The following is a 115,343-nucleotide window of genomic DNA, read 5'->3' as shown; positions in this document are numbered from 1 at the left end:
ATGTCGAGGATTATCTAATAGAGCTTGTACCTGCATTTTCAAAATTGAAAAATCCGATACTCAGAAGGACTGTGGGTAAACTTGCTACTATTGAACAAGCGGCAAAAGTGGCTGAAGTAGAACTTCCATTTCTAATAAACTCACTAAATGAAAAATTGGGATTATTGCCTCAGACTGTGATTGATTCATCAAAGAATGAAATTTCAGGTTTTGAGATTGACGAGTCTAAAGTATTGAAAATCATAAATGCTGATGAAATAATCGCCGCAGGAAGCTCGCCACTTGGAGAAGTAATGAATAATTTGCGAAGCCTTGAAAAAGATAATCTTCTTCTTCTCAATTGCTCTTTTCACCCTGCACCGCTTATTGATAAAGCAAAAGAAGCCGGATTCAGAGCAATGGAAGTTAAAAATCAAGACAAATCATTTAGTATATATTTTAGTAAATTTGATTGATAATTGCAATATAATATATTAATCAACATTTTTTAGATGTCCCATTGTGTTTGTTACATACTTGAAATTGTCATTCAAAACCATTCGACATATTCGGGTCAAACTTGGTAAAGCATCAATGGATTCTTGAAATATAAAAGTATATTAATTTCTTGCAAAATAGCTTAATTTTAAATTTTTTATTCATTGAATAAATTAAAAAAGGGGCTTTTTGAAAACAGCCCCTTTTAAATTTCAACAGTCAGGAAATCAACTTAGTTGATTTCCCAGAAATCAGTACCTTTCAATAGTTGATTTATATCAGGTTCCCCTTTGTTTTCAATTTCATTTTGAATCTGCCATGTTACTTTTTCATCATAAGTAGGTCGTTCAATTGACTGAATAACTCCCATCGGGCGTGGCATACCGGGTTCAAAGCTCATATCTGAAAGAATCAGAGCAAGGGTGGAATCCTTTTCATTATGAACAATGAGGTCGTCAACTGTATATTGACCTCCATCAAGGTCAACAACCATTGGACGGTATCCATCCATTTTTATACCTTTATTGCGTTTTTCACCAAATACGAGTGGCTTGCCATGTTCGAGCATAATCGTACTGTCAAACTTCGACTCACGTCGGGTATATTCTTCAAATGCACCATCATTAAAAATAACGCAATTTGTATATACTTCAACAAAAGCAAATCCACGATGTGCTGCTGCTCTTTCGAATAAATACTTCAGCTGTCCGGGATCTTTGTCATATCCACGAGCAACGAAGGTAGCTCCGGAACCAAGCACAAGTGATGAGGGATTAAATGGCTCGTCAAGAACACCTAATGGCGATGATTTTGTCTTCTGTCCTACTCTTGAAAGAGGCGAAGCCTGACCTTTTGTCAAACTGTAAATTTCGTTGTTGAACATAATGACATTAATATCAACATTTCTTCTGCTGGCATGAATTAAGTGATTACCACCAATACTCATACAGTCGCCGTCGCCAGTTGCGACCCACACAGATAAATCAGGACGTGCAACTTTTAATCCTGATGCAATTGCAAGTGCTCTGCCGTGAATACCATGAAATCCATAAACATTCATATAATAAGGGAAACGGCTCGAGCAGCCGATACCTGAAACGAAAGCGATTTTTTCTTTTGGAATGCCAAGTTCAGGCATAATTCTTTGAACTTGTGCAAGAATAGAGAAACCGCCGCAGCCGGCGCACCAACGAACATCAATATCCGCTTTGAAATCCTTAGGAGTATATTTCGGGATATCAACATACTTGGTATTTATCAAATTATCAACAAATGTAGTCATTTTAAATCACCTCTACCGATAATAATTCTTCAATTTTAAATTCAATTTCTTTGGCTGTAAATGTGTTGCCCTGAATCTTGTTATAACCGATAATTGGTTTCATGAATTTAGCTTGCAGAAGCGTTTTCATTTGACCAAGATTCATTTCCGGAAGTAAAATTCTTTCGAATCTGCCTAAAATTTCTTCAATATTTTTTGGAAGAGGATTAATGTATCTCAAGCTAACGTGCGATACAGTTTTTCCTTTATCTCTTAGTGACTTCAGAGCATTCTTGATAGCTCCGTGAGTACTTCCCCAGCTAATTACAAGTAAATCACCTGATTCAGGACCATCAACTTCAGCAAGTGGAATGTCATCAACAATTCGAGCAACTTTTTCAGCTCTGATTTCACACATTCTTTGGTGATTCATAGGGTCATGACTAACCAGTCCCGAGCCGTTTTCTTTTTCCAAGCCACCAATACGGTGTTCCAAGCCAGGAGTACCCGGAATAGCCCACATTCTTGCGAGTGTTTCAGGATTACGGTTATAAGGCTGGAATCCCTCAGGTTCAGTAGCAAAATTCACTTCAAATCTTGGAAGAGAATTAATGTCGGGAATTTTCCATGCCTCAGAGCCTTGAGCAAGATAACCGTCAGTCAGCAATATTACAGGTGTCATATATTTCAGTGCTATTCTTGCCGCTTCAAGAGTCATATCAAAACAGTCAGTAGAACTTGTGGCGCACAAAACCGGCATAGGTGCTTCACCATGGCGACCCCACATAGCAATATAAAGGTCAGATTGCTCAGGCTTTGTTGGTAGTCCTGTACTTGGACCTGCTCTCTGAACATCTACAATAATTAATGGGAGTTCGAGAATTACAGCCAAGCCCATAGCTTCGACTTTTAGAGACAATCCGGGTCCACTTGTTGTTGTTACAGCTAAAGCACCGCCATAAGCTGCACCAATGGCAGAGGTAATACCACCAATTTCATCTTCCATCTGCATGTGTTTCACACCGTATTGCTTATAGCCGGAAATATGATGTAAAATTTCAGTTGCAGGAGTAATTGGATAAGAACCAAGGAAAAGAGGCATATTTGAGCGATCAGCCGCTGCGACTAAGCCAAGAGCAACAGCTTCATTGCCGGTAATATTTCTGTAAATACCTTTGTCCATTTCAGCAGGTTTGATATGATATCTGACGACCATATCCTGATTCATAGCTCCGAAATTATATCCGGCTCTGATAACCTTAAGATTTGCTTCGAAAATTTCAGGTTTTTTGCCAAATTTTTTCTTTAACCATTTTTCTGTATGCTCTATTGGACGGTCAAATAACCAATAAGCAAGACCTAAAGCATAGAGATTTTTTGTTCTGTCAACAATTTTTGAAGGCAGTTCCATACCTTCAAGTTCCATTCTAACCGCTTCGTTAATGTCATAAGCAAAGACCTGAAAACCATCAAGCGAACCATCATTAAGAGGATTTGAATCGTACTTGGCAAGTTTAAGATTTTTATCTTTGAAACCTGCTTTGTTAAGAATCAAAATTCCATGCTTTTTGACATGCTTTAAATTTACTTTCAGAGATGATGCATTCATGGCAACCAGCACATCAATTTCATCTCCGGGAGTATTTGTTTTAAATGTACCGAAATGCACCTGATAGGCGCTCACTCCGTAAAGTGTACCTTCCGGTGCTCGAATTTCGGATGGATAGTCAGGGAATGTGTTGACTTCATTACCAAGCCCTGCCGACGTATCGGAAAATTGTGTTCCGGAGAGCTGCATACCGTCACCGGAATCGCCTGCAAATCGTATTGTTGCAGCTTCTAATTCTATGAATTGTTTGTCCATGATAATCTTTTAAATTAAAACCAAAAAAGATTTATTTTGTGAATTATTTTCAAAAACTAATATATCTAAATATCAGCATATTTCCAAATATTAAGTAATATTTATATGCTTAAAAGCAAACCACTTTAAATTTACCTGTCATAAATTCTGCATTTATCGTCATTCTTTATAAATATATAGAATGACAATGCTAATATTTCTACTTCTCAGACAGACTAAAAATCAAGTGATTTGCTTTTTTTGAGCAAATAAATATCGTCAAAAAATACTAATAATTAAGTACATAATTATTAAGAGCTTTCATATACTGAGCTCTTTCGAAAGAACTTGGGTCAGCCACATTCATCTGGCTCATACTTCCCTGAAGCTGCATTACTGATTCATATTCGTGTTCAGTCATCCATTCAATAACTTCCTCTTGAATGTCTTTCACGTAATCAACACCATATCGAAGAAGTGTTGAGCAAAGCATCGTTACATTAGCACCTACAAGCAGCATCTTGATTACATCTTCACCATAATGAATGCCGGAAGTAGCAGCCAAATCAGCAAATAGTTTGCCTTTAAGAATAGCAATCCAGCGCATAGGCAATCTTAAATCAGTAGGGTTGCTCAATATAATATGAGGCTCGACTTCCAATTCTTCAAGATTGATATCAGGCTGATAAAATCTATTGAAAAGCACAAGTGCATCAGCTCCGGCTTCGTCAAATTTCTTAGCTGTGTGTGCGAAATTTGTAAAGAAAGGACTGACCTTAAGTGCAACCGGTATAGTTACTGCACTTTTAACTGCTTTCAGAATTTCAATATAGTTATTTTCCAAATCTTGTGAACTCAGGTCCATAGAAGTTGGAATATTATAAATATTAAGCTCGATGCCATCTGCACCAGCTTGTTGCATTTGCTTTGCAAAATCAGTCCAACCTCCTACGGTCTTACCATTTATACTTGCAATCACAGGTATATCAACGCTGTCTTTAGCTGAACGAATCAGCTCAAGATATTGGTCGGGACCTAAGTTAAATTCTTCTACCTGAGGGAAATAGCTCAGTGATTCAGCAAAAGAATCAGTTCCGACTGTTGAAAAATAGTGCAGTTCTTTTTGTTCGTGTTCAATTTGTTCTTCAAATACTGAATACATCACAAATGCAGAAGCACCTGAATCTTCAATACGTTTTATACCGTCCAGATTTTTCGAGAGCGGGCTTGCGGATACGACCAAAGGAGACTTAAGAGTCATACCCATGTATTTTGTTGTCAAATCCATTGTAAATCTCCGAATTTTATATTATTATAGTTTTAAAATTTCTTGATTAATATCGGGCAGGCTATACTAACCTGCCCGGATTAGTTAATTATTTGTTTTCGACCGCTACTTCTTTGATTTCACCGCCGCGCTCAGCCATGTATTTATAGCGTTTGTATCTTTCGTTTGCAAGTTCCTGACTCATTCTGAACAAAGTATCAGCCGTCTTTGGACTGCTCTTCATAAGCATCTGGAAGCGTCCTTCAGTAGACAGGAACTCTCTTATAGGGGTCCTCGGCTCACGGGAGTCAAGTGAAAGTGCATTTTTACCTTCTTTTACATTATCAGGATTAAATCTGTAAAGCAACCACTGACCGGTTTCAACTGCAAGTTTCTGACGGCTGAAAGGACGACTCATATCAATACCGTGTGCAATACAGTGACTGTATGCGATAATGATTGAAGGTCCATCATAAGCTTCAGCTTCGAGGAATGTCTTTAAAGTATGGTCATCTTTTGCACCCATTGCAACTGATGCAACATAAACGTTTCCATAACTCATAGCCATAAGCCCAAGGTCTTTCTTGCCTGTTGCTTTACCGCCTGCGGAGAACTTAGCAACAGCACTCATTGGAGTTGCTTTTGAAGTCTGACCGCCGGTATTTGAATATACTTCTGTATCTAAAATTAAGATGTTAACATTCTTGCCTGTTGATATTACGTGGTCTAATCCACCAAAACCTATATCATAAGCCCAGCCATCACCACCAATAATCCAAATGCTCTTCTTGACAAGATAATCAGCAACAGCATTTAATCTCTTAGCATCAGGTGAATCAATTTTTGAAATTATTTCTTTTAATTTTGATACTCTTTCTCTTTGGGCTGCAATGCCTGTCTCATCTTTCTGGTCAGCATTTATTAAAGCATCAACAAGTTCACTGCCGATACTATCTTTCAATTGATTGATTAATTGGAGTGCAACTTCTTCCTGCTTGTCAATAGCAAGTTTGTAACCAAGACCAAATTCAGCGTTATCTTCAAATAATGAATTCGACCAAGCAGGTCCGCGACCATTTTCGTCTTTAGCCCAAGGAGTTGTTGGCAGGTTACCGCCATAAATTGATGAACAGCCGGTAGCATTCGCAATGACTGCTCTGTCACCAAATAGCTGAGAAACTAATTTTACATAAGGGGTTTCACCACAACCGGAGCAAGCACCGGAGAACTCGAAAAGAGGTCTTTGAAGCTGCTGCAATCTGATTTGATTAACATTAATCTTAGTTCTGTCCATATCAGGAATATTGAGGAAGAAGTCCCAGTTTTCAGCTTCTTTTTCGCGTAGTGGCATCTGAGGTGCCATATTAATTGCTTTCAGACTGACATTAGATTTATTCTTAGCAGGACATACTTCAACGCAAGCACCACAACCTGTACAATCTTCAGGAGCTACCTGAATTGTATATTTCAGATTATCCTGTTTCCAACCTTTATCCTTAGCATCAGTGAATTTGAATGTTTCAGGAGCATTTTCAAGTTGTTTTTCATCATAAACTTTAATTCTGATCGTAGCATGAGGACAAACAAGAGCACATTTACCGCACTGTGTACAAGTATCGGCATCCCAGACAGGAATTTCAAGGGCAATATTTCTTCTTTCCCAGCGTGCTGTATCCGTAGGCCAGGTTCCGTCAATCGGGAAGGCACTAACAGGAATATTGTCGCCGTGTCCTGAAATAATTTTTCCAATTACATCCTGAACAAATTTAGGTGCTTCTTTCGGAACCGGAGCATGGATTTCATATTTTGAACTTGCTTCTGCAGGTATAGGAATTTCGAAGAGGTTTTCAAGGGTATTATCAACTGCTTTAATATTCATTGCAACAATTGCATCGCCTTTTTTGCCATAAGAATAGCGAATTGAATCTTTAATTGCTTCAATAGCTTCTTCTCTTGGCAATACGCCTGAAATTGCGAAGAAACATACTTGCATCACAGTATTAATTCTGCGACCCATTCCACTTGCTTCAGCTACACTTTGAGCATCTATTGCATATAATTTGATTTTCTTTTCTTTGATTAATATTTGCTGTGATTTTGGCAAACTGTCCCAAACTTCTTCTTTTGGAAGAGGTGAATTAACTAAAAATACACCGCCATCAACAAGATTACCAACCAAATCAAATTTTTCTAGAAATACTGTTTGATGAACTCCAACAAAGTTCGCTTTCTTAATTAAATATGGTGAGCGGATCAATTCCGGACCAAATCTAAGGTGAGAAACAGTAAGAGCTCCTGCTTTCTTAGAGTCATAAACAAAATAGCCCTGTGCATAATTATTAGTATTTTCGCCGATAATTTTGATTGAATTCTTATTTGCACCAACAGTACCGTCAGAGCCTAATCCATAGAATAAAGCTCGAATTACTTTGTCGCTTTCAATATTGAATGATTCATCAAAATCAAGACTTGTGAAATTAACATCATCATTAATACCGATTGTGAAATGATGTTTTGGTTTGTCAAGTTTGAGATTATCAAATACAGCTTTAACCATTGCCGGAGTAAATTCTTTTGAAGAAAGTCCGTAGCGACCGCCTACTATTTTCGGCATTGCAGTTAAATTACCGAAACCGTTCTGAACACCTTCAAAAATTGTATTGACAACATCAAGATAAAGAGGTTCGCCGCTTGCACCGGGTTCTTTTGTTCTGTCAAGAACTGAAATGCTTTTTACTGTGCCCGGTATAGCTTCCATAAATTTTTGAATATCAAACGGTCTGAACAAGCGCACTTTCAACACGCCGGTTTTTTCGCCTAAGTTATTCAGATAATTAGAAGTTTCCTGTGCAGTTTCGCAACCTGAAGCCATAAGAACTACAATTCTTTCAGCATCGGGCGCACCCACATATTCATATATTTTGTACTGTCTGCCGGTAAGCTGAGCAAATTTATCCATTTGCTTCTGGACAATAGCCGGACATTCAGTATAGAATTTATTCATTGTTTCGCGATTTTGGAAGAATACGTCAGGATTCTGAGCAGTACCTCTCAAAACAGGATGGTCAGGTGATAAAGAGCGGTTACGATGTGCAATTACCAAGTCTTCATCAATCATTTTACGCATAACTTCATCAGGAATAACTTCGATTTTTGATACTTCGTGTGAAGTACGGAAACCATCGAAGAAATGAAGCATTGGTATGCGTGATTCGAGTGTAGATGCCTGCGAAATCAATGCAAAGTCCATAACTTCCTGAACAGAAGCCGCACCAAGGAAAGCAAACCCCGTTCCGCGGGCTGCCATAATATCGCTGTGGTCACCGAAAATTGATAATGCATGAGTAGCAAGAGAGCGGGCTGTGATATTGAACACAGTCGGAGTTAGCTCACCGGCAATTTTATACATATTGGGAATTTTCAGGAGTAAGCCCTGTGAAGCTGTAAATGTTGTTGTAAGTGCACCTGCCTGAAGTGAGCCATGTACAGCACCTGCTGCACCTGCTTCACTTTGCATTTCGCAAACAGTCGGTATGTTGCCCCAGATATTCTTATACCCTTTGGCTGCCCATTCGTCAGCCCACTCACCCATGTTTGATGATGGTGTGATAGGATATATGGCGCATACCTCGTTTACTCGGTACATTACATAAGCGGCCGCCTCGTTGCCGTCTATCGTGATATAGGTTTTTTCAGTCATACTTTTTACCCCAAGACTTAAAATAGAATATATTTAGTACTCAATTAATTTTACAAAATTAGTAATTTAAAACAATTCTAAAATAAGCAATTTATTTGATTAAAAAAAATTTAAAAGTCATTTTAAGTCATTAAAAACCAAAAACTTGGATAGGTTTTATTAAAATTATGTTTAGTGTGTATTAATTAATGAATGATACTCTGTTTAACTTTAATATTAAAAAAATATAATCTATCATATACGTTACTAAGAAAGTTCAAACACATTTGCACTATATTCGTCTTTAGCAATATATATTTTAATTTGTTAAATTTTATAATTTTTAAAATTCGTATATTAAATAGGTAATTTGATGATGAGAAAAGCCTTATTAATTTGGTTTGTATCAATTCTGTTAATGACAAGTTTTGTGATAGCAGATGAAACAAATCATATTAGAATTTCAGCTCAAACTTCAGCTGCTAACGTATCTGCGGGTGACAATTTCTATATTAAAATCAACTTCAGTCTTGATGAACATTGGTACACCTATGGTTTTATCCAAGTTATCAGTCCGGAAGGAATAGGTCCAACTCCAACTGAAATTTCAATTGATCCGAAAGATAAATTTGAAATTATTTCCAAAGCATTTGTTTCTAAGCCAAAAATCAAATACGACCAAGGCTTTGAAATGGACATTGAAGCTTATGAAGTCGGTGAAATAATTCTTCCTCTGACAGCAAAAGAAAATATTGATTTCAGCAAAGAAAAAATATCAGTTGTTCTTTATCTTCAATTGTGCGATACAGTAAGATGTCTTCCCGGTGCTGATTTTCCAACTGTTTTGACTTCTGAAACTTTTGAATACTCTGATGCAATGATTGATGATAAAGTTGAACTCTCGATAAGCTATGGGGATGACGGCTATCCGGTATCAGTATATGTAGGCGATACAAATGAGAAAACTGCAGATGCAAAAGATGCTGTCCAAAAGACCGAAGCTACAGAGCTTATGGACCAGAAAAAGAGTGAAGGTATTTTCTCTTTCATATGGTTTTCGATGCTGATGGGTGCAATTTCTTTGCTCACTCCATGTGTATTTCCAATGATTCCGATTACTGTTTCATTCTTCACAAAACGTGCCGAGAAAACTAAAGGCAAGGGATTACGGGATTCCTTAGTTTATTCATTGGGTATTATATCAACTTTTACTGCAATCGGTGTGATTGTTGCAGCTGTTTTCGGTCCGACAGGCATTTCAAGTCTTGCTACAAACGGATGGGTAAATCTTGGCATAGCAACTGTATTTGTGGTATTTGCATTGAATTTATTTGGTGCTTTTGAAATTCAACTTCCTACCGGACTAATGAACAAACTAAATTCAAAAGGTCAGGGTGACGGAATCGGCAGTGTATTGGTTATGGGACTTGTTTTTTCATTAACCTCATTTACATGTACTGTGCCTTTCGTTGGTTCATCGCTGATTTCGGTAAGCTCAGGTGAATGGTTCTATCCAATTTTAGGAATGCTCGGATTTTCCACAGTATTCGCCTTGCCATTTTTCCTATTAGCACTGTTTCCATCATTTATGACGAAACTCCCAAAAGCGGGAGGATGGATGAACAACATCAAAGTCGTGATGGGATTTATCGAAATCGCCGCCGCTGTTAAATTCTTCAGCAATGCAGATTTATTCTGGTCGTTCGAGGTCATCACACGTGATTTGTTTATAGCAATCTGGATTATTGTTACCACGTTAACCACTCTTTATATTCTCGGAATTTTCCGTCTTTCGCACGACAGCCCGGTTAATGGAGTTAGTGCTACAAGAATTATGGTAGCTATATTCTTTGGAGCAATTACTGTTTGGTTCTTCACAGGTCTTCTTGGTAAGCCGCTTGGTGAGCTTGATGCCTTTATGCCTCCAAAAGATTACGGCGTCCCGGCAGGTTCAGTTTCAGCAGGTTTTGGTGGAGCAGGTGCAGTTGCTACAACTGAACTTACGACTTGGTATAAAGATTATGACACAGCACTCGAAGTATCCAAGCGTCTCGGCAAACCACTATTTGTGGACTTTACCGGCTGGCAATGCACCAACTGCCGCTGGATGGAAATGAATATGTTCACTCGCACAAAAGTTGATATGTTAATGAATACTATGGTCAAAGTCAAGCTATACACAGACAGCAGAAAGGAAAGCGAACTTGCTAACCGTAAGATGCAACAAGACAAATACGGCTCGATTGACCTACCGCTTTATGTCATTCTTGACAATAATGAAAAAGTGATTGCGACCAAAGCATTCACACGCGACGAGCAGGAATTTATTGACTTTCTGAAAAAAGCAGAAGGGATGTAATAAATTGGAAAATTGCAAAAAACCTTCCAAAGTTTTTAAAACTTCGGAAGGTTTTTTGCATAGATTTTTGGATTTCAATTCTGTAGGAGTATAGAAGTAATTAAACCGTCGGAAACCCACAAAAACCAACTGAATCCATTAAATTTGTATAAAAAAATAATGCGAATGCCACTCCTTTGGTTTCTGTAATTCACTTATTATTACTAATGAAAAATTCGGGTTAAAACTAAGGTAGATATATATACTGCTGATATTTTACAAAATTATCAATATTTTGAATTTTAAAATTGAACGTCATTTCAGCTATAGCATCATTTCTCTTAAAAAACACTAGTCCGCCAACTTCATAATTCGGATAAAGAGTAGTTTTTCTGAGCGTTTCATTAGCCCATACATTCTTCACCATCTTCGATGATTCGATATCATTTGAACGACTATCGAGATCACTTCTGTAGTATTCATGTCTGTCGGCACGCTGAATGCTTCGGTCAAGCCTCGCTTCGGGTGTATCATCTGATTTTACAGCCGCAGCTACATCTGCTGTTGTTGAAATTATTTCACCTACAACTTGCCTTGCTACCGCATTTCTTAACTCAGCATCACTTCTCGAAATATTGTGTTCGATTTGAAGTATTTGAAGCTCAGGATTGATTGCATAATAACGGGTTCGCATATTAATTACTTTTACAAATCTGTCATCGGATGTAGTATCCAGATATTTACCATCGGCGTACTTGACTAAACTTGCATCTCTGAATTTATCAATATCAAATACAAATTCTGCCGGGTCAATCATATAAGTTACATCCGATTTGTTTATTGCACTGACATGAAATATATAAAATTCAGGAGTGCTCTCCAGATAGGTTATTTGTGTAAGTAAGCCATAATAGTCCATCGAAACAACCTGACTCCCTTGCCACCATGATATTTTCTCTTCATCAGTGACTTTTAATTTTGATAAAGGGCGAGGAGTGTGACATGCCACTATTATCAATCCGATTAAAGTAATAACAAATAATTTCATAAATAACCCCAAAAATAATTTGTTTAAATATTATTCAGCATTAAATTTTAAACTATGACGAAGGAAAATATAAAATGGTTACAGACTATATCAAACATTCTGTAAATTTATTAAATTCCTTTCGATTGTAGCTAAATATCTGATTTTATACAGATGGACTCCACTTCCGTAGTGGAGTCCAACTATCTTAAGTTAAATCTTCACAAATTTCTCCATTTTATTACCGACCCTCATGAAATATACACCAGTGGGCAGGTGGGAAATTTTGATTCTGATACTGCCGTCAAACAGGGATGATTATCCTGCTTCAATGCTATGCATAACCAATTTCTTAACTTCTCTACCAATTTAAACCGTCAAATATTTCCATAAGGGAATTATATTTATCTCAATATCCTTAATAATAACTATATCCTCTCTATCCTCATTGATCAATAATATTTTCTGGGGCTTTAAATGTTTTGCAGCATTAACCAGTGAATCGATTTCTCTGCGGTAAGTTTCGGAATCTGATATATTGTAAGCTACCTGAATGAGTGTTAATCTATTTCTTTCATCAGTAATAACAAAATCAACTTCAGATTTACCATCTGAGAAATAGTTGATTTTATTACTTTTGCGTCTTTCATGCAAAAAAACAAGATTTTCAATTTTTCTGCCAATGTTTGGTGTTAATGATGTTCCCAAAGATGAAATCATTCCGGTATCAATACAATATACTTTGCGGGGATTGCGAATTTCCTCTTTTAATTTGAATGAAAATTTGCTTACATAATTTAATAAATAGGTATCTTCAAGGTAAATAGTAAATTCTTTAATCGTATTTACACTACCGGCATTTAAGGAATTACTTAACTTGTTATATGTGAACAATGAACTGAAATAATTCAAAAGCAGTATTGCAAGCTCTTTGAGAAGTGCAATATCTCTTATATTATATCTTTCGACAATATCGCGAAGTATAACTTTATCGTACAAGTCCCGCAAGTATCTTTTTTTATTAGCATTATTTTCAACTTCAGGAAATCCGCCAAATTCAATATATTCCTCCAGAAATGACTTGATTTGTGAAACTTGTGTTGTGGAAAATATATTTCCGGAAAATTGTTCGGCATTTTTAAATCTCAGAAATTCATTGAAAGAGAAAGGGAACATTTCAACTTGAACATGCCTCCCAGTCAAATGAGTAGCAAGTTCACGACTGAGCATCTTTCCATTGCTGCATGTAAGAATGATATTGTAACCCTGTCTGCTCAAGCGATTAACAAAAAGTTCCCATCCATGAACATTCTGTATTTCATCGAAGAACAGATACTCAGGCTTTGTTGTATGAATTAATAGATTTTCAAGAATCGAATCCAAATCCTCAGATGTCAGTCCAATTAAACGTTCATCATCAAAATTTAAGTATGCGTACTTTTTCCCATTCAATAACTGATGACAAAATGTACTTTTGCCACACCTTCTTACACCGGTTACAACTTTGATAATTTTCTCGTCGAGCAAGCTTTTAGCATAATCAAGTAAATCCCGAACTATAAATTTTTGAGTACTGGGGAATTTAAGTTCCTCAGTTTGGTCGGCAATGACACGTTTGATTGTATTTACATTCATAAACTAATTCCTAACCATAATCACTATACTGCACAAAAATAGTAATTTTTATGCAATATACTGCATAACATTTTAATTTGTGCAATTAATAGTATGATTTTTTAGAAATATGTAAGGAAACTTCCGAAGTTTTGAAGACTTCGGAAGAGTTGAATTTGGGCTTGGGAGATTTCAATTCTTTGCGTGGTTAGGTCAAACCTTGCTCCATTCATTTCCAAACATCGGATATTTAATTTCAAGATTACATCTTCACAAATTTCTCCACCTTATTCCCGAACCTGATGAAATACACACCAGTGGGCAGGTGGGAAATATCAATTCTTTGTGTGGACAGGTCAAGCCCTGTCCACACAGACATCACACATTCCCCAAGCGTATTAAAGATTTTGATTTCTTGTTCCCCTTCAACCCCACGGTTAACCGTGGGGTTGATTTCAGGGATAGAAATTGTGATATAATCACTTGCGGGATTAGGATAAATTGTGAAATAATCAGTAAAATTTTCATCATTAACTCCGACAGTAAAACCAAATTCACGTGTTTCGCCTGTTACAGCCGATATAAAAAACCTCACAGCACCTGTACCTGAACCCATTATTTGTGAATCTTGGGTATTTAATTCAACATCCCATAGATAGTCTTCATCAAGAACGCTTTGAAGATGTTCTTTCTCAAGATTCTCTTTTGAAGCTAACTCGATTCTCCAAATTGATGTAGTAATTTCCTCATTAAATTGGGATGTACTAATTTTTGAAACTATATCGAAAAATTCTAATGTAATCGAATCACTGTCAATTAAATAAGATGGAATCTCTCTAAAATCAGTTAATATGTCAGAGAAAAATGGAATTTTTCGTTTTGAATCTGAAGGACAATCATCAACCAAAGCAGTAATTAACTGGTTGTCTTGCTTGATAACACTGAGAGTTATTAATCTACTGTCATTATTGCAAACAAAAGTATAATACCAGTTTTGTAATTTGCCATTATCGGCTTCATTGGGTATTAAACCACCAATGATGGTTTCATAAGCACCGATGAAAATAAGTTTCTGGTCGGTAAATCCATCTTGTAACATTTTTGATTTCACAGCATCAATACCTTCGAATGCAGAAAAGTATTCGTAATTAGCTTTCAGGTCTTGAGTGCTTAATGCTAATACAAGAATCATAAAAAAAAGTTGAAAAGTCTTCATACTAAACACCTCAAATATATTTTAAAAAAGTTTTTTCACTTTTGCAAATGCACTACAATACTTAGACACAATGATTAAATAAATAGTTACAAAATAAATATATTTTTAGAATAATTTGAAAATATGCTTAGTAATCAGGTAATTGGATGTCAAATTATTTGAAAAATTAAAAATTATGACGAATTATCATATACTATAAATAATATCAAACACTAACATTATTATTTTTTCGTATCGTAAAATATAGATATTACAAAACTAATTGGAAAATTCAAAATGACAGAAGAGCAAAGACTTGAAGAATTTCAGGCAAGAATAGATGCAGGTGAGAAGATAGAACCAAGGGACTGGATGCCTGATGCATACAGAAAAAATCTGATTAGAATGATCTCGCAACATGGGCATTCTGAAATAGTCGGCATGCTTCCTGAAGGGAACTGGATTACAAGGGCTCCAAGCTTGAGACGTAAGTTGATATTGCTGGCAAAAGTTCAGGATGAAGCCGGACACGGGCTTTATCTCTATAGTGCAGCCGAAACATTGGGAGCTTCCCGCGAAGAATTAATTGACAATCTTCACACGGGTAAAGCAAAATATTCAAGCATTTTTAATTACCCTACTTTATCATGGGCTGATATCGGAGCAATTGGCTGGCTTGTTGACGGTGCTGCAATGGTAAATCAGGTTAGTTTAATCAAAACATCTTACGGTCCATATTCAAGGGCAATGGTTAGAATTTGCAAGGAAGAAGCATTTCACAACAGACAAGGTTATGAAATTATTGCGGAGTTATGCAACGGCACTCAAGAGCAGAAACAAATGGCTCAGGATGCTCTGAACCGTTGGTGGTGGCCATCAATAATGATGTTTGGACCTGAAGATAAGGACTCTACACATTCAGAACAATCACTTAAATGGAAAATTAAGTCAGAAAGCAATGAATCATTAAGGCAAAAATTTATCAATATGACTGTTCCGCAAGCAGAAGCAAGAGGCCTGAAAATCCCTGACCCTGATTTGGTTTTTCATCCTGAAACAAAAACATATTCTTATGGAAGTGTAAATTGGGATGAATTTTTTAATGTCATAAAAGGTAACGGTCCGATGAACAGACAAAGACTCAGAGCCCGCAAAAAAGCCCACGATGAAGGGCTATGGGTTCGTGAAGCTGCAGTAGCTTATGCCGCCAAGAAAGCCAGAAAGAATGTTGCTTAATGGTATAATCTAATTTGAATCACATTTTTTTGAAATATATAAAAATTACAATTTATGACAACAGATACACAATGGAATCTTTGGGAGGTCTTTGTTCAACTTAAGACCGGAAAGCCACATGAACACGTAGGGAGTGTTCACGCAGCAGATAAGGAAATGGCTATGCAAAATGCAAGAGAAGTATATGCCCGACGCGACAAACCGGTAAGTATGTGGGTAGTACCTGCTGACAGTATATCAGCAACTCTTCCGCAGGACAGTGAATCCTTCTTCGACCCTGCTGACGATAAGGTTTATCGCCATCCGCTATTTTATAAAATTCCAAAAGGAGTGAGCGTTGACATACACTGATGACATAAAAAAAGCTCTCTTCAAATTTGCTCTTCGACACGGCGATGACAGACTTGTTCTCGGTCACAGAGTTTCGGAATGGTGTGGTCATGGTCCGATATTAGAAGAAGATTTGGCTCTTGCAAACCTTAGTCTTGACCTGCTTGGGCAAGCAACTTTATGGCTTAAATTCGCCGGTGAAACCGAGGGCATAGGAAGGGATGAAGATGACCTGGCTTATCTGAGAAATGAGAGAGAATTTACAAATCTTTTACTTACGGAACAAGCCAACGAGGATTTCGCTTATACTACAGCTCGTCAGTTCTATTTTGATGTTTATGATTATCATTTTTATAATGAACTAAAAAACAGCAAAGATGAAACTCTTGCCGGAATAGCAGCTAAGTCACTCAAAGAGTCTGCTTATCACTTGCGTCATAGCTCTGAATGGATGCTTCGTCTTGGCGACGGTACTGATATAAGTCATGATAAAATTTCTGCAGCAGTCGAGGATTTGTGGATGTACACCGGCGAAATGTTTTTTCAGGATGAAACTGATGAATTGCTGTTAAGCGAAGGTATCGGGGTGGATTTTAATTCGCTCAAATCCAAGTGGTACAAGAATGTATCTGATGTTCTGTCAGAAGCTACTTTGGACACTCCATCAATTGATGAATTTATGCAGATTGGCGGCAGAAATGGACTACATACCGAAAATTTAGGTTTCATTCTTGCAGATATGCAGTATTTGAGAAGAGCTGTTCCGGACGCAAAATGGTAGCAGATGTCCTGAATAAAGAAGATATTTTTGAGATAATATCGCAGGTGTCTGACCCCGAGATACCTGCTTTATCAGTTATCGAAATGGGTATGATACGTGATGTTATTATAAGCGGTAATGATGTCGAGGTAATCATCACACCAACTTATTCAGGCTGCCCTGCGATGCACCAGATTACAGAGGATGTTCGCAAAGTTCTATTTGAAGAAGGTATTGATGCAAAAATTACAACTCGACTTTCTCCCCCATGGACAACAGACTGGATGAGCGAAGAAACTCTCGAAAAACTTAGACTGTCAGGTATAGCTCCACCAAAAAGCAAAAGCAAGGATATTGACCCTGATAATCTGTTTAGTATCATAAAAGTACCATCTCAGGTAGAATGTCCTTTTTGCCTCTCACAGAATACAAAAATATTGAGCGAGTATGGTTCCACTGCCTGCAAATCGTTCCATTATTGTAATGATTGTCTGCAGGCATTTGACCATTTCAAGTGTCACTGATTATGGATTTATTATCATTTCGTATTGAGTCGAAATGATTTATTGGACTAACCCCTATCTCAGCAAAATAAATGCAATTGTATTAATCAACACTCCAACAGTAGCTACTATACTGGCTAAAACGGCATATCTTTGAAGTTTTATTGTAGTAGGTTCGTCCGGAACTCGAGGCACATAAATCTGGTCACCTGCATAAACAAAAACATCTTCAGCTCCTTCGAGCCATACTTGTGTTCTACCGCGAATAATTCTTGCTCTGAAACTTTGTGAGCCTTCGGCATATCCGCCTGCACGCTCAACATACCAAGCCATTGTTTTGCCGGGCTGAAATTCAACAAATCCGGGATTTTTGACCTGACCAAATACACGTACCTTGCCCGGATTATTTGGCACTTCGATTACATCACCATCATAAAGTAATACATTATGAATTTCGGAATTATTCTCAAAGACTTCAATAAAGTCAGTAGAAACAAGGGGCTGTTTATATTTCATATCAATATAATATCTAACAGTATCGTCCATTTTCAAGTCTGAATATTGCATCGTTTCGTAGGTTTCCTGACGTGGGTCGCTAAGAGACTGTTGTTTATAGTCACGTCTGATAATTCTACCCAAAGGCAAATACGCATCTTGAGTAAATCCGCCAGCCATTTCGACCATATCACGAAGTCGTGTTTCACCAAGTTTAATAAGATAGTTGCCTGGTGAATTTACAAAACCTTTTACTGAAACAGTTCCAAAATCGCTTTTTTTATAGCTGAGTCTCTGCCCTACTATGATTGTCGAACCTGGCTCTACTTCAAAATCTTCACTGAGTAAATTTAATTTTCTGTCAATTTGAAGTTTTATTCTTTTTTTTGATTCAGGCAAAAATACAAATACATTATCCAAATCAGCATCATCAGTAACACCATACCCAAATTTCAGTAGTAGAGATACCTTGTCTCCATACTTGTGCGGAAGAACTATAGGTCTTGTTACAGCACCTGTAATTGAAATCTGATTAAAATATTGCTGATCGAATGGAACAATAATCTGGTCGCCTTCTTTTACATAAGGGTCATTTTTAATGTCATTCTCAAAAACTGCTCTTTCGAGGTCTATTTGTAAAGATGAACCGTCATTTCTGAGTAGTGTTACATTTCTGCTCCAATATACGGGCTTCGATGGAATGCCGGTTTCAGAAAATAATCTGTCGGCTTCGCGTTGTTTCTCCTGAACCTGAAGAAGTGCTTCGACAGCAACTATAGGCACACCTGATAATTTCCCGAGCTGATTTGCAAATGATACTGCAGTCGAAACCTGATAGGATGAAGGCAATGTGTAAATTGCAGGTGAAAGAACATTCCCTTTAATATTTACAATGCATTTTCTGGCTTCTTTCAAAATCACGAAAGCTTTTGAGCCGGACATTTTTGCTCGATAAATTTGAGAAATTGTATCTTTAACCTCGTTGAGAGTCATATCTTTAATAGAAATTTCACCCACTCTTGGAAGTAAGATTGTATAATCAGGCGATACTATTAAATTCTTAGGAGAAGTTTGTATCGGAAATATTTGCAAAGACAGCATATCGCCGGGTCCAATCAGATAAAAATCAGGATTGATTGCATTGCCAACAGGCATTGCTTCAAGCGACATACCGTCAGAAATCTGATTATCCATCTCCATTTGGAGAAGTTCTTTGGTATCAGCACCGGAAAGTCCGGGTACTTGTGACATAAGATTTAAGCTTGCTGCGATTATGAGCAAGATAATAATTTTCAATAATTTCATTTTCATCCGAAAATAAGCTGAACAAAAAGTAAAATCAAAACTTTAAAGATTCCTCCCTGCCTGTAAGCATAACAACCGAAGCTGCAAGTGAAGAAAAAGAATCAGAATATGCTAAGACGATTAAGTCGTAATTTAAATAGTTTTTAATGTAAGGATTACCAAATAAAATTACAATTCTCTTTTTTCCGGTTGCAATTTTATCCATAACTCTGTTTAATTCAGCCATTTCAAAATCGCGTTCTTCAGCAGATAATCCTCTGTAGAATAAAGCAAAAATGATAATTCCGGTGTCTTTTATACCTTTTTGCATTTCCTTGATTTCATCGTCACCGATTTCAGTATTTATATAAGCAAAATCACAATCATTTTCTGTTGCCTGAGCAAGCATTGTAAAAAATCTTGATGCTGTTCGAAATGCCTTATCATTCTTTACAAAAGCAAATCCTGCAAAACTTATATTTTCCGGAATTGGAATCAGCTCATTAACACCTGATTTTTCTAATATTTCATAAGAATAATTTAACGCCATTTTGGCATGATTGATATATAAATTTTTCCCTTCCTCAAGTAGTTGATACTGAGGTATAAGACCGAATTTACGCTTATATAGAATTATTCTTCTTGCCGCAATATCAACTTTTTCGTGAAATTCTACATCATCTTCAGCTAATTTGGTAATAAATTTAATAACTGATTCAGGGTTTTCAGGCATAAGTGCAATATCGCAGCCTGCGGCAAGTGCCAAAAATGCGGCTTTTTCAGATGAATAATGATTTGTAATCGCCTTCATATCCAAAGCATCAGTTACAATCAAGCCACGAAATAGTAAGTCTTCTCTTAAAATGCTGACAACCTTGGGTGAAAGTGATGCCGGTATGCCCGAATCATCAATCGCCGGAACTGATAAGTGCCCTAACATTATCGAAGCAACATTTGTCTTGATTGCTTCTCTGAATGGCTCAAATTCGATGAAAGATAATCTGTCTAATTTATGAATCACAGTAGGCAGTTCAAAATGAGAATCCTTGCCGGTATCGCCGTGTCCGGGAAAGTGTTTTGCACATGCCAATACTTTTTCGACCTGAGTTCCCTCAATGTACGATTTTACATGCTGAGCAACTTGTTCTGCATCTTCTCCTAAAGAGCGAATATTAATTACCGGATTATCAGGATTAGTATTAACGTCGGCAACAGGAGCGAGATTCCAACGTATTCCAAGTCCTGAAGCTTCTTTTGCAATTGCTTGAGCGATTTTGAATACAGATTCGTGGCTTAACTTTCCCATTCCAAGTGCGTGCGGGAAATCCGTACCCTCCGTAAGGCGCATAGGAAGACCATTCTCGAAATCAGCCGACATCAGCAAGGGTGTGACTGTTCGAGCCTGCAATTTATGAATCATCTGCTCGACTTGTTCAGGGTTTCCGTTGAAAATGCAGAACCCACCAATATTCTTATCTACTAATCTGCAGATATAAGCGTTATAGTCAGCATCTTCAAAAAATCTATCTGTATCAAGTCTTGGAAATACGCATTGCGAGACTTTTTCCGATACATTCCACTGTCCAGGGTTACTCAAATTCTCTCCGTGCTATTTTCATATTTTATATCCAATCCTCGACCAATGAATCAATTTCAGCCATAGTGCTTATAGTAAAATCTATAACGTCAACAATGTTGATAAAGTGCATTATATCTTCAGTTTCGAGTGTGATTTCGTGTTTTTTACGTTCTTTCAGCCATTTGTCAAGCACCTGATATCCGCCTATATAAAAGTTCCAGATTTCATCAGAAATTCCATCGAAATATCTTTCTTTGTTTATATATACTTTACCAGCAATTCTACCAACTTTTTCAACCGAATAATTATTCCCCTCGCCTGAAAGCTTAGCGATTCCACGATTTGTCTTTATATTTAATAAATGATGTTGAATTAATTCCCAACCAATATCAGATAATTTTTCAAATGTAACATGACTATCAACAAACGGTATTCTTGGAAAATCAATTTTCAGAAATTCAATATATTTTTCACGGTAAATTTTGCTGTGAAGTATAGCATAGATATATCCGAGAATCTGCTCAGGGGTGTATTTTTCGGAATATTTTTCTTTCAAATATTTTCTAAATTCTTTAGTAAAATTATCCTTTTTGTCATCTTCTTTAAATAAATATCCATTACCATTTTCGTCAGTATTTCCATTTTCCTGATAGATGTAGAGGGGGAATGAGTAGGTCATGTCATTAATACTATGCCTGCAAACTAAATGTTCTGATACCATGAAATTATTAGTATCTTTTTTTCTTAAAAAACGACCAGCTGATAATACAATATTGCCTTTTAATATATGCTGCATTAATCCAAATCTTGCTCTTTGTAGTAATTTTTTGTCATATAAAATGTACCTGTAATCGAAAGGTCTATAAAAATATGGTTTAACATCTTGCAAATATTTTTTTCCATATTGAATGCTTTTAAATTTTACAAATTCAATATCCTTGCCAGAAGCAATGCCCATATTCTTTTTATTGAATATTGACGATAGATTATAAAATTTCGAATATGAGGAAAAATTTGTATAGTCTTTAATTGTAAAGAAATAATTCCCAGCTTCAGGGTTTAATTCCGTCCAGTCAGTATTTCTTATAGAATGTGCCCACAAATAATCATACTTCGATTGTTTAACACCATATAAATCTTTATAAAAAACTTTACATTTTTTGTTCTTCTTTTTATCTTTTTTGACAAATATTGAGATTGAAACACCTTGCATTATCTCGAAAATGTTTTCATCTTTAGTGCCATCAGCAGATTTTTCTCCAATTCTTGAATTACCATGCAAATTTACTATATAAATCTCATCAAATTCTTTGAGTAATTCTTCTCTCATTCCACGATGGATAAGTCCATCAAGGAAGGAATTATTGGTAATGATGCCAACAACGCCTTTGTCAAGTTTTTCCATTTTCCAATGTGCAAACCTAATGAATTTAATGTAGTCATCTGAAAGTGGCTGAATATTTTTTTCTGATTTGACAGCAGTTTTATATAAATTCAATTTATCTTCGGAAATGAAACCTGTTTTATTTTGGCTACTAACCGAATACGGCGGATTTCCGACAACAACAAGTACATCTTCATTCTTGATGCGGTTCGCCTCACGCCCTTCCATTGTTAAATGTGGCATAAAAGCAAATGGCTTGGGCTCGTTGTTGCTGAGTGTATTTGTTAAGTAGATGCTTAATCTGTTTCCGTCCCAAAGATGATAACCTTCTTCTTTGAGAAATTCTGTGATTTTGAGATGTGCCACAACATAAGGTGCTAACATCAATTCAAAACCATAAAAACGATTGATTAACCGCTCATTAAGTATTTTATTGACTAACGACTTATCTCCGTATCTAAACGAACTTTGTAATGCCTGCATGAATACATTAAGTAAATATGTACCCGTTCCGCAAGCAAAATCAAGGACTGTAACTTTATCATTTGAGAATCCTTGTGGCATTCCGAAAGTATCTTTCAGGACTTCTTCAATTGAGCGAACAATATAAGATACAACCGCTTCGGGTGTATAGTAAACACCTCGTAATTCACGCTGAGTTTTGTCGTATTTTTTAAGAAAATCTTCGTAGAAATATATAAACGGGTCATGGAAACCTTGCTCACGATGGCGATATTCTGCAAATTCGTGCTTAATTGCTGCATAATCTGTTACCTTTAGAATTGCCAGTATTTCATCAATCGCCCATACTATTTCTTTTGGAAAATCATCAAGATTATGGAATAATTCCTTTATCAGTGGGAATGAATTTGGCATAAGCGAAAATGCAGTATAGTGGTTCAGTTCATCCTTAGCAGAGATGCAATTCAATCCGCCGAGGAATAATCCATAAGTAATCGTTTGGGCATAAATATCTGAAAAATAATCAGTTTCGAGTGTTGGTAGCAAAGTATCCCGAAAAACTTCATACATTGCATAAAGTTTATTTATTGAATTAAACGAATACTCAGATAAGTTGATTTTGCTGAACTCACGCAGATATGTAGCTTTTTGAGCAAGTTTTTCTGCTAAATCATCAACTTTTGTGATAGTATCCGGCTCAGATGAGAAGAATTCATCTAAAAGCTCACTTAATTGCTCAATATTTGATTTTTCTACTTTAAATCTCTTTTTGGGTAAATCAAATTCGGTGAATATAAACGCTTCTCTGACAACTTCACCCTTTCTGACCAGATAAAAATCCAGATAATCAGTTAGAATAATATTATCAGATAATTGCGAATATTTATAAATCTGGTCAGATCTAAGTAAACCTTTTAAATTTTCACCAATTTTTTTAGTTTCAATTAACCCGATTGTCAGATGATAATGTGTGGTTATCTTAAAATCCGGTCTGCCATAATTGCCGACTTTCAGCGGCTCGTGCTTAATCAGTAAATTTCTTCCTGAATATTCGCTTTCAAATTCAATCAGAAAATTCTGCAAATATGTACGGAAAGTATGCTCTGAATTTTCATTCTGAGATGCGAATTCCGCTTTAATATTTTCGTAATATTTTTGAAACATACTGAAAGAAAAATTTAGCAAGATTAGAATTTAAGTTATTTACAAAAATAAACAAATCAGAGCTAATAAAAAATATTCCGATTCAATTTTGATTAAATCGGAATATTTAAAATAAATAAAACTTTAAATTAATTTCCTTTAAAATCGGCTTTTCTTTTTTCAAGGAAAGCAGAAGTACCTTCTTTGAAATCATTTGTCCCGCAGGTTTCTCCGAAAAGTTTGGATTCATAAGCAAGTCCTTCAGCAGGACTAAGTGTTTCTGAGGCATTTACAGCCTGAACAGATGCTTTGACAGCAAGGGGTCCTTTTGAAAGTACAAGTTTTACAAATTCTTCAGTTTTTGCCATAAGTTCAGATTGCGGAAAAACTTTATTAACCAGACCAATTCTATAAGCTTCCTCAGCATTGATGATATTGCCTGAAATAATGAGCTCCATGCTGTTTGCCTTTCCTGTTAGCCGTGAAAGGCGTTGAGTACCTCCGTATCCGGGAAGAATGCCCAAATTAACTTCAGGCTGACCAAATTTTGCATTATCAGAAGCAAATCTGATATGACATGACATAGCAAGCTCGCACCCACCACCAAGTGCGAAACCGTTAACCGCTGCAATAACAGGAATATCAAGTGCTTCGAGCCGAGCCATTACATCAGAGCCATATTTTGAGAATTGTTCACCTGTAGTAGCATCGCAGGCATTCAGCTCTTTGATATCGGCACCTGCGGCAAAAGCTTTTTCACCACTTCCTGTTAAAATCAATGCATAAATATCGTTTGAATTTGCCACATCAGAAATAACTGCATCGAGGTCATCGAAGAGTTGTTTATTAAGAGCATTTAGTTTATCAGGTCTGCTTAATGTTACTAAAGCGTAATTAATCCGTTTTTCATAAATTAAAGTTTCGAAGTTCATAAAAAATATCCTATTTTTGAGTTAATTAAAATGAACTAAACGTATAAAAGTTTGTTTTAATTGTCAAATAGTGATTTGTTTTTGATTGAAAAGATTTTTCAATCAGTTTTATTAAAGTGTTAACAAATTGAAATTTCAAATATTTACATGGAATTATATAGTTACAAAGCTTCATAGTTTGAAGTTATTGCTCCTTTTCATATTTATACCCGGATTTGCAAATTCTCAAATTGATTCAATTTATCAGGATAAAATTCTTATTGCAACTGATTCACTTCAAAAAATAATTATATCAGATTCTACATCAGTTACTCCTGAGGACAGCCTTTTTTCTCAAAAAGTAAGAGATAAGATGGATTCCCTCAATTATGAAGTACAGATGCAATTAATCACAGATAGAGTAGCACGCTCCGGATTGGACACTATTGTTACTTATAAAGCAAGCGACTCGATAGTATATAATCTAAAATCCCAGAAAATGCGACTTCGGGGTGATGCAGAAATTAAGTATAAAACTCAGCAACTTAATGCTGAAGTAATTGAGATGTCTTTCCAGAATTCCGAGATGACTTCATTTGGCTCTATAGACAGCAACGGCAAATTAATCGGCTATCCAAAATTTAATGACAAAGGTGAGGATTATTTCGGGGAGAATATCAGGTTTAATTTTCAGTCCGGACAAGGTGTTATAGCTGTCGGCGAAACACAAATCAGCGACGGTTTCTATTTCGGCACAAAAATAAAGCGTATGAGCGAATCCGAGATGTTTATTGAGGGTGGTTACTACACAACTTGCGACCATCCTGAGCCACACTTTCACTTTGGTTCGAGTAAAATGAAAATTATAGCCGATGACCGTGTCCTGCTTGACCCTCTGGTACTGTATATTGAAGATTTGCCGGTATTCATAATGCCTTTTGGGCTCTTTTTCCCAACACAAAGCGGTCGCAAGTCAGGGCTGATTATACCGTCATTTTTTTTCTCTCAAAGTCGTGGTGTTGTGTTCCAGAATTTAGGTTTCTACTGGGCTGCTTCAGATTACTGGGATACTCAAATCAAAACTGATTTGTATACTAAAGGCGGATATATGCTCAAAAATCAGACCCGCTGGGCACTTAGAAATCAATTCAACGGCAATCTTGAGCTTGAATATGGCAAAACCCGTTTCAATGTTGATGATGAATGGACTACAAACTGGCGCCTTAAACTTAATCATAATCAGGATTTCACACCAAACGATAAGGCTGTTGTAAATCTTGATTTCACTTCAAGTGATTTCAATAGAAACACAAGCTCTACTATGCCCAATTTTATTCAACAAAATATACGCTCTGCCGCATCATACACTAAAAATTTTGAAAACAGAACGACCCTTTCAGTGAATTTTGACAGAGACCAAAATATTGTTACAGATGGATTTAACCAAAATGCTGCAGCAAGATTCAACTTACCTACAAGCAGGTTTTTCTCACAAATCAAATCACTTCCTCGCTGGGTTCGTGATATTTCTTTCAGCTATTCATCAAGTGGCATTTATCAAAGCAATAAAACACCTGAAACTACTATTCTGCCAATTGATAATGACCCTTTAGATCTTGATACAATTAATAAGTTCAGATATGACACAAGATATCGAATTGAACACAGACCGTCTGTAAGTATCAATCCTAAATTCGGATACTTTACAGTCAGTCCATTTGTAAATTTCAGTATGAATAATTATTTTCGAAGAGTTGACAGACGTTGGAATGATGCCGATTCAAGTATTATCGAAGATGAATCAAATGGCTTTTATTATGAATACAATTATGGTATGGGTATAAATGTACAAACGAAATTGTACGGTGTAACTGATGACACTAAGCCTCTATTTTGGCTTCTGAAACCTTCGTCATTGGGAATCAAAGCGGCAAGACATGTTTATAATCCAAATATTGCTTTTGTATTAAATCCTGACCAGTCAGCTCCTGAGCATGGATTCTACGGGACTTATTACGACACAAGAAGCAATCGCGAAGTCTTGTATTCACGATTTGAGTTAGATGGTGGTGGTATTGCATCAAGAGCTTTTTCAAGCTCAATCAGGTATTCAGACATTCACAGCTTTGAGATTAAGCTACCCCAAAAAGATACATTGCCTGATGTTAATGTGGAAATTCTAAGGTTAAACTTGTCCACAGGATATGATTTTGCACGCGACTCGCTCAATTTAAGTGATTTGAATATCGGATTTCGTTCACCTTCACTGAAGATTTTAGATTTTAACGGAAATGCTAATTTTAAATTTTATGATGAAGACGTCATTACTACAACTGATGCTCAGGGGAACATCCGCGAGCAGTACGTTACGGTCAACCGTATGCTTGCAGGAAGCGGAAAAGGTTTGATGAGATTAACAAACTTAAGTCTTAACTTTTCAACAACATTCTCTTCTAAAGGAATTGATTTAGGCAGTCGCCATCAAACAATTCAGGATGACACTACTCAAACTGAGGAAGAAAAAGTTGAATTTGGTAAAAGATTCCAAGCCAGACATGACGGAGCTACTTCAATAAGTGATTTGTATGGAGATTCATCTCCCGGATACTCTTCGATGAATGTACCATGGAATGTTAATCTCGGACTTGTTTACAGTTATTCACGCCCTTCTATGAATCCGGCAACTAAGCGTGAGTCAATTAATCTTAGGTTCTCCGGTAATTTACGGCTGACCGAAACCTGGTCAATTAATACAAATGGTGGATATGATTTTGTAAGTCATACTTTTAATGTTCCTCAAATCAATTTCATCAAAGATCTTCATTGCTGGGAACTTGTTTTCAATTGGACTCCTGTCGGTGGAAATTCGGGATTTTATCTGAAACTCGGAATTCGTGCTTCTCAGCTTAAAGATTTAAGATATGAGCTTCAGGACAATCCGTTAATGAGATAAGCAAAATCTATTACACAAAATGGTATCCTGAAATGTTAAACAATTTGTATGGGTTATTGAAAATTAATATTCCGGAAATAAATGCATCTGATATTTCAAATTCATACCAATCTTAAATCACATCATTTTTTAGTTAATTCATTGATTAAGCCGTTGAATATGATACTATGAAATGGCAGAACACTCAACCAATATAATCTTCCGATTAAGCCCTTTGGTCTGTATGTAGCGGTTTGAATCAACATATCATCGTTTATTTTAAATTCTAACCATGCTTCACCGGGGAGCTTCATTTCTGCAAATAATAATAGTCTTCCTTCTTCCTTGCTTGCATATAGTACACGCCAAAAATCAAGTGTATCACCTGCCTGAATTTTATTCAAATTTGTTCTGCCTCTTCTTAAACCAACTCCACCTGCAACTTTATCCAAAAAACCCCTGATGACCCAAAGCCAGTTAGCATAATACCAGCCGTTTTTACCTCCAATACTCCAAATTTTATCCAAACAGTTTGATATATTTATTACCCCTTTTTTTCTAATATCTTTATAGCAGCCAAATTCCGGTACATTTATATATTCAGATATTTTGTAGTCAATTCTTCCGCTGACAGTAGAATCTTTCCAACTTGAGATAATTTCACTTTGCTCAATTCTTTCAAATGCTCTCTTGATTGATTCTTTATAAGATAATGGCTTTAACCCCAATATCTTATGAATTTCGTTATTGTTTGCGATAACCTCAATTTTCATACTGTCCACCAAAGAAGACGCAAGTGTATAGGTGGTTGATGTAACAAAAAACAACCAGTATGATGATAATCTTGGAGTCATTACAGGGACTGTCCAAATGTACCTTTTCAATTCGCGAACTTCGGCATAGCCCAAAAGCATTTCTTTATAAGTAAGAATATCCTCGCCTGCAATATCAAAACTCTTATTAAATGTTAGTTTATTATTTAAAACACCGGTAAGTATTTTGATTACATCAGAAATACCGATTGGCTGACAAAGGGTTTTTAGCCATTTCGGGGCAATCATCACAGGTAGTTTTTCCACTAAGTCGCGTATAATCTCAAATGAAGCACTTCCTGAGCCAATTATTACTCCTGCACGAACCGTAGTCAGAGAATAATTTCCCTTAGATAATTCTATTTCTACATTTTTACGAGAATTAAGATGCTTTGAAAGTGTTTTGGAATTAACGATACCACTCAGATAAATTACTTGCTTAACGTTTGTCTTGCTTAAAGCATCTCTAAAATTAATAGCAGATTGCTTTTCCAAATCTTCATAGTTTTTCGTTGTGGACATTGAATGAACTAAATAATAAGCAAAATCAATATCTTCGGGAATATTATCTAAGGAACTTCTATTTGTTAAATCGTTCTCTATGATTTCAATTTTATCTAATAACGAACTTTCAGGATTGAATTTACTTTTATCCCGCACGCTGCATACCACTGAAAAACCCTTATCAACCAGTACAGGTAGTAATCTTTTACCGATGTAGCCGGTCGAGCCGGTTAATAATACTTTCATTTTTGTTTTCTTTGTTAAGTATTTGCTAATCATCTAATGACATCTACTTAATAAATGATTATACAAAAATACGGAATTAATTCTAAAATAGATTTTAATATCATGAAAAAATAACAAACAATCATCTTACAAAAATGATTGTATTAGGATTTTGCATAACCTCAAATGAGTGTTCTTGCACACCTAAAGTATTAAATTTTAAAATTTTTCCGTTGTTGATATGATTTCCTGCATTACAAAGCCAAATAGAGCCGTCCAAATGTGAAACAGATAATCCATACCAGATATCCTGAGGATAATTATTAACTACTAAACTTGTTATTTTGCCGGTTTCAAAATCAAGAACTGAAATACCCGACTCTCCCATAGTTTTACTACCTTTGGGCTTTTGACTGATGAAATATAATTTATTGTCAAATGGATTAAATGTCAGGTTCCTTGTTCTGATGCTCCAACGACGTACTTCTTCCAAAGTTTTCAGTTTATACATCACGATTCCACCAGTGCTGTCTTCTCTTGATGGCAAATCATAGTAAGCTGCAAATAATAAATCGTGTTCGGGAACAACAAGCACTTCATTGCAATTTGTACCTGATTTGATTTTTTTGATTTCAAGAGAATTTTCAAGAGAAATTATTGAAATTGTTCCGGCATCGGGATGCAGGTAATTAAAATCACCATAGGCAGAATTTGCTGTAAAAATGAACCCATCGTGATATGCAATTCCTTCCGGCTGGGGTCCAACTTCAATTTCCTTTTGAATAGAACTGCTGTTTATATTAACAATTACAATTGAATTTCTAAGCAGACAACTTACGCAAAATGTACTGTCACTAATTCGGTCGATGTGTCGTGGCTGACAGTTTTCCGGCATTGGAATATCTTTAATTTTCAAACCGGATTTAATATTTACTAGTCTTAAAATTGATGGAGTTGTCAGTACAATAATTGCTGTATCACCTTTTAGAATAATGTCATTGGCTGTGTCACCCAATTTTTCATTATTATTTGAAGACTTAAAATATTCTTTAACAACTTCACCTGACTGGCTTTTTATTAAAGTCAGAGCAGAGTTATCATATCCTTGTAGTCCTTCCGAAAGTACCAGTATATCACCTGAGTCAGCTTTATTAGTGTTAATTGGCAAACTATCTGTTGGTGTTTTTACGCAAGCAAAAAAAGTAACAAACATTGCAAGTATTATCAAAAGAATAACAAGGTTCTTCATTTAAACCGAAAAATTATAATCAAAGATTAATCAACGATTAGCAACGGTTTTAATTTTTAAAATAATGTGCAACTATATGACTATTTTAAATTACTACGTCTATTATCTTTTAATTAAGCAAAATTTCGAAAAGATGGAAGATTTATCAAATATAAGAAGAGATTACAGCAAGTTCAGTTTAGATATTGAGAGCATTAACAAAAACCCTTATGAGCAGTTTGATATTTGGATGAAAGATGCCTTAGCAGGAGAATTTTTAGAGCCTACGGCATTCTCAATATCTACTGTTTCAAATTCGGGCAGACCGTCATCAAGAATAGTGCTTTTGAAATCTTATGATGAGCGTGGATTTGTGTTCTATACTAATTATTTAAGTCGTAAAGGTGTGGAAATACTTGGAAATCCTTATGGTTCGATGCTTTTTTTCTGGGACAAATTTGAGAGACAGATAAGAATTGAGGGTCGCATTGAAAAAGCATCAAAGGAAGAATCTGAAGCATATTTTTCAAAAAGACCCTATACAAGCCGATTGGGTGCTTGGGCATCTGAGCAGAGCAAACCTCTTAAAAGCAGATTCACTTTAATCAGAAAAGTAGCCGGTTTGATGCTAAAATATCCGGTCAATGTACCACTTCCTGATTTCTGGGGTGGATACAGGCTAATACCTGATGAATTTGAATTCTGGCAGGGACGCGAAAGCCGTCTGCACGACAGATTTAAATATGAATTAATCGGTAGTGAATGGAAAATCGAAAGGCTTTCTCCTTAAACAAAGAAAGCCCCATTTAATTTACTTTTTCTTCTTTTTGGGTGGAGCTGACCTGAGCTTGGATGGAATAAATTCATCCAACGTCCAGTCTGTTGATATGAAGTGCACACCCGGAATTTCATCTGTATCAGGGTAGAATATCTGAAGTTTTTGTTCGATATTAGCAAAGTAATGTACCGGAATAAAGTCCTTGTTGCTGATTGTAATAACACCAGAGCCTGAAATTGTAGATTCGGTTCTAATCATAGTTTCATTTGTTAACACATTGATTGCACCGGTGCCGGTCTTAATATAGCTGAACTTGTTGCAGCTGTGACCAAGAGTATCAAGAGGATGACGGGCTCTGAAAAGTGAGGACTGATTGAGTGTCGCACATGGTACTCCGTTTTCACACAATGTATCCTTAGAATTAACAAGCCAGGATTCATTAATATAGCGATAGCGCTCTTTGAAAGGAAAAAATAAATATGGTGCAAATGCCCCACCAGGTGACATAGCATATAGTAAACTATCATCAGACATACTGCCAATTCTGTTGCCTAAAGAGTCGAGCCATAAGTACGATTTCCTGTTTTGCCAGGGCGAGGAAGTCCTCCTGGATTTTTCAGCACCACCAATTGATTCATCTGAAATCAGACTTTTCAGATTGAAATTAAGCAAATATCTTTTGTCTTTGGTCACTGAATCGCAAGTAATTTCAATATATTCGAATCTTGTTTTCTCAAGAGGTTTGCCATAATTGATTACGATACTGTCAAATGATGCGATTTTATATCTCAAAGTATCTCCCTTGAAAAAGAGATATTTGTATTCCTGAAGCTCGTAGATTATCATTTTCTCACGCTCATCATTACTTGAGTTATCCTGAGAAAATAATACTAAACTGTATGAAAATATTAAAAGTATTATAGCTGATAGCGAAAATTTCATGTATCTCATCTTTAAAAATCATGATTAATTATATCTAATACTTATATAGACGAATAAATATGATTTTAATAAAAAATATTCTTGATTTTTGAATTTTGTGAATTCAGTCAGATTTACTGCTAATAGCCTAAATATTTATGAAACAGGCGCTTATAGCTACTGTATCAGTAAATAAAGAGCAAATAATAATTAATATGCAAAGTCAACTATTAATAAATCACAGGAACAAGTCCTCCAATAGATACATAACTGTTATATGTTTTAAACAGTTTAAATTCGTCGTTTTCTTTGATTGCATCAATTACGATTCTTTGTGATGATTTTGAGCCGATATAAGCAAACGTCGCTTTGAAAATTATTTTATTTCCCTGAGTGGTTTCTTTAAGAAAAACGCCTGAAACCGGCTTCAAATCCACAAGCTCTCCATAAACTGCTTTGTTGGAATCCTGAGCTGCAAGGTATTTGGCAAAAGTATTATCAACTTTGTAATCAATAGAAGTCAATGAATAATAAGCTTCCTCAAAATTACCACTTTGGAGTAACTGTTTGTAGGGCTCAATTAATTGCTCAATTATTTGGGGACTGACTTTCGAACTTGTTTTAGACTGCATAAAAAAAGCTATACCACTCATTAATGCTATTACAAGGAGAACTATCCAGACTATGTATTTACCTTTCATCTCAAACAACCTTTAAAATTGTTAATAAATTATAATATTTTTTCACATCACAGTTAATAAGACGAATAATATATTTATAATTTTGATTATGAATTAAATTACTCTTATGCTCAATTTAATATATAAAACATCACGATTTTTTGGGGTTTTGCGGTTATGCTGTGTTTCAAAAAGGTAGCCGAGCGTTAGTTCATGCCTTTTGGCAAGTTTATGATTAACATCAAATCTGTACCGGCTTCTGTCAATAAAATCACGATTTGTTTCGTAGAATAATTCACCGGAAACAGCAAATGATGTTTTATCAAAGACTTGATATTCCAACATTAATCTTTGTCTTAAAAGCTCCTTAAGTCTGTAAATATTGTCTTTGTTCTGATATCTCGTTCGTGTTTTTATGGAGAAATCGCCTATAGGAATATTGATATTGAAATTTGTAAAATACTCTGAAAGCCATTCAGGTTCGCTATTTTTAATCCTTATAACACCTGAAATCCTGAAATACTCCAAAAATCTATAGCTTGCACCAAATTGCAAAAAAGAATTTGCAATATCGGAGTTGGTAATATCCATTCTAAGACTATTAGCTAATTCAAATCTGATGTCGTCTGTCAGCCTGAATTCGAACTCATTCCCAATCCAAATCTGCTCAGTTTGTTCTATCGGAACCTGAGAATTCGTTTTATGCAAAATGATAAAAAATATAAAAAATAATTTTAATAATTTAAATTTCATATTTTACTTGTAAAATATTCTTAAAAGCACAGTATCTCTTAGCAAATCAATTCTACCTATGTCAACTCTTGTAACATTGAGACCCGTTCTTTGCTTTAAATCAGCTATTAATTCATCATGTTTTTCAGGTTTGATTAATTCAATCTTCTCGTAGCGGATTATCTTTTTCATTTCAGATGTAATCCAGCTTCTATCTGTAAAAAACACAATCAACACTATAAACAGATTTATAAAAAGCAAATGTACAATAGCAATATTTGCAGTTGCAAGAGCATTTAGCACTGCAAGAGCAATTGATACAAACATATAAGTCATATCACGAATCGGAACTGTATAGGTCCGGTAACGAAGAATTGAAAATATTGCAAATATACCAAATGCAAAACCTACACTAAGACTTGCACTATTTAGAATAAAACATATTATAAATATTACAACATTGAAAATGAACATCGTAAACATATAATCACGATTACCGCTCCTGAATTGGTAGATTTTGCGGGCAATGATGTAAATGCTTACTAAGTTAATTAATAATCTGAATGCAAATTCAACCTGAAATGCCGCTGAAGGAGCTACTCCAAGAGAATTGAGAATATTCTGAATTGATTCCATTGCAAATTTTATTTATTGTTATTAATTTTGGTTTATAAGAATTGTATTTAATATCAGGTTTAGCAAGCATTAATCCTAATACATACTTGCTCAAGCTCATTTTTTTGAAGTCAGGTCTTTTGATTAAACTGTAAAATTCCCTGTTTTCGGTTGTGCTTTTTGATTTATGCTCCACAATAATCAGATTAGGCAGACGGATTGAACTTCCGTCTGTTATCTGAAATGATAGATCGAAATCAATTGTTACTTTCTCAAAAATACCCGGCTTGAGCAGAGTAATTCTCTTATAATCTACATGAACCTGTGGCTTTAGCTTATTGAGTGGTTTTTTGACTAAAGTTTTAATTTCATCTTCAAAATTTGATATATTGGTTTTCAACGAAGGAGATTTAAACCTGTGCTTATTAGTTTCACCTTTATTATTCTTGTATTTAACTTCTATAAATACATCGCCTGTAAGCTTATAATTCCGTCTTCTCAGCTTATACCTTCCCAGATTTCCGTTTATGTGGCTTTTGAAGAAATCAAGATTTGCAGTATCATAATAAAGATTCGAATAGGTAAATATTCTATTACCTGCAATATCCAAAATATTGAAATCTGTTGAAAGTGTCTTTAAAAGATTTTTCAATTCTGACTTATTACAAATAAATTTAGTATCATATCTGCGAGAAGGACTAATTTTGTTCAGCTCTGAAAGACTGAATGAATTCATCTTGTCAAGAAACCCTTCAAGCGAGCTTTTTCTTTCAATATTTATTGATTCAATAAATATGGCAAATTTCCTTTTTTAAAATTACAACTTTCTAATTACAGTAACACATTAACTTGAAAAAAATCTCAAATTATTTTCAAATTTTGTCAAATTAATTAAAATGTTAAGAATTTGTGAATTTCACAATCTTAAAAATAACAATTTTTTGCTTATTATTAAGTATTTTGTCCTCAATATCTCAATATTTTAATCGTATTTTTTGATATTCTACGATAAAATTTAATAATGACTGCTTTTTTCCGTAATTTTGTAACTGTGGAAGTTACAAAAACCGCCATTTATATAAAATACGATTATGGAGATATTATAAAATGAATTTAAAAAAAATTGTTCCGGCACATAAAACCGAAAATGTAAAATATGCCATCAGGGATATTATTATTTTAGCTAATGAGGTCGCAAAAACCGGCAAAAAAATGTTTTACCTTAACATAGGTGACCCGAATATTTTTGACCACTCAACTCCTAATACTGTAGTTGAAGCAACCTGTAATGCAATAAAATCTAATCAAAACGGCTATGCACCCTCGAGTGGAATAAAAGAAGCGATTGATGCAATCGCACGAGATGCCCAAAAGAAAGGCATAAATAACATTTTGGATATTTTTGTTACCACAGGTGCAAGTGAAGCAATTGAAATCAGTCTTACTGCTCTTCTGAACCGTGGCGAAAACTTTCTGATGCCAACTCCGGGTTATCCGCTTTATACAGCTGTTCAAAGCAAACTGGAATTAGAGCCAAATCCATATTATCTTGACGAAGCCAATAATTGGCAGCCGGATATTGAAGATATCCGCTCTAAAATTAATTCTAAAACCCGCGCTATAGTACTGATTAATCCTAACAACCCTACAGGCTCTGTCTATAAAAAGGAAACTTTAGAGCAAATAGTTGAGCTTGCATTAGAACATAATCTTGTGATTATTGCTGATGAAATCTATGACAAGCTTCTTTTCGACGGTAAGGAAATGACTTCAATTGCTGCTTTGAATCAGGACGTTTCATGCATTACTTTCTCAGGTCTCTCAAAGAATTTTATTGCTCCGGGCTTCAGAATCGGATGGGGTGTGGCAAGCGGCAGAAGCGATATTATGGGTGATTATATTGAGGCAATAAATAAACTTTTGCGTTCCCGCGTATCTGCAAATCATCCTGAACAGTATGCCATTCAGCCGGCTCTCGAAGGCGACCAGTCCCATCTTGAAGTTATGATTAAAAAGCTTGAAACACGCAGAAATATTATGATGGAAACGTTTGCAGGTATAGAAGGCATTGACCTTGTTAAGCCTGAAGGTGCTTTCTATGCTTTCCCGTCAATTGATGTTGCTGATGACAGTCACTTTTGCTCAGAGCTTATCAAAGAAACAGGCGTAATAGTGGTTCCGGGCTCCGGGTTCGGGCAAAAGCCGGGAACACATCACTTCAGGATTGTAACTCTTCCTCAGGAAGATGTGCTCAAGGAAGCATTCAAACATATTGGAGACTTCTATAAGCATTATAAGAGTAAAAACTAAATCTGTAAAAGACAAGAAAAAGCCCCGATATAACTTAGTATATCGGGGCGTTTTTTAGATTAAAGCATTCTTGATTTCTTACTTTAAATTTATTATCCCAAAAAGTATAATCAATTCTTTCCGTGTTTAGTTTCAAGGAAACTGATAGTTTCCCTAATTAAATTTTTGAGTTCATTTTGGTCAATATCTGATAATTTTTTGATGTAGATACATGCTTTGCCCATTTTGAACTTGCCTAAATTATTAAGCAGATATTCATGCTCAGGTAGTCCTGAAAATACATAAAGAGAAATTGCTGCTTTTCTGGGAGAAAATCCAACTAAAAACCAGTCGCCTTGCTGGCTACTTCTTTCAGATTTGTAATGATAACTGCCAAAACCAATCATGGAATCACCCCACATTTTGGGCTCGTAACCGGAGGTATCCTGCATCAGCTTCAGGAGTTCAAAGCTGTCAAGCCTTTTCTGTTCGGTATCTGCAAAGGAATTTATGAATTCATGCACACTTTTACCAGTTATTTTTGTTTTTAATTCAGCCATAATATTATCCTTAATATATAAAGTATTGAGCCTATCAACGATTAATAATATTTATATTTTATTTCCTACTTAAAGCAATAAAAACAAAAACACTTCCATTAGCAACTAATCAAAGTAATTACATTTTAAATATTATCCTTATTATGAAAAGGAATTCTAACTAACTTATTTTAAGCCAACAAAATCATAATTACTCTCAGATTGAATTCGAAATTATTATATCTATTTAAATTAGTATATATAGCTTGATACTCAATAAAAAAAAATAGATTGATAATATATATTATATAATGAATCAATTTACTTTATCAAATCAATACTTAGTCATGATACACGTTAATTAAAAAATAAATATTACTAAATACTTAAGGCAGCTAAAATGAAAAGAACAGCAACAGCAGTTTGGAATGGAAGTGGAAAAGAAGGAAAAGGACACCTTTCAACTCAAAGCACAGTCCTGAGCAAAACACAATATTCATTCTCCAGCAGATTTGAAGAAGGTATTGGTACAAATCCGGAAGAATTAATTGCAGCGGCTCATGCCGGATGCTTCACAATGAAATTGAGTTTTAATCTCGGCGGAGCAGGTTTCACTCCCGATTCATTGGAAACAAAATGCGAAATTAAATTTGAAGATGGTGCTGTTGTCAGTTCACATTTGATATTAAAAGCAGTAGTTGATGGTATTGATGCTGACAAGTTCGCAGAACTTGTTACAGATGCAGAGAAAAACTGTCCAATTTCACAACTTCTAAAAACTGCAATTTCAGTTGAATATACTTTGAATTAAAATTAATAGATTGATTTCTATTCGATATGATTTTCTAAAACATTATCCTATCAAAAAAATCTTGCATTAGTACTTTTGAATCATCTCAAAGTATAATTGTAATTATTTATCAAATACTTAGTTATTTCTTACTCAATTTGTGATAATTCCAGCGCTTCAGCAAGGTCTCCTCTAAGAGCAGGGAGCCGGTTCAGGCATGCTTTTGTTCTGCTGACGCTGAATGCATCCATTGACGATTTAAGAGTCTCGTAATAATCATTTAAAGCCTGAATATTAAGCTCTTCACAAGCTCTGCTAATATCATCAATAAACTCGTAAACATCATCTACAACGAAAAGTTCAGACATTAATTCAGCCCGTCTGCTCCACTCATTATCAATCAAATCTATTAACTTATGTATTTCATCAGGATTGCTCATTTTAAGTTCTATCTCGGTTTCTTCGTGCTTTTTCATACGGATATATTCATCAAAATGGAAATCAAAATATTTTCGGAAAAGGAAAAGTAAATCTTTTCTTTCGAAAGGTTTTTGAAGGAAGTCATCAAATACATTTATGTCCTGGAGCTTTTCACTGATATCTGCAGTGCTCAGTATAATAGGACATTTGTTATAATATATGGAATTTCTGATCTCACGAGCAATCTCTTCACCATTTTTTCCGGGCATATTCAAATCAATAAAAATAATATCAAATTGATTGTGGCTTATTTGTTCAATAGTTTGCTCGTAATTAGTTGCCTCCTTGACATTTATATTGAAATTTTCGATATAATCTCTTAAAAGTGCCCGATTTAAATTAAAGTCATCAATAATTAAAGCAAAATAATTATCTTTTCTTGAAGGAATTATGAAAGCCGGTTTAGCATTCTGCCTTCCATTCATTGCAAAATCAACATCAAAAAATGTAATTTTAAATGTTGAGCCCTTATCTTCTTCACTTTCAAGTGTTATTGTTCCGTTCATTTTCTCAACAAGCTTTTTTGTAATAGTAAGACCTAATCCTGTACCAATTTGTCCGGTATTTCTTTCAAGTCGCTCTTTAGAAAATGCATCAAAAATAATATTGAAATTTTCTTTCTTTATACCCATTCCTGTATCTTCGATAATAACAGTAAAGTTAATCTTTTCAGAGTCTGCGAATTCAAAATCAAAGTATACACGAATATATCCACGATAAGTAAATTTTATGGCATTACTGATTAAATTAAATATTATTTGGTTGAATCTGAATTTATCAATAATAATTGTTTGTGGAATTCCCTTATTGTAATCATAAATAAATTCCAGCCCACGACTTGTACACTGCTCATAGTACATATCATAAATTTCATTAATAGTATGGTGAATATTCGTTTTAGAAGCCATAATTTTTAATTTGCCGGCTTCAATATTTGATAAATCAAGAATATCGTTTATAATTAGAAGCAAAGTATTTGAGCCACTCACGATATTTTTAAGCATTTTTATTGAATTTTCATCAGTAGTTGTTTTAAGTAATAAGTCGCTGTATCCCTTAATGATATTCATAGGAGTGCGAATATCATGAGAGATATTAGCAATAAAATCACTTTTAACTCTTGTTGCTTTTTCTGCCTCTTCTAACGCTTCCTGAAGCTCAAGCCTTGAAGCATCAAGCATTTTCTGATATTTTATTATCTCTTCTTTAAGATTAGAAATTTCTATATCTTTTTTATCTCTGATCGTAATATTAGTATCATTAGTATCCATTATTTCCTTATATAATTAGCATTAACTCACATTGAGCGAATCTATCAAATCAGTTTCAACGAATAATTTAATCAATCCGAGACTATTCTTAACACCTAATTTATTCAAAATATTTTTTCTGTGGGTTTCAACAGTCCTTGTGCTTATAAACAAAAGTTCACCGATTTCTTTAGAAGAATATTCTTCTATAACCAGTTTCATAATTTCAATTTCACGTTTACTCAAATTATGAACCGAATTCCTGATTCTATGCTCTTCTTCATTATCAATTGTCTCACCGCCGGTTGCACATAGTGCTTTCATACAAGTGTTGCAAATAAATGTTTGATTCTGAAAAATAAGGTTGATTCCATGCAGTATTTCGTCACTATCGGCGTATTTACTTATATATCCATCTGCTCCGAGCTTGAGGCACCTTTTTATCATCCACGATTCAGTATGATTTGAAATCATGATTACTTTGATATCTTTATATTCTGATTTTATCTGACGGAGTGCCTGTACACCATCCATATCAGGCATATCAATATCAAGCATTATCAAATCAACATTTCGATTCTTTAAAAAATCAAATACCTCAACTCCACTTTTGACAAGCTCAACTACATTATTATTACCGGCTGTAACAAGCATCATTTTAAGCAGTTTTGCTATTAAAAAATGGTCATCTGCAATCAAAATTTTTAATTCTAAATTGCTCACAGAAACCTCAATATTTTTTCTTATTTTCCATAAGCAAAAGTATGAAATATTTATCAACTTACAAAGTATTTTTGCAACTTACCATGCAAAATACCAAACACTACGTAGTGGCTTTTTAACGGTTTCTACTTATAAACTACTTTTTTACTAAAATATATATAGTTTTTCAATAAATAATTTGGCAGTTTATTAAAAATTGCTTAATTTCGATAGTTGTCGAAATGTCGAATTGAAAAAAGTTTTTAAAATGGATGAGTTAATAAAAATTGCTAAGGCACTATCTGATAAAAATCGGATAAGAATACTCAAGATGCTTGAAGTCAAGCCGCTTTGCGTTTGTGAAATTACTGAAGTTCTTGGAATTGCTACTTCTACTGCGTCCTCACATCTTTCATTTCTTAAAGATGCCGGATTGATTGTTGATAAAAAAGATGGCAAGTGGATAAATTATCTTCTAAATGATGAACCCAAAAGCAGAATCGCAGAAGAGATACTTTCACTAATTCCCACTTGGGTAAATGATGACAAAATTATTAAGCAAGACCTTGAGAAAATTGAAAAAGTAGATAGATTTATTATTACTATGTCCATACCAAAATTGAATTTAACTTAAAATGTGATGGATTTACAATGAGCTTGAAACAGGAATGGAAAATATTTGCGATATTGGGTGCAGTATTTTTGGGGTTTTTCTTCCTGCCGGTAGGAGTTCCAAGATTTGACAATGCCTTATTTGAAGCATTGTACCTTGCGAAATGGTATGCACAGGAACATGTTGTCTTTTGTCTAATTCCTGCGTTCTTTATTGCCGGCGCAATTAGTGTATTCCTTAATCAGCAATCTGTAATGAAGTATCTTGGTGCAAAAGCAAATAAGGTATTAGCTTATGGAGTTGCATCTGTGTCAGGTAGTATTCTGGCAGTATGCTCGTGTACAGTATTACCGTTATTTACGGGAATTTATAGAATGGGAGCAGGTCTTGGTCCTGCAATTGCATTTTTGTACTCAGGACCTGCAATTAATGTGCTTGCTATTATCTTAACTGCAAAAGTATTAGGTGTTGAAATTGGAGTTGCCCGTGCTGTCGGTGCGATAGTATTCAGTATTGTAATAGGTTTGATAATGCACTTCATTTATCGAAAGGAAGAACTTGCCAAAGTCAATGCTATGGCAGAACTTCCGGACCCCGAAATGCGCCGTAAATTATGGCAGAATGTTGTTTACTTTGCACTTATGATTTTCATTCTAATTTTTGCAAACTGGGGTAAAGCTGACCCGGATGAAGTATTTTTCCATACAATTTGGCAATTGAAATGGGTATTAACATCAATAAGTGGCATTTTGTTTGCCGTTGTGCTTTCCTTCTGGTTCGATGTTAACAAAATCCGATTAATAATTGCTACTGTTCCGGTAGTGCTGCTGACAGTATTTTTCTATGAAATACCGATGATACCATTCGCAGGTGCTATGCTTTCACTCGGTTGGCTAACAGCTACCGATAAGGAAGATGATATGCAAAATTGGTTTACTGCCTCATGGGATTTTACAAAACAGATTGCTCCGCTACTTGTCTGGGGCGTTTTGATTGCCGGTTTTGCACTTGGTCGCCCGGGAAATGAAGGCATTATTCCTTCAGAATGGATTAGTTATTTAGTTGGTGGAAATACCATAACCGCAAACTTTTTTGCCTCAATCGTTGGTGCATTTATGTATTTTGCTACTTTGACAGAAATACCAATTGTACAGGGTTTGGTAGGCAATGGTATGGGCAAAGGTCCGGCTCTGGCGTTGCTTCTTGCGGGACCGGCACTATCACTGCCTAATATACTTGTCATACGCAGTGTAATCGGCACAAAGAAAACGGCTGTATTTGTAACTCTCGTAGTAATTATGGCTACAATTTCAGGATATATTTTTGGTTTGCTTTAAATAAGTTAATCTGTCTAACTTGTTCTTAGTTCTTTGAAAATTGGAAAACTAAGTGAAATGATTTGAAATAAAATATCAAAAATTTCGTATATTAATTATGTAATCAAAAAGGTATAAATAATGAAATTTAGCATAGAATATGATTTAGAGGATGATGGAAGATGGATTGCTGAAATTCCTTCAATTCCCGGAGTACTTGCTTATGGAAATACTAAAGAGGATGCAGCAACAAAAGTAATTACTCTTGCAATTGATGTACTATCGGCAAATGATAATGTTGAAATTTATCCTACAATGTTAGAACTTGAATATGAAACAGCATGAGTAATTGGTCGTCATCAAAATCAAAAAAAGTTTTATCAGCACTCCTCAAAATAGGATGGAAAGTTAAAAGAATTAATAGTTCACATAAAATATTAGAGAAAGAGGGTTGGGATGATTATGTATTTGCATTTCATGATTCTGTTGAAATAGGTCCAAAAATGCTTGCAAAAATTGCAAAGAATACTGGTCTTCAACCAAAGGATTTATAATGCAATTAACAAAATTTGATGTTAGTCATGTAAAAACATACAGTCTTGATGATTACATCGAAGGCGACCCATTTATTGATGAAATCAATAAATATGCTGTAAATATTGCGTTTATTACTTGAAGTTGTGAATACAATCCAATGAGAAAACATACAGTTTTCAAATTGTCTTACTATAAACCACAAATATTTGAATTTTACACCACAAAGCAGATATATATCTGTAACCAAGATATGTACTATTTATGATATTATAACGAAGTGATTAAATATAAAAATAATAAATTAATAGGAGATGAAAAATTATGTATAATATCAAAATTCTTGGTACGGGATGTGCCAAATGTTTAAAATTAGAAGAAAACGTGCGTCAGGCAGTTGGCGAGATGAACATCGAAGCAGAAGTTTCTAAGGTAACCGACCTTAACGACATTATGGCTTACGGCGTATTGATGACACCCGGTCTTGTAATCAACGAAAAAGTGGTATCTTTTGGAAAACTATTAAATTCCAAAGATGTAACAAAATTAATTACTGAATTTAAATTATAAAGGAGAATCATAATGAAAAGCAGAAAATCTTTTCCGCTCGTGCTAACTATAGTTTTAACAGGGATTTTGCTCGCAGTATTTTCTACACCTGCACCAGCTCAGGAAAAATCTGAAAATGTAGTGAAGGTTTATTATTTCCATGGTAAAGTAAGATGTGCCACATGCAACAAAATTGAAAATCTCATCGCTGATGCTATGGATAATAAATTCAAAAAACAAATTGCAGATGGTAAAGTTAAATTTGAAATAATTGATTTTTCAGATAAGAAAAATTCTCATTACGAAAAAAAATATGACCTGTATTCTCAAACTCTTATAATATCACAAGTTAAGAACGGAAAGGAATCAAAATGGAAAAACTCTGAAAAAATATGGACATTGCACGGTAATAAAAATAAGTTCATTGATTATGTTGCATCAGAGGTTAATGATTATCTGAAAGGTCTGTAAAATGGAAGAGAGCATTTTAATTGGTATTTTCTCTGCACTGTGGCTTGGGATTCTGACATCAATCAGCCCCTGTCCACTTGCTACTAACATTGCGGCAGTATCATTCATCGGCAAGAAAATCGGTTCAACAAGAGGGATTCTTCTTGCCGGGTTTTCTTATACTTTTGGACGGGTATTTGCATATTTTGCGGCTGCATTTCTGATTGTAGCGAGCATTGCATCAATACCGGAGGTGGGAAGATTCTTCTCAAAATATATGAATGTGATACTCGGACCATTGCTGATATTGATGGGCTTATTGCTACTGAATTTATTCAACTGGACATTTTCAACCGGCGGTAAGTTCATTGAGAAAGTGCAGAATTTTGCTATTGATAAAGGAGTTTTTGGTGCTGCAATAATTGGATTTATCTTCGCACTCGCATTTTGCCCAATTTCAGCCGGATTATTCTTCGGCAGTTTGATACCGATTGCACTTTCGTATAACTCCTCTGTGATTATTCCATCTGCTTATGGTATAGGCACGGCACTACCTGTGATAGTCTTTGCTTTTGTACTTGGTTTTGGCGCCAAGCATATCAGCAATGTCTATAACATGACGACCAAAATCGAATACTGGGCACAAAGAATCACAGGCGTAGTATTTATCATAGTCGGAATATATTTTACTTATATGTATTTGTTGTAATCGAAAACCTCCGGGCTTCGGCTCGGAGGGATGAGGAAATTAAGTTTTGGGAATTAAACATTCGTACTTTGTACAAATTTGATATTAAAAACAACACTTCATTTAAGTTCCAAAACTGCCATTAATTAAATCTATAGTTGGCGGTAATTATTCTTTTTTATTTGCAGATTTCAAGTATTTTCTGAATGTAGTTGAATAGTTGTCTCCAAATGTAACAATTGTAATGTCATCGAATTTGATTGTTGTATATTTCAAATCCAATTTCCCGGAAGGATCATAATTCCAAATACTAATCTTACTTTTTGTAACTTGTTGAATTGGTCCTATTAGAAACTTTGGTTTTCGCTTATTCTCACATTCAACAATTATATGATAATCAAGCTTTTTTAAACCGGTGAAAATGTCTTGCCAATTCGTTAAAGGTATAGATTTGTCTAAGCCATATAATCTGTCAATGATGCCTTCTGCTTGGAAAATTCGTTTTTTTATTTTATCATCCTTATTACATCTTAAACTTTCAAATTGGTCTTTTCTAATTATAGAATAACCATTAAGAGTAAAGTCATAGTCTAACTGTACAAGTAAATAATCCTTGGTCATAGACAAGATAAATCCTGAGATGTTTTTTTCTGTATCTTGAAAAGTTCTGTATATTTTGACACAGTCTTTATTGTCAATATGCTTTTGTAGCATTTTGTCATATCGTTCAATTTTATCTTTTTTTTTCATCTATTATAGTCCTTTTAAATTACTGGAAACCTATGCTTATACATAATCGTAATTATTTTATTACTTATCACTTATCTACATCCACTCAATAAATGAATCACAAAAATACGAAATAATGAATTACAAAGTTAATATCTGAAAATTTTGTTTATAAGAATTTTTAAAATTCAATCAGCCAGTTTTGCAGCAATGAAGCCGCTTGTCCATGCATTCTGGAAATTATACCCGCCTGTAATTCCATCAATATCAAGAACTTCCCCTGCAAAATACAGATTTTTAACTTTCTTGCTTTGCATAGTTTTTAAATTTACTGATTCCAGACTAACACCTCCGCAAGTAACAAATTCCTCACGAAAAGTAGTTCTCCCTCTAACAGTATATTCATCGTTAGTCAGAACATTTACAATTCTATTAAGCTCTTTTTTACTTAATTCCCTGCAAGTTTTAGATTGACTTATATCATTTTTAGCAACTAAATAATGCCATAACCTTGATGGTATTGAAAAAGGTCGAAGGTTAATAATTTGCTTATTGATATTATCTGCCAATAATTCAAGAAATTGATCTTTAGCATAATCATAACTGTTCTCATTTATCCAGTTCACATTAATTTTAATCTGATAATTCATTTCTTGGATAATCCTTGCACCAAATGCTGACAACTTCAAAACTGCCGGACCACTGAATCCCCAATGAGTTATCAGAAGCGATCCTGATTGCTGAAGATTTGTACTTTGTATACTTACTTTTGTATTTTCAACGGATAATCCCATTAACTTGACGATATTATCATTAGGAATTTTAAAAGTAAATAATGATGGTATTGGTTTTTCAATCTTGTGATTTAATTTTTCAAGCCAGTCTAAGCTGCTATCTTTAGATGCTCCACCTGTTGCAACTATTACTTTATCAAAAATAAATGATTGTCCATTATCGTTAAAAATTACCTCTAAACGACTATCATTTAATACATTAACAGAGTTCACCCTGTAACCGGTTTTGATTTTGATGCCCAATCTTGTACATTCATTCATTAAGCAATTTATGATTGTTTCCGAATCATTCGAAACAGGAAAGACGCGATTATCATCTTGGGGATATGTGGCTACTCCCCTATTTTTAAACCACTTAATAGTATCTTGATTGCTGAAAGTGAAAAAATTTCCTTTTAATTTCCTTCCTCCTCTGGGGTATCCGGCGCATAACTCATCAATTGTCTTACAATTATTGGTAACATTACATCTACCGCCACCCGAAATTCTTAACTTTGCTAAAACCTTATATGACTTTTCAAATATTATTAGCTCTGAATCAGGAAAATTCTCTTTGGTATTAATTGCCGCAAAAAAACCGGCTGCACCACCACCTATAACAGCTACCTTCATTCTTTAGTTCTGACCTTTTGAAATTGTATTAAATTAAATCACAAAACGAAATGTAATTATATTTAGTCAGTTTAAATAGATAATAGTTTTAGTTGCCTTTGCAATATATAATTTATACAAAATTTCATGAATTTATTCAAAAAACGTATTCTAACTTGCTAATACTTTCGATTAACCGGCAAACTGTGGTTTTTTTGCTAATGTTATGATTTTATTTCTTTCTTCCTGATTCAATAAATGCCCTGTTCAGCTCTTCTAATATTAATTCAGCATCTTCGCTGTCAATATCGGGAATCTTTGCATCGCTGATATTGAATGATGAAGCTGTATCAACAAGAACAGAGGAAAGCCCGAGTCGCCTTTGGAAAAACGTGGAAGTCAGGTGCAAAGTCTGAATTTTTTCAATTGGAATAATATTCAGCTTCTGATTCCAAAAACCCTGCTTTACAAAAACCAGGTCGTCCGATATGTAATATCCGCGATACTGCCACCTGAGCAACGCCGCATAATAAAAAGCAGGAATAAGTATAAGACCAATGAGTACATACCAACCAAAAGCATAATAAATCGCGACAGATGGCAAAATCATCAAAATCAAATATCTGACAAAAGCTCGTCTGATAGCTTTTCGCGATATACTTTTAAATTCATCAGGTATTAAGACAGGATAAATCTTTTTTGCAATCTCCATCAGTACTTCTTTTTTTGCAAGCGGTACACCTGATTGTGTAATTTTCTTATAAATGTCAAATCCGGCAGTTTGCAAAGCCATAGTATAGAAATTGAATTTTTTCTTTACAGGATTTGTACTAATTGTAATTTGCTGTAACTTTTTAAGAGGAATTGTTGCTGATACTTTTGACAAAAGTCCATAGGATTCAAAGAGCTTATTACCATCGCGAACGAGTTTGAAACCGTAGAATTGTGCAAAAGTCCAGATAATATCTACTATCCACGAAATTAATACTGAAAAGAGCAGAAAAGCTAATGCAAGTCCTACCATATATTCTGTTGGCAGGTCACCAAATGATTCTATTGTTTCATCAATGTATCCAAAAACAAGGTCGTTGAGATACTTGAATTGTGTAATAAATGACATTGCCCATATTCCGTAAACCAGAAATAAAGGTCTAAGCCTTACCATTCCATAAGTAATAACATCTTTGTTTGTCATTCTGAATAGTTCTTCGCCGCTCTCAGTTGAGTTGTATGTTTCAGATTTGCTCTTGCCGATTATTTCGTAAGTGTCAACAGGCTTTGTATCATCAGTTAAAATTCTTTTTTGGTAAACCCTGATAATGCGGTTGATTTCATCAGCATCCTGCAGTTTGACAAATTCAAGTGAGCCTTCAGCCGATATATCGCCTGCGGTTTCAATTTGTACTTTTGCAATACCGAATAATCTCTGAAGAATATCCTGTTTTACATTAACATTTTGCACTCTTTCAATCGGAATTACTCTTTGCTTACGGGATAAAATGCCGGACTTAATAGTAATCTCTTTTTCTGTAATCATAAAACTAAAATAATACCACCTTAAAATTTGTCCTGGAATAATAATCATACCCATCACAATAAAAAGCAGTATATAAATAATTTCTTCAGTCTGCCGCTGAACTAAACCGAGGTATAAAGTAATAGCAATATACGGTGAGTTCCTTATTAATCCGTAAAGCAGTGTCAGAGGATGAAGCCGGCGAAATTGATTATAGTCCTCATAGACATTTGTCATACAGCATCCTCAATCGTAATATTTCTGAGTTTATCTCTCAGGTCTTCGGCATACTCAATAGGTAGCCCGGGCAGTATTACATCTGCTCCACGGGTGCCAGCTGTGTAGATTACAAGCTTACCAAGATGGGACATACGCTCCAGAATACTCTGCTGAACATCTGTGTGCTGAATTCTGCGGTAAGGAGCGACTGTTTTTATTCTTGTAAGAATACCTCTTTCGAGGTAAATTTCTTCATCCCTTACTTCAAATTTCCAATATTTAAATCTTAGTACAGGTATTATAAATGTTAATATTAATCCAAGGGAAAAGAAACCAAGTGCAATCATTCCTTTTGGTATAATCCAATCAGAAAGATTGCCCGGGATTACAAAGAATTCTAAAAATATTGCAACTGCCGAATAAAACATAAACTGTATAAATATTACTACACCCCAAATAATTTTTATCGCCGGGTCTAAACTATACATTATAATTTCTCAGTTAATTCAAATTCCCAATTAACGTATTTTTATGTAAGAAATTATTATTTTTCATCAAAAATACAATAATTTATAAAAAAAAATGATATTTTTTCATAAATTGTTGAAAATTCTTTTGTTAGTTGAATAAAAAGTTATATTTTAGAGTTGTTAGTTTTATGTTTTGGGAAATTTTAGCTGATTTTCTCATAATGTATTAATATTTTGTTTTATGTTTTATTTTTTTTCTAAAGGTTTTTTGGTATGAATATCTACGTAGGTAACTTGAATTTTAAGACAACAGAAGAGTCGCTTTCTCAATTATTTGGCCAATATGGAGCGGTTCACTCAGTAAAATTGATCTCTGACAGACAAACAGGCAGACGCAAAGGATTTGGATTCGTTGAAATGGATAACTCAGAAGGCGAAGTCGCCATCAGAGAATTAAACGACAAAGAATTCGATGGCAGAAATATCAAAGTCAACGAAGCCCGCGAACGTGAAGAATCTGAAACCAGATCTTATCGTCGCTGATTTTTTTCCCCGCAAATTTCCCAAAACTAACACTAAGGCGGTTTTTTATTTTTAAACCGCTTTTTTTTTTAGTAATTTTTTTCATTTGAGAAGAATATGAAATTAAATCAATACAATCAGAAAATAAACAATCTGTTATTGTTAGTAACAGTATTAATGATATTTTCATCCAATATAACAAAAAGCCAGAATAATATTAATGCTTTCTATATTGGTCATAGTTTGAGCGATGGTGTAATTGATATGGTCAATTCCCTATCGCTGAACTATCCCGAGTCAAATTTTATGTTCAGATATCAAACTATTCCGGGCTCTCCGCTAAGATGGAACTGGCAGGCAAAAGACAGAAATGATTATCAGGTTATTAACCCTTTCTACAGCGGTTTTTATCATCCTGAATATGGACTTCGAAGTGGAAATTTTGATGTCCTTGTTCTAACCGAATCAGTACCACGCTATAATTCTATCATTGATGACACATATCAGTATGCAGACAGTTTTTTTGTTTTTGCAAATAATTATAATCCCAATATTCAAATTTTTCTATACGAAGTCTGGCACTGCATCAAAAGCGGAGATCCAACCGGTTGCAATTATGACATTCCGTCATCACCATGGAGAAATCGCCTGAGTGATGACCTCGAAATGTGGGAAAGTGTTGTTGATACCCTGAACAATCGTTATTCACCGAATAAGCCTGTTTGTTTGATTCCTGCGGGTCAGGCGCTTGCTGTTCTTCATGATTCAATTCAAGCGGGTGCCATTACTGGTATAAACAGTATAAATGATTTATTCTCTGATGACATACATTTAAATGACATAGGTAAGTATTTTGTTGCCTGTGTTCATTTTTCTATGATTCACGGTGTTTCGCCTGAAGGACTGACCAATCAGCTTAATAATATGTGGGGTTTATCTTATTTGCCACCATCTATTGAGCAAGCACTTGCTTTTCAGAAAATCGCATGGGATGTTGCAAATAATTACCCTCATTCCTGTTTGAAAAATACTTCAAATTTTAAAATCAGAAATTATCAGGATGAAATTTCAATTTTCCCAAATCCGGCTGATGATTTAATAAATATATTGAATAAAGACAGAATAGAAAAACTGCAGATTTACGACATTTTCGGTCAAAAATTAATTGAAACAAATCAAACAACAATTGATGTTAGCAAGCTGAATCGCGGATTGTATTTTATCAAAATCAATGACAAAATAATCAAATTTGTAAAAAAGTAAAAACTTTTCGTTATTATTTAAAATTAAAATAAGTTGTTAAGATGAATAAAATCACTTATTTTTGTATTTTAATTATTGAATATTTTTTTTGGAGAAATTATGGAACTGTATCTCGACTCAGCTAATCTCGAACATATCCGCCATGCTGCATCACTCGGAATTTTAAGTGGAATAACAACTAATCCCTCACTTCTTGCTAAAGAAGACCCAAATGTTGATATTAAGAAAAGAATTCTTGAAATTTACGATTTGGTTGGCGGGCATCTATCTGTGGAAGTAATCTCAACAGAAACGGATGGAATGCTTAAAGAAGCCGACCAAATTCTTAGTTGGTTCCCGGATGCAACTATCAAAATTCCGATAATTCCTGCAGGGCTTGCCGCTGTACGTAAATTGTCTGATCAGGGTGTTCCTACAAATGTAACACTTATATTCAGTGCCAATCAGGCAATTGCCGCTCAGAATGCCGGTGCTACTTATGTTTCTATATTTATGGGCAGGCTTGATGACATCTCTCAGGAAAGTAGCAGAGTTCTTGAAGATATTTGTGAGATTTGGGATGTGCAGGGTTATGACTCTGAAATAATTGCAGCATCAATCCGAACTCCAATACACCTTACTCAATCAGCTTTGGCAGGTGCTCATATTGCTACAGTTCCATACAATGTGCTGATGCAATCGCTAAAACATCCTCTAACTGACAGCGGACTTAAGACATTTCTTGATGATTATGCTAAATTGCAGGCTGAAATCAATAAAATTGGTGCTTTAACCAAACCTGCTGAAAAGCCAAATTTAACTAAACCTGCGCCAAAGAACAATCGCAGAGGAGCTTCCGGTAGAAAACCACAAACTCAGGCAAAATAATTTAATATCCTGACTTTTGGTTAGATATATTACTAAAAATAAAAGCCCCGCAAATTATTACGGGGCTTTTTATACTTTTCTATACCTTAATAATATTATCAATTGTCAAAGCTATTCCAATTCTTAAAATCAGGCTGACATTTTTTCTAATTTTTCTCTCAGTTTGCCAATTTCATCTCTTAGTTCAGCAGCACGCTCGAAATCTAAATCTCTTGCAGCATTTTTCATTTCTATAAACATCTGTTCTGTTAAATCTTTCAATTGTTCTTTATTCATATATTCAATCACAGGTTCTGCGGCAAGAGTTCCGTAAACCTTAGATTCAGACTTTCTTCTGCTCATCGAAGGATTTACATCGGCAATTGAAGTTGAGCTTAGTATCTCTTCTATTGATTTATATACTGTTTGGGGATTAATACCGTTTTCTTCATTATATTTTTGTTGAATTATGCGTCTACGGTTTGTTTCGCTAATCAGAACATTCATCGAATTTGTGATTCTATCGGCATAAAGTATCACTAAACCTTCGATATTTCTTGCTGTTCGTCCGGCAATCTGCAGAAGCGAACGTTCGCTCCTGAGGAAACCTTCCTTATCGGCATCAAGTATTGCAACAAGTGATACTTCGGGCAGGTCAAGCCCTTCCCTGAGTAGATTTACACCAACAAGTACATCATATTCTCCAATTCGCAAATCGCGAATAATTTCAACTCTTTCGAGCGAATCTACATCGGAATGTATATATGCAACTTTGATATTCAGATTGCTCAGATAGTCAGATAAATCCTCAGCCATTCTTTTTGTTAGTGTAGTAACAAGAACTCGCTGCTTTTTGACAATTCTTATTCTTATCTCATTCAGCAAATCATCAATCTGGCTTTTAATTGGTCTGACACTGATTAACGGGTCAAGAAGTCCGGTAGGTCTGATAACCTGTTCGACTACGACTCCTTCGCATTTTTCAAGCTCATAAGGTCCGGGAGTAGCGCTGACAAAAATTGTCTGGTTTGATAATGATTCAAATTCTTCAAACTTCAGTGGTCTGTTTTCAAGTGCTGAAGGCAACCGGAAACCATGCTCAACAAGACTAGTCTTACGCGAGCGATCGCCATTATACATAGCTCTTACTTGTGGTATTGTTGCGTGACTTTCATCAACTATAAGCAAATAATCCTCCGGGAAAAAGTCAAAAATGCAGTGTGGTCTGTCCCCGTAAGTTCTACCGGTCAGATGCATAGAATAATTTTCAACCCCCGAGCAATAGCCGACTTCTTTCATCATTTCTAGGTCAAAAAGGGTTCTCTGCTCTAGTCTTTGAGCTTCAAGAAGTTTATCCTCGGCTCTCAGTACTTTGAGCCGTTCTACAAGTTCATCTTTAATATCTTTCATAGCATTCTGAAGGCGGTCTTCAGGAGTTACAAATAGTTTTGCGGGGTGAATCATTGCTTCTTTTACTATTTCAATTGTATTTCCTGATAATGCATCAATTATCGAAATCTTATCAATCTCATCACCAAATAGCTCAATCCTGATTCCGGTTTTATCTTCATAAGCCGGTATAACATCAATAACATCTCCACGGACTCGAAATGTACCACGCTTGAACTCATAATCATTTCGCTCATAGTGCATATCGAGTAATCTGTATAAAATTTGCTGACGCGATATTTTCATACTTACGTTCAAAGGAAAAAGAAAGGATGCAAAATCTTCTTTTTTTCCGATTGAATATATACAACTTACCGAGGCTACAATAATAACATCACGTCTTCCTTCGACAAGTGCTGAAGTAGCTCTCAGTCTCAACCTGTCAATTTCGTCATTTATCGAAAAGTCCTTTTCGATATAAGTGTCAGACTTTACAATGTAAGCTTCAGGCTGGTAATAATCGTAGTATGAAATAAAAAATTCTACTCTGTTTTCCGGGAAAAAAGTTTTAAATTCAGCATAAAGCTGCGCAGCAAGTGTTTTATTCGGAGAAATTATTAGTGCAGGTCTTTGTACTTCTTGAATCAAATTTGAGACAGTAAAGGTCTTGCCACTTCCGGTAACACCCAGAAGTGTTTGAAAAGTGTCGCCGCGTCTAACTCCTTCCACAAGCTCAGATATTGCTCTTGGCTGGTCTCCTGCAGGTTTATAAGATGATACCAATTTAAATTTATTATCCATAAAATCAGAGGTCTAAATATAAATAAAAATGTTCAACTTTTAATAGACGATTATAACAAATATATAAGTTTTTTAAAAAATGGGAAAGTTAAAGAAATAAATATAAGCACTTTCAGTATTTTTACTTATACTTTTTAGTAATATGATTTATTATTTTTGTAGTATGAATATTTATATTTTATAAAATTGATAATGATACCAAGACCGAATATAACGATATACCCCGATGACTTATACAGTCAGAATATCTTATTGCATTCGGATACTTTGATCGGACAGAGGATAAAAGAAAAGTCTGTAAACAAAATTGTAATTAACAAAAATTTAATAAATATTAGCCCATTTCACGAAGAAGTTTTTTTTAAATTGCGGGCAGATGATTTTAGTTTAATAAGCATTAGTAATTCAACCAAATTCATTTATGGCAGAGCTCCTGAAGATTTTTCAGAAAACCCTGATTTATGGAAAGAAATTGTTTTCTTTGAAGATTACGAATATCAAAATCATATATTCAATTTACTTAAGACAAACGGTCAAGTTCAACTTAAAAGGCGTGTTGTTTTACCTGATGGTTCACTGAACACACTTATAGAAAAATTATATCTGACTGAGGAAAGTAATCTACAAGTTATTAATGGAATAGCTCTATTAGCCGATGATTTGAATTCTTCGGATGTAGTAAATATTTCAAATGATAGCAACTTAAGTTATGGTTTTATTCTTAATAATACTAAGGATGTAATTTTCAGGACAGATGCAGATGGAAGGTGGGTATATCTAAATCCAGCATGGGAAAAAATTTCCGGATACAGCGTACAAGAATCATTGGGTGAATTTTTTCTTGATTTTATATTTCCGGATGACAGGAAAGTCAGCATTGAAAGATTTAATGAGTTAAATGAAGGTATTATTAGTACGTGTAAGTTTGATTCCAGAATAATTAGCCGCACAGGAATATTGTCATATATAGAAATTATAACATATTCTATCTTTGACAGTAAAAATAATTTCATCGGTATTGCCGGAATTCTTAAAGATTTAAATGAGAAAAACCAAACTCTCAGCCGTCTGAAAGAGATTCAGGATAGAAATTCAGCTTTACTTAAAGCTATACCCGATTTATTTTTAATAATCCATAAATCCGGAGTAATTAGTGATTATAATATTGCCGATAAAACAAAATTATTATTTGAGCCTGAAGATTTTATAAACAGAAATTTGTCAGAGCTTTTCCCTGTAGAATTGGCTGATGAGTTTAAAGCAAATATTTATAAGGCTTTAAAAAAAGGAAAAATGATTTCCTTTGAGTACAATTTTGCATCAAATCATATTGTAAAATACTTTGAAGCGAGAATCAGCCGTCTTGATGATAATCAGGTTATAGCTTTGATACGGAATATTGATAAGCAAAAAGCTGCTGAAAATAAACTTGAAGATCTTAATTCGTTGCACATTTTAATTAATGGCATTTCTTCGGACCTTTCCCAGTCCAGCCAGTCTGATACAGGCAAAATTATTAATATGTCTCTTGCTCAATTGGGAATATTTAATAAGGTTGACAGAGTATATATATTTAAATTCAATGATGAAGATTATACCTGCGATAATATTTATGAATGGTGTGCTCATGGAGTTGCTCCTGAAATGAAAAACCTACAGGGAATTTCTCTTGATTTAATTCCTCAATGGATAGAAAAATTCAACAATAATGAGTATGTTTATATACCTTCTGTACTTAGTATAAGCAAAGAGTATTCAGTCGAAAAGGAGATGTTAGAAACTCGTGGAATCAGATCGCTTATTGCATCACCTATGAATTACAATGACAATGTAATCGGATTTATCGGTTTTGATTCCGTCAGATCTTTTAAGAACTGGGATGATGAAACTATAACTCTTCTCAAACTTACAGGAGATATTTTTGCCGGATGTATTATACGAAATGAATACGAGAAGGAATTAATAAGACAAAAGAATATTGCAGAAAATGACAACAAAGCCAAATCGGAACTCCTTGCAAGTTTGAGCAATGAAATCCTCAAGCCGATGAAAACAATTTCGGAATATTCAGAGATGCTGCTATTGATTAATTCTGATGAAAATATCTCAAAATATGCAGATACTATAAATAAAAATTCTAAAAGTATAATATCTTTGATTAATGATATTTCGGATTTATCCGAAATTGAAACAGGAATTCTGGCTGTAAAACCCAACCCGATGTCTGTGAGATTATTGCTTGATGAGATAAAACAAATAGTTTCGCAAAAGACTAATAGAAAAAATATTACATTAAATATTCAGGTTCAGGAAGGGTTTCCTGAAGTAATTTTGTTTGATGATGAACGGCTAAAGCAAATTCTGCTAAATATCGTCGGGAATGCCATAAATTTTTCTGATTCAGGGAATATTGATATTTTTGCGGATATTACTTACGGGCTTGGACATAGTATTATAGATGCTTCATTTACAATTAAATATACCGGGGAAGGTAAAGATAGGAATTCAAATGGTGTGATTTTCAACTCATTCAGACAGGTTGACACACAGATTGACAGCCGAAATGACTTCAATTTTGATAGAACAGGATTAGGGCTTGTCATCACAAAAAGACTTGTTGATTTGTTAGGTGGTAAAATACACATTGAAAACACACCAGAGAATTGTACTAAGTTCCAACTTGATTTCAAGAAAATCAAGGTTTCTAACGAAAATCTTGCATATTCAAATAGTTCAATTAAATATCAATATGAATTTGATGATTGTGCAATTCTCATAGTTGATGATGTTGTGCAGAACCGTGAGCTTATTAAATCATATATGCAGTCTTATGGTATTGATGTAGTTGAGACTTGCAAGCTAAGCGAAGTTATTGAATTTATTACAGAATCAAAGATTGATTTGGTATTGATGGATACCGGAATAACTGAGCATGATAGATATGAAAACTTGAAATTAATTAGAAGCAACAATTCATACAATTCAATTCCTGTTGTTGCAATAACTAAATCACCTGTCGTAGTTGCCGATAATAATTTTAAAACTTCATTTGATTATATTTTGAATAAACCTGTTTCAAAAGATGAACTTCTTAAGTGTTTAGCTCATTTCCTGCCACATAGCAAGCATGTTATCAGTAACGAACTCAGTGATACTGATGTCAACATATTGATTGCGAAAAATTTGGTTGAATCAATAGATTACGATTTATTGATAAAATTTATAGAAGACTATAAGCGAAGTTTGCGCAAAAGAATTTTAGGATTACCTGAATTTTTTGATTCTGATTATATAACTTCTGTGATTTCAGAATTTAATTCACTTGCTGATAATTACGGTATAGAAGCATTTTCAGACTTGTCGGTCAAGATAATTGAATCTTCAAAGAAACTCGACATAGATACAATTGAAGATAGTGTTAATGCAATTATCAAATCAATTGATTATTGTAAAATAATGTTAGATGATTTAGAAACCACTTTTCATGATAACATATCTTTAAAATTTGCAGCATCAGCAGCAAAATCCTAATTTTCTAATTCTTGTCAGCCCGAGCTAAAGCTATTAGATGACTTCGTATTTTAATCAACTTTCTTTACAATTACAAACAATTTTGTAACTAAATTGATTGTTGATGTGTCTATACTTTTTTTTGAATTAACTTTTAAAAATTTATTATTGAATTTAGACATATTGCAGCAAAAGTATTCACGGCATTTATACTTATAATGCTGCTTTTTGATATGTCTGCTCCAAACTTCTCTTTCATAATTAACAAGCGCAAAATCCACAAAGAAATGAAGAGGTTAATTAAAAGAGATATTAACCCTGCAGATATTGAAGTGCTTGAAATACTAAAATCTGAAGTCAACAATCAATCTATCTTCAAATGGATTCATTCCAAAGAATTCAGATATCGTGGTGGAATGTACGATTTAATTGCCGGCTACGAAACTATCGAAACTGATAATTCCTTTATCTTTACAGTTATCAATGATGTGAAAGAAGAAGAATTAGTAGCATCATTTGTTTCAGGATTGAAGGGCTCGCCATATTCCGGTCTTATGAAACTAATTAAAATTTTTGTGTTTGATTCTGTACTAAATATTTTTAATTTTAATTTGTCAGCAAATGAAAATAGAATCTTATTTCACCAAAACATTTATGATATTATTTTACGTCCAATTGATATTATTCTACCTCCACCAAAAACCAAACCAATTTATTAAATAATATCTTATTTACAGTTCATAAATTTTGCAAAATGGCGACTGAACTGAACTTTTACTATTTCTATTAATCATTGATGAGAAATAGTATGATTATTTTTTAATTTAATAATGAAAAATACAATGAAAAAATATATATTTATAATTCTAATAACATTTTTATTGGTGACAATTTCCCAAAGCCAGACAAAAGATGACAGTATAAGAGTATATAAGCTGGGTGATATCAGCGTTACAGATGTTTTGGCTAAGGATAAAATTGCAAAATCAAATATTAATACAGTAAATTATCATATTTTACAGCGGTCGGATGTACGCTCGGCATCAGAGCTTCAGCTTTTTATCCCCTCAGGGCGTGTAAGAACGAATTCAAGGGGTGAATCTATGCTTTTCCTTCGGGGTGCAGGAGAGCGTCAGCTTGGACTGTTCTTTGATGGTGTACCGCTTAATGTTGCATGGGATAACCGTTTTGATTTAAGTATGCTTCCTGTTGATATTATCGGCAGAATGGATGTCAACAAAAATGCCAATTCCATAATGTTTGGTCCTAATGTACTTGGCGGCGCTGTAAATATTAGCACAATAGAAAGACTAACTGAAGGGTTTGGCGGAAATGCACGTATACAATTCGGTGAAACCGGCTTAATGCAGGCAAGCGCCACACACGACGGCAGATTTGATAGATTCAACTATATTGCAAGCTTCAGCAATACTAAGCAGGATGGAATTCCTTTATCTGCCAACAGAACTGACGATATGCAGAATCAGGATTTGAACTCTTCGCTAAGAAATAATACTGACCGCGAGTTCTCAAGTTTCTATGCAAGAGGTGAATATTATCTAAACGAATCGGCTAAACTTGGTTTATCGGTATTGCACATTACAGGTGAGAAGGGAGTTGGAGCTGAAACTCATATAGAGCCGTTTGCTGCGAGATTCTGGCGTTTTCCCGAATGGGAAAGAACTATCATTGCATCAAACGGGTTCTTTGATATCACAGGCAATAATAAACTTGTACTGAGAAGTACATTTTGGTATGATATTTTTAACCAAAAAACTGATACTTACGGCGATATGTTTTATAACAATATCACAGCCAATCAAAGTGATAAAGACAGAACGGGTGGTGCACGACTTGCTCTTGTTTGGAATTTTGCAGACAATCAAAATCTCAGCTACTCTGCAAACTGGTACAAGACAAATCATAGTGAACAAATAAACGAAACACCGGAATCACTTTTTTCGCAAAATATTGTATCAAACGGGCTGAGCTACAATCTAAGTACTGATTTATTCAGCTTAAGAACAGGTGCTGTTTTTGACTATATCTCAACTGGTGATGCCGGAGTATTTGAAGATGCCAGAGGCAAAACTTTCAGTGATTATGGAGTATTTGCCGGTGTTAAATATTTACTGACTGAAGACTTGGTTGCTTTTGCCAATCTATCGAGGCGAACAAGGTTCCCGACGATGAGAGAAGCATTTAGCGGTGCACTTGACAGGTTTATTGTCAATCCTGATTTGAAACCTGAAACCGGAATTCTAACTGAAGTTGGAATTAATCAATCTTTTACTGATATGCAATTCGAGCTTACTATATTTGCTAATTATTATGATAATTTGATAGACCAGATAAGGCTTCCTGCCTCTGAAGATCCGCTCAGAAGAAGAATGAGAGTGAATTTTGCAAAAGCAACTATCATAGGAGCAGATTTTACTTTCAGGGCAAGACCAATGCGCAACACTACAATCGAAACAAATTTTACATATATGAATACAAGCGGTGAGCAGGACGGTAATAAAGTGGATTACATTGATAATCGCCCTGAATTTTTGCTTGGATTTATTGCAAATTATATGTTTAATTTTGGATTAAATGTTCAGGCAGAAGTTGAAGGTGTTGGAACTCAGTATGAGAGAAATCCTGATGACCAATCAAAATTTCTAAAAATTGACGGTACTGCTATTTTTAATCTGCGTTTAGCATATAAATTGCCGGTTGTGCAAGGTGTAGTTTACGAAGTTTTTGTAAGAGGTAATAATCTGATGGATACTTACAGACTTTCTCAGCTTGGGCTTCCTGAACCGGGAAGGATGCTCTCTGCCGGCATTGGTATAAGTATGTAGAAGTCCGGGACTGCATAATAATATCGTAAATTATGTTGATTAAGTCTGAGTGGGGTAGAATTCTTATAGGATATTATAGTTCTTTCGGCTCTGCTCAGACATTAATATTTACTTTTTAAAATTGACCAACACAATTCATTTGAAATTTTATTTTTCGAAAATGTTAATTTGAGCCTTATACAAAATTGTTTGTAGAATTAAATAATTTGATAAAAATAAATTTTATTTAAAAGATAACAAATTCTGTTTTCATAACATTTAAAGATAAGACACTAACAAGTTGATGCCGTAGGAGGGCAAAAATTTTATGATTGTTTGAATAAAAAAACCGAAGCAAATTTCGGATTATACTTCGGTTTCTCAATTTTTGAAATCCGTATTGCTACGAATTTTGCTATTGAACAAATTCGATGTTCAAAAATAGTAAAATTCTTCGAGATAAACAAATTATTTATTTTTTTTTACAAATTTCGGAGTTTTAAAAATGAAAAAGATTATGATATCTATACTATTTACATGTTTATGTTTAACGCTTAATGGATTTGCACAAGTAAAAATTGGCGAAGTTGTGAATGGAGTTGGAGTAGTTACACACAATGAGCAGGATTTAATACAGGCTCTTCAAAAAGAATATGACATTAATCAAAGTACGACTTTTACTTACGCAAGAATTTTAACAACTATGGATGGTAACTACTGGCTTGCAGCCGGAAATCAAAACCCTCTAACAAGCTATAAAATTGCTGTAAAACTTGAACTTGATGCTACAACACAAGAATTGCAAATAAGTGCTATTGCGGTTACTGTTTCTCAAAGTTGTGATGGATGTAATAGTCCTAATTGTGCAATAATTTTCGATGGAAATGGAAATCCTGATGGGTGTGCAGACTGTGATTCTGGGAGAGCACATGAATTTTGCAATCATAAAATAACATTGCACAATCCAGAGACTAATAACCTTGTTGTTGTACGTTATCTAAATATTAATTAGGAGGAAAGTATTATGTCAAAGTATGGATTAACTATATGTATACTCTTAATTGTTATATTAGGAGTTTCAAATATCTTTAGTCAGACAATTCCAGCAAAAAAGATAGGCGAAGTTCAAGGTTCAAATTTAGTCATTACTCATTCAATTGAAGATTTGAAACAAGCCATTATTCAAGAAATTGGTGGTTGTGATATTATCACAGAAGTTTCTATTGAAATCAATAATGGTTTTTACTTATTATCTGCTTCTGGATATCATGGTGAAAATTCTATTAATTTTATAGCAACTATGTATGAAAGTAATGGTGATATTTTTATGTCACGATTTGAGATGAATGCTACTAAAGAATACTGTAAAGGAGTTAATTGTAGCAAGTGTAAGACAACTTTTGAAAATGGTAGCATTGACTCTTGTACTTGTGAAAGAGGACCAGGTTTTTGTGAAAAAACGACAGAAAGTTCGTTATCACCTGGAAGCATGGGCTATGTCGAAAGATTTCTAGCATATTAATAATTCTTGATTTTCAAACAGGCTGTTTCAAATTTATAATGAATTCATAATAATTTGGAACAGCCAATTAATAAAGGTACTCTCGATGAAATACATATTAATTTTAGTCTTTCTACTTAACGTTAGCTTATTATATTCAGAAAATCGTGCTAAAATAACTTTCATTTTTGATAGTTCAGCGATACAACTTGACACTAGCATATCTGTAGCCTATTATGACCACTTGATAGACAAAAGAGTTTTTATTGATAGCTTTAGCATGAAAAGTGGAATTATAGAACAAACCTTTGAGATTAAAACCGATGGATTGAGGTATTACGAATTTTTCATAAGTGATGATGAATATTTAACTGTATTACTAATGAATAATTCCGATAGTGCTGTAATAAGTATATCTTATAATATAAATGAGGATACATATTCAGACTCAATAGTATTCACTAGCAATAAAGTATTTGACTATTTTAATAATAAATTTGTTTGGAGAGTAAGTTATAAAGGTGAAGATAGTAAATCATATAGTATGCTTACTTCTCATTTGAAAAGAATAGATTCTGTGTATAATTATAATTACTCAATTTTTGAAAAGGAATTTTTAAACGATGAAAATCTATCAGAACAAGATAAAAGATTTATGCTGGGAACTTTGACCTATTCAAAATACTCAAATTTATCAAGATTTATTTTTTATACTTATTATTATAATAAAGATACAGTTAAAGAGCAATTGAATGAAGATATTAGACGATTTGTTGATAAAATGCTGTGTGATGAAAAAATCAATAATTTTGATATTAATGACAGATTGTTTGACCATGGGATATTGTTAAATTATCATTATATGTTATTGAATATAATTGAATTTCATTTCTATCATGAATTCATGATTAAGGATTTTGTTGAATTTCATACTTATAAGCTTGACAAGTATAGTCAATTATTTAACGGAAATTTTAGAGCTAGAGTTTTATACAAATACATGAATGATAAAATTGAAGATTCACGTTCAATGAAAGATGTATTGGTGTTTGAAAATCTTGTCAAAAAATACACAGAATACCTGGTTTATGATTATTACAAAAGTAAGCTCCTCGAAAGTATTGAACGTGTAAAAGAATTGAGATCCAACAACATAATCGGGGAGTATGAACTCATTGATACATTAAATAATAAAGTCAGTTTTTCCGATTACAAAGGAAAATTTATTTATGTAAGTTTTTGGGCTTCATGGTGTTCTTCCTGCCACCAAAATTTTGATGCACTGAAAAAATTAATTTCTGAATATCAAAACACCAATCTCGAAATATTAAACATCGCCATTGATAAGCTTACATTAGATAAATGGAAGAAAAACTTAAATAAATACAATTTAACAGGAACGCAATTAATATATGCCGGAAATTTTTTTAGTCCATTATGTAAAGATCTAAAAATCGGTTCATTGCCTCATTTTATGATTCTTGATACAGAAGGCAGAATAATAAATTTTAAAGCCGATTATCCGGACAGCCCAAAATTAATAGATGAATTAAAGCGGATAGGAGTTAAATAAATGTGCTACTTAAAAATTTTAAATATATACTGATTATTATTTTTATGACAAAAATAAATGTTATGAGTAATTCTGATTTATCTGTAAGTCTTGCACAGGGTTATAACGCTGACTTTATGAGCGGAGAAAGAAGTACACTGGATGTGAGTCTTATACATAGTTTAAAAGAAGTCTTTAATATTTCAGTTTTTGACATAAGTATTAATTCAAGATTAGCAATTGGAGTAAGATATGATAAAAGCAGTAAATTAGATAAGTCATATATATTACCGACCGATAATGAAGTTTTTGGTGAATCTGTAGTTAAATATCCGGCAGGATTATTAATTGACCCTTACATTTCAGCAAACGCCAGAACACAGGTTACAGAATCAATGTTAATCGCAAATAAAAAAAAGTTCAAAACAGCAAAATTTTGGGATCCTATTACTACACAACAGTCATTTGGTCTTGCTTACAGTATAAAGGATTCACTTCTGAAAAATGATATAAGGATTGGTTTATCTTTAATGCAAATCAGAGCAGATTTATACACTACTTTGACGAATGACCCAAGAACATTCCATATAAAAGAGAAGTATAAAAGCAAAACAGGAATTGATATAAATAATACATTAAGCTACAGAATTGACAAGTCAGCAACATTGACAACAAAACTATCACTTTTTGGTGATATTGAGAACCTTGATATTTGGCTGGTAAGATTTGAAAATGATTTAAATTTGATGATATGGGGTTACTTAGGTTTAATTATCAGAATGAATCTGTTTTATGACCATAATCAAATGAAAAAAATTCAAATTCAACAAAGTTTTAGAATCGGATTTATAACAAAAATTTGATTATATTGAATAATATTCTTATATTTGTGGAGTTTTTTTAACAAATTTAAAAGAATAGACGAAAAAATAATACATAATAGTATTTAAATTAATTTGGTTTTTTTATGGATAATTATTATCATCATCCGGAATGGGAAGATGCAAAACAAGATGCAGAACTTTTATATATTGAAAAGGGCTTAAACCTTGAAAAGAAGATGAAAGAAGCATGGTTAAACAAGACAATTTGCTATCTATTAAATAATTCAAACAGAAAATACTCAAAATATATGCCTCTCAGTATTATAGCTGAGCAATGTGGATGTAATTATATTGATTTCGATTATTTTTGTTATTTACCGGATTATCCCTCAATTGAAGAAAATTTAACCTATAATATGCTTATGCAAGCTCTTACAAAAGATGAAAGAGAAATAATTGAAATGCATTTTATCGGTTATAGCTACAATGAAATTTCAGAATTTTACAATATTTCCAATAATACAGCCCGACAAAGAATTTTCAAAATTAAGCGTAAACTAAGAATAATATTTACCCCCCCCTATTGTTCTTTAACAGAAGCTCATTTCAATTTTGCATTAGATAAAGAAGAGTTTCTAATTTAAAACTCCAGACCAGTAATGCAGAAGAGCATATTTGATTCTTGGGAAAATCGAGGTTATTATGAAATTTTCTAATTATTTTGAATTGACATAATTGTCAAAACCTACTGATTATTATTTTTATGACAAAAATAAATGTTATGAGTAATTCTGATTTATCTGTAATTCTTGCACTATTGATAACTACAACAACAGTATGCTCTCAAGAGATGAAATTCAGAAGAAGGGAATAGTGATTATGACTGACACTTAAACTCTCACTTCAGTCCCAACTTCTTGCTGTGCAAAGTAACTTTGCTGACTGTAAGCAATACGACTGAAACTGAACTGACCGGCATCAGAATTGCCGCGATAAGAGGCGATAATAATGCTTGTGTTGCAAAGTAAAAACCTATTCCATGATAAAGCACAGAAATCACATAACTCCAGTAAATTGTATTAACGCTTTTTCTTGAAAGCATTATAAATTTATTCAGCAGATTCATAGAATCAGCGACCAGAATAGCATCTGAGCCGGGAGTGAAATTTGAAGTATTATCTGTAACCGCAATACCCACATCACTTTGACGCAAAGCACCTGCATCATTAAGCCCATCGCCAATCATCATGACTTTTTCACCTTTTGCCTGCAAATCCTTTATGAAATTGAGTTTATCTTGCGGTAATCTGTTGAAGTGCATATCAATATCTGTTCCCAATGCTGCTTCAAGTGATGCTTTTTCAGTTGGGTTATCACCGGATAAAATTATAATTTTGTGGTCGCTTTTTATTTCTGAAACAATTTGCTCTATGCCGGTTCTCATACGTGATTTAATTATAAAAGCACCTTTCGCATTGCCGTCAATTGACAAATATACACGGCTCTCCGGAGAAAATTTACTGCTGCTTTTTATGCTCATTCCCATAGCATCCACCCATTTAGCACTGCCAAGTTTGTATGTTTTTCCATTGATTATTGCTTCAATACCTTTGCCGGCAACTTCTTCAAAATCCTTAATTTCAGAATATTTAGAATCAATACTGTCAAATATCATTCTGCTAATTGGGTGAGTTGAATTTCTTGTGATTGATTTAATTGCATTAAGCTCATCATTAGAAAGTGTTCCACCTTCAAATTCAGGCGTATTTGAGTTTAGTTCTGTAATAGTACCTGTTTTATCAAACACAACTGTTTTGAGATTACTCAGATATTCCACAATTTTATCATTTTTAAGATAAAACTTGTTTTTTCCTAAAATCCGCATCGCTGTACCGTAAGTAAAAGGCATACTAAGTGCAATCGCACAAGGGCAGGCAATAATCAGCACAGTTGTAACGGCATCCATAGCAGTACCAAAGTCAATCGGAAGCCAGTAAGCAAGTGTTCCCGCTGCTACAATAAATATTACAAGGGTAAAATATTTTGCAGCCCGATTTGATATATTGGAAATATAACTCTCATCAAATTTTTTGAAAGCATCAGAGTTCCATAATTCTGTTAAATAACTTTGATTAAAGGGTTTAATCGTTTCAACCGTGATTGAATTTCCGGCTTGCTTTCCACCTGCGAAAATTTTATCTCCCGAATTAACCTGCACAGGATTAGATTCTCCTGTAACAAAGCTGTAATCTATCATTCCGTTGCCTGAAAGCAAAATTGAATCAGCAGGAATAATTTCGTTATTTCTAATTAATAATCTATCGCCGACATTAACTTCTGAAATAGCTGCATACTCTTCAGCATCTCCGTGAAGTCGCACCACCGAAAGTGGGAAGTAAGACTTGTAATCCCTTGAAAATGAAAGATTATGATAAGTTTTCTGCTGAAATATTTTACCGATTAACAAGAAAAATACAAGTCCCGAAAGCGAATCCACAAATCCCGAACCATACCCTAATGCAATATCAAAGATACTCCGAAGAAAAAGCACCAAAATTCCCAAACTTAACGGGAAATCAATATTTATATGTCCGACCTTCAGACTGGTGATTGCTGATTTGAAATAATCTGTAGAGGCATACATTGCGGGAATTGAAAGTAGCATCGTCAAATAACCCATAAATTGCTTAATATCCGGCTCAAGATTACCACCTGAAAGATATTCCGGCAGTGCCATAAGCATAACATTTCCAAAAGCAAATCCTGCAAGACCAAGCTTGAGATACAATTTTTTGTTATATCCGGCTTGCTTTGGCTTTTCGATGTCAGCATAATTTAGTTGTGGGCGGTAGCCGATTGCTGTAAGTAGCTCAACGATTTTTCTTAGTGTAGTCAGATTTTCATCAAATAGTATAGTAGCTTCTTTCTTCAAAAAATTTACTTTTGAATCAATTATTCCTTTATCAAGTTTGTTCAAATTTTCGACTAAATACAGACAGGCACTGCAATAAACTTGCGGAAGATAGAGAGTTACTTTTGCTCTGCCTTCAATAGAGAAATGAATAATTTTGTCAATAATTTTTCTGTCGTCAAGGAATTCAAATTCTTTTTCTTTATACTTTGAGGATTTAATACCTGCAACTCTTGTTTCTTTAAACACTTCGCCAAGTTCAACATCTGCAAGCAATTCGTGGACAGTTTTGCATCCATTACAGCAAAAGTATTTTTCATCTATTCTCACCGTATCATCGGGACATTCATCGCCACAATGATAACAAATCAGCTTATTAGTCAAATCAGCCAAAACATTTCATTCCGAATTATAAAAACTATACTATAGACGATTGATAAAGGATTTTTTGTGGAATAGGGGGGAAGATTCATCCGATGACTGCATATTATCAATTGAATAATTGAGTAAATATAGATTTTACTCTTAACGTTATATTGTTAGTAAGTTATTATCATTTGACAATATAGATTTTCAAAATACGTTTAATTAATTTTAAGGAGATTTTGATGAATTTATGGCTCAAGAAGAAATTATAGAGAAATTAAAAATTTACAGAAACGAATTACTGAAACATATCAATTTAAAAAAAATGTATTTGTTTGGTTCATATTCAAATAATCTTCAAACTCCTTATAGCGATATTGATGTTGCATTAATTGTTGATAAAATACAGGGAGATTATTTGAATTATCATACTTTAATTTGGAAATTGGGTGGTGATTTGGATTCAAGAATTGAGCCGGTAGTTTTTGAAGAAGACCAACCAGATTACAGTGGATTCTTTGAAACAATCAAAAGAACAGGTGTTGAAATTATTTGAAATATGCAATGTTAAAATCAATAAACTTCCAAAGTTTCACCATAATGAAATATTAATTGCATATTACCTTGAGGATAAACATACTGAATCTGCTTCTCGGGACGGTTATCATCCTCTAAAAGCCAATAATAATCAATAAATTCTCTTAATTGTTCAGCCGGTTGAAATATTTTAATTTTCATAGTTTGCAATATAGACGAAAAGAGTAGATTGTATTTTATCAATCTACTCTTTTCAATGGTTAAATTACTTTGAGTGAAGACCTATTCTATTACCTTCAGAATCCATAATTAAAGTAAAATGCCCCTGCTCATCGGTGATTTCAGTCTTAGATACTAATATTTCACCACCGTACTTTTCGACTTTTTCTAAAATCGGAGATATTTCGGCGAAATGAAAAGATATGATTATTCCTTTTTTACCCGGCTCGTATCCTTCTTTGTAGAAGATAGCGCCTGCAATCGGCTCTGAGTCAATCATGCCCATTATTTCATCCTCACATTTACACGTATTGATACTGAAATCAAATACATCGCTGTAGAATTTGACTGCTCTCTCATAATTTTGAGCAGGAATTTCAAAGAAACTTAACGCTGCTTTCATAATACTTTTTCCAAAAATGTTAATAAACACATTTCAAAAGTAATACTTTGCAAAAACTTAAAATTGTAAAAACCCGACAAAATAGTTTGGTCATTATGACAGGTTTTGAATTAAGATGTATTCGTATTTTTAATCAAATTAGTCAGTATCAGTTGGCTGATGAACTTGGGTATTCCACAACAGACCCAATATATAAAGCTGAGAGGTCAGAGTTTCTGCCTCATAAATTTGTCAAAGCGATATCAGATTTAGTAGGAATTGATTTCTCAAATCAAAAGACGATTGATGATTATATGAAGAAATTGCCGAAAGATTTAGAAACGAAGTACCTGAAACCACGTTATCCAAGTCTTTTTTAGAACAACACTATCAGGATTATAAGCAGGTAAATCATTCGGGTATAAACCAAGTCGAAAGTTTTCATCACCTGAATCAATTGGAGGTTCAATAGTTCCGTCTCTATGACTAAAACCAAAAATAGGACGTGATGGGTCATTGGCATTTGTAATTAGTTTGCCTCTATCAGTTTCCGATATATATAGTGTCGGCTTATATTCAAAACCAAGTGCATTGTCATACTTTCTTGAGTCCCAAATATGATACATTTTATAATTTGATGAATCGTTGTTAGGTAAAATAGGCAAAGCTGCTCCATCTGGTTGTGTGCCTTGCTGTACCTGCATTTTCAAAGCTTTAAGCATTCTTGGATGCCCGTACCATTGTGTGCCGAGAATAACTTCTTTCTGAATAAAATATTCCCTTTTTAAAGGTTCATTAACTCTCAAAGTATCATTTGCACGGTAAGAAAATGTTAATGGCGATGACGGTCTGTCCTGTGATTTTAAAACAGATGCAATAACTAACATCATTATTACTGAAAAAATTAGCTTTTTCATTGTTATTTCTCCAACATTATTTTTAACGTTTTAGAGAAATTATTTCCTGTAATAGTACAGAAATATGTTCCGCTCGAAACCCCTTTTGGAATCCATTGAAACTTGTGTTCACCCTGCTCAAGAAAACCATTACAAAGAATTTCTATTTCTACAGCGTATGAATCTGTAATTGAAATATTGTAAATACCAGAAAATGGTAATACAAATTGTATTTCCGTAGTTAATTGAAAAGGGTTAGGCTTGTTACCAAACTTTCCATCAACTCTATCAGATTTTACACCAACTAATTCATCGAAATCAATAAGTACTACATTATTATAATCAGAAATACCTAATTTACTGTTGTGTATAGTTAAGTCATAGGGCATAATTGTTAAGTAGTCTCGTAATTTTAATTCTGTATGCCAGTTCCAAAAAAGGATATTATTCTTAAAATGGTCGGTTCCACCTGATACTAGCAATGTATTATTAATAAATTGCAAAGAATATACATATCCACTAATATCACCAAATCCATGTGCATTTTTAATCTCTTTCACCAACTTTTTCTGGTTCACATCCCAGATTTTGATTACTCCGTCCCAACCACCAGATGCAAGCAAAGAGCCGTCAGGGGAGAAGGCGATGTCGTAGATTCGTTTGTTATGATAACCTAAATCCTGTATTTTTTCTAAAGTGTTAAGGTCATATAACTCTACTTCACTCTGTTTATCTTCTAACTCAGACCAAAAATAACTTATACAAAAGTAATTATTTATTGGAGAAACAGCAACTTTCATAGCCCATCTGGATTCAATTGTTTTGATTAATTCACCACTAATAGCATCCCAAATCACGATTCCGTTCATCGTTACTTTATGACCTTCCTCAAAAGTATATATAGCAATAATTGAACGTTTATCTTGGGTTATTGCTACGTTTGTGAATTTGTAAACCGAATTATCCTCATAGTCTGCCTTAAGTGTTTTAACTTTTAAACCTGTTTCTGTGTCAAAAATGTGCATTTCATTTCCATAAGCACCACAAATAAGCCATTTTCCGTCTGATGAAACGTCCATTGCCATGAAGAAAACGTTTCCTTCAAACTTGAACTCCTCATACTCCCGTAATATTTCCCCTGTTTCCGTACTTAGTTTCATCGGTTTTCTACCGATAGCTGCCGCATAGATAAACTGCCCGTCTGGGCTGAATTTTACTGCCTTAACTTCACTGCCGATGGATTTACTCCATACCGTATCGCTCTCAGAAGTCTGCGATTTTGCTGTTTGGAACATCAAAAACAACATCAAGAAAAACCATAACCGTTTCATAACGAAACTCCTAAATTAATAAAGAAATAAATTATTAGAGCATAGAACTTTTCTATACTCATCGTAATATTTATTTGATAAATACAGTGATGAGCAGAGAGGTTCTTTTGCATCATTTATATGTAAAGTAGGCTCCCATTGCATAGCGATAGTGTTCATTACACGCAAATGATTACCATTACTATACACGCCTGTCGAATTTTTAATTACATTTATATTTCCTGCTACACTATCAACTGAATTAAATGAATTTACATCACCTATATGGGACTGATTAAATCCCAATGATTCTGTCATTTTTTTGCCCATAGCCCAATGCCAACCCAGTATTGGCTTTGATTGTCGGAAATATTCCAAATCTGAAGAAATATAAACAGAATCGCCCGTTAATCCCCATTTGAACAATTTTTGACTTGGCTCAAAATTCTGAGTAAGTAGTGATGTAACTGAAAGCAACAGTATTATTATGTACTTTGTCATAACCTACCTCACTACCTGAAATTTCTGGGAATATTCTCTGTCGCCTGTTTTTATCACGCATATGTAAGTCCCGGCAATAAAAGTATTTGGAATTGATATGTTTGGTTCTGTTGCTTTCTTGTCAAAAATTACTATGCCATTCATATCAATAATTTTGATGCTGTCAGCATTATCGAAATTTACTGATATCATTTCAGGATTAACAGTGATAACAAACTCGTGGTTTACAGGCTCATTAACATTAGTTGTTGAGTTTGTTAATAAAGCCATACTACTTTGAAACACAAGAATTTTCTCATCACTGTCATCATTTTGTATTGATTTTGAAATTATTACATTTGACCCATAACGCTGCACACTACTTTGAAAAATATCAGGATACTTGTAAATATTTAACCCATAATCTACAGTACCATCACCTCGCCATTGATATATCAAATAATAATCATTTTGCAACAAATTGAAATTAGTACTTGTTGTTCCATCTTCACTTGTTTTCACAACTTTCCCTGTTTCAGTTTCTAATATTTTTACAATATTAGAATTATGAGTTGCAAGCCCAATCAGCTTATTGTTGTCGGATAATTGAATTTTTCTGAATCCGTTATCGTCTGTTCCTAAGTCTGTGTATTCTCTGATTACTGTCATTTCTTTTGCATCCCAAAGAGAAATACGACAGTTTTCCTCAAATTTACTGCCTGTAATAAAAAACTTTCCGTCATTGGAGAATTGAACATGTCCAATTCTTTTAAATGGTACTTTTTTAAGAATAATTTCTTCAAATAAATCATATAACACCATTTCATTTGTAGGTAACAAAGGATGTGGTTTTTTAGTTGTCATATTAATGATTATAGTCTTATTATCATTAGAAAATGAAGAGTAAAATAAACTTTGATTATCTTGTTGCTCAGGCAATAATATTCTCCTTATAATCCTTTGCTGGTCAGTATTCCACAGATTCACAAACCCATCATAACCTCCTGTAAGTAACCATTTACCATCTGGTGATAATTCCAGATAAGTATAAGTATTTTCAAATCCTCCTCTCTCAAATGTCGCAACAAACTCACCAGTTTCAACCTCAAGTTTTTTGATGTCACCTCCAATAAGACAGTAAACGAACTTACCGTCTGGTGAGAATTTAGCATCAATAACCCCAGCCTGTGGTTTCTCCCACACCACCTCAAGCGATAACTGAGATAAAAGTTTTGCAGTTGATAATAAAACAACTACAGCGATTAAAAACATTTTGTGTTTCATAATGAAACTCCTAAATTAATAAAGAAAAAAATTAAATAAAGGCAGCTTACCGGCAAATCCGATAAAGCAAGGGGGGTACATTGCATCATTTCGTGGTGCAAAGTCAGCGGTTTGTTATTTCATAAGTTACCTCAGCAACATTTTTAAAAATTGATATTCAGCACATTTCGAAATTACAAAAAATATTGTTTGGTTGTACAGATTTTTTTTGTATGAATAAAATAATCTGTTTTTTTCAAAATATTAACAATTATGGATATTTCGGTAAAAGTATACCACCCATTTCGGTGAATTATCTTTGTAAACAGTTACGAATATACTTGTTATGTATAGCAATTTTCATTACTACTCCGAAACCCTTATCAATACAGCCTTCTCAGACATGACCGCCATAAGTCGCTTATAAAGAGCTTTTTTGAGAAATGCTATATTCCGCTACCCCTATATTTTGTTAGGACAAGCTAAAAGCTGGTGTTTGTAATGATTTTGAGTGATTATAGTATGTATTGAATAAGGATATAATGATTTTACAAAAACTAATTTTTGTGAATTTTGGTTTTTATCATTTATTGGAATATGAAATATTAGTTTACCTAAACAAGTGGTAACGTTTTTGAAAAAGTCTGATAACTTATTTTCAAACAATTATCAGTTAATCAAAAAATATAGATATCATTTAGTAATATTAAAAAAAAAAATGTTGGAATAGTGTTGTTGAGATTATTATAGATATTATAACTCTATATAAATTAATTAGATAAACAATAATAGATTATTCATCCGATGAATATGGAGCAATTACAAAATCATTTTTTCAATGTATCCTTCAATAACATTTGATTATGATTTTTAACCGAATCCTGCATTTGCTTTTCTCTCAGGATATCTTCATCATAAAGTTTCTTGATTCTTTTAAGTCTGAGTAGCTCAGCTTCCTTCGTTGTCTTTTTATCTTTATTAAGAGTATCATTGATAATTTTATCTTCTTCATTTTTCATTTTCCTACCTTAAAATTTTATTCAAAAAAAGAACGAACCCATGCATCTTCAGATTTCTCCAGTTCGGCAAAAGTTCCTTCGGTTGAAATCAATCCGTCTTTAAAAACAATCATCCTGTTTGCTGTTAATTTCGCACAGGCAATATCGTGAGTAATAATAATTGATGTTGTATTATGTTCTTTCTATATTTTCAGAATCAGTTCACTCATTTCTTTTGATGTGATTGGGTCAAGTCCGGTTGTTGGCTCATCATAGAGAATAATTTCCGGCTTTAATATCAGTGTTCGTGCAAGTCCTAAACGCTTTCTCATACCACCTGAAAGTTCAGAAGGCATCTTGTCAATTGTATCGGCAAGTCCGACATTATCCAGTGCCTCCTCAATTAATTTAAACTTTTCATCTTTAGAAATTTCTTTGGAATCTCTTAGCGGAAAAGCAAGATTTTCTCTAACTGACATTGAATCATACAATGCTCCGCTTTGAAATAAGAATCCGATTTTCTTTCTCATTAAATTCAATTCGTTGTTTTTTAAATCAAAAATATTCTTACCGAATACAAGAGTTTTTCCCTCATCCGGCTCGAGTAAAGCCACAATGCATTTAATCATTACAGATTTTCCGCTGCAGGATTTTCCCAGAACGACCAGATTTTCACCCTTGTAAATATTGAAACTTATGTCTTTCAGTACACTTAAACTACCAAAAGATTTTTTCATATTTTTAATTTCAACAACAATCTCTTTTTCTTGAGATGATTTTGGTTCGTCAATATTATTATTATATTTTTTCATAATATCTTACAAAAATAAACTTGAAATCTGAACTGCAATTACATCAATAATGAAAACCATTAAAGATGAATGAACTACCGAAGCATTAGCTGCTGCACCAACACCTTCTGTACCTTTGTTTGAGTTATATCCCTGAAATGTCGCGATTAAGCCAATTGCCAGACCAAAGGAAACTGTCTTCAGAATTGATGAGATTAAATCCGATAACTGCAATCTTGACAATGCCTGCGACATAAATAGCTGATAAGTTACATCACCTTTGATATTGACACCAACAAAAGAACCAGCCATTCCGATTAAATTGCTGAAAACTGTCAATATGGGCAGCATAATTGTTGTCGAAAGTACTCTTGTTACAACTAAATATTTGAAAGGGTAAATGCCTGATACTTCCATAGCATCTATTTGCTCGGTTACTTTCATTGAGGCAAGTTCTGCTCCTATGCCTGAGCCAATTTTTCCCGCACATATCAACGCAGTGATTACGGGGCTAATCTCTCTTATGAGGGAAACAGCAATCATCGCAGGAAGCCATGATTCTGCTCCAAACTCAGCCAGAGTTGGGCGCGATTGTATGGTTAATACCAAACCAATTATAAATCCGGTTATACCAACCAAAGGCAATGATTTGTAACCGATTAAATAGGATTGTCTCGTCAATTCGTTAAATTCAAGAGGAAATTTAAATGCTTCTGCAAAAAATCTCATTGTAAAAATAAAGAACTTCGATACTGAAATGAAAAAAGATTGTATAAAATTTGGACTCGAATATTTGATTTCTTCTTTAGATTTTTCCGCTTTTGAAATATCACCCGGCTTAACTTTAATATTTGTTGCTATTCTGTTCATTTTGTAATTAATTGATACTCTTATTCTGAAAAAACTTTTCTGAGTATTGAATGATATCAATTATTTTTTCTCCAAATTTAGTATAATTTCTAATTATACAAAAATAAGTCAATATTATCCTATTTGTGTTATACAATTGCTATGAAAATTTATGTATTTCACACATTTGAATAAATTTCAGACCTTAACAAATCTTAATTATTAAATATCATTAAAGTTTAAGCCAATACCAAAAAATCATCTTCTCCAGTAAGCAGGAATAAGTAGAATTATAACTGTGTAAATCTCAAGTCTTCCCAGCATCATCAAAAAGGACAGAATCCATTTTACAACATCAGGAAGGTGAGCATAATTTTCCGTAGGACCGACCGCACCAAGTCCAGGTCCAATATTATTTAGAGTAGCAGCAACAGCTCCCATTGAAGTCAAAATATCAATGCCAAAAAATGATATTAATATTGTCCCAAACACAGCTATCATAACATAAATCATAAAAAATCCGGCTACATTTATCAGAACTTTTCTGTCGAGCGATAAGTTGCCGAATTTGACAAATACAATTGCCTGCGGATGAATTAGTCTTACAAGCTCATTACTAATGAATTTAATCAAAATTATAACTCTGATTACTTTAAATCCTCCACCTGTCGAGCCTGCACAACCTCCGACAAACATCAATCCAAATAAAATTAATTGCGACGATGCTGACCATTCCTCATAATCTGCCGTGCCAAATCCTGTAGTTGTAATTATTGCCACTACCTGAAAAACAGCATACCTAAGACTATCAAAAACATTGCCCGTATGATTGAAAAACAAATGAATTCCGATAATTATAGTTGCAACTGCTATGATAATTATATAAAATCGAAATTCACCGTTATTAAAAAGGGTATTAACTTTTCCCCTCAAAAGCCAGTAAAGTAAAGCAAAATTTGTACCTGCAATTATCATAAATGCAGTAATAACATAGTCAATATATGCACTTGAGTATGCACCAACGCTAGCGTTCTTTGTCGAAAAACCGCCTGTTGCCATAGTTCCAAATGAGTGGCATAAAGCATCAAATAAATTCATACCTCCAAGCATTAGAAGGATGGTCTGCAAAACTGTAAAAAACAAATAAACTCCCCAGAGTATTTTTGCGGTTTCTGCTATTCTCGGGGAAAGTTTATCAACGACAGGCCCTGGTACTTCAGCTTTGAATAGCTGCATTCCACCAATTCCCAGAAAAGGTAGAACTGCTACAGTTAATACTATAATCCCCATACCTCCAAACCAATGAGTAAGACTTCTCCAAAACAGAACACCGTGAGGTAGGACTTCTACATTCGAAAAAATTGTAGCACCGGTGGTAGTAACTCCTGACATAGTCTCAAAGAATGCATCAGTTATGCTGCTTGTAGCACCGCCAAGTAAATAAGGCAGACTTCCAAATAAAGCAAATGTAAGCCATCCCAGACTAACAACCGCAAAACCTTCCTTAGCTCTGATTTCTTGTGGATTCTTTGGCAGAAGAAAAATTCCTGCAATTCCTAGAACCAGACAAATTCCTGAACTCAGCAGTAAGCCATTTATATCAGTACTTTGGTAATAAATGGAAAAAGGCACCGGCAGCAGCATTGCCAGACCAATGAATATTATCAGGAAGCTCAATATTTTGAAAACAATGGGATATCTCAATTTATATACTCTTAGAATAGTCTTTCAATGTCTTTTGTTGTGCCGGGAAGATGAAACACAATTGCTTTATCCCCCGGATTAATTTGTGTGCTACCGGTTGGAATTTCAATATCATTATTTTTTCTGAGAACTGCACCAAAAATTACACTTTCAGGAATACTTATATCACAGAGCGGCTTCTTGACAATTTTAGATTTTTCATCAGCCTCCATCTCAAGTATGAGTGCATCACATCCCGGGATTTCAGCAAATGAAGCTAATTTCTTTCGACGTATAAACTGTCTGATTACATTCACACTAATCAATGGCTTACATAATATTGAATCTACGTTTAGCGCCGCCGACATTCTTAGATAGTCCACATTTTTTACCATAATTATTCTTCGCGGGACATTCATTTGAGAAGCAATCATACTTGTGATAATATTTGTCTCATCGTCACCAGAAACAGCAATAAATTCATCCATTTCTGACAAATCTTCGCTAAGTAAAAGGTCTATATCGTTGCCGTCACCATGAATTACAAGACTTTTGTCAAGATTCTCAGCAAGGAGATTAGCTTTTTTTTCATTCGACTCAATTATCTTGACATATATTTTTTTTTCAAGGTCTTTTGCTACATATTCACCTACAAGACCACCACCTACAATCATAACATTTCTTATGTTGGCATTAATTTTGCCGAAAAAATTGAGAATTTCCTTTAAATATTTATTACTTGCTACTACAAAAATCTGGTCACCACGTAAAAGTATATCCTGACCTTTTGGAATTATTGTGATACCTCCACGCTTAATAGCGAGTACTCTGAGGGGTAAATCTTTGAAATGATGACTTAGTTCGATTAGATTATTTCCATAAAACTCAAAATTATCATCGAGTCTTATGCCAATTACTTTTATTCTACCATTCTCAAATTCGTAAAAATCTGACGCACTTGACTGCCGGACAAGGTGAGAAACAGCTTTTGCTACTTCCATCTCAGGATGGACAACTAAGTCAATACCAAAATCAGCACCTTTCATAAGTGAGTATTCAGGATTCCTAATTCTGGCAATTGTAGTTTTGACCCCGCTTTTTTTCGCAATCATTGAGGCAACAATATTCAGATCGTCATTCTGAGTTACAGCTATAAAAATATCAGCTTTATCTATTCCTGCCCGCTGTAGAATTTTAAAACTTGATCCGCTACCCGTAATTACACTCGCATCAAGGTGCTCACGTGCCTTTCGAGCAATATCAGGGTCAAGCTCAATTAAAGTGCAGTCATTGTTATCTTCTGTCAACCGATTGCATAAGTGATAGCCAATATCACCGGCTCCAACTATTATTATATTCATACTTATCGAAAAATTTGATATAAATTCTTAAGCAAAAGTAAATATATATTTATGAAATATCAAATAATTAAAAAGTAAATTCGATTTTATAAAATAATATTATTAAAATTGAAAAATCAAATGTCTAAACAAATTCAGGTGATAGGCACACTCAAATGCCGTGAGACTCAAAAAGTAATGCGTTTTTTCAAGGAACGCAAAATTACCCCACGTTTTTTGGATTTATATCAAAAAGGGCTTGCAAAAGGTGAGCTTGAAAATATCACAAGAAGCATACCTATTGAAGAATTAATTGATAAGGAATCCAAGGAATTCAAAAGCAAAAATTTTCAGTATATGGTTTTTTCGCCGGAAGATGTTATACTTGAATATCCACTGATTATGAAAACACCTGTGACGCGCCTTTCAGGAAAAGCAATTCTCGGTTTCGACAAGGATAAACTGACAGAGTTTATTAATTTACTTAAGCAATAATTTCGTAAATTGGTCCTTCGTGAGTTAGAGTGCTTGCAACAAGACTGACTTTAAAATTGACTTGCTTACCTATGTAAGTTTCCTTATTTTTTTCATATACATCAGCGAAATTTTCATTGGAACTTTTAACCCTTAGAAGGGTTATATGTGGCATAAATTTCCGCTTTTCTCTTGAAAATCCGTGGGCAGTAAGCTTTTTTTCGAGTTCGAAGAAATTTGTCAGGACTGACTTATCGGGACTGTGAACCCTTGCATACAAAAGACTTGGCTGCTGTGGAGAACGCATAACACCGAGTCCGTTAAATTTGAGTATTCCGGGGTATTCGATCAGCTTATCTTTTATTAGTTCAGTAATTTCAGGAATTTTTTCTACTTCAACATTTCCTAAAAATTTGTAAGTAAAATGGAGATTATGTAATTCTGTCCATTTCCCTGTGCAAACAGGAGCAAAAATTTCCTGCAACTTCGAATAATGCCTTTCAAACAGATATTTTGCCGCAAATGTTGCAATAAAGAGTCTTTTCACTTCCATTTTTACTTCCTCATAAACTTATTTATTTTGCCAAAAATATTATTTACAAATTTAACTGAAAATTTATTAAAAAAATAATGTTTATGGTTAATTACATATATTTATATATAACTTTTTTTATTAGAAATAATATTGACATACAAAAAATGCAGAAATCGGATATATCCTGTATTCTGTCCCCTTTTCACCATAGCTTGCCATTGTTGAAAGATTTATTTGCCAGTTTTGTGCTGCCTGATATATACCTGTAAACATAAGAAACCCACTGCCGTCAATCAAATTTGAATTGCTTGTCAAACTCAAAGTAGTCAGGTCGGAAAGTCTGTAAGCAAGATTGACTGCAAGATAATCTGTCCCTACATTAAGAATTTCTCCCCTTGCAAGCTTTATATAATCATAAGAATTTCTAATATTAGTACCAAGTCCGTTGTGCTGATATTCGATCATTCCATAAATATTTTGATTAAACTGATAATCCAGCCCCAGAATAAATTTAAGAAAATCCTGACCAAAATATCCATCATCAAAAGAATACACAAATTCACCTCTGAATCCGGCATCCAATATGCTACCGGCAAAATCACCCCCAATTAGAAAAGCATCGTCAAAATGACCAAAAATGCCGGAAATATCATATCCTGAATAGTTTGTTCTGAGCCGTCCGCCAATATTATCAGGATATTTTTGTTTTGTCGGGTTATAGACAATTTCAAAATCAGTAAAGTTTCCTAAATAGAATTTCATAGATACAGCATCAGCACCGTCCTTTTCAATTTTGCTGAAATTGGCAGGATTAATTGGATTAAACAAATCTGCTGGTTGCCATATACGTCCAACTCCCCACGAAATCCTCTGACGACCTATTGTTACTTCACCAAAATCAAAAATATGTTTAAAAAACATTCTGTCAATATAATGGTTAAGTGCTAATTGCTGGTCAGTATATAAATTATTTGCTAATTTCACTAATTGACGGCGGTTTTCCGAAATTTCTGTCAGAATAAAAAGATTTCTGTTTGATAATATGCCATTAACCTCATATTGTATCTCGAAACGGCTATTATCGCCAATATTAAAAGTTGGTCTGAGTCTTGCTCTCAGAAGGTTGGAATATGATTCTTCGGAAGGTATGTCAATAATTCCCAAAATTTTGTTATAGCGAGTTTGAGAGTAAGATGAAAGATTAAAAATATAACCCGAAATCCCATAATCTATTTGAGAATGGGCTTTGTAACTGAAACACACCGCTACTAGCAAAAATAAATATTTTTTAAAAATCATTTTGTAATGTAAAACGAATATTGCAAAATTACTTCATAAGTACAAGAAATATTAATTATTAAACCATCAAGTAAATGAAATATCCTATGGATTTTAATGGCTTCAAATCCCAGAGACTTCGCCTTGCGAATCATTATAAGATAACGAAACTAATCTACTAACACTTTTTCGAGTTAATCTCACATAATATTTTGCACTTTTAAAAAACAAAATTTCAAAAAAATATCTCTAAAAAAAGTATCTCACTCCAAGCTGCATCTGCCATCTTGAGAATAAATCCGAGACACTGAATATATCTTTTCTGTTATTACCTCTGAAATTAGGGATAAAACCGGATTTTATTTTGTTTAAATCTTGTTGCTGATAAAGTCCGGCATTGATTTCAGCCTGAGAGACATATCCTTCAAATCTCATCATACTATAATTTGAATTAGGCATAAAATACATATAACCCCAAGTAGGGTCAAGCATATTCATAAAATTCAAAATATCAAGAGAAATTTGGAATCTTTGCCAGCGATTGATCGGAATGTCCTGTGTTATTCTAATATCCAGATTATTTCTCCAGGGTTGACGCAGAGAATAACGCTCTGAAATTTCTCCTCTCTGGTCTGTCAGTTCATCAAACTGATTTATGAAATATTCCAGTTCATCCCAGTTCCCTGTTGTAAGTATCATCTTATCATCATTAGGACCGGTAGGAATATATACCAAGTCATTACTCCAGTGGTCGTCATTATTTGCATCTCCGATATAAACACTTGACTGAGAGAAGTAAACCATCGAAAACGGAGCGCCTGAACGACCTTCATAGAATAGACCAACAGTAGTATTGTAACCTTTTGCCAGTTCAAATCTGTAGGATAAATTAGCAAGTACTCTGTGAGGAATCGAGAATAACGAATTTGTAAGTGTTGGGTTATTTGGGTCAACTATATGATTAAACTGCCAGTTTGATGCCGCAACGCTGGATGTCAGGCTGTTTACGTCCATAGCAATATTGTATGTATAAGCTAAATTCAAGCTCAAATCAGTAAAAATGCCTTGTCTGAACGGTTTTTGAAGCTGGATTGTATAGCTTGACTGATTGCCTTCTGTGGTGTTGGTAAGGTAAAGTACTCTGGTAAAGTCATTGCTGAGACGGTCACGTCCCATATATCGGGGTCTTCCGTCTATACCAAAAATCTGGTTACCGTCATTGTCGTATGCATATTTGAGATTTAGATTTCTATAAACGGCATCATAAATAGTCTTGCCATAAATAATTTCAACAGTTGCAAAAAATCCATATGGTAGTTCGCGGTCGTAAGCAATATTAGCCCTGAAAATCTGAGGCATTTTAAAATCAGGGTCAATGAGATTGACTTCAGTAGTTTGGATAGCGCCCGTAGGTGCATTGTAACCGAGCTCTTCCGTGAACTGGAATGAAGGGTCACGAATATCTGTAAATCCTAAGTCCATACCTGTATTAGAATATTGATTTGCCAGCCAGACACCGGGGGTTCTTCCTGAAAAAATTCCTATACCACCACGCAACTGATTAGTTTTATCATCAAAAACATCCCAATTGAATCCTAACCTCGGTGAAAAAGCAAGAGGGTTGGGCATATTATCACTTCTCAAACCACCGGGAGAAAACTCAGTAGGATTTTTAAATGTTTCCATTACTTTTGGATTTGCTAAAGGTTTATCAGGAAAAACAAACATATCGCCCCTTACGCCGGCAAGTATCTTGAAATTGCTTTGAATTGTCCATTCGTCCTGAACGTAAAAGCCAAGCTGTCCGTAAGAAAATCTTGCCCTTGGCATTTCGACACCTTCAATGAGAGAATATCCTCTTGTAAATCCTCTTGCAATACCTTGCTTATATGCCTCTACACCTTCGAATGTCCAGGCTCCATTAAAATTCTGGATGAACAGGTTGTCAAAAGTAATAAACTGATTTGAAATTCCTGCTGTAATTACATGATTACCAAGGAAAATATTAAAATTATCTGTTACTTCAATTATTCTTTGGCTTAGCTCATTAGCCTGTGAAGCATTTCGTGTACCAAAAGAAACTGAAGCAGAGCCATCAGGACCTAACCTTGAAATAGTAATTTGCGGATATCTGATTGGCGATTGTGCGTCTCTCGAATCATCTATCGAGGTTATTGCTACACGTAATTCATTTGCAAACCGGCTTCCAAAAACACTATTTAGTTGAAGTACTGACTGGTTCTGCATACTGTTGAACAAATATTCCTGACCCGAAAATGAGTAGAAAGTCTCGGCGCGGGTGATATCCTTGCCTTGATAAGCATGAACAAAATTATGCCTGAAAGTCAGTCTGTGCTTGTCGGAAATATTATAGTCAAGTCTTGCAAACATTTTATAAGCATCGGTTGATCTTGAATAGTTTTCAAATGTGCCCGGATCATAATTATATTGATTGATTGAAATCTGCCTTATTATATCCAATGAATCTGCACTTAACGGAAAAAATCTCAGAGCACTCGGGTCACCAAGAGCGATTGTAAATGGGTCGGTTCTGGATTTATATTCGCCGTTCATAAAATAGAACAACTTGTTTTTGAATACAGGACCGCCAACTCTTGCACCGATTACTGATTCACCGAAATCATCAAATGGTCTGCGATTTGCATCCGGACTTGTACCAACAAAAGAGCCGTTTCTACCGAAGAAATAGCCACCACCCCGCAAGTTATTTGAGCCGCTACGAGTAATTGCATTGATAGCACCACCTGTGAAGCCGCCTTCACGAACGTCGAATGGAGAAACTGACACCTGAAATTCCTGAATTGCATCAAGTGAAATCGGCTGGGATTCAGCTTGTCCGCCCGGTGTACCGGATGCTGAAAGTCCGAAGGCATCACTCATAACAGCGCCATCAACTTGAATTGTGTTGTACTTGCTATTTCTGCCACCCACATTTGAGCCTTCACTTGTTGAGGAAATTACGTGTGGTGATAGTCTTGAGTAGTCGTGGATTGACCTTGAAATTGTAGGTAAATTATTTATCTCTTCTTCACTGATAGTTTGCGAGGCACCTGTTTTTTCGCTGCTTATTATATCGCCTTTTGAAGCGAAAACTTCAACATCAGCTGTTCTAACAGCTCTTTGAGAAAGAATTATATCAATTGACATATTCTGACCGACACCGAGATTTATGTTGTTTAAAGTTGACTTTGAATAGCCGACCATAGTTGCCTCAATTGTAAAAGGACCACCAACACGAAGACCAACAACATTAAACCTGCCGGATTTATTCGACCGTCCACCCATCACAGTGCCTGATGGGTCATGTGTTACTTTTACGTTAACACCAACGAGGATATTGCCTTCTGTATCTTTTGTTATACCATTCACAGATGCCGTGGTCATCCCTTGAGAAATCATTACCTCAGGCATAAACAAAGTTAAAATAATAATCAAAGTAACATTTTTTATCATATTCGACTCCAATAAAAATGCGAGCTTATTCATCTATAATATTTTGTTTTGTAAATTTTAAAATATATTATGTCAAAAATACTATTTTCTCATTTGATATTGATAAAAAAAATTGAAAATATACTATTAAATCTCAAAGTTATTTCAATTATTACAATTTTAACTGTTTCTACATTATTTTTAAATACAAATGCCCTCTACGGGCAAAAAATGTCATATCCCAAACATCAGATTGGTCTTGGATATTCGTCATTTTCAGCATCAGGTCTTACATATTATCTTGAAATCAATAAGTATTCAGCTTTGCAGGTTTCTCTATTGCCGTACTACACAAGTACAAGTAATAATAATTTAAGTATAATAGCACTATTTGGCGGAGAATATCATTTTAATATTTTCAGAACAAAAGAATACAGGATATTTGCTTTTGCCGCATCAGGAGCGGGACATCTGGAAAGAAGCGAGACGACTTTCAAAATAATCAATGATGTCGAAATACGGGAAACGAGAGTTGACTTAAACAGAATTATTAATTTTGGTACAGGTGCTGGTCTGGAGTATAAAATAAACCGGCAATTTATTGTCAGTGCAGGTATTGGATTGATGTATCAATTGTCTGATAAAGCCAATTTCTCAGAATTTTGGGATAGAAATCCATCGGGTGAATCTTTTCTTGGAATCGGCGGCTCAATATCTTTTCGTTATGCTTTTTAATAATATTTAGCTCAAAATATTATTATTAAAGTATTTTTTTGCATTTTTGAATATTATAATATTTACAATTTAGATTTTTTTATGGCAAGAGTATTAATTACCGGCGGAGCCGGATTTTTAGGTTCGCATCTTTGTGATAAATTTATAGATTCAGGTGATGAAGTTATCTGTATGGATAATTACATAACAGGTTCACCTGATAATATTGCACATCTATATGGTAACAAACGTTTTAAATTCATCGAGCACGATGTTACTGAATATATTTATGTAGAGGGGAATGTAGATTATATTTTGCATTTTGCTTCACCTGCTTCACCGATTGACTATTTAAAACTGCCAATTCAAACTCTGAAAGTCGGCTCTTTGGGAACACACAAGACTTTAGGTCTTGCCAAAGCTAAGAATGCCCGCTATCTCATTGCTTCAACCAGCGAAGTATATGGCGACCCTCTGATTCATCCTCAAAATGAAGAATATTGGGGAAATGTCAATCCTGTGGGCTATCGCGGAGTTTATGACGAAGCCAAAAGATTCGCTGAAGCTATGACTATGGCATATCACAGATACCATAATGTTGATACTCGTATTGTCAGGATATTTAATACTTACGGTCCAAGGATGAGACTTCATGATGGCAGAGCGATTCCGAATTTTATCAATCAGGCACTTCACAATCAACCTGTTACAGTCTATGGCGAAGGTAATCAAACCCGTTCTGTCTGTTATGTTGATGATTTGATTGAGGGAATATATAAACTGCTGCTTAGTGATGAGGTAAATCCAGTAAATATTGGTAATCCTGACGAATTGACTATGCTCGAACTTGCTCACGAAATCATTGAGCTAACAGGTTCAAGCAGCCAAATTATTCATCAGGAACTTCCCAGCGATGACCCTAAAGTCAGAAAGCCCGATACATCCAAAGCTCTTGATTTACTGGGTTGGTCTGCGAAAGTACCAAGAAAGCAAGGGCTGAAAAAAACTATTGATGATTTTAAGAAAAGACTTCTTATATAATATTTTGAGGTAATAATGATTAAGCAATTTTATATAACAATTTTTTTTGCAATTATAAGCACTAATCTGTTTAGCCAGAATTTTGAATCGGTTGATATTAACAAAATTAAAGCCGAAATTACTGACGAAAATAGTGATTATTTTTATCCCAAACTATTTGAAAGATATTCTGAAAACGATACAACTCTCACACTTGACGAGTTCAGACGACTTTATTACGGTCATGCTCTTCAACCTTATTATAATCCGAATATTTCACGAACAGATGACTCAGCAAGAACTTTGAAAGATTTGCTCAGAAATAGAAGTAATGATTTTGGAAGGCTGAATAATCTTTGTAAATTTGTTTTAAGGCTCGACCCATTTTGGATAGATGCATTGTATATTTTAAGTATATCTTCTGAAATGCTTGGCGATTTAGAAACTTCTGAATATGCTGTCTATAAACATACAATGCTTCTGAGAACCATCCTCCAGTCAGGTGATGGACGTTCCTATCAGTCTGCATTTACAATTCTTTCCATATCGGATGAATATTCTCTTCTGAATGCTCTGGGGCTTAAGTTCAAAGAGCAGGCATTGATGCACAATGATGGAAAACCTTATGATTACCTTGCTGTTGAACCTGATGATGAATTGGAAATAGAGGGTTTGTATTTTAATATTGAGCTTTTCTTTGGAAAGGGATTAAGCAAGTAAAGGAAATTTAAGATGAATTCGTTTGAAAAATTAAATACGATACAGGAAAATACAAATTCCTTATTATGCGTGGGATTGGATTCGGATTTGAATAAAATTCCCGTACATCTGGGAAAATCAATAGAATCAATTTTGGAGTTTAATAAGCAAATAATTGATGCAACTATAAAATACGCTTCATCTTACAAATTGAATTTCGCTTTTTATGAAGTTTATGGAAGTGAAGGATTCGATATCCTGAAAAAAACTATAGAATACATTGGAAATGAGCGTTTTGTAATAGCTGATTCAAAAAGAGGCGATATTGGAAATACTTCTGATGCCTATGCTAAGTCGTGTTTTGAATATTTTAAAGCAGATGCAATTACAGTCGCTCCATATATGGGACGCGATTCTATAGAACCCTTTCTAAAATATGAAGACAAAATGACTTTTGTCCTTGCACTTACATCTAACCCCGGTTCGGGAGATTTCCAGCGGCTGGAGTTTGAAGGTAAACCACTCTATCAGCATGTCATAGAAAAAACATGCTCCTGGGGAAGAAAAGAGAATTTAGGTTTTGTCACCGGTGCTACCCATCCTGATGATATTCACAATATCAGAAAGATTATACCTGAAAGTTATCTATTAATTCCGGGCGTCGGAACTCAAGGCGGAAATATCGCTGAACTAATGAATGCAAATTCAGGAGGACCTTGCATAATTAATGTTTCGCGGGATATAATTTATGCAGACAATGGAGCTGATTTTCTTAAAGCAGCCAGAAACAAAGCTAAGTTTTACAGAGATGCATTTATTATTGATAAAATATCTTAAAATAATTACATTTTTTTCGTTTATTGATTATTAATTCATTTAGCACACAACTAATATTCGAGAAAGATTAATAAATATTCATAATTATTATGAGTATTTACTGTTACATACTGATATATAATCACTTATTAATTATTTATGAATTACTTATATAATATTATGATTAATCATTTCCAGTACAATTCATCAATTCTTATACTCTAACCCCTCTCGAATACTCATTTTATGTAAAAACTGCTCAAATCAACCTATTTAATGCAAAATATTATTTTATTATGAACGAATAATTTAATAATTTTAATTTTATAAATGGACACGATAGTAAAAAGTTTTTAAAGGATTGCAATTATGATAGATAAATTACATAAATTGACTAAGTTTTCAGCTCTAATAATAATTATATTTTATTCAATGAGCTTAAATATAAATACGAAGGAATTACCTGATAATTTTCCTCCTTTTGATATTCTGACATTAGATAAACCTGCCCCCGGAATCATGATGTTTGCAACTCGTGGTGCAGGGTACGGCAGTTATATTTTGATAACTGACAGCGCTGCAAATGTACTGAATTACCGTCCTGTAACAAGTGTTACGAGCAATTTCAGCGTCCAGCCAAATGGTCTTATAACATTCAATTCTGTTCAGCAGGGATATTTCAAAGCGTATAGTGAAGCGAGATTTTACATCGCTGATACCTCACTTACAGTTATTGATTCGATAGTATCCGGCAATGGCTTTATTCCGGCACCCCACGTATCTGAAATTTTACCTAACGGGCATTATGTGTACAGTTCATTTGAGGCACATCACATTAATATGTCAAAAGTTGTGGAAAATGGCAATCCGAATGCAATCGTAGCAGGAGCAATATTGGTTGAGATGGACATTGATAAAAATGTAGTTTTTCAGTGGAGAAGCTGGGATTTTATTAATATTGAAGATACTTATCAGCCTATTGATGACTTTTTGAATATTATTACTCTGTACTCAAATTTTAATTCAGTGGCTATTGATTCCGATGGCAATTATTTGATTTGCAACAGATTGCTTTCAGAAATTACTAAAGTAAATCGCACAACCGGGGAAATAATCTGGCGACTTGGTGGCAAACATAATGAATTTACATTTATTAATGAAAACGAAAATAATGCTCCAATTTACTTCTCAATGCAGCACGATATAAGAATTCTTCCAAATGGAAATATTACTTTGTTTGATAATGGCGACCAGCATGACCCGCCTTATTCAAGAGCAGTTGAGTATGAAATTGACGACGTAAACAAAACTGCCACATTAGTCTGGGAGTATGTGCCTGATGTAAGGGTTTTTGCAACTGCAAATGCTTCAACTCAAAGACTTCCGAACGGGAATACTATTATTGGCTGGGGAAATACTACATCAAATCCCGAAAAACTTGATATTACAGAAGTTAATAAAGATAGTAAAGTCGAATTTGAAATGCGTCTTCCTAAGACTATCAATGCTTTCAAAGCACTGAAATTTCCTTATCCAATAGGAAAAGAAAGTAATAAAGTTTCGCGAGATGAACTTCTTCCATTAAACACTTACAAATTCAATAATTCATTTGATACTACAGGGGTTACAATTGTATTCCAGAGTTTTGAAGGATTTATGTACAATTGGATTGATGTTTATAAATATGAGTATGCCCCTTTATATCCGAGATTTACAGGCAAAGTTCCGAATGTTGCTCCATACAGATATGAAGTGAATGCTTACAGTTTTAATAATTACGAATGTGAAATAAGATTCAATTTAGATGGTATGATTAATATTTACAATCCCGAAAAATATACAATTTATTACAGAGATACAAACGATAAAAAAACCTTCATACCTTTAGTAACGACTTATAATCCCCAGACAAATGAACTTTCAGCAAAAACTAATGTACTTGGCGAGTTTATTCTTGCAAAAGATTATCCGGAATCAAAGCCAAATCCTCCATTTTTATCAACACCTGAAAATGGCAAAAGACTTGAAAATGGTCAAGTTGTAAATTTTGCTTGGAGTCCAAATGGTTTCTTCAGAAAATCATCGTTGATGGTAGCCGATAATCCTGATTTTGAAAATCCTGTTTTTCAGGAAAATGAGCTTGTTGAAACAAGAATTAATTTAAATGAATTTGATGCTGATAAAACATATTATTGGAAAGTTAAATCATATAACGACAGCTTTGAAAGTGATTGGTCGGAAACATTTATGTTTGCTTTAGAGCCGGGTTTTATTGAAATAAGTTCACCAAATGGCGGCGAAGTATGGCATAAAGACGGCTTCAGAAAATTTGTTAACTGGGACCAGAATGTTGTCGTACCAGTTAGGATAGAGCTTCTTCTGAAAGATGAAGTTGTAATTGTTCTTGATTCCATCGAAAGTTATACCGGTGCATATGCATTTGAAATTCCGGAACATATAGAGCCGGATTCTAATTACAGAGTTCGAATTGTTTCGCTTAATGACGAGAATTTATCCGGTATCAGTCAGGGTTATTTCACAATCAAACCTGATCCGTCAAGTGTAAATGAGATGTATGAAGATAATTCTTTGAAATTTGTTAGTATTTACCCAATTCCTGCTCAGAATGAAGTTAATTTTGAAATAAATTCAGAAGTATTGGAAAATTTAACAATCTGTGTTTATGATTTAAGGGGCAATTTAGTAAAAAATGTTGTCTTAAATTCTGATAATATTAATCAGAATCTTCTCAATTTAGATTGCAGTGATTTACAGACAGGTTCATACATATACAAACTTATATCAGGTAATAGCTCAAAAACAGGAAAACTAATTATTAAGCGATAGGTAAGCCATGAAAAAGTTTTATTTTATTTTAATAGTAATACAGCTTAGCATTATGAGCGAGCTATATAGTCAACCTGAATATCAGTTTACAGTTGAAAAACTTGATAAACCCTATCCGGGATATATCAGATTTGATTGGGTATTAAATCCTAATTTTGCTGTAGTGGATAATTACGGCTATTATCAAGGTTACAAACAAACCCGTGAAGGTGGACCCTATTTCTTTGAATTGAGGAATGGCAATTTTGCTCAATTATCAAATGACGTATATTATATTTATGATAAAAATATGAATCGAATAGACAGCATTCCAAATAAAACCGGATTTGCTACAGATTTCCATGATTTTATTTCTCTTAGTAACGGACGTTATCTGATGCTTGTTAATGAATTGCATCAAATTGATATGAGTCAAATTGTTGAAGGTGGAAGAGAAGATGCTTATGTTATAGATAATATTTTAATTGAAACCGACAGGACCGGTACTGTTTACTGGGAGTGGCATGCTTTAGATCACATGGAAATAACAGATGCTACACCGGATATTGATTTGACTATGGTCGGCATTGACTTTGCCCATATTAATTCAATGTTTGAAGATGCTAATGGTAATATACTAATATCTATAAGACATTTTGATGAAATTGCTCTTATCAACAAGTCAACCGGTGAGTTTGCCTGGCGAATTGGCGGATCATATTCAAAGAATAATCAATATTCATTCACAAATGATTTTAATGCAGATTTCAAAGGGTTTTCTCATCAGCATACTGCTCAAATTTTACCAAATGGCAACATACTAATGTTTGATAATGGTAATATGCGCGAAAATCCATTTTCGCGTGCAGTCGAATACAGTGTCAATCATTCTTCAAAAACAATTACAAAAGTATGGGAATTTATAAATAATCCTCCAACATACAATGCATCAATGGGAAGCGTTCAGAGATTGCCAAATGGTAATACTTTAATTGCATGGTCACGCGGAACAATCAATGAAGTAAGACCCGATGGTTCTGTTGCTTTTGAACTTAATTTAGCATATAATTTCCCTTTCTATAGAGCACAAAAAGTAAGTTATTCTTCTGTTTACGATGAAAAGCAAATATCAGGAGCAGGAAATTATAATTTTACAGGTGCAAATGGTAATACAGGTGTATCAATTTCTGTTGCAAATATTGGTCAAATGACAAGAACCTATTTGCAAAAACATGACTATGCTCCTCCATATTTTGAACCGAGTAATCAGAATCTGATTAGTACATTGCCTTTACGATGGGTACTTTCAACTGACAAGAATGAGCCGAATTTAAACGGTACTTTTAAAGTTAGATTGGCTGACTTAAATTATAATGATTCTCCTTCTAAACTCGTTATTTATAAGAGAAGCAAGGAAGGTTATGGAGTTTTTGAAATGCTTCAAACCTATTATAGTCAAGCAACGGGTGAGCTTTATGCTGATTTTTCCGGGTGGGGTGAATTTGTAATTGATGTTATTGATTTGGACAAACCAATTTTACTTTCTCCATCATACAATTCCTTTATTTCAAATGAAGGTAATCTTGTGTGGAGCTCGGTTACAGGTGCAGAATATTATCAGGTTCAGTTATCCAAAACTCAGAACTTTTCAAATACCTTATTTTCACAAATCGTAAATAATGATACAAAATATAACTTTTCAAATTTAAGCTTCAATGATAAATATTTCTGGAGAGTGAGAGCGATAGCAACAAAAGATACATCTGAATGGTCGGATGTATTTACATTTAACACAAATGTAGCTGCTCCGGAGCTTACTTTCCCCGATGATTTTTCCTTTGGTTTTTCACCTAAAGACACAATTAAATGGTCAAAAGTTGATGGAGCTGACAGTTATCAAATTCAAATTAATTACTATGAAAATTTTACAAACCCAATCATAAATGCAAAAAACATAAATAATAATTATTTCACTTTTCTTGGTTTTACACATAATATCAAATATTACTGGAGAGTCAGAGCTTTCAAAGGTTCAGACTCAAGCAGCTGGTCGGATGTACGGGAATTTACCACTGTAATTGCCACACCTATTTTATCGTCTCCTGCCGATAGTGTAATCAATGTTCCCAATAAATTTAATTTTTCGTGGAGTTACGTTCAGGGTACAGACTTTTATGAATTTCAGTTAGCTGATAATGTAGAGTTCGATAATTTAATAATGAGTGCCGACAAACTTAAAAACGAAAGTATAGAAATAAGTGAGCTCCAATATGATAAAAGCTATTTCTGGAGAGTAAAGGCATCAAGGTCAACTGATGAAAGCGACTGGAGTGATACCAGAATGTTTACAACAATGCTTTCGCCTGTCCAACTGAAATATCCGGACAATAATGCTAATAATACCAATGTAGATATCAGACTTTCTTGGGATAAGAAAGCGGCAGGTATAAAATTCAAACTGCAAATATCCAATGATTATAATTTTGAAAACATTTTTATTGAGTTGGATAATTTAGAGTATAATTATTATCAAATCGAAGAGCTTGCTCCAAATAAGACTTATGTTTGGCGTGTAATGGCATACCGTGATGAATTAATAAGCCCTTGGTCGAATTCCTTTAGCTTCAAAACAGGGAAAGGACTTGAGTTAATGCCTCCGAGTTTGATTCTTCCTCATGATGGAGCTGAAGCATTTTCTGAAGTGAGTTTGCATTGGAACCAAAGAATAAAAGCTATTAACTATACACTTCAAGTTTCAACGAATAATTTGTTTGCTAATAATGTTATTGAACATAAAAATATTAAAGAAACGCACCTTATACTTGAAGATTTGAAAATTAATGATACATATTATTGGCGTGTTAAGGCTTATAGTAAGTATGACAGTAGTGGCTGGTCTCAGGTTAGATCGTTTAATATAATAGAGCCGGGCAGGATTGTTGAACTTGTAAAACCCGGAAATGATGCTTTACAGGTTCCACTTGCAGGAAAACTGGAATGGAATGAAATTGCAGATATTGATTATTATACATTACAAGTTTCAAAGAATTCCAATTTTGATGAAAATATAATATTTGAAGATGTTTATAAAAATAGCTTTTTTAATTATATCAATTTTGATTATCACACTACATACTTCTGGCGTGTAAGATATTCAAGAGATGGAGAATTGAGCGAGTGGTCAGCCACCTGGCCCTTCACGACTGCTTCCAAAACATCTCTTAGTATTCCGGTGATAACAAATCTTAAAGACGGAGTTACAACAGTTCCTGTTGCAGGAAAAATATCATGGAATCCTGTTTCTTACGCTTCTGATTATCAAGTTTCAATCTCTAATCACGAAAGTTTCAGAACAATAATGTATAAACAGTCCGGTATAATTGGAAACGAACTGAATTATAGCAACCTCGAATATGGAACATTATATTACGTCAGAATTGCTGCTTCTAATGATTCATCAAAAAGTCTTTGGTCAAAACCTCTGAAATTTACTACTGAGCTTGAATCGCCGCTGATTACATTCCCTGCAAAAGGTAGCATTAACGTACCAAAAGATGGAACAATCACATGGGTACTTCAAAATAATATTCACAGATATCATCTGCAAATTGCGACTGATGAAAATTTTGAAGGTGTAATTAGTGAACTTTCCAATTTCGACTATGAATTCTATAATTATTCATTGGAGAATAATACCAAGTATTTCGTAAGAGTAAAATCTTTTAATGATACAAATTCGAGCAGGTGGAGTGATATTGTTGAATTTACTACTCAAAACCCTTCATCAGTTGAAGAAAGCAATGATTTATTTGTAAATATTTTTCCCAATCCCTCATCCGACTTCATCACAATCCGGCTAAGCGACATAGGGCTTCAGCCCTTTGCACGAGCAGAGAAAGTGCAGCTATTCGATATGCTCGGTTTAGAAGTTATGTCTGTATGGATAGGGCTTGACCTGTCCACACAAAGAATAGATGTATCTCATCTGCCCGCAGGAGTGTATTTCATCCGTATTGGTAATAAGGTGGAAAAATTTGTGAAGATGTAGAAATACCGTAGGGGCAGGTTCGGAACCTGCCCCTACTTTATATATAAATCCGCGAAATTCTTCAATCCGAATAATCTGCGATTCTGACAATAATTGGGAATTAGGTGGAGAAATTTTCTGATTGTGAAAAAAAGTTTGCACATTAATTAAATTCTTCCTATTTTAGTAAAGCGATAATGGTAATTACGAAAAATAATGATTTTAACTGGAAAAAATATTAGAAACAACAGTAGCATTGCCCCGAAAATTGAGGCAATCGTAAACCTTTTTGCCATTTTGTTATCTGCATTTTTCAAACGCTTTATCTCTCCTTTATTACTTCAACAGAAAAAGATTTTTTGTTTAATAAATTTTGTCTCAACGAATTCTCAACGAATTCTCAACGAATTCTCAACGAAAAGTATTTTCACAAAATTAAAATATTTATTTTATTTGAGGAGCTTAAAATTCCCGGAATTACGATTTAGCGGCAGATAAGATTTACAAAATATAAATCATTTCTGTCGCAAAATTGGATGATTTTGGACTTAGGAATAATTATCCTTAGTCTTTAAATGGTCATTTCAACATCTTTTCTTATGGTTTTAGATTTAATATTTACAAATATAAAAATTCTAGAAAATTGTTGAGATAGAAAATTATCTTCCAAAAATAATTTTTAATTAATTAAGGATTTTATTATGAAAAATACTATTATTATTATAGGATTACTCATCAATTTGAGTTGTTTTACCCTATTATCTCAGAGTCCTCCTTGCTTTCCGGAAGATCAGGGTCTGAATTTTGAAATTCCATTAAATCATAATTGCCCACCATATTCTACAGATATGCCCTTTGATGTGTTGATTGGATATATTGCACTGGATAGTTTAACCAAAAATGTGGATATTGATGACTATTACAGTTTCATGAACAATCAAACATATAATGATACGATCAAAACTATGATGAGATATTTTTATAAAATGCTGGAATTCAATCCTGAAAAATATCTTAACTATAAACATAGTGGACAAATAAATAAGTATGAAGCAATGGATTATGAGCATTTATTTTATGATTTTGTAAGAAGAATTTCTCCAGAACCAATTTTGGATGCTTCTTTGTTGGCTTCATTTGTTATAGCAAAAATAACTGTTAACTCAGTCTATAACTATAATGATTCTATAGCTAGAAGTGCAAAAACAGCAAGTATCATAACGGCATATATTGATAGTTTAATAAAAGGAAAAGTAATTAGTGAATGTCCAAATCCACCTATAATAGGCTCACCTATTCAAAAGTGCATTAAGTTTGAAATTGCAAAGGAATGGTTTACATATAATCCTGATTTTGAAATGATTCCGGGTCAATCATATTTTGTTTTTTTTGATTACAGGCTTATTTGTAAAACAGAAACGTCTTCATACTTTACAATTTTTCCTCTAAGATTTGTTGATTCTAAGACAAATTCAATATATCCGGTTATAGATAACAGCATAATTGATATACATAATGAACTTGGGTTTGGTACAAATATAGATATAAATACATTTTATAATTTAATCCAAACCAGAGTCAATCAAATTAAAAATTTTACACCATAATTAATGAGAGGATAAAATGAACTATCTTATATTGTTTTTATTAGTCTTCAGTTGTTCAAATTTATTAGCAGATGATTGTGGTGTTAATTTAAAATGTGATGAATCAATTAAGTATCCTTATCATGACTGCTTGAGTAATGTTGTTTGTACAAATGAACCTCTTGGTTTGAATCCACCAGTTCGTCGTGGATCTATGCCAATATGTTCAATAATTGACCATAAAGATGGACCAGGGATAATACAATTGCCTACCATGACAGGTCTTGAGACTGTGTTTGATGCTACAAGAATTCAAGAAGATATTAATTGTGCCCAAAGACAATGGAATTGTGTATGTGGTAAACAAGATGCTTCTTGTTCAAGTGGATGTCAAATTAAATTGAGATGGTCTAAAAAAGCTAGTGATTTTAGTAGTCCAACCACTTTAGCATATGCTGAATCTAGGTGGTCATATGGTATAGGGCATCCTTGTATATATAACTGTTCGACAAGTAATATCACATTAAATAATTCAGATTCCTGGAGAGGAAAGAAGATTGATGGATTTTATGCAAAGTCATTTTGCCAGTATGACAGCGATTATTATACTCGAGAGCCAGACAAAGGTTATAATACATAAAATATTTGTTCAGTACTTTTGCATGAAATTGGCCATATTTTAGGTTTAGGTCACTTTGATGATAAACATTGTAACAACCCTGATCCAAAATTGGAGCCAACTTCAGGTGCAGTGATGCGATCCTTTATGCCTGCAAATAGGGATGCTTATAATTTAACTGAATATGATAAATGTGCGGTTGCGAAGCTTCATTGCCCAACTATTACTTCATTTTTTGAATTTATTGATGACAGAGAACAATCAACTTCTTACCCAAATCCCGCAAGTGATTTTATTACAATTCAATTCAGCAACAAAGGGCTTCAGCCCTTTGCAGCAGTAGATAAAGTACAAATATTCGATATGCTTGGAATTGAGGTGATGTCCGTAGGGACAGGGCTTGACCTGTCCACCCAAAGAATTGATGTTTCGCATTTACCGGCAGGAGTGTATTTTATAAGGATTGGTAATAAGGTGGAAAAATTTGTGAAGATGTGATTAAAAAACAAGGGCGAACGACAATTCGCCCTTACTTATATTATTCTAAATTCCGACTTCTAGATTAAATCTGCCTGTCCAGTTTATTCTTTCACTATTTGTAATCATATTTTCAAGAGTATTGTGTATTAACTCAAGTTGTGCTTTAGCTCTGTGATTGCTTATATAATATGATAAACTGCCGGTAAATTGTCTGTTGAATTCAGCGCCTGAGAATTCACGTATAGCTTCATCAGGAATAACTGTTGCCATTCTGACGGCGACTTCGATATTGCTGTCGAAAATATATGATGCCTGAAAAAGATACCCCTGCCCAATATAAACATAAACCGGTGCACCTTCTAAAAATCCGGTGAAAGGCTCATCAGCATTTCTTTGAGCATACTCAGTGTAGAATGCAAATCCTCTGTATTTCAAAATTGCATCAGCCAGAAGAACACTCTGGTCAACAGTCTTCAGAAGCTGAGGACCCAACTGCCCGCGTGTTCTTGTTGATTTCTCGTTATATGAATATGTTACCCCAACTGATAATTTAGGCTTCTGTTCACGCATCAAATCTCCCTCGAAATAATCGCCGCCGCCTGAGAATTTACCAAATGGCAGGACTTCAATTCTTCCTGTATAAGCAAAATTTGCTCCGGGCATTTGTGGAGCATATCTCCCGTCTCCATTTGATAAAGCTCCTCTTATATTAAGTCCTACATCACTTATTTTTGTAGAATACAAACCCTGAATACCGAAATCTCTGTCAATAGTAAATATAGAATTTACTATTGACCTGTCTGTAAACTGCATATCGCCAGAAGAAATAACTCTTTGCCTGTTGCCGGGTAGTTTAGTCTGTCCGATTCCAAGTTGGATATTGGGTGAAAAGTTCCAAAATACCATTGCATCACGAATTAAGTTAGGTAAATCCGAATCAACAATATCCCAGTCCCTTCTTGCAAATGAAAGCTGCAAATTAAAACTAAGCTTTTTATACAATAAACCACCAAAACGCAATCGAAGTCTTCTTACAGCAAGCTCTGTACTTTTTGCGCTTAAGTCAGTTTCCGATACAGTGTTGTAGCTGATTCTGTTTTGCATACGAAATCGCATAATCACTGAAAGAGATGTATCTGCTGTTTCAAACATAATTCCATTTGAATTAAAGTCAAAGCTGGCAGGTGAGCGGGTTGTTTCCTGTGCTTCTATGAAAACAGGCATTGCTGTAAGTAATGCAATGAAATACCATAAACGTAGATTCATTTCTTATCCATTTTGAGAAAAATACAATTAACACAATCTTAACAAATACAAAAGTAATCTGATAATTTTGAATAAAAAAATATGATTTACATTTTTATCAAATATAGAAAAATTAAAGTTTGCAATATTTGAGAACAATATAACATGTAAATAAAAATTATTTACATTTAGGATTAAAATTAGCATAACATAAAATTTTTATTAATCTTTTGCGTTTATATATATATTTTAATTATTTATTTAATCAATTCAGGAGTATCAAATGTCATTCATTCTCAAAGAATTACCTTACGCAAAAAATGCTTTGGCGCCTTACATTTCAGAAGAAACTATGGATTTTCATCACAGCAAACATCTTCAGGCTTACGTTAACAATACAAATAACTTAATTGCCGGAACCGAATTTGAAAATATGCCATTAGAAGAAATAATTACAAAATCATCAGGTCCTCTATTCAATAATTCAGCTCAAATCTGGAATCACGAATTTTTCTGGGATATAATGACACCAAATGGCGGCGGCACTCCAAGTGGCGATATGCTTTCAGCTTTGGAACAGAGTTTTGGTTCATTTGACAGCTTTAAAGAAAAATTTGTAAAATCTGCAACAGGTCTTTTTGGCTCAGGCTGGACCTGGCTTGTTAAAAATTCTGACGGCAAACTTGACATAGTATCATACAGCAATGCAGGCAATCCGCTAACTGAAGGTAAAAGTGCACTTTTGGGTATTGATGTATGGGAACATGCCTATTATATTGACTATCGCAATGCACGTCCCAAATATGTAGAAGCATTTTTTGATGTAATCAACTGGAATTCAGTTGCTTCAAAATTCTGATATTTATTGAATTCGAAATTGAACAAAGCTGCTCAATTTTGGGCAGCTTTTTTGTTATTTTGTAATAAAAAAAACTTGTTAGTATGTATTTACAATAATTAATATGTAGATACGATTAAATATTTTTACTTAAATCAAAGTTGAAAATATTTTATAATATAAGTTAAAATAAATTCTAAGGAAAAAAATGAAGATTCATGAGTATCAAGCAAAAGAGTTGTTAAGCAGGTATAATGTCCCTACACTAAAGGGTAAAGTCATCTATTCAGCAGAAGATGCCGGAAGTATAACTTACAACGAATTTGAATCTCAAGGAATAGGAACTATAGTTCTAAAAGCACAAATTCATGCAGGCGGCAGAGGCAAAGGTACAGTAATCAATGCTGCTAATGGCGAGCCGGCTGAACTTTTCGGCAAAACTGTTCGCGGTGTTAATGTCATTAGCGGTGGAAATATTTCCGATAAAGCATATCAGTTCGCTAATGCCACATTAGGTAACAAACTTGTTACAATCCAAACCGGGGAAGAAGGCTCTTTAGTCAGTAAAATGCTCATTGAAGAGGGTGTTTCAATTGACAAGGAATTTTACGCAGGTATTACCCTCGACAGACAAACCGGCAGAAATGTTGTTATGGTTTCGACTGAAGGTGGTGTTGAAATTGAAAAAGTTGCAGAAGAAACTCCCGAAAAGATTCTCAAAGAAACTATTGACCCTGCTATCGGGTTTCAGGCATATCAGGCAAGAAGTTTGGCTTTTGGATTGGGTCTTAAAGGCAGTTCTTTTAACAGCTTTATAAATTTTATAACAAAGCTTGTGAAAGCTTACCATGAATTGGATTGCAGTCTTGTGGAAATAAATCCGCTTGTTCTAACTACCGATGGTGATATGATTGCCTTAGATTGCAAAATGACTTTTGATGAAAATGCTATTTTCCGCCATCCTGAATATATGGATCTTCGCGATGTATCTGAAGAAGACGCTTTAGAAGTTGAAGCTTCAAAATTTAATCTGAATTATATCAAACTTGACGGTAACGTCGGCTGTATGGTCAATGGTGCCGGATTAGCTATGGCTACAATGGATTTAATTCAATTATCAGGCGGTAAGCCGGCAAACTTCCTTGATGTAGGCGGTGGTGCAAATCCTGAAAGAATTGCAAACGCTTTCAGAATAATGCTAAGTGACCCCAATGTGGAAGCTGTTCTAATCAATATTTTCGGTGGTATTGTTCGCTGTGATAAAGTAGCTGAAGGCATAATTCAGGCTCTTCAAACAATTGAAGTAAAACTTCCTGTTATCATACGTCTTGATGGAACAAATGCCAAAGAAGCCGCTGTAATGCTCAAAAAATCTACCATGAAATTCAAAGTAGCTCTTAATTTTGAAGATGCGGCAAGGCTTGTTACTGAAGTTTTGAAAAAATAAGAAAATTAAAATATTTTATTATATAAGCTGTCAAAATTTTGGCAGCTTTTTTTTAAAAGATTATTGATTTGTTATCTGAGTTATTTCCAATAAAGGTAGAAATTAATAAATCTAATTTGATGTTTAGAATCATTATTCCATCAAAAATATGGTTTTATGATTAATAGAAACTTTTGAATATGAATTGAAAGCTGTTTCAATAGGCTGATTGAAAATATTTCACATTCTTATATTTTTTTTTAATTGAAATTTACAATTTAGTATTCGCTAATGTGTTAATGTAAATATTGAAATTAACTTTGATAAAATAAGGAAAACGATAATGGCATGGTTTGTAAGATCTAAAGCCAATATTACTGAAGAAACCCAAAAAGCGATGCCTGACGGCTTATGGACAAAATGCCCGTCGTGCGGTGAAATAATGTACAAAACTGACCTTGAAGAAAATTTATTCACCTGTAAAAAATGTTCGTATCATTTCAGAATAGGCTCGAAAGAATATATCAATATTATTCTTGACGTTGGCTCGTTTGAGGAGACAAATCAGAATATACGCTCGACTGACCCTCTTAAATTTGTGGATACGAAGGATTACCCAACAAGAATTGCTGAAGGTCACAAAAAATCAGGTGTTAATGATGCAATCACAACCGGTGTTGGTTCATTGAAAGGTAGAAAAGTATCATTTGCTTGTATGAATTTCAATTTTATTGGTGGAAGTATGGGCTCTGTTGTTGGCGAGAAAATTTATCGTGCTGCCAAAATTGCCCTTGATAAGAAAATGCCATTTATCCTGATTTCAGCCAGTGGTGGCGCCAGAATGCAGGAATCTGTCCTGTCTCTGATGCAAATGGCTAAGACATCTGCTATACTTGCTGAGCTTGATGAAGCAGGTGTACCGTTTATATCACTTCTTACTGACCCTACCACAGGTGGCGTAACAGCTTCATATTCAATGCTTGGTGATGTAAATATTGCAGAGCCCGGAGCACTTATTGGTTTTGCAGGTCCAAGAGTAATTGAGCAGACTATTCGCAAGAAACTTCCGGCTGGATTCCAAAGAGCCGAATTTTTATTGGAACATGGCTTCCTTGATAAAATAATTGATAGAAAAGTCATGCGGGATGAATTATCCCAAATTGTTGAGTGGTTTTATAATTAAATAGTTTTATTGAATTAATATATTCATCTCTTTTTTCTAATCCCAATGCCAACGGAAATTTTTCTTGATGCATTGGGATTGCTTTTAGCCATAATATTTTTGCCGTCAATCACCATTACACTTGAGCCACCACCATCAAGATTCATGGCATCATAGCAACCAATTTGTTTCATTATTTGTGCCAGTTCACCGAGCGATGAGCCTTTTTTCTTTGCAGACCTGTTTGAATGGTCAATTGTTACAAGGTATAATTTAGTTCTATCTTTATTGTAGCCAATAGCGGTGCGTCCTAACTGCCCATTTATAAATCGTCTTGATTTTGAGCCTTCTCTATAGGCTTCGTGAGCAGCATTTCCTCCTCGAACAAGTCTTGGAGTAGCAGTAACTGCATGAAAAAACTCTGTTTCTCTGTACAAATCGGTTTCAAAAAGAATTTCTAATGTATCGCCGGCATATACTAGAATATCGGGCGGGAGATTATAACCCAGAGAAAGTACTGTCTGATTATCATTAATGCTGACAAAACCGGTGTCAACATAATTCACAACTCCGCGTACAGTACGATTAATAGCAGGCTTATCAATATATTCAATCAGTGCTTTAAGTATTGAACCCTCTAACTTTTCATTTCTGGCACTTGTCATGATATTTCGTTCAAATTCTTCAAAATCAAATTCGACTTCTGTAGAATCATCAGCCATAAAAGTACTGTCGCTGAGTAAAGTCAAATAAGCTTCACTTATCATTTTCTCAATTGTTGCATCATTTACATGAGGAATTACATATCCGCCATATTTATTGTAAAGCACAATTCCTGCAGAGTCTCTTCTTCTGTTGACTGATGTCAGGTTTATAATTTTTCCGTCGTGAAGTTTGACTTTGCCACTCAATTTGAAATTATCAATAGTTGGTCTGCTCAGGCTATCGAAGAAAATTCCAGTCCATTCTTTGTAAGGATTCATTTCAACGACCACACCCTCAATTATGCATGCTCCAATAGGATTATTTCGGTATGCTTTCCAGAAGCTTCCATTAATTGCTGCAAGAGTTAGTTTGCCGTCAGATGAATCTGCAATATTGACAATTCCATGTAATTTATCAAGTTCAGAGATATTGTTTTTTGCTTTCAAAACCGCCAACTCAAGCTCGGGATTGGTTAAATCAAATTCCAAAATATTAGCACTAATTTTATTTACTCTTTTTCCAAATAAAATATTTGAATATTTAAGTCCCGGATGGAGCAAGGTATCGAATAATAATTTACTGGGATAATCAGTAGATTTTTTAGCTACTGGAGCTTTTGCAAATATTTGTATAATATTTGTATAATTAATGGTTAATATTGCAATTGTTATTATTATAAGTTTATATATCATAATTTCTTAATTTCAATACTTATCTAAATCAATAATTGTAACTGATGACGGTACATCAAACTTAACAGGTGATGCAGCGCTTTCATTTATTTTAAAACTTTCAATCTCAATAATCATTTTCCCGTCAACAGTCGGCATTGCGAAATTCAGACTTCCCGGAATAGATACTTCACCACTTGTTTTGTACTTATCAAAAGAGGAATCAAGTATAAGTACATTACCTTTATCCTTTCTCTGATAGCGTACTAACTTCAAATCGTTTTTATTAATTACAGCAAAATCTCCAAAATTCGAAGCGTCAACTCTTTTTAATATAAATTCATTACCGGTTTCTTCGAGCAAACTGTAATCCTTGATTTTGAATGGTGTTTTTCCTTGAAATAAACTCAATAAATCTTTAACAGATATGCTCAGATTGGTTGCTTTCTTGATATTTTCTTCTGTTGGAGAGCCCTCATAAAGAGAATTTTCCATGATATTATGAAATCTGAAGCGATTCAAGTCGGAGTAAAGCCTGCCGACAGTGATTCCAAAAGGACCAAATACCGTCATAGAAACAGTATCAACTCCGGCAATATTTATTTTTATCCGGAAATTGAAAGTCTGATTATTCATGGTAGAGTTGATTATGCAGCTTGCTTCGAGCTTTTTAAGTTCAGTGTTCAGTTCTTTAAGCGAAATGCCGCTAATATCACTACCTGTCTTCTTAACAGAGGTGCAGGAAGCAAAAATTAGGCAAATGATTATAAATATTAAACAAATTTTAGATGAAACTTTTCTCATGATAAACTTTTATACAAATATTATACAAATATAAAACAAAGTTATACGTTTATATTTTTGAAACTTTGGACAATACAAAAATAGGTAAAATTTAATGCTTTATGTTACAAAAAAAATTGAATTTTCTGCTTCGCACAGATTATTTAATCCAACATTTAGTGACCAACAGAATGACGAAATATTTGATAAATGTAATAACTTTTTTGGTCATGGTCATAATTATGTTTTAGAAGTCACTGTTGCAGGGCTTCCAGACCCTCAAACCGGGTATGTAATAGATTTAAAAAAATTAAAAAGGATAATTAAAAATGAAATCTTTGATAAGGTTGATCACAAGCATCTTAATTATGACGTGGCTTTTCTCAAAGGCATAATCCCAACTGCTGAGAATATTGCTGTAACTTTTTGGAAATTATTGGAAGACAAAATCACTGACGGAAAACTATATAAAGTCAGACTATTTGAGTCAGAAAATAGTTATGTCGAGTTTATGGGAGGCGAAGTTAATATCCCTGTTTATTTGAATGATGGAGAAAGAAAATAATGTATAATTCAATAAAGAACGGTAATGGCAGTCATAGCTTCGATATAATTGAAATTGAAGATTTAAAGATTGACGATTATGATTGGAATGAAGAAATGACAGAAAATTTTCCAGAGTTTAACTATTTAGGTTATAAGAATTTTGATGCAAACGGGAATATTGAGCTTTCTGAAGATGAGCGTCAGGAGATGCTACAGCTTGTGGAGGAAAAATACACAGAGATTTTCGATATTTTACGAATCTCACGTAATGATCCCAATAGCACTCAAACCCCCAAGCGTTTATCAAAAATGCTTGTAAATGAACTCTTCGCGGGACGGTATGATGCTCCACCCAAGATGACTGTATTTCCGAATAGAAATAATGTTAATAATTTGATTATAAGCCGAGGCATTGAAGTAATGTCGGTTTGCTCTCATCACTGGCAACCAATTTCAGGTATGTGCGCAATAGGTTATATCCCTAACAAAAATGTAATCGGTCTATCAAAACTGACCCGAATTGTCAACTGGTTTTCACGTCGTGGTCAAATACAGGAAGAACTTGGTGAGCAAATTGCTGATTATCTGGAAAAATTATTGAAACCAAAGGCGCTGGGAGTAGTAATTAATGCCAAGCATTACTGTATGATAGCGCGTGGAGTGAGCTCTTCTGAAGAAAATTCTCTAATGACAACATCTGTGATGAGAGGCTATTTACTTGATGATTTAAATCTGCGAAATGAATTTTTGAAGTTAATAGAAAACACTAATCGCTGATATTATCCAATTTTTACTTATATTTGTAGTTCGCTTTTTTACAAATTATAAAAGTTCGGATATTTATGGTTTTTCCTCATCTTGAATATGAGGGTCCTTTTTGGAACGAAAATCACTTAGTGGCAGGTGTTGACGAAGCAGGTCGTGGACCACTTGCAGGACCTGTTGTAGCTGCTGCAGTTATAATCGAACCGGGAAGTGTATTCACGGGCTTGAACGATTCCAAAAAAATGACTGAAAAAGCAAGACTGAAGTTATACGAGCAAATATATAAAAATGCTCTTGATGTATCTGTTGGAATAATTGATAATATTGAAATAGATGAAATAAATATTCTTCAGGCATCGGTGAAAGCTATGAAAGTAGCCCTTGATGGACTTAGATTAGTTCCTAAGCACATTTTTATTGATGGAAATTACTTTACGGAATATGATATTCCATATACGACGATAGTCAAAGGTGATTCAACATCATTGTCAATAGCTGCAGCATCAGTTATTGCTAAAGTAACTCGTGACAACTGGATGGTCGAGAAAGCCGCTCAACTTTATCCTGAATACGGTTTCGATAAACACAAGGGTTACCCTACAGATTTTCATATTAAAGCGATAGAGAAATTTGGACACTGCCCAATTCATAGAAAAACATTTCTTAAGAATATAGTTATTAAGCAGGAAACCCTTTTCTAAACATTTTTTTTATCTGCAATAATCTCTAATGTATTCATAGACATCATTCCAGCCCATGTCTGCTGCTTTATCCCAGTCTTCACATGCTTTTTCAAGTTCACCATTTCCATAGTAGGACATTCCACGTTTCATGAAAGCATGAGCATTGAAAGGGTCAAGATAGATTACGTTATTAAAGTCAACGAGAGCACCTGAAAAATCTTTCATTCTGTATTTCGCCTGCCCCCGATTAAAAATTGCTTTAGAGAAATTAGGATTCAGCTTTATTGACATATCCAGATCTACAACTGCTCCCGAATTATCGCCCATATCAAGTTTGGCTAATCCGCGATAAGAATATGCTTCAGCAAATTTAGGATTAATTTCAATAGCCATTGAATAATCAGCTATTGCATTACTCAAATCGCTAATCTTATGGTATGATATCCCTCTTTTAAGATAAGCTCTGTAATATGTTGGATTTATTTCAACAACACGAGTGAAACTTTTAATTGCATTTTGATACTCTGCTCTTGAAGCAAATTTCAGCCCTCGAAAATAATATTCATCTGCAGACTGTGAAAAGCAAAAAGATGCATTAAAAAATATGATAATAATAAATATGTATCTCATTAACTTCCAAATTAAGATTGTAATATTTCGTTATCAAGTATATAAATATCAGACAAATTTCTGCCTTTTTCGGCATAATCCAAGCCGTAACCAACCACAAAATACGGCGGAATCTCGATTCCTGTATATTTCAGACTGACTTCGACCTCTCTTGAGTCTGGCTTTGACAGAATTGCTGCAGCTTCCAGACTTGCAGGGTTATGCAGCATTATGTTATGAAAAAGTGCCTTAAGAGTAAGACCTGTATCAACAATATCTTCGACTATAATAATATCTTTCCCACTGAATTTTGCACCGAAGTCAGCTATTTTTACATCTCCAGAAGTCGCCATACCTGTACCATAGCTTTTGGCGCTTATGACTTCCAGTTCGCAAGGCAGATTAATATGTCTCATAAGGTCTGCTGTAAATAGCATAGCACCTTTCATTACTGCAAGTATTGTTGGTGATTTGCCTTCATAGTCACGATTTATGCGCGATGCAAGTTTCTTTACAGAAGCATCAATTTCAAATTTTGTGATAAATTTTTTGAATACCTTATCTTGAATAACAATTCTTTCTTCCATAACAAATATCCTATTTTTTGTCCGATAAAAACATTTTTAATCTGTAAATTTTCTCATTTGAAGACTTTTTTACTCTGCATTTTTCGCTGATTCTGTATCCCATAACCCATAAAATATCAATCTTGTTCGTAAGTATTAACACATTTGGCTTATCAACCAAAGATACCTTCTCGTTTGTCAGGAAATCACTCAACTTCATTTCACCCGGCGCACCAAGAGGGAAAAAATTATCACCTTCTTTTTTGTTCCGAATTTCTACAAATGGTTCCATTAGTGAGGCTGGAATGTATTCGATATTCTTATCATCTGAAAAAGCAACATCAGAAGGTTTCACTTCCTTTATTTCGAGTTTATACTTTCCAATTTTATATTCACCGGGTTTTTCGATTATTAATGATGACGGAATATCTTTGATTCTTTTTACAAAAATCAAATTGTTGCGGTCTCTTAATACATAATATCCTGATGAAATTTCGCAGATACTTCCGGTTTGGCTTTTTGTCAGTACCAATATTCTGTCAATAGTACTGAGAGGCATTGGTTGAAGTCGGAAATATTTGTTCCATGAATATTGAATAAGTTCACCCTGCATAAATTTATTGAATGTCAATAGCATATTAATTTTCAGACTAAAACGCTCGTTATTTGCTTCATCAATGACATTTATGATACTTTTTGTTACAATATCCTTAATTACTTCATCAGCACCCTGAATAAGCTCTGCGGTGCGATTTATCAAGCTAATAAGCGATGGATTATACTCATCAATTAACTTTGGTATCAGATCATGTCGAATTTTATTTCTGGTATAATTTAAAAGAGAATTTGTCTCATCTTCATTCCATTTTAATTTTCTGATTTCAGCATATTTGTAAAGCTCTTTCTTGCTGAATTTTAGAAATGGTCTGACGAGAGAAACATTTTTTACAAATTTTCTTTTCGATGGCATACTGCTAAGTCCGGTAAGCCCGCTACCTCTGAATAAATTTATGAAAAATGTCTCGACAAGGTCATCTTCAGTATGAGCGGTGGCGACAATATCAACACCAATATTTCTGGCAGTTCTTTCAAAATAATTATATCTTAAAATTCTTGCGGCATGCTCAATTGAAAGCCCGTTTTTAGATGAATATTGCTTAACATTGCCCGAGCCTGCATAAAAATGCAGGTTATATTCCTTGCTGACATTTCTTACGAGTACTTCATCCGCATCAGCTGAAAGCCCGCGAAGTTTATGATTGAAGTGGGCAACATAAAGAGAAAATCTCATTCTGTGAGCTAGAATAGCCACGGCATCCATCATTACGATGGAATCTACTCCCCCACTAACAGCAAGAAGTATCTTGCCGCCCGGCTCTATATATGCCTGCTGCTTTAAATAATCTTCGACCTGATTTAGGAAATCATTCAAAAACTCGTTAGATAACTGGCTTTTACTAAGCTCTTTGACTTTAGGTAAAGTTGAGTATAAAATTTCAGTTTTTTGAGTTTGTTTACTTTTCTCAGGCTTGGTTTGCTTTTTCTCAGGAATCTGCTTGCCAGTATCTGCCTTAGTAGGCTGAACATGCGGATGCTTTTTCTCAGGAATCTGCTTGCCAGTATCTGTCTTAGTAGGCTGAACATGCGGCTGCTTTTTACTAATGTTTTGTTTGCCCACTACTGCATTAACAGGTTGTGTCTCAGGCAAATTCTGAATTTCAACAGTATCCTGAATAACAATCTCAGTAGTAGTTTGAGTTTGCTGACTCGGTTTCTTTTTCTTTTTTTTCTTACGATTTCTTGATGTAGAATCAGGTACGATAGAAGTTACTTCAGATGAATCCGGAGTTTGGGATTCCGGAATAATTACAGTTGCTGAATTTTGCTTATTGGCTTCATCATTCTCAACCGGCATCTGCATCACTTCAGTTGACGCAGTTGTTTGGCTTACTGCTACCTCTTGTATTTTCTGTGACGGCTTTTTCTTCTTTCGTCTTCTTGACTGCTTAGTTGGTAAATCGCTAACTATAGTAGAATTAGTATGTGATTCTTCGATATTGGTTTCTGTCGGAATAATTAAATTAGTAGCTACTTCATTTTTATCGCTCACTTTATCAACAATAATTTCTGCAGGAATTTCAACTACTGGTTTAGCTTTAACCTTAAACTCAATACCATTAATTCTCCTTGGTCGCTTCGGAAAGCGTCTTCTCTTAGACTTTGGATTTCTGAGTATTGATGTTTCAGACGATTTTTCAGATACATTTCCAGGTGTAACCGGAATTTCTTTTTCAGGTGACTCAGTTTTCACATCTTCGCTGATTTCAGAGTCAACATTATTTTTTATAACAGTTTTCTTAGACATTTTTTTAAGATAATATATAATAAAATGCAAAACTACTCAAATTAAAAAAAGCGACAAAATATTAATATTATTTTATCGCTTTTTTTTGTAAATTAACGAAAAATTACATTCATTTTATCTTACAACACTTACAGGAATAGTTTTTGTATAATTGTCAAGTGATATACGAAAGTAATAAACGCCATCAGCTAGCTGACTTAATTTGAAATCGAATGAATATTCGCCCTGATTAATCATACCAACATTGCGAATATCAATTTTACTACCTAACAAATCATAGAGCTCAATGCGCAAATCCGCATTTGTAACAGTTGTAAGAGAAACTCTTGCAAAATTATTAGCAGGATTTGGGCTGACAAATAATCTTGTCATTTCAAGCAGGTCATAATTAACAGATGATGGTCTGTTGTCCATTTTGATATTATCAATGAACCAGCCTTCAGCTTGTCTGAAATCATTTGAACCAAGTGCAAATCTGAACAGAACAGTATCGCCGGTATATTGCGACAAATTGAATGCAAGTGATTGCCACTGACTGCCTGCAAGATTACCTGTGAAAAATTCTTCAGAAGTTGCTGAATTTACCCATTTGAGCATATTCCAGGTTTTTCCGAAATCACGTGAGTAAGATATATCACCAAAATCATAAGTTGGATTATTGTTTACATCAAATCTCACAGTAGTATCAATTAGCGCTATATGGTCAAAACTGAGAGTTGATTTGTCCGCAGATAAGACAACCGGTGCTAATATAACATACTCATACTGATTAGCTGCATAGTTACTTCCTGGTGAATCTGTAAGACTGTTTGGTTCTGATTTTGCTTTTTCAGTAGTAAGCCCCCATTTGTCTGAAATATAATGAGGAATTATGGATTCAGTATTATCAAAATTTTCATCAATGTCAGATTTTGGTGCTCCGGAATATGCTATAATTTCATCTGCAGAAAAATCGCTTTCAGTTTCAACATTACCTCTGACAGTAACGGCTTTAATTCTAATCTTGTAGAATTTTTCAGTATCCATGACAACAGTATGTGAATTAACAGAACCGGCAGTGAATTCAGAAGAACCAACAGATTCAATTAACTGATTTGTTGCAGCATTATAAAATGCAATTTTCAGATTATCAAGCAAAGGTTCGTCTGCAACAGTTTGCCTTGGGTTTCTCCATGTGAATGTTACTCCGTTAGGATGTGGTCTCCAAGCAAGTTCTGTTGGTGGTTTCGGCTTAGGATTGCCACCTGCTATAGCATTGATTTCAACTTTTGCACTTTTTAGTCCGTTAGGCATTTCAGTTTCAAGGAAGTAGGTGTAGCTTGAACCGTAAACAACATCGCTGTCAATGAATTCAGCTGTTTGATTATGCTGAACTTCACCTATGTTTGTTTCGCCTTTGTAAATGTTAATCTTAAATTCAGTCAGGTCATCACCTAACAGAGTCTTAGTCGGATGAATCCAGTTAAGTCTTAATCTTGTTGGTGAAAGTTGTGTTTCGAAAGCTACATCAATTGGAGGTTGTGGAGCCGGTGAAATAAATGCCGTAAATAAGGCATTTGTCTGATAAGCATAATCAGCCCTTGTAGGCATCCAGAATAATGGATAAACTTTATTGTCGAAAGCAACTATGTGTGTATAATCTCCCCAGTAGATATTGCCTTCTCCACCTTGAGGGAAAACAGTACTGCGCTGGTTCAGGTAAAATGTTGAAGGTGTAACTCTCAAATGACGCCATGTATTGCCACCGTCTTGTGAGATTGCTACATAAGCATCAACGCCGACATTATCGTCATCATTCTGTGAGGAATAATAAAGTACAGCCACCATTCCTGTTTTAGGGTCACAAGATATTGATGGGAAAAACATATCTCGTCTGTTAATTGAATTATCTATTCTAATATTCTTTTCCCAGGAAAGTCCATTGTTAGTTGACTTTGCAAGATAGACTCCATAAGGACCATTTGAGGTTTCACGTCCAGCCTGAACAATATAAATTGTACCACGATTTGGTGATTGAGAAATATCTACAGCCATTTGAGGTACTGATGAAACTCTAATGTCTTGCTTATCTGTCAGGACAAATCTTCCGCTTGAAGGGTGGCGATTGCCGATACTGGCTATACGTTGTGCTTCAATAGGATTGCCAAAGCTATTGCCGGCATCAGTAGAACGAATAAACATAGCTCGTGAATTTCCATTCATATCAACATCTATCCAGGTCACATAAACATCACCATCGGGTCCGGTAACAGGCTGAGGAGCCTGACCGCCCAAAGCAAGTCTGCGATAAGAAGACCATGTATTACCGCCATTGGTTGAACGGCTGAATACTACACCATTCATTCCGCGGAAAACTCTCCATGTAACATAAATATTACCCTGATGCGGTGATGTTTCAGACCAGTCCGCACCCACGCTGTATCTGTCATGAAATGGGTTATCGCTTGATTGGAATGCGTCATTAGTGATAGCAACAATACCGTTAATTCCATACTCCTCAAGAGCATTCCAGCTTGAGCCTCCGTCTGTAGATTTGACTACGAATACACCATTTTTTTCAGTATCTTTGTCATCACTTCCCCATGTAGTTTCAGAGAATCCGTAAATATAATACACATTGCCTTCGTGGTCGTAGGTAATTCCCGGGTCAAAAATCGTAGCTCTCGAACCCTGTGGTGTAATCCAATGTCCGCTATTTGCTGGAGTTGGACTGTGAACCCAGTTACGACCTCCATCTTTTGTGACGAATGCACTCATTCTGAAACCTTGAAATCCTCCGAGGAAGCGGTTATCATTACTTGTTGCAATTAAATTATTTGGATCCAATGGATTAATAGCCATCCAGGTTTCTGTTTTTGCATCAGGAAATGAACTCGATGCATTAACTATCTCAATACCGTCTGAAGATAAGAAACGAGTTTGTTCAGGAACATATTTCAAATCTTCCGGAGGAGTAGGAAAATGGCGTAATCTACCATTGATAGGATATTGATAAAAATTGGGGAAATTCTCAAAGTATTCTGCCTTGATATACTCAGGAACCCCATAAGGTCTCCATTGAGATTGAGCTTCTGCACCAAATAATATGGTTACCAATAAAATATAAAATGTGTATTTTTTCATCACAGAAAAACCTAAAATTATAAATCTACAAAATATTCTCATTTATTTCAGTTGTCAACTTTATATATAGAGCAAAAATAATCAAATAAGTTACAATTTCAACTTTAATTTTTTATTGCATAATATATTCTGTTAAACACTTTACGGTTATATATTTGATTTATTTTTATACAATTCACTAATTATTAATTATTTCCACTTGATGTTGCAACCTATGCTTGGAGTCTGTTCATTGTTAACCTTCTCACCTCTAATTAATGCATCAAGTGCAGATGCGAGGTCGCTTCCTGTTACGGGCAATCCGTTATTGGGTCTGGAGTTATCAAACTGTCCGCGGTAAACCAATTTCAAATCCTTGTCGAATACGTAAATATCAGGAGTGCATGCTGCATGATAGGCTTTTGCTATATCCTGAGTTTCATCAAAAAGGTAGGGAAAATTATAACCCTCTTTCAAAGCGAATAATTTCATTTTTTCGGGTGAATCCTGAGGATAATTGACTACATCATTTGAATTAATTCCAATGAATGAGATGCCTTTTTTTATGTATTCATTTGATAATTCAACAAGTGTTGAATTAATATGAATTACATATGGACAATGATTGCAAATAAACATAATTACTGTTGCGATACCGGATTTCAACTCATTTAATGATTGATTTTTATTAACAACAGGATTAAAAAGCTCAAAATCGGGAGCGGTAGTTCCCAATGCTAACATATTTGAAGGTGTAGCTGCCATTATATTTCCTAAAATTATTAATATGTTTGTAGTAAAACGAATTAGCATCTAATTTCGTCAATATTAATTCATAATAATGAGAATTTAATGAATTATACCAGAATGATTATTTTCTCCGGCATTTTACTTTTGATCCTTACTGCATTGGATTATTTTGTGATTTCTCGCTGGAAAAAATACTGCAAATCAAAAAATTATAACAAAAATTGGTATCGGATACCTTTTTGGATTTCGATAATTATGCTATTAATTTTTGTTTTTTCAAACTATTACAATTTCATGGTTTTTCCGGGTCCGGAATATATTAACTGGTTGAATTTATTGACAAGTTTCTGGTATCTTCCGAAGTTAGTTATTGTGCCGGTACTGATTGTTATTGAATTAATTCGATTTTCGACAAAATTATTCAAACCAAAATCAGCGGAACAGAATATTCCTGAAATAAAACCTTCAGTCTATGCACGAAGGAAATTTATTGGAAATCTGGCTTGGAGTTTTGCAGGGGTACCATTTGCACTCGCAGTGAAGGGGCTTGCTCATACAGTTTATGATTTGAAATTATTTAGAGAAACGATTTATTTGCCAAATTTGCCGCTAAATTTGGACGGAATTAAAATAGTACAGCTTTCTGACTTGCATTTCGGAAAATATATGAAAGGCAATATTTTAGAGAAAATCGGAAAAATCGTTAATTCACTTTCACCTGATTTAATTTTAATCACCGGGGATTTTGTCAATTTCAGATATGAGGAATTGGATTTCGGCGATAAATTTTTAAGGAGCTTGAAATCTTATCACGGAGTTTATGCTTGTCTTGGCAATCACGACCATTATATGTCCAATGAAGACCACCAAAAATTACTAAAGCGAATAAACAACACAGGGGTAAAATTACTGATTAATGAAAACAGGACTCTCAAAATCAAAGGCAGCGAGTTGAATCTGATAGGAGTTGATAATATCGGCTCACGTCAGACTTTCGGTGATTTTGATAAAGCATACGAAGGTATTAATCCAAAGAATGTGAGTATATTGATGAGTCACGATCCCAAAACATGGGAAAGCCATGTTCTGGGAAAACGTTTTACTGATTTGACTTTATCGGGACACACTCACGGCGGTCAGGTTGCATTTGAATTCCTGGGTTTTGATTTATCGCCTGTAAAAGCTGTATATAAGCATTTTATGGGGCTTTACAGTCAAGGGAATCAATATTTATATGTTAATCGTGGAATAGGTGTGTCTGGACCTCCAATTCGTTTAGGCGTAAATCCGGAAATAACATTATTCACACTTAAAAAACCCTTAAATTTAGTATCAAATAGTTGAAATATACTTATAATCAGGGATTAAGCTGTTTGAATTCTTTGTCAAGAGTTGCTTCAATTGTATTTTTTGCCATACTACCAAAGAAATTTAACTCAATATTTACTTCGACTAAATTATCTTCAAGGTGGATTGTTCCTTTGCCAAGTTTTGACGAAAGAAACAGAGTATTGCCGTTCCAGGCAGCTGAATCTACCATTGGTTTTAGTGCAGGATTTACTAAAACTTTAGTATCTATGAAATGACGCATTTCAGAAGAACTTGCTTTTGTTTGAAATTTTTTGTTAATTACTGACATATTTTCACCAATATTTTTTTAAAACTAAATAATTACTTATTTTTCAGTATAGAAGTTGATAAATTTTAAAAATTGTATTTTAAATAAGGATTTAACTATGACAACAGCTCAGATTGGAAGTAATGTATCAGTTACTTATGTTGGGAAATTATCTGATGGATCAATTTTCGATTCAACTGACGAGAAAGAACCATTTACATTCACAATCGGTGAAGGTGAAGTAATTCCCGGTTTTGAAGATGGGATAATCGGCATGTCAGCCGGTGAAAAAAAGATTATCAATATTCCCGTAGAGGAAGCTTATGGTCCTCATAGCGAAGACCTTATATTCAATATTGCAAAGGATGAAGTTCAGACCGATGGAGATTTACAAGTTGGTGATATGCTTGAAATGCCCCTCAAAGACGGCAATTCACTCTATGCCAATATTGTGGAAGTAACTGAAGAAGAGCTTATAATTGATGCAAATCATGAGCTTGCAGGAGAAGATTTGACTTTTGAAATAGAACTTTTAAGCATTGATTAATATTTCAAATTCTGATATGGTTGAGATAAATAATCTCAGACTTGATGTCAATGACATTGATAAAGAAATCATCCGCTTACTTATCAAGCGGAAGACTATTTCTGATGCCATTATTAGTATAAAAAAAAAGCAATGTTTATCTGTTTATGATAAAACAAGAGAACTTGAAATAATTACTTCGCTGAAGAATCAGTTTGAGGGTGAGATTAACCCACATTTGATTGAGAAAGTATTAAGAGAAATATTATTTTATTCAAAATCTGACTTTTACAAACTTGATAGTATTATTACAGGCGATTTGGATTCAGTACTCGAAAAAATGCCTTTCCTCATCGCCGGTCCTTGTACTATTGAGTCTGAAACGCAGCTAAGAGATATAGCCGGACATCTTAATCAAAATGGTATTCGCCTTCTCAGAGGCGGTGCTTTCAAGCCCAGGACTTCACCTTATTCATTTCAAGGACTTGAGGATGAGGGCTTGAAAATGATGAAAAGTATTGCTGAAATGTATAATATGTTTGTTGTTACAGAATTTACTGATTCAAGGCAGTTAGAAGAGCTTTATGAATTTGCCGATATTATTCAGATCGGTAGCCGCAATATGTTTTCCTACGGTTTTCTGAAACAAATCGGAAAGAAAACA

At 34.3% G+C, this 115,343-nt stretch carries 98 protein-coding genes and 1 pseudogene (2 of these 99 only partly in view); 49 read left to right on the top strand and 50 right to left on the bottom strand.

Features of this window, described 5'->3' with window-relative positions; all coding sequences use genetic code 11:
- Positions 1–455, top strand: partial view of a DUF1858 domain-containing protein gene (locus KF896_12070; GenBank protein MBX3044446.1) — the 3' portion only. 58 nt of this gene lie to the left of the window's left edge; 455 of the gene's 513 nt are visible here — the last part of the coding sequence; its start codon lies off the left edge, out of view; its stop codon occupies positions 453–455.
- A gap of 254 nt (positions 456–709) precedes the next feature.
- Here KF896_12070 and KF896_12065 read toward each other — a convergent pair whose 3' ends face one another.
- The 4 genes from KF896_12065 to nifJ all read right to left on the bottom strand — a co-directional run bounded on the left by KF896_12065 (position 710) and on the right by nifJ (position 8,548).
- Positions 710–1,759 carry a 2-oxoacid:ferredoxin oxidoreductase subunit beta gene (locus tag KF896_12065; protein MBX3044445.1) on the bottom strand — a complete coding sequence of 350 codons (1,050 nt, stop codon included), beginning with the start codon at positions 1,757–1,759 and terminating at the stop codon, positions 710–712.
- A 1-nt stretch (position 1,760) separates the two neighbouring features.
- The gene (locus tag KF896_12060) at positions 1,761–3,602 is read right to left on the bottom strand and encodes a 2-oxoacid:acceptor oxidoreductase subunit alpha (protein MBX3044444.1); all 1,842 of its coding nucleotides are present in this window, start codon (positions 3,600–3,602) and stop codon (positions 1,761–1,763) included.
- A gap of 268 nt (positions 3,603–3,870) precedes the next feature.
- Positions 3,871–4,869: a dihydroorotate dehydrogenase-like protein gene (locus KF896_12055; GenBank protein ID MBX3044443.1), complete on the bottom strand. Its 999-nt coding sequence runs from the start codon at positions 4,867–4,869 to the stop codon at positions 3,871–3,873.
- Positions 4,870–4,957: 88 nt separating this feature from the next.
- A complete protein-coding gene (gene nifJ, locus KF896_12050; protein ID MBX3044442.1) occupies positions 4,958–8,548 on the bottom strand; it encodes a pyruvate:ferredoxin (flavodoxin) oxidoreductase in 3,591 nt (1,196 codons plus the stop codon).
- Positions 8,549–8,903: 355 nt separating this feature from the next.
- On the opposite strand from nifJ, the gene KF896_12045 reads away from it, so the two are divergent.
- Complete coding sequence (locus KF896_12045) at positions 8,904–10,886, top strand: thioredoxin family protein (GenBank protein ID MBX3044441.1); 1,983 nt, start codon at positions 8,904–8,906, stop codon at positions 10,884–10,886.
- A gap of 226 nt (positions 10,887–11,112) precedes the next feature.
- Here KF896_12045 and KF896_12040 read toward each other — a convergent pair whose 3' ends face one another.
- The 3 genes from KF896_12040 to KF896_12030 all read right to left on the bottom strand — a co-directional run bounded on the left by KF896_12040 (position 11,113) and on the right by KF896_12030 (position 14,722).
- Positions 11,113–11,913 (bottom strand): hypothetical protein, encoded by an 801-nt coding sequence (locus KF896_12040; protein ID MBX3044440.1) that lies wholly within the window; start codon positions 11,911–11,913, stop codon positions 11,113–11,115.
- Between the two features lie 348 nt (positions 11,914–12,261).
- Positions 12,262–13,527, bottom strand: coding sequence for an ATP-binding protein (locus tag KF896_12035; GenBank protein MBX3044439.1), 1,266 nt, complete (start codon positions 13,525–13,527; stop codon positions 12,262–12,264).
- Positions 13,528–13,768: 241 nt separating this feature from the next.
- Complete coding sequence (locus tag KF896_12030) at positions 13,769–14,722, bottom strand: T9SS type A sorting domain-containing protein (GenBank protein MBX3044438.1); 954 nt, start codon at positions 14,720–14,722, stop codon at positions 13,769–13,771.
- 276 nt (positions 14,723–14,998) lie between these two features.
- Here KF896_12030 and paaA point away from each other — a divergent pair, with 276 nt between their 5' ends.
- The 4 genes from paaA to paaJ are packed head-to-tail and all read left to right on the top strand — an operon-like array spanning position 14,999 to position 17,551.
- Positions 14,999–15,937 carry a 1,2-phenylacetyl-CoA epoxidase subunit A gene (gene paaA, locus KF896_12025; GenBank protein ID MBX3044437.1) on the top strand — a complete coding sequence of 313 codons (939 nt, stop codon included), beginning with the start codon at positions 14,999–15,001 and terminating at the stop codon, positions 15,935–15,937.
- A 54-nt stretch (positions 15,938–15,991) separates the two neighbouring features.
- Positions 15,992–16,288: a 1,2-phenylacetyl-CoA epoxidase subunit B gene (gene paaB / locus KF896_12020; GenBank protein MBX3044436.1), complete on the top strand. Its 297-nt coding sequence runs from the start codon at positions 15,992–15,994 to the stop codon at positions 16,286–16,288.
- Entirely contained in the window at positions 16,275–17,048 is a 774-nt protein-coding gene (paaC, locus tag KF896_12015) for a phenylacetate-CoA oxygenase subunit PaaC (protein ID MBX3044435.1), read from the top strand. Before paaB ends, paaC begins: the two co-directional genes overlap by 14 nt.
- A complete protein-coding gene (gene paaJ / locus KF896_12010) occupies positions 17,042–17,551 on the top strand; it encodes a phenylacetate-CoA oxygenase subunit PaaJ (GenBank protein ID MBX3044434.1) in 510 nt (169 codons plus the stop codon). Before paaC ends, paaJ begins: the two co-directional genes overlap by 7 nt.
- A gap of 54 nt (positions 17,552–17,605) precedes the next feature.
- On the opposite strand, the gene KF896_12005 is transcribed toward paaJ, so the two are convergent.
- The 4 genes from KF896_12005 to KF896_11990 all read right to left on the bottom strand — a co-directional run bounded on the left by KF896_12005 (position 17,606) and on the right by KF896_11990 (position 24,809).
- On the bottom strand, positions 17,606–19,330 hold the full coding sequence (locus KF896_12005) for an SLBB domain-containing protein (protein MBX3044433.1): 1,725 nt from the start codon (positions 19,328–19,330) through the stop codon (positions 17,606–17,608).
- A gap of 34 nt (positions 19,331–19,364) precedes the next feature.
- Complete coding sequence (locus KF896_12000) at positions 19,365–20,906, bottom strand: hypothetical protein (protein MBX3044432.1); 1,542 nt, start codon at positions 20,904–20,906, stop codon at positions 19,365–19,367.
- Positions 20,907–20,931: 25 nt separating this feature from the next.
- Positions 20,932–23,898: an N-6 DNA methylase gene (locus tag KF896_11995; protein MBX3044431.1), complete on the bottom strand. Its 2,967-nt coding sequence runs from the start codon at positions 23,896–23,898 to the stop codon at positions 20,932–20,934.
- 128 nt (positions 23,899–24,026) lie between these two features.
- Positions 24,027–24,809, bottom strand: a complete 783-nt coding sequence (locus tag KF896_11990; GenBank protein ID MBX3044430.1) for an enoyl-CoA hydratase/isomerase family protein — start codon at positions 24,807–24,809, stop codon at positions 24,027–24,029.
- 178 nt (positions 24,810–24,987) lie between these two features.
- Between KF896_11990 and KF896_11985 the strand changes: the two genes are divergently transcribed.
- Complete coding sequence (locus KF896_11985) at positions 24,988–27,741, top strand: LPS-assembly protein LptD (protein ID MBX3044429.1); 2,754 nt, start codon at positions 24,988–24,990, stop codon at positions 27,739–27,741.
- 122 nt (positions 27,742–27,863) lie between these two features.
- Here the strand turns inward: KF896_11985 and KF896_11980 are convergent, their stop codons facing one another.
- Positions 27,864–29,282 carry an SDR family oxidoreductase gene (locus tag KF896_11980; GenBank protein MBX3044428.1) on the bottom strand — a complete coding sequence of 473 codons (1,419 nt, stop codon included), beginning with the start codon at positions 29,280–29,282 and terminating at the stop codon, positions 27,864–27,866.
- Between the two features lie 121 nt (positions 29,283–29,403).
- On the bottom strand, positions 29,404–30,510 hold the full coding sequence (locus tag KF896_11975; protein MBX3044427.1) for a hypothetical protein: 1,107 nt from the start codon (positions 30,508–30,510) through the stop codon (positions 29,404–29,406).
- A gap of 133 nt (positions 30,511–30,643) precedes the next feature.
- Between KF896_11975 and pdxH the strand changes: the two genes are divergently transcribed.
- A complete protein-coding gene (gene pdxH, locus KF896_11970) occupies positions 30,644–31,279 on the top strand; it encodes a pyridoxamine 5'-phosphate oxidase (protein ID MBX3044426.1) in 636 nt (211 codons plus the stop codon).
- A gap of 21 nt (positions 31,280–31,300) precedes the next feature.
- On the opposite strand, the gene KF896_11965 is transcribed toward pdxH, so the two are convergent.
- The 5 genes from KF896_11965 to KF896_11945 form a co-directional block, all read right to left on the bottom strand.
- Positions 31,301–32,218 (bottom strand): hypothetical protein, encoded by a 918-nt coding sequence (locus KF896_11965; protein ID MBX3044425.1) that lies wholly within the window; start codon positions 32,216–32,218, stop codon positions 31,301–31,303.
- Between the two features lie 200 nt (positions 32,219–32,418).
- Positions 32,419–32,889 (bottom strand): hypothetical protein, encoded by a 471-nt coding sequence (locus KF896_11960; GenBank protein ID MBX3044424.1) that lies wholly within the window; start codon positions 32,887–32,889, stop codon positions 32,419–32,421.
- A gap of 93 nt (positions 32,890–32,982) precedes the next feature.
- Complete coding sequence (locus tag KF896_11955; protein ID MBX3044423.1) at positions 32,983–33,576, bottom strand: DUF2490 domain-containing protein; 594 nt, start codon at positions 33,574–33,576, stop codon at positions 32,983–32,985.
- 48 nt (positions 33,577–33,624) lie between these two features.
- Positions 33,625–34,236 (bottom strand): DUF4956 domain-containing protein, encoded by a 612-nt coding sequence (locus KF896_11950; protein MBX3044422.1) that lies wholly within the window; start codon positions 34,234–34,236, stop codon positions 33,625–33,627.
- The gene (locus KF896_11945) at positions 34,172–34,951 is read right to left on the bottom strand and encodes a polyphosphate polymerase domain-containing protein (protein MBX3044421.1); all 780 of its coding nucleotides are present in this window, start codon (positions 34,949–34,951) and stop codon (positions 34,172–34,174) included. The genes KF896_11950 and KF896_11945 overlap by 65 nt, the downstream gene beginning before the upstream one ends.
- Positions 34,952–35,322: 371 nt before the next feature.
- Here KF896_11945 and KF896_11940 point away from each other — a divergent pair, with 371 nt between their 5' ends.
- Positions 35,323–36,525 (top strand): aminotransferase class I/II-fold pyridoxal phosphate-dependent enzyme, encoded by a 1,203-nt coding sequence (locus tag KF896_11940; protein MBX3044420.1) that lies wholly within the window; start codon positions 35,323–35,325, stop codon positions 36,523–36,525.
- Positions 36,526–36,635: 110 nt separating this feature from the next.
- On the opposite strand, the gene KF896_11935 is transcribed toward KF896_11940, so the two are convergent.
- A complete protein-coding gene (locus KF896_11935) occupies positions 36,636–37,064 on the bottom strand; it encodes a DUF1801 domain-containing protein (GenBank protein ID MBX3044419.1) in 429 nt (142 codons plus the stop codon).
- Between the two features lie 379 nt (positions 37,065–37,443).
- Between KF896_11935 and KF896_11930 the strand changes: the two genes are divergently transcribed.
- Positions 37,444–37,854 (top strand): OsmC family protein, encoded by a 411-nt coding sequence (locus KF896_11930; GenBank protein ID MBX3044418.1) that lies wholly within the window; start codon positions 37,444–37,446, stop codon positions 37,852–37,854.
- A gap of 128 nt (positions 37,855–37,982) precedes the next feature.
- On the opposite strand, the gene KF896_11925 is transcribed toward KF896_11930, so the two are convergent.
- Positions 37,983–39,584 carry a response regulator gene (locus KF896_11925; GenBank protein ID MBX3044417.1) on the bottom strand — a complete coding sequence of 534 codons (1,602 nt, stop codon included), beginning with the start codon at positions 39,582–39,584 and terminating at the stop codon, positions 37,983–37,985.
- A gap of 21 nt (positions 39,585–39,605) precedes the next feature.
- Positions 39,606–40,286 carry a response regulator transcription factor gene (locus tag KF896_11920; protein ID MBX3044416.1) on the bottom strand — a complete coding sequence of 227 codons (681 nt, stop codon included), beginning with the start codon at positions 40,284–40,286 and terminating at the stop codon, positions 39,606–39,608.
- A 247-nt stretch (positions 40,287–40,533) separates the two neighbouring features.
- Here KF896_11920 and KF896_11915 point away from each other — a divergent pair, with 247 nt between their 5' ends.
- From KF896_11915 to KF896_11885, 7 genes are all read left to right on the top strand, one after another.
- On the top strand, positions 40,534–40,899 hold the full coding sequence (locus KF896_11915) for a winged helix-turn-helix transcriptional regulator (protein ID MBX3044415.1): 366 nt from the start codon (positions 40,534–40,536) through the stop codon (positions 40,897–40,899).
- A 17-nt stretch (positions 40,900–40,916) separates the two neighbouring features.
- Entirely contained in the window at positions 40,917–42,215 is a 1,299-nt protein-coding gene (locus tag KF896_11910; protein MBX3044414.1) for a permease, read from the top strand.
- A gap of 120 nt (positions 42,216–42,335) precedes the next feature.
- Entirely contained in the window at positions 42,336–42,539 is a 204-nt protein-coding gene (locus KF896_11905; protein ID MBX3044413.1) for a DUF1902 domain-containing protein, read from the top strand.
- Positions 42,536–42,748, top strand: a complete 213-nt coding sequence (locus KF896_11900) for a type II toxin-antitoxin system HicA family toxin (GenBank protein MBX3044412.1) — start codon at positions 42,536–42,538, stop codon at positions 42,746–42,748. Before KF896_11905 ends, KF896_11900 begins: the two co-directional genes overlap by 4 nt.
- Before the next feature lie 304 nt (positions 42,749–43,052).
- The gene (locus KF896_11895) at positions 43,053–43,298 is read left to right on the top strand and encodes a TM0996/MTH895 family glutaredoxin-like protein (protein MBX3044411.1); all 246 of its coding nucleotides are present in this window, start codon (positions 43,053–43,055) and stop codon (positions 43,296–43,298) included.
- A 12-nt stretch (positions 43,299–43,310) separates the two neighbouring features.
- Entirely contained in the window at positions 43,311–43,748 is a 438-nt protein-coding gene (locus tag KF896_11890) for a thioredoxin (protein ID MBX3044410.1), read from the top strand.
- A 1-nt stretch (position 43,749) separates the two neighbouring features.
- On the top strand, positions 43,750–44,436 hold the full coding sequence (locus tag KF896_11885; protein MBX3044409.1) for a sulfite exporter TauE/SafE family protein: 687 nt from the start codon (positions 43,750–43,752) through the stop codon (positions 44,434–44,436).
- A 147-nt stretch (positions 44,437–44,583) separates the two neighbouring features.
- Here the strand turns inward: KF896_11885 and KF896_11880 are convergent, their stop codons facing one another.
- From KF896_11880 to KF896_11865, 4 genes are all read right to left on the bottom strand, one after another.
- Positions 44,584–45,165, bottom strand: coding sequence for a hypothetical protein (locus KF896_11880; protein MBX3044408.1), 582 nt, complete (start codon positions 45,163–45,165; stop codon positions 44,584–44,586).
- A gap of 167 nt (positions 45,166–45,332) precedes the next feature.
- Positions 45,333–46,550 (bottom strand): NAD(P)/FAD-dependent oxidoreductase, encoded by a 1,218-nt coding sequence (locus tag KF896_11875; protein MBX3044407.1) that lies wholly within the window; start codon positions 46,548–46,550, stop codon positions 45,333–45,335.
- 211 nt (positions 46,551–46,761) lie between these two features.
- Positions 46,762–48,282 carry a PH domain-containing protein gene (locus KF896_11870; GenBank protein ID MBX3044406.1) on the bottom strand — a complete coding sequence of 507 codons (1,521 nt, stop codon included), beginning with the start codon at positions 48,280–48,282 and terminating at the stop codon, positions 46,762–46,764.
- The gene (locus tag KF896_11865) at positions 48,279–48,752 is read right to left on the bottom strand and encodes a PH domain-containing protein (protein ID MBX3044405.1); all 474 of its coding nucleotides are present in this window, start codon (positions 48,750–48,752) and stop codon (positions 48,279–48,281) included. The genes KF896_11870 and KF896_11865 overlap by 4 nt, the downstream gene beginning before the upstream one ends.
- Positions 48,753–49,007: 255 nt before the next feature.
- Between KF896_11865 and KF896_11860 the strand changes: the two genes are divergently transcribed.
- The 3 genes from KF896_11860 (at position 49,008) to KF896_11850 (ending at position 51,386) form a co-directional block, all read left to right on the top strand.
- Positions 49,008–49,277: an RNA-binding protein gene (locus KF896_11860; protein ID MBX3044404.1), complete on the top strand. Its 270-nt coding sequence runs from the start codon at positions 49,008–49,010 to the stop codon at positions 49,275–49,277.
- A 96-nt stretch (positions 49,278–49,373) separates the two neighbouring features.
- Positions 49,374–50,519, top strand: a complete 1,146-nt coding sequence (locus KF896_11855; GenBank protein ID MBX3044403.1) for a T9SS type A sorting domain-containing protein — start codon at positions 49,374–49,376, stop codon at positions 50,517–50,519.
- 99 nt (positions 50,520–50,618) lie between these two features.
- Entirely contained in the window at positions 50,619–51,386 is a 768-nt protein-coding gene (locus tag KF896_11850; protein ID MBX3044402.1) for a fructose-6-phosphate aldolase, read from the top strand.
- A gap of 129 nt (positions 51,387–51,515) precedes the next feature.
- Here KF896_11850 and uvrB read toward each other — a convergent pair whose 3' ends face one another.
- Positions 51,516–53,555 (bottom strand): excinuclease ABC subunit UvrB, encoded by a 2,040-nt coding sequence (gene uvrB / locus KF896_11845; GenBank protein ID MBX3044401.1) that lies wholly within the window; start codon positions 53,553–53,555, stop codon positions 51,516–51,518.
- Positions 53,556–53,747: 192 nt separating this feature from the next.
- Here uvrB and KF896_11840 point away from each other — a divergent pair, with 192 nt between their 5' ends.
- The 8 genes from KF896_11840 (at position 53,748) to KF896_11805 (ending at position 64,411) form a co-directional block, all read left to right on the top strand.
- Entirely contained in the window at positions 53,748–57,086 is a 3,339-nt protein-coding gene (locus tag KF896_11840; protein MBX3044400.1) for a PAS domain S-box protein, read from the top strand.
- A 266-nt stretch (positions 57,087–57,352) separates the two neighbouring features.
- A complete protein-coding gene (locus tag KF896_11835; protein MBX3044399.1) occupies positions 57,353–57,784 on the top strand; it encodes a hypothetical protein in 432 nt (143 codons plus the stop codon).
- A 123-nt stretch (positions 57,785–57,907) separates the two neighbouring features.
- Positions 57,908–59,911: a TonB-dependent receptor gene (locus tag KF896_11830; protein MBX3044398.1), complete on the top strand. Its 2,004-nt coding sequence runs from the start codon at positions 57,908–57,910 to the stop codon at positions 59,909–59,911.
- A gap of 568 nt (positions 59,912–60,479) precedes the next feature.
- Positions 60,480–60,902, top strand: a complete 423-nt coding sequence (locus KF896_11825) for a hypothetical protein (protein ID MBX3044397.1) — start codon at positions 60,480–60,482, stop codon at positions 60,900–60,902.
- 12 nt (positions 60,903–60,914) lie between these two features.
- The gene (locus tag KF896_11820) at positions 60,915–61,412 is read left to right on the top strand and encodes a hypothetical protein (GenBank protein MBX3044396.1); all 498 of its coding nucleotides are present in this window, start codon (positions 60,915–60,917) and stop codon (positions 61,410–61,412) included.
- Positions 61,413–61,497: 85 nt separating this feature from the next.
- Positions 61,498–62,964: a TlpA family protein disulfide reductase gene (locus KF896_11815; GenBank protein ID MBX3044395.1), complete on the top strand. Its 1,467-nt coding sequence runs from the start codon at positions 61,498–61,500 to the stop codon at positions 62,962–62,964.
- 44 nt (positions 62,965–63,008) lie between these two features.
- On the top strand, positions 63,009–63,806 hold the full coding sequence (locus KF896_11810; GenBank protein ID MBX3044394.1) for a hypothetical protein: 798 nt from the start codon (positions 63,009–63,011) through the stop codon (positions 63,804–63,806).
- A 104-nt stretch (positions 63,807–63,910) separates the two neighbouring features.
- On the top strand, positions 63,911–64,411 hold the full coding sequence (locus tag KF896_11805; GenBank protein MBX3044393.1) for a hypothetical protein: 501 nt from the start codon (positions 63,911–63,913) through the stop codon (positions 64,409–64,411).
- Positions 64,412–64,665: 254 nt separating this feature from the next.
- On the opposite strand, the gene KF896_11800 is transcribed toward KF896_11805, so the two are convergent.
- Complete coding sequence (locus tag KF896_11800; protein MBX3044392.1) at positions 64,666–67,071, bottom strand: heavy metal translocating P-type ATPase metal-binding domain-containing protein; 2,406 nt, start codon at positions 67,069–67,071, stop codon at positions 64,666–64,668.
- Between the two features lie 223 nt (positions 67,072–67,294).
- On the opposite strand from KF896_11800, the gene KF896_11795 reads away from it, so the two are divergent.
- On the top strand, positions 67,295–67,600 hold the full coding sequence (locus tag KF896_11795; GenBank protein MBX3044391.1) for a nucleotidyltransferase domain-containing protein: 306 nt from the start codon (positions 67,295–67,297) through the stop codon (positions 67,598–67,600).
- Between the two features lie 17 nt (positions 67,601–67,617).
- Here KF896_11795 and KF896_11790 read toward each other — a convergent pair whose 3' ends face one another.
- Both KF896_11790 and KF896_11785 read right to left on the bottom strand, forming a co-directional pair.
- Entirely contained in the window at positions 67,618–67,782 is a 165-nt protein-coding gene (locus KF896_11790) for a hypothetical protein (GenBank protein MBX3044390.1), read from the bottom strand.
- A gap of 64 nt (positions 67,783–67,846) precedes the next feature.
- Positions 67,847–68,203 carry a VOC family protein gene (locus KF896_11785; GenBank protein MBX3044389.1) on the bottom strand — a complete coding sequence of 119 codons (357 nt, stop codon included), beginning with the start codon at positions 68,201–68,203 and terminating at the stop codon, positions 67,847–67,849.
- A gap of 95 nt (positions 68,204–68,298) precedes the next feature.
- Between KF896_11785 and KF896_11780 the strand changes: the two genes are divergently transcribed.
- The gene (locus KF896_11780) at positions 68,299–68,562 is read left to right on the top strand and encodes a hypothetical protein (protein ID MBX3044388.1); all 264 of its coding nucleotides are present in this window, start codon (positions 68,299–68,301) and stop codon (positions 68,560–68,562) included.
- Here KF896_11780 and KF896_11775 read toward each other — a convergent pair.
- The 9 genes and pseudogenes from KF896_11775 to trkA form a co-directional block, all read right to left on the bottom strand.
- The gene (locus KF896_11775) at positions 68,518–69,099 is read right to left on the bottom strand and encodes a hypothetical protein (GenBank protein MBX3044387.1); all 582 of its coding nucleotides are present in this window, start codon (positions 69,097–69,099) and stop codon (positions 68,518–68,520) included. The genes KF896_11780 and KF896_11775 overlap by 45 nt on opposite strands.
- A gap of 2 nt (positions 69,100–69,101) precedes the next feature.
- The gene (locus KF896_11770) at positions 69,102–70,409 is read right to left on the bottom strand and encodes a hypothetical protein (protein MBX3044386.1); all 1,308 of its coding nucleotides are present in this window, start codon (positions 70,407–70,409) and stop codon (positions 69,102–69,104) included.
- Positions 70,410–70,424: 15 nt separating this feature from the next.
- Positions 70,425–70,889, bottom strand: coding sequence for a hypothetical protein (locus tag KF896_11765; GenBank protein MBX3044385.1), 465 nt, complete (start codon positions 70,887–70,889; stop codon positions 70,425–70,427).
- 3 nt (positions 70,890–70,892) lie between these two features.
- The gene (locus tag KF896_11760) at positions 70,893–72,152 is read right to left on the bottom strand and encodes a T9SS type A sorting domain-containing protein (GenBank protein ID MBX3044384.1); all 1,260 of its coding nucleotides are present in this window, start codon (positions 72,150–72,152) and stop codon (positions 70,893–70,895) included.
- Between the two features lie 806 nt (positions 72,153–72,958).
- On the bottom strand, positions 72,959–73,150 hold the full coding sequence (locus KF896_11755) for a hypothetical protein (GenBank protein ID MBX3044383.1): 192 nt from the start codon (positions 73,148–73,150) through the stop codon (positions 72,959–72,961).
- A gap of 17 nt (positions 73,151–73,167) precedes the next feature.
- Positions 73,168–73,941: pseudogene (locus KF896_11750) on the bottom strand (ATP-binding cassette domain-containing protein).
- Between the two features lie 6 nt (positions 73,942–73,947).
- A complete protein-coding gene (locus KF896_11745) occupies positions 73,948–74,649 on the bottom strand; it encodes an ABC transporter permease (GenBank protein ID MBX3044382.1) in 702 nt (233 codons plus the stop codon).
- Positions 74,650–75,027: 378 nt separating this feature from the next.
- A complete protein-coding gene (locus KF896_11740; GenBank protein ID MBX3044381.1) occupies positions 75,028–76,413 on the bottom strand; it encodes a TrkH family potassium uptake protein in 1,386 nt (461 codons plus the stop codon).
- A gap of 71 nt (positions 76,414–76,484) precedes the next feature.
- Positions 76,485–77,813, bottom strand: coding sequence for a Trk system potassium transporter TrkA (trkA, locus tag KF896_11735; protein ID MBX3044380.1), 1,329 nt, complete (start codon positions 77,811–77,813; stop codon positions 76,485–76,487).
- 120 nt (positions 77,814–77,933) lie between these two features.
- Between trkA and KF896_11730 the strand changes: the two genes are divergently transcribed.
- Entirely contained in the window at positions 77,934–78,287 is a 354-nt protein-coding gene (locus KF896_11730) for an ArsC family transcriptional regulator (protein ID MBX3044379.1), read from the top strand.
- On the opposite strand, the gene thpR is transcribed toward KF896_11730, so the two are convergent.
- From thpR to KF896_11715, 3 genes are all read right to left on the bottom strand, one after another.
- A complete protein-coding gene (gene thpR, locus KF896_11725) occupies positions 78,277–78,819 on the bottom strand; it encodes an RNA 2',3'-cyclic phosphodiesterase (protein MBX3044378.1) in 543 nt (180 codons plus the stop codon). The two genes, KF896_11730 and thpR, sit on opposite strands and share 11 nt — an antisense overlap.
- A gap of 120 nt (positions 78,820–78,939) precedes the next feature.
- The gene (locus tag KF896_11720) at positions 78,940–80,064 is read right to left on the bottom strand and encodes a hypothetical protein (protein ID MBX3044377.1); all 1,125 of its coding nucleotides are present in this window, start codon (positions 80,062–80,064) and stop codon (positions 78,940–78,942) included.
- Positions 80,065–80,328: 264 nt separating this feature from the next.
- Entirely contained in the window at positions 80,329–83,553 is a 3,225-nt protein-coding gene (locus KF896_11715) for a TonB-dependent receptor (protein MBX3044376.1), read from the bottom strand.
- 69 nt (positions 83,554–83,622) lie between these two features.
- Between KF896_11715 and KF896_11710 the strand changes: the two genes are divergently transcribed.
- From KF896_11710 to KF896_11670, 9 genes are all read left to right on the top strand, one after another.
- Positions 83,623–84,267 carry a hypothetical protein gene (locus tag KF896_11710; GenBank protein ID MBX3044375.1) on the top strand — a complete coding sequence of 215 codons (645 nt, stop codon included), beginning with the start codon at positions 83,623–83,625 and terminating at the stop codon, positions 84,265–84,267.
- An 81-nt stretch (positions 84,268–84,348) separates the two neighbouring features.
- On the top strand, positions 84,349–85,287 hold the full coding sequence (locus KF896_11705) for an SDR family oxidoreductase (GenBank protein MBX3044374.1): 939 nt from the start codon (positions 84,349–84,351) through the stop codon (positions 85,285–85,287).
- Between the two features lie 15 nt (positions 85,288–85,302).
- Positions 85,303–85,986 (top strand): DUF4919 domain-containing protein, encoded by a 684-nt coding sequence (locus tag KF896_11700; GenBank protein MBX3044373.1) that lies wholly within the window; start codon positions 85,303–85,305, stop codon positions 85,984–85,986.
- Positions 85,987–85,998: 12 nt separating this feature from the next.
- Positions 85,999–86,802 carry an orotidine-5'-phosphate decarboxylase gene (gene pyrF / locus KF896_11695; GenBank protein ID MBX3044372.1) on the top strand — a complete coding sequence of 268 codons (804 nt, stop codon included), beginning with the start codon at positions 85,999–86,001 and terminating at the stop codon, positions 86,800–86,802.
- Between the two features lie 348 nt (positions 86,803–87,150).
- Positions 87,151–89,628, top strand: coding sequence for an aryl-sulfate sulfotransferase (locus KF896_11690; protein ID MBX3044371.1), 2,478 nt, complete (start codon positions 87,151–87,153; stop codon positions 89,626–89,628).
- A gap of 52 nt (positions 89,629–89,680) precedes the next feature.
- The gene (locus KF896_11685; GenBank protein MBX3044370.1) at positions 89,681–93,655 is read left to right on the top strand and encodes an aryl-sulfate sulfotransferase; all 3,975 of its coding nucleotides are present in this window, start codon (positions 89,681–89,683) and stop codon (positions 93,653–93,655) included.
- A gap of 680 nt (positions 93,656–94,335) precedes the next feature.
- Positions 94,336–95,241, top strand: coding sequence for a hypothetical protein (locus KF896_11680; protein ID MBX3044369.1), 906 nt, complete (start codon positions 94,336–94,338; stop codon positions 95,239–95,241).
- A gap of 16 nt (positions 95,242–95,257) precedes the next feature.
- Positions 95,258–95,860 (top strand): hypothetical protein, encoded by a 603-nt coding sequence (locus KF896_11675; protein ID MBX3044368.1) that lies wholly within the window; start codon positions 95,258–95,260, stop codon positions 95,858–95,860.
- Positions 95,861–95,878: 18 nt separating this feature from the next.
- Positions 95,879–96,337: a zinc-dependent metalloprotease gene (locus tag KF896_11670; GenBank protein ID MBX3044367.1), complete on the top strand. Its 459-nt coding sequence runs from the start codon at positions 95,879–95,881 to the stop codon at positions 96,335–96,337.
- A 45-nt stretch (positions 96,338–96,382) separates the two neighbouring features.
- On the opposite strand, the gene KF896_11665 is transcribed toward KF896_11670, so the two are convergent.
- Positions 96,383–97,585 carry a porin gene (locus KF896_11665; protein MBX3044366.1) on the bottom strand — a complete coding sequence of 401 codons (1,203 nt, stop codon included), beginning with the start codon at positions 97,583–97,585 and terminating at the stop codon, positions 96,383–96,385.
- A 262-nt stretch (positions 97,586–97,847) separates the two neighbouring features.
- On the opposite strand from KF896_11665, the gene KF896_11660 reads away from it, so the two are divergent.
- The 3 genes from KF896_11660 (at position 97,848) to accD (ending at position 101,011) form a co-directional block, all read left to right on the top strand.
- Positions 97,848–98,423: a superoxide dismutase gene (locus KF896_11660; protein MBX3044365.1), complete on the top strand. Its 576-nt coding sequence runs from the start codon at positions 97,848–97,850 to the stop codon at positions 98,421–98,423.
- 187 nt (positions 98,424–98,610) lie between these two features.
- Positions 98,611–99,849: an ADP-forming succinate--CoA ligase subunit beta gene (gene sucC / locus KF896_11655; protein ID MBX3044364.1), complete on the top strand. Its 1,239-nt coding sequence runs from the start codon at positions 98,611–98,613 to the stop codon at positions 99,847–99,849.
- Positions 99,850–100,171: 322 nt separating this feature from the next.
- The gene (gene accD / locus KF896_11650; protein MBX3044363.1) at positions 100,172–101,011 is read left to right on the top strand and encodes an acetyl-CoA carboxylase, carboxyltransferase subunit beta; all 840 of its coding nucleotides are present in this window, start codon (positions 100,172–100,174) and stop codon (positions 101,009–101,011) included.
- A gap of 23 nt (positions 101,012–101,034) precedes the next feature.
- Here accD and KF896_11645 read toward each other — a convergent pair whose 3' ends face one another.
- Both KF896_11645 and KF896_11640 read right to left on the bottom strand, forming a co-directional pair.
- On the bottom strand, positions 101,035–102,387 hold the full coding sequence (locus KF896_11645) for a phosphodiester glycosidase family protein (protein ID MBX3044362.1): 1,353 nt from the start codon (positions 102,385–102,387) through the stop codon (positions 101,035–101,037).
- A gap of 12 nt (positions 102,388–102,399) precedes the next feature.
- Entirely contained in the window at positions 102,400–103,170 is a 771-nt protein-coding gene (locus tag KF896_11640; GenBank protein MBX3044361.1) for a DUF4292 domain-containing protein, read from the bottom strand.
- A gap of 94 nt (positions 103,171–103,264) precedes the next feature.
- On the opposite strand from KF896_11640, the gene KF896_11635 reads away from it, so the two are divergent.
- The 3 genes from KF896_11635 (at position 103,265) to KF896_11625 (ending at position 105,161) form a co-directional block, all read left to right on the top strand.
- Positions 103,265–103,714 carry a 6-carboxytetrahydropterin synthase gene (locus KF896_11635; GenBank protein MBX3044360.1) on the top strand — a complete coding sequence of 150 codons (450 nt, stop codon included), beginning with the start codon at positions 103,265–103,267 and terminating at the stop codon, positions 103,712–103,714.
- A complete protein-coding gene (locus tag KF896_11630) occupies positions 103,714–104,472 on the top strand; it encodes a GTP cyclohydrolase I (protein ID MBX3044359.1) in 759 nt (252 codons plus the stop codon). The genes KF896_11635 and KF896_11630 overlap by 1 nt, the downstream gene beginning before the upstream one ends.
- A 65-nt stretch (positions 104,473–104,537) precedes the next feature.
- Positions 104,538–105,161 carry a ribonuclease HII gene (locus KF896_11625; protein ID MBX3044358.1) on the top strand — a complete coding sequence of 208 codons (624 nt, stop codon included), beginning with the start codon at positions 104,538–104,540 and terminating at the stop codon, positions 105,159–105,161.
- Positions 105,162–105,170: 9 nt separating this feature from the next.
- Here KF896_11625 and KF896_11620 read toward each other — a convergent pair whose 3' ends face one another.
- The 5 genes from KF896_11620 to KF896_11600 form a co-directional block, all read right to left on the bottom strand.
- A complete protein-coding gene (locus KF896_11620; protein ID MBX3044357.1) occupies positions 105,171–105,773 on the bottom strand; it encodes a tetratricopeptide repeat protein in 603 nt (200 codons plus the stop codon).
- Between the two features lie 11 nt (positions 105,774–105,784).
- Positions 105,785–106,339 carry a hypoxanthine phosphoribosyltransferase gene (gene hpt, locus KF896_11615; GenBank protein ID MBX3044356.1) on the bottom strand — a complete coding sequence of 185 codons (555 nt, stop codon included), beginning with the start codon at positions 106,337–106,339 and terminating at the stop codon, positions 105,785–105,787.
- 10 nt (positions 106,340–106,349) lie between these two features.
- Positions 106,350–108,683: a tRNA lysidine(34) synthetase TilS gene (gene tilS / locus KF896_11610; GenBank protein MBX3044355.1), complete on the bottom strand. Its 2,334-nt coding sequence runs from the start codon at positions 108,681–108,683 to the stop codon at positions 106,350–106,352.
- 114 nt (positions 108,684–108,797) lie between these two features.
- On the bottom strand, positions 108,798–111,806 hold the full coding sequence (locus KF896_11605) for a T9SS type A sorting domain-containing protein (protein MBX3044354.1): 3,009 nt from the start codon (positions 111,804–111,806) through the stop codon (positions 108,798–108,800).
- Between the two features lie 189 nt (positions 111,807–111,995).
- Positions 111,996–112,550, bottom strand: coding sequence for a thioredoxin family protein (locus tag KF896_11600; protein ID MBX3044353.1), 555 nt, complete (start codon positions 112,548–112,550; stop codon positions 111,996–111,998).
- Between the two features lie 87 nt (positions 112,551–112,637).
- On the opposite strand from KF896_11600, the gene KF896_11595 reads away from it, so the two are divergent.
- On the top strand, positions 112,638–113,879 hold the full coding sequence (locus KF896_11595; GenBank protein ID MBX3044352.1) for a metallophosphoesterase: 1,242 nt from the start codon (positions 112,638–112,640) through the stop codon (positions 113,877–113,879).
- Positions 113,880–113,892: 13 nt separating this feature from the next.
- Here the strand turns inward: KF896_11595 and KF896_11590 are convergent, their stop codons facing one another.
- Positions 113,893–114,174, bottom strand: coding sequence for a polyhydroxyalkanoic acid system family protein (locus KF896_11590; protein MBX3044351.1), 282 nt, complete (start codon positions 114,172–114,174; stop codon positions 113,893–113,895).
- A gap of 97 nt (positions 114,175–114,271) precedes the next feature.
- Here KF896_11590 and KF896_11585 point away from each other — a divergent pair, with 97 nt between their 5' ends.
- Both KF896_11585 and KF896_11580 read left to right on the top strand, forming a co-directional pair.
- Complete coding sequence (locus KF896_11585; protein ID MBX3044350.1) at positions 114,272–114,700, top strand: FKBP-type peptidyl-prolyl cis-trans isomerase; 429 nt, start codon at positions 114,272–114,274, stop codon at positions 114,698–114,700.
- A 16-nt stretch (positions 114,701–114,716) separates the two neighbouring features.
- Positions 114,717–115,343: the 5' portion of a bifunctional 3-deoxy-7-phosphoheptulonate synthase/chorismate mutase gene (locus tag KF896_11580; GenBank protein ID MBX3044349.1), read on the top strand. 411 nt of this gene lie beyond the right edge of the window; only the first 627 of its 1,038 coding nucleotides appear in the window; it begins with the start codon at positions 114,717–114,719; the stop codon falls past the right edge of the window.

It is taken from the genome of Ignavibacteriota bacterium, assembly GCA_019637995.1.
GTDB lineage: Bacteria > Bacteroidota > Ignavibacteria > Kapaibacteriales > UBA2268 > JANJTB01.
Note: the sequence above shows the minus strand (reverse complement) of the source record. Positions and strands in the feature narration are given on the sequence as shown.

What these genes read in the sequence shown, in the direction of transcription:
- KF896_12065 (MBX3044445.1), bottom strand. Translation starts at nt 1,759, where the DNA reads ATGACTACATTTGTTGATAATTTGATAAATACCAAGTATGTTGATATC.
- KF896_12060 (MBX3044444.1), bottom strand. Translation starts at nt 3,602, where the DNA reads ATGGACAAACAATTCATAGAATTAGAAGCTGCAACAATACGATTTGCA.
- KF896_12055 (MBX3044443.1), bottom strand. Translation starts at nt 4,869, where the DNA reads ATGGATTTGACAACAAAATACATGGGTATGACTCTTAAGTCTCCTTTG.
- nifJ (MBX3044442.1), bottom strand. Translation starts at nt 8,548, where the DNA reads ATGACTGAAAAAACCTATATCACGATAGACGGCAACGAGGCGGCCGCT.
- KF896_12045 (MBX3044441.1), top strand. Translation starts at nt 8,904, where the DNA reads ATGAGAAAAGCCTTATTAATTTGGTTTGTATCAATTCTGTTAATGACA.
- KF896_12040 (MBX3044440.1), bottom strand. Translation starts at nt 11,913, where the DNA reads ATGAAATTATTTGTTATTACTTTAATCGGATTGATAATAGTGGCATGT.
- KF896_12035 (MBX3044439.1), bottom strand. Translation starts at nt 13,527, where the DNA reads ATGAATGTAAATACAATCAAACGTGTCATTGCCGACCAAACTGAGGAA.
- KF896_12030 (MBX3044438.1), bottom strand. Translation starts at nt 14,722, where the DNA reads ATGAAGACTTTTCAACTTTTTTTTATGATTCTTGTATTAGCATTAAGC.
- paaA (MBX3044437.1), top strand. Translation starts at nt 14,999, where the DNA reads ATGACAGAAGAGCAAAGACTTGAAGAATTTCAGGCAAGAATAGATGCA.
- paaB (MBX3044436.1), top strand. Translation starts at nt 15,992, where the DNA reads ATGACAACAGATACACAATGGAATCTTTGGGAGGTCTTTGTTCAACTT.
- paaJ (MBX3044434.1), top strand. Translation starts at nt 17,042, where the DNA reads ATGGTAGCAGATGTCCTGAATAAAGAAGATATTTTTGAGATAATATCG.
- KF896_12005 (MBX3044433.1), bottom strand. Translation starts at nt 19,330, where the DNA reads ATGAAATTATTGAAAATTATTATCTTGCTCATAATCGCAGCAAGCTTA.
- KF896_11995 (MBX3044431.1), bottom strand. Translation starts at nt 23,898, where the DNA reads ATGTTTCAAAAATATTACGAAAATATTAAAGCGGAATTCGCATCTCAG.
- KF896_11990 (MBX3044430.1), bottom strand. Translation starts at nt 24,809, where the DNA reads ATGAACTTCGAAACTTTAATTTATGAAAAACGGATTAATTACGCTTTA.
- KF896_11980 (MBX3044428.1), bottom strand. Translation starts at nt 29,282, where the DNA reads ATGAAAGTATTATTAACCGGCTCGACCGGCTACATCGGTAAAAGATTA.
- KF896_11975 (MBX3044427.1), bottom strand. Translation starts at nt 30,510, where the DNA reads ATGAAGAACCTTGTTATTCTTTTGATAATACTTGCAATGTTTGTTACT.
- pdxH (MBX3044426.1), top strand. Translation starts at nt 30,644, where the DNA reads ATGGAAGATTTATCAAATATAAGAAGAGATTACAGCAAGTTCAGTTTA.
- KF896_11965 (MBX3044425.1), bottom strand. Translation starts at nt 32,218, where the DNA reads ATGAGATACATGAAATTTTCGCTATCAGCTATAATACTTTTAATATTT.
- KF896_11960 (MBX3044424.1), bottom strand. Translation starts at nt 32,889, where the DNA reads ATGAAAGGTAAATACATAGTCTGGATAGTTCTCCTTGTAATAGCATTA.
- KF896_11950 (MBX3044422.1), bottom strand. Translation starts at nt 34,236, where the DNA reads ATGGAATCAATTCAGAATATTCTCAATTCTCTTGGAGTAGCTCCTTCA.
- KF896_11945 (MBX3044421.1), bottom strand. Translation starts at nt 34,951, where the DNA reads ATGAATTCATTCAGTCTTTCAGAGCTGAACAAAATTAGTCCTTCTCGC.
- KF896_11940 (MBX3044420.1), top strand. Translation starts at nt 35,323, where the DNA reads ATGAATTTAAAAAAAATTGTTCCGGCACATAAAACCGAAAATGTAAAA.
- KF896_11935 (MBX3044419.1), bottom strand. Translation starts at nt 37,064, where the DNA reads ATGGCTGAATTAAAAACAAAAATAACTGGTAAAAGTGTGCATGAATTC.
- KF896_11930 (MBX3044418.1), top strand. Translation starts at nt 37,444, where the DNA reads ATGAAAAGAACAGCAACAGCAGTTTGGAATGGAAGTGGAAAAGAAGGA.
- KF896_11925 (MBX3044417.1), bottom strand. Translation starts at nt 39,584, where the DNA reads ATGGATACTAATGATACTAATATTACGATCAGAGATAAAAAAGATATA.
- KF896_11915 (MBX3044415.1), top strand. Translation starts at nt 40,534, where the DNA reads ATGGATGAGTTAATAAAAATTGCTAAGGCACTATCTGATAAAAATCGG.
- KF896_11910 (MBX3044414.1), top strand. Translation starts at nt 40,917, where the DNA reads ATGAGCTTGAAACAGGAATGGAAAATATTTGCGATATTGGGTGCAGTA.
- KF896_11905 (MBX3044413.1), top strand. Translation starts at nt 42,336, where the DNA reads ATGAAATTTAGCATAGAATATGATTTAGAGGATGATGGAAGATGGATT.
- KF896_11900 (MBX3044412.1), top strand. Translation starts at nt 42,536, where the DNA reads ATGAGTAATTGGTCGTCATCAAAATCAAAAAAAGTTTTATCAGCACTC.
- KF896_11895 (MBX3044411.1), top strand. Translation starts at nt 43,053, where the DNA reads ATGTATAATATCAAAATTCTTGGTACGGGATGTGCCAAATGTTTAAAA.
- KF896_11890 (MBX3044410.1), top strand. Translation starts at nt 43,311, where the DNA reads ATGAAAAGCAGAAAATCTTTTCCGCTCGTGCTAACTATAGTTTTAACA.
- KF896_11885 (MBX3044409.1), top strand. Translation starts at nt 43,750, where the DNA reads ATGGAAGAGAGCATTTTAATTGGTATTTTCTCTGCACTGTGGCTTGGG.
- KF896_11880 (MBX3044408.1), bottom strand. Translation starts at nt 45,165, where the DNA reads ATGAAAAAAAAAGATAAAATTGAACGATATGACAAAATGCTACAAAAG.
- KF896_11875 (MBX3044407.1), bottom strand. Translation starts at nt 46,550, where the DNA reads ATGAAGGTAGCTGTTATAGGTGGTGGTGCAGCCGGTTTTTTTGCGGCA.
- KF896_11870 (MBX3044406.1), bottom strand. Translation starts at nt 48,282, where the DNA reads ATGACAAATGTCTATGAGGACTATAATCAATTTCGCCGGCTTCATCCT.
- KF896_11865 (MBX3044405.1), bottom strand. Translation starts at nt 48,752, where the DNA reads ATGTATAGTTTAGACCCGGCGATAAAAATTATTTGGGGTGTAGTAATA.
- KF896_11860 (MBX3044404.1), top strand. Translation starts at nt 49,008, where the DNA reads ATGAATATCTACGTAGGTAACTTGAATTTTAAGACAACAGAAGAGTCG.
- KF896_11855 (MBX3044403.1), top strand. Translation starts at nt 49,374, where the DNA reads ATGAAATTAAATCAATACAATCAGAAAATAAACAATCTGTTATTGTTA.
- KF896_11850 (MBX3044402.1), top strand. Translation starts at nt 50,619, where the DNA reads ATGGAACTGTATCTCGACTCAGCTAATCTCGAACATATCCGCCATGCT.
- uvrB (MBX3044401.1), bottom strand. Translation starts at nt 53,555, where the DNA reads ATGGATAATAAATTTAAATTGGTATCATCTTATAAACCTGCAGGAGAC.
- KF896_11840 (MBX3044400.1), top strand. Translation starts at nt 53,748, where the DNA reads ATGATACCAAGACCGAATATAACGATATACCCCGATGACTTATACAGT.
- KF896_11835 (MBX3044399.1), top strand. Translation starts at nt 57,353, where the DNA reads ATGAAGAGGTTAATTAAAAGAGATATTAACCCTGCAGATATTGAAGTG.
- KF896_11830 (MBX3044398.1), top strand. Translation starts at nt 57,908, where the DNA reads ATGAAAAAATATATATTTATAATTCTAATAACATTTTTATTGGTGACA.
- KF896_11820 (MBX3044396.1), top strand. Translation starts at nt 60,915, where the DNA reads ATGTCAAAGTATGGATTAACTATATGTATACTCTTAATTGTTATATTA.
- KF896_11815 (MBX3044395.1), top strand. Translation starts at nt 61,498, where the DNA reads ATGAAATACATATTAATTTTAGTCTTTCTACTTAACGTTAGCTTATTA.
- KF896_11810 (MBX3044394.1), top strand. Translation starts at nt 63,009, where the DNA reads ATGACAAAAATAAATGTTATGAGTAATTCTGATTTATCTGTAAGTCTT.
- KF896_11805 (MBX3044393.1), top strand. Translation starts at nt 63,911, where the DNA reads ATGGATAATTATTATCATCATCCGGAATGGGAAGATGCAAAACAAGAT.
- KF896_11795 (MBX3044391.1), top strand. Translation starts at nt 67,295, where the DNA reads ATGGCTCAAGAAGAAATTATAGAGAAATTAAAAATTTACAGAAACGAA.
- KF896_11790 (MBX3044390.1), bottom strand. Translation starts at nt 67,782, where the DNA reads ATGAAAATTAAAATATTTCAACCGGCTGAACAATTAAGAGAATTTATT.
- KF896_11785 (MBX3044389.1), bottom strand. Translation starts at nt 68,203, where the DNA reads ATGAAAGCAGCGTTAAGTTTCTTTGAAATTCCTGCTCAAAATTATGAG.
- KF896_11780 (MBX3044388.1), top strand. Translation starts at nt 68,299, where the DNA reads ATGACAGGTTTTGAATTAAGATGTATTCGTATTTTTAATCAAATTAGT.
- KF896_11775 (MBX3044387.1), bottom strand. Translation starts at nt 69,099, where the DNA reads ATGAAAAAGCTAATTTTTTCAGTAATAATGATGTTAGTTATTGCATCT.
- KF896_11770 (MBX3044386.1), bottom strand. Translation starts at nt 70,409, where the DNA reads ATGAAACGGTTATGGTTTTTCTTGATGTTGTTTTTGATGTTCCAAACA.
- KF896_11765 (MBX3044385.1), bottom strand. Translation starts at nt 70,889, where the DNA reads ATGACAAAGTACATAATAATACTGTTGCTTTCAGTTACATCACTACTT.
- KF896_11760 (MBX3044384.1), bottom strand. Translation starts at nt 72,152, where the DNA reads ATGAAACACAAAATGTTTTTAATCGCTGTAGTTGTTTTATTATCAACT.
- KF896_11755 (MBX3044383.1), bottom strand. Translation starts at nt 73,150, where the DNA reads ATGAAAAATGAAGAAGATAAAATTATCAATGATACTCTTAATAAAGAT.
- KF896_11745 (MBX3044382.1), bottom strand. Translation starts at nt 74,649, where the DNA reads ATGAGATTTTTTGCAGAAGCATTTAAATTTCCTCTTGAATTTAACGAA.
- KF896_11740 (MBX3044381.1), bottom strand. Translation starts at nt 76,413, where the DNA reads ATGCTGCTGCCGGTGCCTTTTTCCATTTATTACCAAAGTACTGATATA.
- trkA (MBX3044380.1), bottom strand. Translation starts at nt 77,813, where the DNA reads ATGAATATAATAATAGTTGGAGCCGGTGATATTGGCTATCACTTATGC.
- KF896_11730 (MBX3044379.1), top strand. Translation starts at nt 77,934, where the DNA reads ATGTCTAAACAAATTCAGGTGATAGGCACACTCAAATGCCGTGAGACT.
- thpR (MBX3044378.1), bottom strand. Translation starts at nt 78,819, where the DNA reads ATGGAAGTGAAAAGACTCTTTATTGCAACATTTGCGGCAAAATATCTG.
- KF896_11715 (MBX3044376.1), bottom strand. Translation starts at nt 83,553, where the DNA reads ATGATAAAAAATGTTACTTTGATTATTATTTTAACTTTGTTTATGCCT.
- KF896_11710 (MBX3044375.1), top strand. Translation starts at nt 83,623, where the DNA reads ATGTCAAAAATACTATTTTCTCATTTGATATTGATAAAAAAAATTGAA.
- KF896_11705 (MBX3044374.1), top strand. Translation starts at nt 84,349, where the DNA reads ATGGCAAGAGTATTAATTACCGGCGGAGCCGGATTTTTAGGTTCGCAT.
- KF896_11700 (MBX3044373.1), top strand. Translation starts at nt 85,303, where the DNA reads ATGATTAAGCAATTTTATATAACAATTTTTTTTGCAATTATAAGCACT.
- pyrF (MBX3044372.1), top strand. Translation starts at nt 85,999, where the DNA reads ATGAATTCGTTTGAAAAATTAAATACGATACAGGAAAATACAAATTCC.
- KF896_11690 (MBX3044371.1), top strand. Translation starts at nt 87,151, where the DNA reads ATGATAGATAAATTACATAAATTGACTAAGTTTTCAGCTCTAATAATA.
- KF896_11685 (MBX3044370.1), top strand. Translation starts at nt 89,681, where the DNA reads ATGAGCGAGCTATATAGTCAACCTGAATATCAGTTTACAGTTGAAAAA.
- KF896_11680 (MBX3044369.1), top strand. Translation starts at nt 94,336, where the DNA reads ATGAAAAATACTATTATTATTATAGGATTACTCATCAATTTGAGTTGT.
- KF896_11675 (MBX3044368.1), top strand. Translation starts at nt 95,258, where the DNA reads ATGAACTATCTTATATTGTTTTTATTAGTCTTCAGTTGTTCAAATTTA.
- KF896_11665 (MBX3044366.1), bottom strand. Translation starts at nt 97,585, where the DNA reads ATGAATCTACGTTTATGGTATTTCATTGCATTACTTACAGCAATGCCT.
- KF896_11660 (MBX3044365.1), top strand. Translation starts at nt 97,848, where the DNA reads ATGTCATTCATTCTCAAAGAATTACCTTACGCAAAAAATGCTTTGGCG.
- sucC (MBX3044364.1), top strand. Translation starts at nt 98,611, where the DNA reads ATGAAGATTCATGAGTATCAAGCAAAAGAGTTGTTAAGCAGGTATAAT.
- accD (MBX3044363.1), top strand. Translation starts at nt 100,172, where the DNA reads ATGGCATGGTTTGTAAGATCTAAAGCCAATATTACTGAAGAAACCCAA.
- KF896_11645 (MBX3044362.1), bottom strand. Translation starts at nt 102,387, where the DNA reads ATGATATATAAACTTATAATAATAACAATTGCAATATTAACCATTAAT.
- KF896_11640 (MBX3044361.1), bottom strand. Translation starts at nt 103,170, where the DNA reads ATGAGAAAAGTTTCATCTAAAATTTGTTTAATATTTATAATCATTTGC.
- KF896_11635 (MBX3044360.1), top strand. Translation starts at nt 103,265, where the DNA reads ATGCTTTATGTTACAAAAAAAATTGAATTTTCTGCTTCGCACAGATTA.
- KF896_11630 (MBX3044359.1), top strand. Translation starts at nt 103,714, where the DNA reads ATGTATAATTCAATAAAGAACGGTAATGGCAGTCATAGCTTCGATATA.
- KF896_11625 (MBX3044358.1), top strand. Translation starts at nt 104,538, where the DNA reads ATGGTTTTTCCTCATCTTGAATATGAGGGTCCTTTTTGGAACGAAAAT.
- KF896_11620 (MBX3044357.1), bottom strand. Translation starts at nt 105,773, where the DNA reads ATGAGATACATATTTATTATTATCATATTTTTTAATGCATCTTTTTGC.
- hpt (MBX3044356.1), bottom strand. Translation starts at nt 106,339, where the DNA reads ATGGAAGAAAGAATTGTTATTCAAGATAAGGTATTCAAAAAATTTATC.
- tilS (MBX3044355.1), bottom strand. Translation starts at nt 108,683, where the DNA reads ATGTCTAAGAAAACTGTTATAAAAAATAATGTTGACTCTGAAATCAGC.
- KF896_11605 (MBX3044354.1), bottom strand. Translation starts at nt 111,806, where the DNA reads ATGAAAAAATACACATTTTATATTTTATTGGTAACCATATTATTTGGT.
- KF896_11600 (MBX3044353.1), bottom strand. Translation starts at nt 112,550, where the DNA reads ATGGCAGCTACACCTTCAAATATGTTAGCATTGGGAACTACCGCTCCC.
- KF896_11595 (MBX3044352.1), top strand. Translation starts at nt 112,638, where the DNA reads ATGAATTATACCAGAATGATTATTTTCTCCGGCATTTTACTTTTGATC.
- KF896_11590 (MBX3044351.1), bottom strand. Translation starts at nt 114,174, where the DNA reads ATGTCAGTAATTAACAAAAAATTTCAAACAAAAGCAAGTTCTTCTGAA.
- KF896_11585 (MBX3044350.1), top strand. Translation starts at nt 114,272, where the DNA reads ATGACAACAGCTCAGATTGGAAGTAATGTATCAGTTACTTATGTTGGG.